This is a genomic window from Corynebacterium sp. LK14 (assembly GCF_008042215.1).
Lineage (GTDB): Bacteria > Actinomycetota > Actinomycetes > Mycobacteriales > Mycobacteriaceae > Corynebacterium > Corynebacterium striatum.
Genome location: NZ_NOVQ01000009.1, coordinates 397167 through 511813 on the forward strand (window position 1 = coordinate 397167; position 114647 = coordinate 511813).

105 protein-coding genes and 1 pseudogene (2 of these 106 cut by a window edge) are annotated in these 114647 nt (G+C 58.8%); 59 read left to right on the top strand and 47 right to left on the bottom strand.

Features of this window, described 5'->3' with window-relative positions:
- Positions 1-909, top strand: the 3' portion of a protein-coding gene (gene dprA / locus CHU71_RS05205; protein ID WP_005528904.1) for a DNA-processing protein DprA. It extends 270 nt beyond the left edge of the window; the window shows 909 of its 1179 coding nt (coding positions 271-1179); its start codon lies off the left edge, out of view; the stop codon is at positions 907-909.
- A 22-nt stretch (positions 910-931) separates the two neighbouring features.
- Positions 932-1831 carry a tyrosine recombinase XerC gene (locus CHU71_RS05210; RefSeq protein ID WP_147760400.1) on the top strand — a complete coding sequence of 300 codons (900 nt, stop codon included), beginning with the start codon at positions 932-934 and terminating at the stop codon, positions 1829-1831.
- Here the strand turns inward: CHU71_RS05210 and CHU71_RS05215 are convergent.
- Positions 1794-2321, bottom strand: coding sequence for a M23 family metallopeptidase (locus tag CHU71_RS05215; protein WP_046645283.1), 528 nt, complete (start codon positions 2319-2321; stop codon positions 1794-1796). The genes CHU71_RS05210 and CHU71_RS05215 overlap by 38 nt on opposite strands.
- A 382-nt stretch (positions 2322-2703) precedes the next feature.
- Between CHU71_RS05215 and rpsB the strand changes: the two genes are divergently transcribed.
- The 5 genes from rpsB to CHU71_RS05240 all read left to right on the top strand — a co-directional run bounded on the left by rpsB (position 2704) and on the right by CHU71_RS05240 (position 6980).
- The gene (rpsB, locus tag CHU71_RS05220) at positions 2704-3510 is read left to right on the top strand and encodes a 30S ribosomal protein S2 (RefSeq protein ID WP_046645284.1); all 807 of its coding nucleotides are present in this window, start codon (positions 2704-2706) and stop codon (positions 3508-3510) included.
- Between the two features lie 152 nt (positions 3511-3662).
- Entirely contained in the window at positions 3663-4475 is an 813-nt protein-coding gene (gene tsf / locus CHU71_RS05225) for a translation elongation factor Ts (RefSeq protein WP_046645285.1), read from the top strand.
- A gap of 140 nt (positions 4476-4615) precedes the next feature.
- The gene (pyrH, locus tag CHU71_RS05230) at positions 4616-5356 is read left to right on the top strand and encodes a UMP kinase (protein WP_049063482.1); all 741 of its coding nucleotides are present in this window, start codon (positions 4616-4618) and stop codon (positions 5354-5356) included.
- 102 nt (positions 5357-5458) lie between these two features.
- Positions 5459-6016 (top strand): ribosome recycling factor, encoded by a 558-nt coding sequence (frr, locus tag CHU71_RS05235; protein ID WP_147760401.1) that lies wholly within the window; start codon positions 5459-5461, stop codon positions 6014-6016.
- Between the two features lie 82 nt (positions 6017-6098).
- Positions 6099-6980: a phosphatidate cytidylyltransferase gene (locus tag CHU71_RS05240; RefSeq protein ID WP_181814987.1), complete on the top strand. Its 882-nt coding sequence runs from the start codon at positions 6099-6101 to the stop codon at positions 6978-6980.
- A 79-nt stretch (positions 6981-7059) separates the two neighbouring features.
- Here CHU71_RS05240 and CHU71_RS05245 read toward each other — a convergent pair whose 3' ends face one another.
- Complete coding sequence (locus CHU71_RS05245) at positions 7060-7449, bottom strand: lipopolysaccharide assembly LapA domain-containing protein (protein ID WP_147760402.1); 390 nt, start codon at positions 7447-7449, stop codon at positions 7060-7062.
- 94 nt (positions 7450-7543) lie between these two features.
- Between CHU71_RS05245 and rlmN the strand changes: the two genes are divergently transcribed.
- Positions 7544-8650, top strand: coding sequence for a 23S rRNA (adenine(2503)-C(2))-methyltransferase RlmN (rlmN, locus tag CHU71_RS05250; protein ID WP_147760403.1), 1107 nt, complete (start codon positions 7544-7546; stop codon positions 8648-8650).
- 111 nt (positions 8651-8761) lie between these two features.
- On the opposite strand, the gene CHU71_RS05255 is transcribed toward rlmN, so the two are convergent.
- A complete protein-coding gene (locus CHU71_RS05255) occupies positions 8762-9202 on the bottom strand; it encodes a DUF2631 domain-containing protein (RefSeq protein ID WP_070420617.1) in 441 nt (146 codons plus the stop codon).
- A 157-nt stretch (positions 9203-9359) separates the two neighbouring features.
- On the opposite strand from CHU71_RS05255, the gene dxr reads away from it, so the two are divergent.
- From dxr to map, 5 genes are all read left to right on the top strand, one after another.
- Positions 9360-10526, top strand: a complete 1167-nt coding sequence (dxr, locus tag CHU71_RS05260) for a 1-deoxy-D-xylulose-5-phosphate reductoisomerase (protein ID WP_101504744.1) — start codon at positions 9360-9362, stop codon at positions 10524-10526.
- Between the two features lie 15 nt (positions 10527-10541).
- Positions 10542-11750, top strand: coding sequence for an RIP metalloprotease (locus tag CHU71_RS05265; RefSeq protein WP_101504743.1), 1209 nt, complete (start codon positions 10542-10544; stop codon positions 11748-11750).
- A gap of 87 nt (positions 11751-11837) precedes the next feature.
- Complete coding sequence (gene ispG, locus CHU71_RS05270; protein WP_100087077.1) at positions 11838-13001, top strand: flavodoxin-dependent (E)-4-hydroxy-3-methylbut-2-enyl-diphosphate synthase; 1164 nt, start codon at positions 11838-11840, stop codon at positions 12999-13001.
- A gap of 90 nt (positions 13002-13091) precedes the next feature.
- The gene (locus CHU71_RS05275) at positions 13092-14942 is read left to right on the top strand and encodes a penicillin-binding transpeptidase domain-containing protein (protein ID WP_147760404.1); all 1851 of its coding nucleotides are present in this window, start codon (positions 13092-13094) and stop codon (positions 14940-14942) included.
- Positions 14943-15001: 59 nt separating this feature from the next.
- Positions 15002-15871, top strand: a complete 870-nt coding sequence (map, locus tag CHU71_RS05280; RefSeq protein WP_005528933.1) for a type I methionyl aminopeptidase — start codon at positions 15002-15004, stop codon at positions 15869-15871.
- Between the two features lie 298 nt (positions 15872-16169).
- On the opposite strand, the gene mtr is transcribed toward map, so the two are convergent.
- Positions 16170-17561, bottom strand: coding sequence for a mycothione reductase (mtr, locus tag CHU71_RS05285; RefSeq protein WP_147760405.1), 1392 nt, complete (start codon positions 17559-17561; stop codon positions 16170-16172).
- Between the two features lie 55 nt (positions 17562-17616).
- Entirely contained in the window at positions 17617-18603 is a 987-nt protein-coding gene (locus CHU71_RS05290) for an alpha/beta hydrolase (RefSeq protein WP_046645406.1), read from the bottom strand.
- 358 nt (positions 18604-18961) lie between these two features.
- Between CHU71_RS05290 and mqo the strand changes: the two genes are divergently transcribed.
- Positions 18962-20464 carry a malate dehydrogenase (quinone) gene (gene mqo, locus CHU71_RS05295; protein ID WP_046645293.1) on the top strand — a complete coding sequence of 501 codons (1503 nt, stop codon included), beginning with the start codon at positions 18962-18964 and terminating at the stop codon, positions 20462-20464.
- Positions 20465-20547: 83 nt separating this feature from the next.
- Here mqo and CHU71_RS05300 read toward each other — a convergent pair whose 3' ends face one another.
- The gene (locus tag CHU71_RS05300) at positions 20548-21918 is read right to left on the bottom strand and encodes a protein adenylyltransferase SelO family protein (RefSeq protein WP_147760406.1); all 1371 of its coding nucleotides are present in this window, start codon (positions 21916-21918) and stop codon (positions 20548-20550) included.
- A gap of 2 nt (positions 21919-21920) precedes the next feature.
- Positions 21921-22736, bottom strand: coding sequence for a PhzF family phenazine biosynthesis protein (locus CHU71_RS05305; protein ID WP_100087147.1), 816 nt, complete (start codon positions 22734-22736; stop codon positions 21921-21923).
- A gap of 38 nt (positions 22737-22774) precedes the next feature.
- On the opposite strand from CHU71_RS05305, the gene CHU71_RS05310 reads away from it, so the two are divergent.
- Positions 22775-24094 carry a DUF4921 family protein gene (locus CHU71_RS05310; protein ID WP_187272025.1) on the top strand — a complete coding sequence of 440 codons (1320 nt, stop codon included), beginning with the start codon at positions 22775-22777 and terminating at the stop codon, positions 24092-24094.
- Between the two features lie 15 nt (positions 24095-24109).
- Here CHU71_RS05310 and yaaA read toward each other — a convergent pair whose 3' ends face one another.
- Complete coding sequence (yaaA, locus tag CHU71_RS05315; protein WP_147760407.1) at positions 24110-24856, bottom strand: peroxide stress protein YaaA; 747 nt, start codon at positions 24854-24856, stop codon at positions 24110-24112.
- A 31-nt stretch (positions 24857-24887) separates the two neighbouring features.
- Here yaaA and CHU71_RS05320 point away from each other — a divergent pair, with 31 nt between their 5' ends.
- Positions 24888-26663 (top strand): proline--tRNA ligase, encoded by a 1776-nt coding sequence (locus CHU71_RS05320; RefSeq protein WP_100087084.1) that lies wholly within the window; start codon positions 24888-24890, stop codon positions 26661-26663.
- A 439-nt stretch (positions 26664-27102) separates the two neighbouring features.
- Here the strand turns inward: CHU71_RS05320 and CHU71_RS05325 are convergent, their stop codons facing one another.
- From CHU71_RS05325 to CHU71_RS05335, 3 genes are all read right to left on the bottom strand, one after another.
- Complete coding sequence (locus tag CHU71_RS05325) at positions 27103-27438, bottom strand: transglycosylase family protein (RefSeq protein ID WP_086891172.1); 336 nt, start codon at positions 27436-27438, stop codon at positions 27103-27105.
- 214 nt (positions 27439-27652) lie between these two features.
- Positions 27653-29632 carry an MMPL family transporter gene (locus CHU71_RS05330; RefSeq protein WP_147760408.1) on the bottom strand — a complete coding sequence of 660 codons (1980 nt, stop codon included), beginning with the start codon at positions 29630-29632 and terminating at the stop codon, positions 27653-27655.
- A gap of 70 nt (positions 29633-29702) precedes the next feature.
- Positions 29703-30578 carry a DUF4439 domain-containing protein gene (locus tag CHU71_RS05335; RefSeq protein ID WP_236593718.1) on the bottom strand — a complete coding sequence of 292 codons (876 nt, stop codon included), beginning with the start codon at positions 30576-30578 and terminating at the stop codon, positions 29703-29705.
- 50 nt (positions 30579-30628) lie between these two features.
- Here CHU71_RS05335 and rimP point away from each other — a divergent pair, with 50 nt between their 5' ends.
- The 9 genes from rimP (at position 30629) to CHU71_RS05380 (ending at position 40137) form a co-directional block, all read left to right on the top strand.
- Positions 30629-31195, top strand: a complete 567-nt coding sequence (rimP, locus tag CHU71_RS05340; RefSeq protein WP_147760409.1) for a ribosome maturation factor RimP — start codon at positions 30629-30631, stop codon at positions 31193-31195.
- Positions 31192-32208: a transcription termination factor NusA gene (nusA, locus tag CHU71_RS05345; protein WP_147760410.1), complete on the top strand. Its 1017-nt coding sequence runs from the start codon at positions 31192-31194 to the stop codon at positions 32206-32208. Before rimP ends, nusA begins: the two co-directional genes overlap by 4 nt.
- A 104-nt stretch (positions 32209-32312) precedes the next feature.
- On the top strand, positions 32313-32612 hold the full coding sequence (locus tag CHU71_RS05350) for a YlxR family protein (RefSeq protein WP_005528961.1): 300 nt from the start codon (positions 32313-32315) through the stop codon (positions 32610-32612).
- Positions 32613-32774: 162 nt separating this feature from the next.
- Positions 32775-35600 carry a translation initiation factor IF-2 gene (gene infB, locus CHU71_RS05355; protein ID WP_147760411.1) on the top strand — a complete coding sequence of 942 codons (2826 nt, stop codon included), beginning with the start codon at positions 32775-32777 and terminating at the stop codon, positions 35598-35600.
- A 222-nt stretch (positions 35601-35822) separates the two neighbouring features.
- A complete protein-coding gene (gene rbfA, locus CHU71_RS05360) occupies positions 35823-36266 on the top strand; it encodes a 30S ribosome-binding factor RbfA (protein WP_147760412.1) in 444 nt (147 codons plus the stop codon).
- Position 36267: 1 nt separating this feature from the next.
- Positions 36268-37260, top strand: coding sequence for a bifunctional oligoribonuclease/PAP phosphatase NrnA (locus tag CHU71_RS05365; RefSeq protein WP_147760413.1), 993 nt, complete (start codon positions 36268-36270; stop codon positions 37258-37260).
- 5 nt (positions 37261-37265) lie between these two features.
- Positions 37266-38612, top strand: coding sequence for an MATE family efflux transporter (locus CHU71_RS05370; RefSeq protein ID WP_187272026.1), 1347 nt, complete (start codon positions 37266-37268; stop codon positions 38610-38612).
- Positions 38613-38641: 29 nt separating this feature from the next.
- Positions 38642-39469: a metallophosphoesterase gene (locus CHU71_RS05375; protein WP_147760414.1), complete on the top strand. Its 828-nt coding sequence runs from the start codon at positions 38642-38644 to the stop codon at positions 39467-39469.
- Complete coding sequence (locus tag CHU71_RS05380; protein ID WP_049191737.1) at positions 39469-40137, top strand: 4'-phosphopantetheinyl transferase; 669 nt, start codon at positions 39469-39471, stop codon at positions 40135-40137. Before CHU71_RS05375 ends, CHU71_RS05380 begins: the two co-directional genes overlap by 1 nt.
- 30 nt (positions 40138-40167) lie before the next feature.
- Here CHU71_RS05380 and truB read toward each other — a convergent pair whose 3' ends face one another.
- Positions 40168-41061, bottom strand: coding sequence for a tRNA pseudouridine(55) synthase TruB (truB, locus tag CHU71_RS05385; RefSeq protein ID WP_147760415.1), 894 nt, complete (start codon positions 41059-41061; stop codon positions 40168-40170).
- Positions 41062-41098: 37 nt separating this feature from the next.
- Here truB and CHU71_RS05390 point away from each other — a divergent pair, with 37 nt between their 5' ends.
- The 4 genes from CHU71_RS05390 to CHU71_RS05405 all read left to right on the top strand — a co-directional run bounded on the left by CHU71_RS05390 (position 41099) and on the right by CHU71_RS05405 (position 43916).
- Positions 41099-42124 carry a bifunctional riboflavin kinase/FAD synthetase gene (locus tag CHU71_RS05390; protein WP_062038557.1) on the top strand — a complete coding sequence of 342 codons (1026 nt, stop codon included), beginning with the start codon at positions 41099-41101 and terminating at the stop codon, positions 42122-42124.
- Entirely contained in the window at positions 42125-43057 is a 933-nt protein-coding gene (locus CHU71_RS05395; protein ID WP_147760416.1) for a nucleoside hydrolase, read from the top strand.
- Between the two features lie 166 nt (positions 43058-43223).
- Positions 43224-43493, top strand: a complete 270-nt coding sequence (gene rpsO, locus CHU71_RS05400; RefSeq protein WP_005528980.1) for a 30S ribosomal protein S15 — start codon at positions 43224-43226, stop codon at positions 43491-43493.
- 108 nt (positions 43494-43601) lie between these two features.
- Positions 43602-43916, top strand: coding sequence for a DUF4288 domain-containing protein (locus CHU71_RS05405; RefSeq protein ID WP_147760417.1), 315 nt, complete (start codon positions 43602-43604; stop codon positions 43914-43916).
- Between the two features lie 13 nt (positions 43917-43929).
- Here CHU71_RS05405 and CHU71_RS05410 read toward each other — a convergent pair whose 3' ends face one another.
- Entirely contained in the window at positions 43930-44442 is a 513-nt protein-coding gene (locus tag CHU71_RS05410; RefSeq protein ID WP_070433235.1) for a CPBP family intramembrane glutamic endopeptidase, read from the bottom strand.
- A gap of 156 nt (positions 44443-44598) precedes the next feature.
- Here CHU71_RS05410 and CHU71_RS05415 point away from each other — a divergent pair.
- Positions 44599-44853 (top strand): annotated as a pseudogene (locus CHU71_RS05415) (polyribonucleotide nucleotidyltransferase); the annotation flags it as partial.
- Positions 44854-44994: 141 nt separating this feature from the next.
- Here the strand turns inward: CHU71_RS05415 and CHU71_RS05420 are convergent.
- Both CHU71_RS05420 and CHU71_RS05425 read right to left on the bottom strand, forming a co-directional pair.
- Complete coding sequence (locus tag CHU71_RS05420; RefSeq protein WP_049191763.1) at positions 44995-45783, bottom strand: ABC transporter permease; 789 nt, start codon at positions 45781-45783, stop codon at positions 44995-44997.
- Positions 45783-46499 (bottom strand): ATP-binding cassette domain-containing protein, encoded by a 717-nt coding sequence (locus CHU71_RS05425; RefSeq protein WP_049191761.1) that lies wholly within the window; start codon positions 46497-46499, stop codon positions 45783-45785. The genes CHU71_RS05420 and CHU71_RS05425 overlap by 1 nt, the downstream gene beginning before the upstream one ends.
- Positions 46500-46760: 261 nt before the next feature.
- On the opposite strand from CHU71_RS05425, the gene CHU71_RS05430 reads away from it, so the two are divergent.
- A complete protein-coding gene (locus CHU71_RS05430; RefSeq protein WP_147760418.1) occupies positions 46761-49001 on the top strand; it encodes a polyribonucleotide nucleotidyltransferase in 2241 nt (746 codons plus the stop codon).
- A gap of 132 nt (positions 49002-49133) precedes the next feature.
- Here the strand turns inward: CHU71_RS05430 and CHU71_RS05435 are convergent, their stop codons facing one another.
- Together CHU71_RS05435 and CHU71_RS05440 are read right to left on the bottom strand one after the other, a co-directional pair.
- Positions 49134-49847: a hypothetical protein gene (locus CHU71_RS05435; RefSeq protein WP_147760419.1), complete on the bottom strand. Its 714-nt coding sequence runs from the start codon at positions 49845-49847 to the stop codon at positions 49134-49136.
- An 81-nt stretch (positions 49848-49928) separates the two neighbouring features.
- On the bottom strand, positions 49929-50315 hold the full coding sequence (locus CHU71_RS05440) for a VOC family protein (RefSeq protein ID WP_255456403.1): 387 nt from the start codon (positions 50313-50315) through the stop codon (positions 49929-49931).
- A 161-nt stretch (positions 50316-50476) separates the two neighbouring features.
- Between CHU71_RS05440 and dapB the strand changes: the two genes are divergently transcribed.
- The 7 genes from dapB (at position 50477) to CHU71_RS05475 (ending at position 60823) form a co-directional block, all read left to right on the top strand.
- On the top strand, positions 50477-51223 hold the full coding sequence (gene dapB, locus CHU71_RS05445) for a 4-hydroxy-tetrahydrodipicolinate reductase (RefSeq protein WP_147760420.1): 747 nt from the start codon (positions 50477-50479) through the stop codon (positions 51221-51223).
- Between the two features lie 33 nt (positions 51224-51256).
- Positions 51257-52006 (top strand): FAD-dependent thymidylate synthase, encoded by a 750-nt coding sequence (gene thyX, locus CHU71_RS05450; RefSeq protein WP_147760421.1) that lies wholly within the window; start codon positions 51257-51259, stop codon positions 52004-52006.
- An 87-nt stretch (positions 52007-52093) separates the two neighbouring features.
- Positions 52094-53002, top strand: coding sequence for a 4-hydroxy-tetrahydrodipicolinate synthase (dapA, locus tag CHU71_RS05455; protein ID WP_147760422.1), 909 nt, complete (start codon positions 52094-52096; stop codon positions 53000-53002).
- Positions 53003-53004: 2 nt separating this feature from the next.
- Positions 53005-55140, top strand: a complete 2136-nt coding sequence (locus CHU71_RS05460; protein ID WP_187272027.1) for a ribonuclease J — start codon at positions 53005-53007, stop codon at positions 55138-55140.
- Between the two features lie 63 nt (positions 55141-55203).
- Positions 55204-55842: a TIGR03085 family metal-binding protein gene (locus tag CHU71_RS05465; protein WP_147760538.1), complete on the top strand. Its 639-nt coding sequence runs from the start codon at positions 55204-55206 to the stop codon at positions 55840-55842.
- A 163-nt stretch (positions 55843-56005) separates the two neighbouring features.
- Positions 56006-59470 carry a DNA translocase FtsK gene (locus tag CHU71_RS05470; RefSeq protein ID WP_147760423.1) on the top strand — a complete coding sequence of 1155 codons (3465 nt, stop codon included), beginning with the start codon at positions 56006-56008 and terminating at the stop codon, positions 59468-59470.
- 234 nt (positions 59471-59704) lie between these two features.
- Entirely contained in the window at positions 59705-60823 is a 1119-nt protein-coding gene (locus CHU71_RS05475; protein ID WP_100087098.1) for a TerC family protein, read from the top strand.
- A gap of 108 nt (positions 60824-60931) precedes the next feature.
- Here CHU71_RS05475 and CHU71_RS05480 read toward each other — a convergent pair whose 3' ends face one another.
- Positions 60932-61225, bottom strand: coding sequence for a YciI family protein (locus CHU71_RS05480; protein ID WP_100087099.1), 294 nt, complete (start codon positions 61223-61225; stop codon positions 60932-60934).
- A 47-nt stretch (positions 61226-61272) separates the two neighbouring features.
- Here CHU71_RS05480 and pgsA point away from each other — a divergent pair, with 47 nt between their 5' ends.
- From pgsA to CHU71_RS05500, 4 genes are all read left to right on the top strand, one after another.
- Positions 61273-61875 carry a CDP-diacylglycerol--glycerol-3-phosphate 3-phosphatidyltransferase gene (gene pgsA / locus CHU71_RS05485; protein ID WP_168926538.1) on the top strand — a complete coding sequence of 201 codons (603 nt, stop codon included), beginning with the start codon at positions 61273-61275 and terminating at the stop codon, positions 61873-61875.
- On the top strand, positions 61875-62354 hold the full coding sequence (locus CHU71_RS05490) for a nicotinamide-nucleotide amidohydrolase family protein (protein WP_100087101.1): 480 nt from the start codon (positions 61875-61877) through the stop codon (positions 62352-62354). Before pgsA ends, CHU71_RS05490 begins: the two co-directional genes overlap by 1 nt.
- Positions 62355-62398: 44 nt before the next feature.
- Positions 62399-62770, top strand: coding sequence for a helix-turn-helix domain-containing protein (locus CHU71_RS05495; protein ID WP_049063448.1), 372 nt, complete (start codon positions 62399-62401; stop codon positions 62768-62770).
- Positions 62771-62911: 141 nt separating this feature from the next.
- The gene (locus CHU71_RS05500; protein ID WP_100087102.1) at positions 62912-63772 is read left to right on the top strand and encodes a PspA/IM30 family protein; all 861 of its coding nucleotides are present in this window, start codon (positions 62912-62914) and stop codon (positions 63770-63772) included.
- 151 nt (positions 63773-63923) lie between these two features.
- Here the strand turns inward: CHU71_RS05500 and CHU71_RS05505 are convergent, their stop codons facing one another.
- The 3 genes from CHU71_RS05505 to CHU71_RS05515 form a co-directional block, all read right to left on the bottom strand.
- Entirely contained in the window at positions 63924-64538 is a 615-nt protein-coding gene (locus CHU71_RS05505) for an energy-coupling factor transporter transmembrane protein EcfT (RefSeq protein ID WP_147760424.1), read from the bottom strand.
- A gap of 75 nt (positions 64539-64613) precedes the next feature.
- Positions 64614-65306 carry an energy-coupling factor ABC transporter ATP-binding protein gene (locus tag CHU71_RS05510; protein ID WP_147760425.1) on the bottom strand — a complete coding sequence of 231 codons (693 nt, stop codon included), beginning with the start codon at positions 65304-65306 and terminating at the stop codon, positions 64614-64616.
- 5 nt (positions 65307-65311) lie between these two features.
- Positions 65312-65902, bottom strand: coding sequence for a biotin transporter BioY (locus CHU71_RS05515; RefSeq protein WP_147760426.1), 591 nt, complete (start codon positions 65900-65902; stop codon positions 65312-65314).
- 146 nt (positions 65903-66048) lie between these two features.
- On the opposite strand from CHU71_RS05515, the gene CHU71_RS05520 reads away from it, so the two are divergent.
- From CHU71_RS05520 to recX, 3 genes are all read left to right on the top strand, one after another.
- The gene (locus tag CHU71_RS05520; RefSeq protein ID WP_046645314.1) at positions 66049-66264 is read left to right on the top strand and encodes a DUF3046 domain-containing protein; all 216 of its coding nucleotides are present in this window, start codon (positions 66049-66051) and stop codon (positions 66262-66264) included.
- A gap of 240 nt (positions 66265-66504) precedes the next feature.
- Positions 66505-67638 (top strand): recombinase RecA, encoded by a 1134-nt coding sequence (gene recA, locus CHU71_RS05525; RefSeq protein ID WP_046645315.1) that lies wholly within the window; start codon positions 66505-66507, stop codon positions 67636-67638.
- Entirely contained in the window at positions 67639-68238 is a 600-nt protein-coding gene (gene recX / locus CHU71_RS05530; protein ID WP_100087106.1) for a recombination regulator RecX, read from the top strand.
- A gap of 45 nt (positions 68239-68283) precedes the next feature.
- Here recX and CHU71_RS05535 read toward each other — a convergent pair whose 3' ends face one another.
- From CHU71_RS05535 to gluA, 4 genes are all read right to left on the bottom strand, one after another.
- Complete coding sequence (locus tag CHU71_RS05535) at positions 68284-69222, bottom strand: amino acid ABC transporter permease (protein ID WP_147760539.1); 939 nt, start codon at positions 69220-69222, stop codon at positions 68284-68286.
- On the bottom strand, positions 69222-69908 hold the full coding sequence (locus CHU71_RS05540; RefSeq protein ID WP_147760427.1) for an amino acid ABC transporter permease: 687 nt from the start codon (positions 69906-69908) through the stop codon (positions 69222-69224). The genes CHU71_RS05535 and CHU71_RS05540 overlap by 1 nt, the downstream gene beginning before the upstream one ends.
- Before the next feature lie 62 nt (positions 69909-69970).
- Positions 69971-70858, bottom strand: a complete 888-nt coding sequence (locus CHU71_RS05545; RefSeq protein WP_100087109.1) for a glutamate ABC transporter substrate-binding protein — start codon at positions 70856-70858, stop codon at positions 69971-69973.
- Between the two features lie 28 nt (positions 70859-70886).
- Positions 70887-71615: a glutamate ABC transporter ATP-binding protein GluA gene (gene gluA, locus CHU71_RS05550; RefSeq protein WP_049145056.1), complete on the bottom strand. Its 729-nt coding sequence runs from the start codon at positions 71613-71615 to the stop codon at positions 70887-70889.
- A gap of 266 nt (positions 71616-71881) precedes the next feature.
- Here gluA and miaB point away from each other — a divergent pair, with 266 nt between their 5' ends.
- Both miaB and CHU71_RS05560 read left to right on the top strand, forming a co-directional pair.
- A complete protein-coding gene (miaB, locus tag CHU71_RS05555) occupies positions 71882-73495 on the top strand; it encodes a tRNA (N6-isopentenyl adenosine(37)-C2)-methylthiotransferase MiaB (RefSeq protein WP_168926545.1) in 1614 nt (537 codons plus the stop codon).
- A 19-nt stretch (positions 73496-73514) separates the two neighbouring features.
- Entirely contained in the window at positions 73515-74126 is a 612-nt protein-coding gene (locus tag CHU71_RS05560; RefSeq protein WP_100087110.1) for a hypothetical protein, read from the top strand.
- Here the strand turns inward: CHU71_RS05560 and CHU71_RS05565 are convergent.
- Entirely contained in the window at positions 74123-75205 is a 1083-nt protein-coding gene (locus tag CHU71_RS05565) for a GNAT family N-acetyltransferase (RefSeq protein ID WP_147760428.1), read from the bottom strand. The genes CHU71_RS05560 and CHU71_RS05565 overlap by 4 nt on opposite strands.
- 17 nt (positions 75206-75222) lie before the next feature.
- Positions 75223-76530 carry a DUF349 domain-containing protein gene (locus CHU71_RS05570; protein ID WP_100087112.1) on the bottom strand — a complete coding sequence of 436 codons (1308 nt, stop codon included), beginning with the start codon at positions 76528-76530 and terminating at the stop codon, positions 75223-75225.
- Positions 76531-76627: 97 nt separating this feature from the next.
- On the opposite strand from CHU71_RS05570, the gene CHU71_RS05575 reads away from it, so the two are divergent.
- The 3 genes from CHU71_RS05575 to dapF are packed head-to-tail and all read left to right on the top strand — an operon-like array spanning position 76628 to position 78974.
- Entirely contained in the window at positions 76628-77251 is a 624-nt protein-coding gene (locus tag CHU71_RS05575) for a hypothetical protein (protein ID WP_005529024.1), read from the top strand.
- On the top strand, positions 77245-78147 hold the full coding sequence (gene miaA / locus CHU71_RS05580) for a tRNA (adenosine(37)-N6)-dimethylallyltransferase MiaA (RefSeq protein WP_147760429.1): 903 nt from the start codon (positions 77245-77247) through the stop codon (positions 78145-78147). The genes CHU71_RS05575 and miaA overlap by 7 nt, the downstream gene beginning before the upstream one ends.
- The gene (dapF, locus tag CHU71_RS05585; protein WP_147760430.1) at positions 78144-78974 is read left to right on the top strand and encodes a diaminopimelate epimerase; all 831 of its coding nucleotides are present in this window, start codon (positions 78144-78146) and stop codon (positions 78972-78974) included. Before miaA ends, dapF begins: the two co-directional genes overlap by 4 nt.
- 38 nt (positions 78975-79012) lie before the next feature.
- Here dapF and CHU71_RS05590 read toward each other — a convergent pair whose 3' ends face one another.
- Entirely contained in the window at positions 79013-79609 is a 597-nt protein-coding gene (locus tag CHU71_RS05590; protein WP_100087116.1) for a hypothetical protein, read from the bottom strand.
- A gap of 23 nt (positions 79610-79632) precedes the next feature.
- The gene (locus tag CHU71_RS05595; RefSeq protein ID WP_147760431.1) at positions 79633-80424 is read right to left on the bottom strand and encodes a hypothetical protein; all 792 of its coding nucleotides are present in this window, start codon (positions 80422-80424) and stop codon (positions 79633-79635) included.
- 136 nt (positions 80425-80560) lie between these two features.
- On the opposite strand from CHU71_RS05595, the gene hflX reads away from it, so the two are divergent.
- Entirely contained in the window at positions 80561-82021 is a 1461-nt protein-coding gene (hflX, locus tag CHU71_RS05600; protein WP_147760432.1) for a GTPase HflX, read from the top strand.
- Between the two features lie 30 nt (positions 82022-82051).
- Positions 82052-83332, top strand: coding sequence for a uracil-xanthine permease family protein (locus tag CHU71_RS05605; protein ID WP_034656838.1), 1281 nt, complete (start codon positions 82052-82054; stop codon positions 83330-83332).
- Positions 83333-83432: 100 nt separating this feature from the next.
- Here CHU71_RS05605 and CHU71_RS05610 read toward each other — a convergent pair whose 3' ends face one another.
- From CHU71_RS05610 to CHU71_RS05620, 3 genes are read right to left on the bottom strand one after another with little or no spacing between them, the layout of a single operon-like run.
- The gene (locus CHU71_RS05610; protein WP_005529038.1) at positions 83433-83702 is read right to left on the bottom strand and encodes an HPr family phosphocarrier protein; all 270 of its coding nucleotides are present in this window, start codon (positions 83700-83702) and stop codon (positions 83433-83435) included.
- Between the two features lie 51 nt (positions 83703-83753).
- On the bottom strand, positions 83754-85853 hold the full coding sequence (locus tag CHU71_RS05615) for a fructose-specific PTS transporter subunit EIIC (protein WP_147760433.1): 2100 nt from the start codon (positions 85851-85853) through the stop codon (positions 83754-83756).
- Between the two features lie 35 nt (positions 85854-85888).
- Positions 85889-86851 (bottom strand): 1-phosphofructokinase family hexose kinase, encoded by a 963-nt coding sequence (locus CHU71_RS05620; protein ID WP_070420588.1) that lies wholly within the window; start codon positions 86849-86851, stop codon positions 85889-85891.
- 203 nt (positions 86852-87054) lie between these two features.
- On the opposite strand from CHU71_RS05620, the gene ptsP reads away from it, so the two are divergent.
- Positions 87055-88746: a phosphoenolpyruvate--protein phosphotransferase gene (gene ptsP / locus CHU71_RS05625; RefSeq protein WP_147760434.1), complete on the top strand. Its 1692-nt coding sequence runs from the start codon at positions 87055-87057 to the stop codon at positions 88744-88746.
- Between the two features lie 131 nt (positions 88747-88877).
- On the opposite strand, the gene CHU71_RS05630 is transcribed toward ptsP, so the two are convergent.
- A complete protein-coding gene (locus CHU71_RS05630; RefSeq protein WP_070420586.1) occupies positions 88878-89663 on the bottom strand; it encodes a DeoR/GlpR family DNA-binding transcription regulator in 786 nt (261 codons plus the stop codon).
- Positions 89664-89971: 308 nt separating this feature from the next.
- Positions 89972-90697, bottom strand: a complete 726-nt coding sequence (gene lexA / locus CHU71_RS05635) for a transcriptional repressor LexA (RefSeq protein ID WP_147760435.1) — start codon at positions 90695-90697, stop codon at positions 89972-89974.
- Between the two features lie 286 nt (positions 90698-90983).
- Here lexA and CHU71_RS05640 point away from each other — a divergent pair, with 286 nt between their 5' ends.
- Entirely contained in the window at positions 90984-91379 is a 396-nt protein-coding gene (locus CHU71_RS05640) for a hypothetical protein (RefSeq protein WP_147760436.1), read from the top strand.
- 156 nt (positions 91380-91535) lie between these two features.
- Positions 91536-91994 (top strand): transcriptional regulator NrdR, encoded by a 459-nt coding sequence (gene nrdR, locus CHU71_RS05645; RefSeq protein ID WP_034656841.1) that lies wholly within the window; start codon positions 91536-91538, stop codon positions 91992-91994.
- 17 nt (positions 91995-92011) lie between these two features.
- On the opposite strand, the gene hrpA is transcribed toward nrdR, so the two are convergent.
- Entirely contained in the window at positions 92012-95917 is a 3906-nt protein-coding gene (gene hrpA, locus CHU71_RS05650; protein ID WP_147760437.1) for an ATP-dependent RNA helicase HrpA, read from the bottom strand.
- A gap of 120 nt (positions 95918-96037) precedes the next feature.
- Between hrpA and CHU71_RS05655 the strand changes: the two genes are divergently transcribed.
- Positions 96038-97066: a hypothetical protein gene (locus tag CHU71_RS05655; RefSeq protein ID WP_147760438.1), complete on the top strand. Its 1029-nt coding sequence runs from the start codon at positions 96038-96040 to the stop codon at positions 97064-97066.
- A gap of 99 nt (positions 97067-97165) precedes the next feature.
- Here CHU71_RS05655 and CHU71_RS05660 read toward each other — a convergent pair whose 3' ends face one another.
- Positions 97166-98128, bottom strand: a complete 963-nt coding sequence (locus CHU71_RS05660) for a hydrogen peroxide-inducible genes activator (protein ID WP_147760439.1) — start codon at positions 98126-98128, stop codon at positions 97166-97168.
- 159 nt (positions 98129-98287) lie between these two features.
- Between CHU71_RS05660 and CHU71_RS05665 the strand changes: the two genes are divergently transcribed.
- Positions 98288-98881 carry a peroxiredoxin gene (locus tag CHU71_RS05665; protein ID WP_086891225.1) on the top strand — a complete coding sequence of 198 codons (594 nt, stop codon included), beginning with the start codon at positions 98288-98290 and terminating at the stop codon, positions 98879-98881.
- An 82-nt stretch (positions 98882-98963) separates the two neighbouring features.
- Entirely contained in the window at positions 98964-99488 is a 525-nt protein-coding gene (locus CHU71_RS05670) for a carboxymuconolactone decarboxylase family protein (protein ID WP_147760440.1), read from the top strand.
- Between the two features lie 281 nt (positions 99489-99769).
- Here CHU71_RS05670 and CHU71_RS05675 read toward each other — a convergent pair whose 3' ends face one another.
- A complete protein-coding gene (locus CHU71_RS05675) occupies positions 99770-102313 on the bottom strand; it encodes an RNA helicase (protein WP_147760441.1) in 2544 nt (847 codons plus the stop codon).
- 63 nt (positions 102314-102376) lie between these two features.
- Positions 102377-103471: a PAC2 family protein gene (locus tag CHU71_RS05680; RefSeq protein WP_147760442.1), complete on the bottom strand. Its 1095-nt coding sequence runs from the start codon at positions 103469-103471 to the stop codon at positions 102377-102379.
- A 339-nt stretch (positions 103472-103810) separates the two neighbouring features.
- Here CHU71_RS05680 and CHU71_RS05685 point away from each other — a divergent pair, with 339 nt between their 5' ends.
- Positions 103811-104929: a DUF4192 domain-containing protein gene (locus CHU71_RS05685; RefSeq protein WP_147760443.1), complete on the top strand. Its 1119-nt coding sequence runs from the start codon at positions 103811-103813 to the stop codon at positions 104927-104929.
- Between the two features lies 1 nt (position 104930).
- Here CHU71_RS05685 and galE read toward each other — a convergent pair whose 3' ends face one another.
- The 9 genes from galE to CHU71_RS05730 form a co-directional block, all read right to left on the bottom strand.
- Positions 104931-105917, bottom strand: coding sequence for a UDP-glucose 4-epimerase GalE (gene galE / locus CHU71_RS05690; RefSeq protein ID WP_049063015.1), 987 nt, complete (start codon positions 105915-105917; stop codon positions 104931-104933).
- The gene (locus CHU71_RS05695; protein WP_034656975.1) at positions 105918-106598 is read right to left on the bottom strand and encodes a metal-dependent transcriptional regulator; all 681 of its coding nucleotides are present in this window, start codon (positions 106596-106598) and stop codon (positions 105918-105920) included.
- Between the two features lie 289 nt (positions 106599-106887).
- The gene (locus CHU71_RS05700) at positions 106888-107901 is read right to left on the bottom strand and encodes a sigma-70 family RNA polymerase sigma factor (RefSeq protein ID WP_147760444.1); all 1014 of its coding nucleotides are present in this window, start codon (positions 107899-107901) and stop codon (positions 106888-106890) included.
- Positions 107902-108082: 181 nt separating this feature from the next.
- Positions 108083-108835, bottom strand: a complete 753-nt coding sequence (locus CHU71_RS05705) for a transcriptional regulator (protein ID WP_147760445.1) — start codon at positions 108833-108835, stop codon at positions 108083-108085.
- A 113-nt stretch (positions 108836-108948) separates the two neighbouring features.
- Positions 108949-110325 carry an L-serine ammonia-lyase gene (locus CHU71_RS05710; RefSeq protein ID WP_147760446.1) on the bottom strand — a complete coding sequence of 459 codons (1377 nt, stop codon included), beginning with the start codon at positions 110323-110325 and terminating at the stop codon, positions 108949-108951.
- Positions 110326-110376: 51 nt separating this feature from the next.
- Positions 110377-111732 carry an HAAAP family serine/threonine permease gene (locus CHU71_RS05715; RefSeq protein ID WP_236593832.1) on the bottom strand — a complete coding sequence of 452 codons (1356 nt, stop codon included), beginning with the start codon at positions 111730-111732 and terminating at the stop codon, positions 110377-110379.
- Positions 111733-112152: 420 nt separating this feature from the next.
- On the bottom strand, positions 112153-112608 hold the full coding sequence (gene dtd / locus CHU71_RS05720) for a D-aminoacyl-tRNA deacylase (protein ID WP_147760448.1): 456 nt from the start codon (positions 112606-112608) through the stop codon (positions 112153-112155).
- Positions 112608-114269 (bottom strand): methyltransferase, encoded by a 1662-nt coding sequence (locus CHU71_RS05725; RefSeq protein ID WP_147760449.1) that lies wholly within the window; start codon positions 114267-114269, stop codon positions 112608-112610. The genes dtd and CHU71_RS05725 overlap by 1 nt, the downstream gene beginning before the upstream one ends.
- Positions 114266-114647: the 3' portion of a DUF3099 domain-containing protein gene (locus CHU71_RS05730; RefSeq protein ID WP_187272028.1), read on the bottom strand. 98 nt of this gene lie beyond the right edge of the window; only the last 382 of its 480 coding nucleotides appear in the window; the start codon falls outside the window, past its right edge; its stop codon occupies positions 114266-114268. Before CHU71_RS05730 ends, CHU71_RS05725 begins: the two co-directional genes overlap by 4 nt.

Consider the following 114647-nt stretch of genomic DNA (forward strand, 5'->3'; position numbering starts at 1 on the left):
GAGGAATTCACTCGGGCCTTTGGTTTCTATCATCAGGGGTTCTCCGATGCGCCGTCTACATTCGATAGTCAGGCTTTCCCACCTCATGCGTTGTGGGTGCGCGGAGCCAATGTGCGCCAGACGGTGGCTCAGTCCGTGGCGCTGGTGGGAACGCGGGCTATAAGCCGCTATGGCTGGGAGGTCTCGCGCATGCTGGCAACGGGATTGGCGCGCCATCAGTGGACTACGGTGTCGGGCGGCGCGCTGGGAGTAGACACGGCTATACACGAGGCGACGCTGGAGCACAACGGGCTCACCGTGGCCGTGGCGCCATGCGGCATCGACCGGGCCTATCCCGCACGTAACGGCAAACTCTTTGATCAGATAACGCGCAGCGGTTGCCTCATCTCTGAATTCGCGCTGGGCACTACACCGCAGCGGCATCGCTTCTTGACGCGCAACCGCTTGGTTGCGGCGCTTTCTGCAGGCACTGTGGTGGTGGAGGCGGCCTTCCGTTCTGGGGCCTTGAACACGTTGAACTGGGCGGAGTCGATGGGCCGTGTGGCCATGGCTGTCCCCGGCCCGGTTACGACTTCGGGGTCGTTGGGTTGCCACATGCGGATTCAGGATCAGCGCGCGCAACTGGTCACCTCGGTCGATGAAATCCGCGGATTACTTGGAACTGTGGGAGGCGTGGACGCTGCTGGGCAGTATGAGCTCGACTTCGCTCCTGACAAAGTGCAGCAGCTTTCCCGGAATGAGCTCAAGGTTTATGACTCGACTCCGCCTTTGGACGAGGAAGGCGTGAGCGCAGAAGACATCGCGGCGGAGGCAGGAATGCGTGTGGCGCTGACGGTGCACCTGTTGGTGGCTTTGCAGAAGCTTGGCCTCGTGGTGCGCGAGGGAAAGCGTTGGAGACGCAGCGAGTGATGCTGGAGTACACTGCTGTGACATGAGTAAGCGAGTAGAGGAGCCCACGGGGCAACTGACCGAGGCAATCGAGGATTTTGCCGAACACCAGTTGTTAGTCCGTGGGCGCTCTGCGGCAACGGTCAAGGGCTACCGCTCGGACCTGCGTGATCTCGCGCGTAGCGTACCGGACTTCGCAAGCTTTGACCTTAATGCTCTGCGCGCCTGGTTAGGCGAAGCGGTTGCACAGGGCAAGTCGCGAGCTACCCTCGCGCGCCGAACTGCTGCCGCCCGAGCGTTCTCCACCTGGGCGGTGCGCGAAGGCCACCTGCAGGCTGATGTGGCAGCGCGACTCGTTAGCCCGAAGGTGGGCAAACATCTTCCCAAGGTTCTTGCTGCAACCGAGGCTGGTGAGCTTGTAGGCAACGCTGCCTCGCACGACGAGGTTCATTTCCTACGTGACAGCGCTATGCTCGAGCTCCTCTATGCCACCGGCATGCGTGTTGCGGAACTGGTGGGCCTTGATGTCGGTGACCTTGATCTGCACCGCCGGACCGCACTGGTCACGGGTAAGGGAAACAAGCAGCGCGTCGTACCCTTTGGCGACGCGGCGTCTAATGCGCTTGCGACCTGGATTGAAAAAGGACGCCTACAACTAGCCGGCGACACTGATGCGGTGTTTGTCGGCACTCGCGGCGCGCGTATCGACCAGCGGCAGGTCCGCCGCGTGGTAGAAAAGGCTGCGCAGATCACCGGCGCTACTGGCCTTACCCCGCACGGGCTGCGCCATACTGCCGCAACGCATCTGCTTGAAGGTGGTGCGGATTTGAGGGTGGTCCAGGAGCTGCTGGGGCACTCCTCTCTGCAGACCACACAGGTCTACACCCACGTATCAGCGAAGCGGCTCAAGGACGTCTACTCCCGCGCCCATCCACGGGCTTGAGCCGGATGACCGGGGCGTCGAGAAGCGAAAGCGGATCGATGTAGGTCTTTTCCACACCGTCGATAAGCGCGCCCCAATGCAAACCCGGCTTACCGTCAACAGGCGGGGCTAGCCTCCCAATGACTTGGCCCTCGCGTACGTGATCGCCCTTGTTGACGTGCGCGAATACCGGTTGATACGTCGTCCGCACACCATCCGCATGGGCGATCGAGACCACCGGTTTGCCGGCCACCTTGCCCACGAAATAAACCGTGCCTTCGCCTGCGGCCAGTACCTCGCCGCCGATGGGTAGATCCAAATCCACACCTCGGTGACCGGCGCTCCATTTCTCCTTCGGTGGATCAAATCCCTCCAGAACCCGGCTGGGGGCTGGACTGCCAGTGGTGGGGTCGACGTAGGCGAAGGCTACTGGCATGGCGGATAGGGCAACGCACCAGAGCGTGAGAATGACAGCAATGAGCGGGACTTTGGGCAAGCGAAACATTTTCATGATGGCAGTATGGAGGCGCCGCTTGCAGTGTTGGAAGAACGAGAAATCTCGCTGTGGATAAAGTGCGACGCGAGATAATAGTGATGAAGATGTGGCGATTGTAGGGGAGATGTCACGCTAAAACTGTGGAATTCGCACGTCGTTTTGGATTTCTTCCCTGGGTGTGGCTAGAATTTGGCCCAGCAGTGTGTCCGGCTTGCCAGGCGCATTGACTACGCGCGGCGAAGTCGTCGCTTCCTGGGTTAAGGAAGAGACAGCGTCGTGTCGACGTGGTCCCCAAGAAATTGGGGTGTTGACCGGTGCCTTCGTTGCTAGGGTGCGGAATAAAACACCGCACATTTTTCATGCAAAACCTAAATCAGCTATAGAAAGCGAGCGAATCATGGCAGTTGTAACCATGCGCGAGCTCCTCGACGCTGGTGTGCACTTCGGCCACCAGACCCGTCGTTGGAACCCGAAGATGAAGCGTTTCATCTTCACCGACCGTAACGGCATCTACATCATCGACCTGCAGCAGACCCTGACCTACATCGATGAGGCTTTCGAGTTCGTCAAGGAGACCGTTGCACACGGCGGCACCATCCTTTTCGTCGGCACCAAGAAGCAGGCTCAGGAAGCAGTTGCTGAGGAAGCAACCCGCGTTGGAATGCCTTACGTCAACCACCGTTGGTTGGGCGGCATGCTCACCAACTTCCAGACCGTTTCCAAGCGTCTGAAGCGCATGAAGGAGCTTCAGGCAATGGACGCAGCTGAGGACGGCTACAAGGGCCGCACCAAGAAGGAAATCCTCATGCTCACCCGCGAGCGCACCAAGCTCGAGCGCGTCCTCGGCGGCATCTCTGAGATGTCCAAGGCTCCGTCCGCACTGTGGATCGTTGACACCAACAAGGAGCACATCGCAGTCAAGGAAGCTCACAAGCTGAACATCCCGGTTGTCGCAATCCTCGACACCAACTGCGATCCGGATGAGGTCGACTTCCCGATCCCGGGCAACGACGACGCAATCCGTGCCACCAAGCTGCTCTCCGGCATCATCGCCACCGCAGTTGAGGAAGGCAAGAAGGCTCGCGAGGAGCGTCAGCTGGCTGCAGCTAAGGAAGCTGCCGGCGACTCCGCTGAGAAGGATGCTCGCGATGCAGCTGAGGCTGCTGCTGCTTCCGACCCAGCATCTGCTGAGTCCGCAGAGTAAAAATTCTAGAGTCCGCCCCCGCTACCGTTGGATCACGGCCGCGGGGGTTTACTCTTCTGCACAAACTCACCCCCAAGGGCGGCGCAAAATTACTGCGTCGAGTACTCTGTTCCATCGAATACTGTTTGAAACCAAGGAGGATCGCCCCAACTATGGCGAACTACACTGCTGCAGACGTTAAGGCACTGCGCGAGGCAACCGGCTCCGGCATGCTTGATTGCAAGAAGGCACTCGACGAGTCCAACGGTGACTACGACAAGGCCGTAGAGTTCCTGCGCATCAAGGGTGCAAAGAACGTTTCCAAGCGCGCTGAGCGCGAGGCTACCGAGGGCCTGGTTGCTGTTTCCGGCAACACCATGGTCGAAATCAACTGTGAGACCGACTTCGTTGCAAAGAACGAGGCATTCAAGGCTTTCGCTACCAAGATCGCTGAGGCTGCTGGCGAGGCTAAGGTCAACTCCGGCGAGGAGCTGAACAACCTCGAAATCGACGGCAAGAAGGTCTCCGAGATCGTCGACGAAGAGTCCGCAAAGACCGGCGAGAAGCTGCAGGCACGCCGTGCAGTCACCGTCGAGGGCGACAACGTCGCTGTCTACCTGCACCAGCGTTCCGCTGACCTGCCGCCGGCAGTTGGCGTTCTCGTTTCCTACGAGGGTGATGCAGAGGGCGCACACGCTGTTGCTCTGCAGATCGCAGCTATGAACGCTGAGTACCTCACCCGCGAGGACGTTCCTGCTGAGGTCGTTGAGAAGGAGCGCGAGATCGCTGAAGCTACCACCCGCGAGGAGGGCAAGCCGGAGGCTGCTCTGCCGAAGATCGTCGAAGGTCGCCTGAACGGCTTCTTCAAGTCCGTCGTTCTTCTCGAGCAGGCTGCTCTGTCTGACTCCAAGAAGACCGTTGAGCAGGTTGCCAAGGAAGCTGGCACCACCATCAAGGGCTTCGTCCGTTACGAGGTTGGCGCCTAAGCTTTAATCGGCTTTCACGCTTGAGCCCTGCTGCACTTGTTTGCAGCAGGGCTTTTTGCTTGCTTGAGCACGAAATATGAGCCAGCGAACATGTGTGGGTAAGATGGAGCGGAATTAAAAACAGCCGCATTAAGGAGACGATGAAGGCCGTGACTAACCCTGACACCAAGCGAACCGGATACAAGCGTGTGATGCTGAAGCTGGGCGGTGAAATGTTCGGAGGTGGCAAGGTCGGCATCGACCCTGACGTCGTGGAGAACGTTGCTCAGCAGATCGCCGACATTGCCAAGCAGGGCACTGAGGTTGCCGTGGTTATCGGTGGCGGAAACTTCTTCCGTGGTGCAGAACTGTCCCAGCGCGGCATGGACCGCGCACGTTCGGATTACATGGGCATGCTTGGCACGGTCATGAACTCCCTTGCGCTACAGGACTTCCTCAAGCAGCAGGGTGTCGACTGCCGCGTCCAGACCTCCATCAACATGGCACAAATTGCGGAGCCATACCTGCCGCTGCGTGCAGACCGCCACCTGGAGAAGGGCCGCGTGGTCATCTTCGGCGCAGGCATGGGTATGCCTTACTTCTCCACGGACACCACGGCGGCACAGCGTGCCCTCGAGATCGGGGCAGAGGTGCTCTTCCTTGCCAAGGCTGTCGACGGCGTCTACTCCGACGACCCACGCACCAACCCAGATGCGGAGCTTTACTCCGAGATCACCCCACGAGAGGTCATCGAAAAGGGCCTTAAGGTCGCAGATGCTACCGCGTTCAGCCTGTGTATGGACAACGATATGCCGATTTTGGTGTTCAACCTTCTGACCGAAGGTAATATCAAGCGCGCCGTCAACGGTGAGCAGATCGGCACCCTCGTAAAATCGCAATAGGAATTCCAATAGGAATTAAGGTCACGTCCTCCCACAGAGGGCGCCTTTACCTGCTAGATTCTTTTCCAGTTACTTTATATTCGAAAAGGGAGTTATAGCCCAATGATCGACGAGATCCGGCTCGAAGCAGAAGAGCACATGACCGCTTCGGTGGAGCACACCCGTGAGCAGCTGATCACCATCCGTACCGGTCGCGCAAACCCAGCAATGTTCAATGGCCTTGTTGCCGAGTACTACGGTGCGCCGACCCCGATTACGCAGATGGCAACCATCTCGGTTCCAGAACCACGCATGATGCTCATCAAGCCTTACGAGCAGTCCATGATCCACGAGATCGAGAACGCAATCCGTAACTCGGATCTCGGCGTTAACCCGACCAACGACGGTCAGGTTTTGCGCGTCACCATTCCACAGCTGACCGAAGAGCGTCGCCGCGACCTCGTGAAGCAGGCCAAGGGCAAGGGCGAAGACGGAAAGATTGCTATCCGCAACATTCGCCGCAAGGCCATGGACCAGTTGAAGAAGCTGCAGAAGGACGGCGACGCCGGCGAGGACGAAGTCGTTGCAGCCGAAAAGGAAATGGAAAAGACCACCGCTGGTTACATCGACCAGGTGGACAAGCTCGTTGCCAACAAGGAAAACGAGCTGATGGAGGTCTAAGCACCTCGAACCTGGCCGCCGGGCGCTATCAGCTCGGCGGCGCTTTTTGTGAGTATCCCATCTTCCTGTGGAAGGAGCGCGCGTGACTAGCGAGTCGAATCGTCGTCTGCCCAAGCCCAAGAACGGCGCCGGCCGCAACCTGCCGGCAGCAGTGGGCGTGGGAGTGGGCCTCGGTGCGCTCGTAGTCCTTGCTGTGTGGCTAGGACCCTTCGCGTGGTACCTCGTCGTGGCGGGAGCTGTGGCAGTGGCTATGTGGGAGGTCCTCACGCGCCTGCGCGAGCACTCTTTCTTCATTCCGCGCACCCTGCTTATCATCCTTGGCCAAGCCATGGTATGGATTTCGTGGCCGCTCGGCGCCCCTGGCCTCGTGGCGGTCTACGTCGTGGCTGTGTTGGCTTTGATGTTCGGGCGGCTGTTCCACAACGGACGCCATCGCCCGCCAATCAACTATCTGCGCGACATGTCCGTGGGTCTGTTCGTATTGACCTGGATTCCGCTCTTCGCCACGTTTGCGGCGATGCTGTCTCGCGTGGAGACTCCGTTTGCGTCAGGCGCGGCGTCGATTGTCGCGTTCATGCTGTGCGTGGTGGCTTCCGATACCGGCGGCTATGTGGCAGGTGTGATGTTTGGCGCGCACCCGATGGCGCCTGCAGTCAGCCCCAAGAAGTCCTGGGAGGGCTTCCTCGGCTCCGTCATCTTCGGCGTCATAACAGGCGCACTCAGCGTCAAGCTCCTTCTGCATCATGACGCCTGGGTAGGCGCAATCATGGGCTTGGGCCTTGTCTTCTGCGCAACGCTCGGCGACTTGGTGGAGTCCCAGTTCAAGCGCGAGCTTGGCATCAAAGATATGTCCCAAATTCTGCCCGGTCATGGTGGACTCATGGACCGCTTGGACGGAATGCTTCCCTCAGCCATGGTGACGTGGGTGGCTGTGAACTTCCTTGCAAACTTCCACGGTTTTTAGAATTCACCCCGAAGCCCAAAAACAAATATTCTCCCTACCGCACAAGCGAAGAAGCTTGAGGGCAGGGAGATTCGTTGTTTTAGCGGTGTTGCTTGGCTTGCTTGCGTACCTGGCGGCGCAGCTCGAACATGCGCCACATGCCGACGAGGGCCATGATGAGCGCGCCTGCAATAGCAAAGATGAGGTATGCAATGCCAGCAGGGAATTCACCGGACCAGTTGAGGAAGTTCATCGGCACCTTCTGCTGATTCTGCAGGATAAACACAATTAGCACGATGAGCAGCAGGAATCCCACGATCAGCGCAACCCAGGTGCTGGCTGCAAAGGAGCCCTTGACCTTGGCGTCTTCACTCGAGGAATACGTAGTCTCAACCTCAGAGTGCGTTGCCGGGGCAGTCTCCGTCACGTAATCACTGGTGTGCTCGCCAGCGGCGGTGGGCTCATTGGCGGGAAATTCTTGATTTGTCATATAACCATTTAATCCTGTGGGCTGTCGGTTACGCCACTTTAGGCCGGTCTCAATTGGGTAAAAGTGCTGAAAACGTGGAAAAATGGGCGGAACCATGGCTGAACCTTTGAAACTTAATTTCTCCGCCCCTCGGCGCGGTTTGCCGCCGAAGCATTTTGCGGATCTGACTCAGGACGAGCGCATCGCTGCGCTCGCCGAACTTGGCCTGCCCAAGTTCCGCGCCAACCAACTAGCCAATCACTACTACGTACACCGCACCGCAGACGTCGAAGAGATGACTGACATCCCAGCGAATAAGCGTGCCGAATTGCAGGAACGGCTTTTCCCAACTCTTATGGAACCCATCCGTCAGACCTCCACTGACGACGGGGAGACTACGAAGTCGCTGTGGCGCCTGCACGACGGCACCATGCTGGAGTCGGTGCTCATGCGGTACCCGGGCCGCGCCACGCTGTGCATTTCCTCCCAGGCCGGCTGCGGTATGGCATGCCCGTTCTGTGCCACCGGCCAGGGTGGCCTTGATCGCAACCTCTCCACAGCTGAGATCGTCGAGCAGTTCCGCCTCGCAGCCAAGCTCATGGAGGACGAGGGCGGCCGCTTGACCAACGTCGTATTTATGGGCATGGGTGAGCCGCTGGCTAACTACAAGCGCGTTGTGCACGCAGTGCGCCAGATTACCGGCCAGGACCTGGAAGGCTTCGGCCTTTCCCAGCGCAACGTCACTGTGTCTACCGTTGGCTTGGCCCCAGCAATTCGCAAGCTTGCCGACGAAGACCTGTCCTGCACCCTGGCAGTATCGCTGCACACCCCGGACGACGAACTCCGTGACTCGCTCGTGCCAGTCAACAACCGCTGGCCGGTAGAGGAGGTGCTGGATGCTGCCCGCTACTACGCCGACAAGTCCGGCCGCCGCGTCTCCATTGAGTACGCGCTTATCCGTGACAAGAACGATCAGGACTTCCGCGCAGACATGCTCGGCCAGAAGCTGCACCGCGCGCTTGGCTCCAAGGTCCACGTGAATGTCATTCCGCTGAACCCTACGCCGGGTTCCGAGTGGGACGCAGCGCCAAAGGCTCGTCAGGACGAGTTCGTCCGCCGCGTCATTGCTCAAGGCGTGCCGTGCACCGTTCGCGACACCAAGGGCGACGAGATCGCCGCCGCTTGTGGCCAGCTGGCTGCCGACGAACGCGAGTCTGCCTAAGCATTCATGCGCTGGCTCGCGCATAGCCGCCCCAGCGCATGTTCCCGCGCCCCTCAAGCACAACGAAGCCCCCTCGTCCCAAAGGACAAGGGGGCTTCAGGGTCCTAAGACTTAGCGAACAGCCTTACGCGCGGTGCCGCGCTCGACGCGCAGGTGGGAAACGCGGGAAGGCTCGATGTTCAGGGCACGCAGCTCGCCGTCGTTAAGCTCAGCGTAGGCGCCGGAAACCGTCTTCTGGTCGTATACCCAGTCCGGCTCGACGTGGCCAACAGGCTGGTTGCGAGCGGTAACAGTGCGAACCTGGGAGAGATTCGGGCGAAGCGCGAAGAGCACCAAGCCGAGAGCAATGACGATAGCCAGTGCAGCGAGCCACACGGTCTCAACGTGTCCCTTGTGGTTACCGAAGTTGTAAGCAACCAGGAAGATCACGGAAATCCAGCCGGCGATCTGAACGCCAGAGCGGCTGATGCGGGACCAACCAAAACCTGCGGACGGGACGTCCTCAGTGGAAACGCCGTCGAAAACCTGCGGTGCCGGCTTGTGGGAAGACACTTGCTCTCCTTTGCGTGTACATGGCGCACTCTGCGCGCGCGCATGAAATGCCATTTATTCTGTGTAGTAGTTTAAATCATCCTCGCCGCGTTAGCGAAGAAACACCCCCGGCAATTTCGTTCACGCAATTACTGACCCACCCGCTAGGGTTGGAGAGGTGAGTACACAGGGCATTCTTATTCTCGGATCCACGGGCTCCATCGGCACCCAGGCACTGGAAGTTATCGCCGATAACCCGGATAAATTTACCGTCGTAGGCATTGCCGCCGGCGGTTCAAATCCGCAGCTGGTCATCGAGCAAGCGCAGAACCTCAACCTTTCGTTTGACCACGTTGCCGTGGCGAATGAGCAGGCCGCGCACCAGGTCTCGGAAGCCCTTGGCGGACAGGTTCGCTCCGGTGCAGATGCCGCAGAACAGCTTGTGCGCTCCATCGAAGCAGACAAGGTGCTCAATGCACTAGTTGGCTCGATGGGCTTGCGCTCCACGATTGCGACGCTGGAAAAGGGGGAGTACCTCGCATTAGCGAATAAGGAATCCCTCGTCGCGGGTGGTCACATCGTGACTCAGCTGGCTAAGCCGGGGCAGATTATCCCCGTCGATTCCGAGCACTCTGCCATGGCGCAATGCCTGCGCGCGGGTGAGGACGTTGAGCTCGGCAAGCTCGTCCTCACCGCATCCGGCGGTCCTTTCCGCGGCTGGTCCCGCGAAGAGATGTGGGACGTTACTCCACAGCAGGCCGCGCAGCACCCCACCTGGTCTATGGGGCAGATGAACACGCTTAACTCCGCCACCCTCATCAATAAGGGCCTAGAACTCATCGAGGCGACGCTGCTCTTCGACATCGAGCCCGAGCGCATCGACGTCACGGTACATCCACAATCAATCATTCACTCGATGGCCACCTTCACCGATGGCTGCACGATTGCGCAGGCATCGCCGCCCTCGATGAAGCTGCCGATTTCGCTGGCGCTGGATTGGCCACATCGCGTCCCCGGTGCGCAGCCATCACTGGACTTCTCCCAGTCTCATGACTGGCGCTTTGAGCCGCTTGACGACGTCGCCTTCCCCGCCGTCCAGCTCGCCCGTCAGGCTGCAGCTGCCGGCGGCACGCACCCAGCCGTGTACAACGCCGCCAATGAGGAGGCTGCCGCAGCCTTCTTGTCTGGCCGCATTCATTTCCCAGAAATCGTTGATGTGGTTGGGCAGGTGTTAGGGGAAGCCTCCCAGTTTGCTCGTGTACCCTCAAGCGTCGATGAAGTAATCGCCGTCGAAGGCGAGGCCCGCCGGCGCGCAAATGTGCTGGTGGATTCTTTGGCTCAATAGAAAGCTTTCACCACCATGGCAAACATCCTGGGCATTTTCCTGTTCGCCCTAGGAATCGGCATTACCGTTGCCTTACACGAGGCGGGACACATGTTTAGTGCCCGTGCTTTTGGCATGCGCGTGCGCCGTTTCTACATTGGTTTTGGCCCCAAGATTGCGGCGTTTACCCGCGGTCACACCGAGTATGGTCTGGCTGCGGTTCCCGTGGGTGGATTCTGCGACATCGCTGGAATGACTGCTCAGGATGATTTCCTTACCGAGGAAGAAGAGCCTTATGCGATGTATAAGAAGCCCGCGTGGCAGCGCGTCATCGTGATGTTCGGCGGCATCGCCGTGAACCTTCTTCTGGGCTTTATCATCTTGCTGCTCATTGCCATGACTACCGGCCTTCCTAACCCAGACGCTGACGTGCGCCCGCGCGTGGGCGAGGTTGTGTGCTCCGCTGACCAGAACCTGCAGGGTGAGCTCGAGAAGTGCCAAGGTAAGGGTCCAGCTGGTGAAGCAGGCGTGGAAGTGGGCGACATTGTTCTCGCGATCGACGGCAAGCCGCTGGAGAGCTTCACCCAGCTGCGCGAGGAAGTCATGGCGCGGCCAGGGGAGACGGTCCAGTTGCGCGTCGAGCGCGATGGTGCTGTGCAGAACTTCGACGTCACACTCGATAAGGTCAAGCGCCTCAACAGTGAGGGCAAGCTTGTCGACGCCGGATCCATCGGCCTGAGCAACCAAGTCATCGATATCGTCGAGAAGCACGACTTCATCGGCGCTTTCCCCGCAACAGCGCGCTACACCACGTACGTTCTGGACGCCACTGTTGGCGGCATCATTCAATTCCCAGCGAAAATTCCTGGGGTGGTGGCGTCCATCTTTGGCCACGAGCGTGACGTCAATGGCCCGATGTCTGTGGTCGGCGCTTCCCGCGTGGGCGGTGAGCTCGTCGAGCGTAGTTTGTGGTCGACCTTCTTCATGATGCTGGCGACGCTGAATTTCTTCCTCGCTTTGTTCAACCTCATCCCGCTGCCTCCTTTTGATGGCGGTCACATTGCAGTGATTTTCTACGAGAAAATTCGGGATGGTATCCGCAGACTTATGGGCAAGGAGCCGAAAGGACCAGCCGATTACACTGCGCTAATGCCGGTAACTTATGTCATCGCGGCCCTCTTGATGACTGTTGGTGCGCTCATCATCGTGGCCGACGTGGTCAACCCGATTCGCCTCTTCGGCTAGGAGTCAGGACGGGGGAATTTTGATGCTCGGTGCTAGAGTGAGGACGTTAAGCCCCCATCTAATTCCATGCTTTAACAAGGAGCGCATATGTCGAACCCCATCGGTCTCGGTATCCCGGACGGCCCACCACCAACCTTGGCTCCGCGTCGCAAAACCCGTCAGCTTTTCGTGGGCCCAGTCGGTGTAGGTTCCGAGCACCCGATTTCGGTGCAGTCGATGACCACCACCAAGACCCACGACATTAACGCCACCCTGCAGCAGATTGCACAGCTGACGGCCACCGGCTGCGACATCGTTCGTGTCGCTTGCCCAAAGCCTGTCGATGCCGAGGCACTTCCGGCCATCGCCAAGAAGTCTCCGATCCCGGTTATCGCTGATATCCACTTCCAGCCGAAGTACATCTTCCAGGCTATCGACGCTGGCTGCGCCGCTATCCGCGTGAACCCAGGCAACATCAAGGAGTTCGATGGCCGCGTCAAGGAGGTTGCTAAGGCAGCCGGCGACGCTGGCATCCCGATCCGTATCGGTGTCAACGGCGGCTCCTTGGATAAGCGACTGCTGGAGAAGTATGGCAAGGCCACCCCTGAAGCTCTCGTTGAGTCCGCTATCTGGGAGGCTGGACTCTTCGAGGAGCACGGCTTCGGCGACATTGCCATCTCCGTAAAGCACTCTGACCCAGTCCTGATGGTTGAGGCTTACCGCCAACTGGCTGCAAAGACTGACTACCCGCTGCACCTCGGTGTGACCGAGGCTGGCCCTAAGTTCATGGGCACCATCAAGTCCTCCGTTGCCTTCGGCGCACTTCTGGCCGAGGGTATCGGTGACACCATCCGTGTTTCTCTCTCCGCTGATCCGATTGAGGAAATCAAGGTCGGTGACCAGATCCTGCAGTCTCTCAACTTGCGTCCGCGCAAGCTGGAGATCGTCTCCTGCCCGTCCTGTGGCCGCGCTCAGGTCGACGTGTACAAGCTAGCCGAGGAAGTAACCGCAGGCCTCGAGGGCATGGAGTTCCCGCTCCGTGTCGCCGTCATGGGTTGCGTTGTTAACGGCCCAGGCGAGGCTCGCGACGCCGACCTCGGTGTTGCATCCGGTAATGGTAAGGGCCAGATCTTCGTTAAAGGCGAAGTGGTCAAGACCGTGCCCGAGTCGCAGATCGTGGAGACTCTTATCGAGGAAGCAATGCGTATCGCCGACGAGCAGGGCCTGGAGGCTGTCGAAGGCGCCAAGGCTGAGGTTCGCGTGACCCGCTAGTATCGCTGCCATAAATTCACAGTTTTGTCCGCCCCGCACTCCGGTGTGGGGCGGACTTTTTGTGTCTCTAGGCTGCTACGATGCCCAACCATGAAGAAGATGGTGGCGCTGTTGTGTGTGGCTTCGGTAGGGGCGTCGTCGCTTGTGGCGTGCACGCCCAAGCCCGTCTCGGCGGAGCCGGTTGCGGAAGAATTCATTTCAGAAATGGAATCCCGCAACAACGAGGCATTGGCGGAACTTGTCGATGACCCCGATGCCACCACATCGACGCTCGACGCTACCTTCTCCGGTCTGCAGGCCGAAGGACTCGACATCGAGCTGGGCGAGGTAACACAGGACGAGACGCATGCCACCGCGAAGTACCAGGTGACGTGGGACCTTCCGAAGGACCGCACGCTCAGTTACGACACTGAGATGACCTTGACCAAAAAGGACAAGGACTGGCAGGTACGTTGGCAGCCGAGTTTGGTGCATCCGAACCTCGGAGCCCACCAACACTTGGAGCTGCGCGCGATTGCGGCAAAACGTGCGAGCGTGGTGTCCTCCGATGGAGTGGAGTTGATGTCGCCCGGCCTGCAGTATCGCTTGGTGGTTAATACCACTGAGGCGGGAGACCTGCGTCCATTAGCTGCCAAGATATCCAGCGCCCTGGGCGAAGCACATTCCCAGGATGACTCAGTGCCGGAGAAAGAAGCCGGCGAGTTGGCGAAAGAGCTGGAGAGAGTTGAAGGCGACTACTCCGTGGTGATGCTCAATGAAAAACAGGTAGAAGCAGTGCGTGCCCGCCTTGGGGAGCCGCAAGGGGTCCGCTTCAACGAAGAGCCAGCGTTGATTACACGGGAGACTGGTTTGGCGCCTGACATTTTGGCGCGTGTGCGGTCCCTGGTGTCAGATGAGATTGATGGCAAGTCAGGATGGTCTGTGTCCGTGGTTAACGAAAATGGTGCGGCGCTTAGCGACGTCGAGCTCCACGAGCCGGAGGCATCCCCTTCGATCCGTGTTAGCTTGGATTACAACGTTCAGCGCGCGGCGCAGGAGGCTGTGAACCTGCGCGCCGACTCGGAGGCGATGCTGGTTGCCATTCGCCCCTCTAACGGAGAGATTTTGGCGGTTGCGCAGACCGAGCGCGCCGATGAGAAGGGTGATATCGCGTTGCAGGGCCAGTTCCCGCCGGGCTCGGTATTTAAGATCATCACGGCTTCGGCGGCTGTGGACAAACAGGGTGCGACTGCTGACACTATTGTTCCGTGCCCAGGCACGATGAACCTTTACGGCCGAACCGTAACCAACTACAACGGCTTTTCGCTGGGATCGGTGCCGATGCGTCAGGCGTTCGCGCAGTCGTGCAACACGACCTTCGCTGAAGTTTCTACGAATCTGAAGGAAGGCGAGCTGAAGAATACGGGCAAAGAGTTTGGACTTGGGCTCGATTACGAGATCCCTGGTCTGACTACCATTACAGGCTCCATCCCGGAGGGCAAGACTCCGTTGGACCGTACTGAGTCCGGCTATGGACAGGGCGCCGACCTTGTCAGCCCCTTTGGAATGGCGCTGGTTTCGGCTACTGTCGCTGCGGGTAAGACCCCGCTTCCTACACTGATCTCAACGCATAAGACGAAGGCCTCAGAAGAGGTGCAGCCGCCTTCCTCACATGTCCTCGACAATATTCGAGAGATGATGCGCGCAGTTGTTACGGGCGGTACCGCAGCCGGAATGCAGGCTGGCGGCACGATTTACGGCAAGACCGGTGAGGCGGAGATCAATGGTGGTTCGCACGCATGGTTTACCGGCTACCGTGACGACGACATCGCCTTCGCAACTCTGGTGGTATTGGGCGGAGGCTCTGAGACCTCAGTGCAAGTGACAGATAACTTCTTGCAGAAGCTCGATAGCTATCGAGCACAGGGACATCCCGCTGCGCCTACAGGGCAAGAAGGCTAGCTCACAACTGAGAGGTCTGGTTAGCGGCCACGTGGGGGAGGGGACTACCATGGTCAACCATGAGTAATCGCGCAAAACTAACCCCCCAAAAGCCCACCCCAATCCGCACCGTTCCAGACTCTATCGAGCGCCCGGAGTACGTGTGGAAGGACTCCGTCCAGGAAGCAATGGGTGAGCCTTTTGTCCAGACCCCTGAGGTCATTGAGGCCATGCGCGAGGCATCCAAGATTGCGGCTAACGCGCTGCAGGAGGCCGGTAAGGCTGTGGCGCCCGGCGTGACCACAGATGAGATTGACCGCATCGCGCACGAGTACATGCTGGACCATGGTGCATACCCATCCACGCTGGGCTACATGGGTTTTCCGAAGTCCTGCTGTATTTCTTTGAATGAAATCATCTGCCACGGTATTCCGGACACCACCGTGATTGAGGACGGAGACATCGTCAACATCGACGTCACTGCGTTCAAGAATGGTGTCCACGGCGATACTAATGCGACCTTCCTGGCCGGGAACGTCTCTGAGGAGCACAAGCTTCTGGTTGAGCGTACCCACGAGGCAATGATGCGCGGCATTAAGGCGGCAAAGCCGGGCCGTGAGGTTAATGTCATCGGCCGTGTTATTGAGTCTTACGCCAACCGCTTCGGCTACAACGTTGTGCGCGACTTCACCGGCCATGGTGTTGGCCCCACCTTCCACAACGGCTTGGTTGTCTTGCACTACGATTCCACGACCTACCGCGACATCCTAGAACCAGGAATGACCTTGACCATTGAGCCGATGATCAACCTGGGCTCGTTGGACTACGAGATCTGGGACAACGATTGGACCGTTCAGAACGTCGATGGCAAGTTCACAGCTCAGTTCGAGCACACCCTTGTGATAACTAACGATGGTGCCGAGATCCTAACTTTGCCGGACGAAGCCTAAGGCGACAGGCCTAAGCAAAAGAATAGGGCGCGCCTCTGTGTAAGGAGGAGCGCCCTATTACTCATAGTGGCATTGGTCGATGGGCTTTCTGCCATCAATATGAAAAGCTCTAGAAACTTCTACCGAGAACTAGGGGAGGAACCGGAGAAAGAGGACTCAGCAGAAGCCACAGCGGTACGGCCGAATGCTACGGCGATCGCAGTTGGTCGAGGAGAAACCATTTCTCAAGTGGTGAAACTATTAGCCGGAAAGTTTCCTGGCAAGACGAATGTGGATTTGGCCACGGTCAATGTTTGCCTTACCAGTCCAGTCCCAGGAGGGCATTTTCAGTCACTTCAGGTAGCGCGGGGTGGATCCAGTACTGCTTACGCGTGAAATCGCGCATGTCAAGGCCGTATACCATTGCTGTGATGAGCTGCTGGATGAGTGTCGAAGCCTGTGGGCCCATGTAATGGGCTCCTAGGAGGCGTCCAGTTTTCCTGTCGGCCACCAGTTTGCAAATCCCCGTGGAGTCTTCCATAGCCCAACCGTATGCAACGTCGCCGTAGTTTTGGACCTTGACAGTAACGTCGGAGCCTTGCTCGCGTGCGTCTGCTTCAGTGAGACCTACAGAGGCGATTTGCGGATGGGTGAAAACTGCGGCTGGAACGAAATCATGTGGCATCTTCTGCAGATCCTCAGGATGCAGGAGATTGTGCTGCACTGCACGGGTTTCGGCGTTGGCCACATGCTTGAGCATGTAGGGGGAGGATACGTCGCCAAGCGCCCAAACGCCCGCGACCGAAGTACGGCCGTACTCGTCGACCTTGATACGTCCGTCTTCGCGCAGCTCAATGCCTGCCGAGTCCAAGCCTAGGAGGTCTGCATTTGGTTTGCGGCCAGTCGCCACGAGGATAGCTTCAGCCTCTACGGTAGATCCGTCGTCGAGAGACAAGGACACGCCACTGTCGTTTTGGGTCAGCTGTGTACCGTTCGCGATACGCACGTCGAAGCGTTCGCGTGCAATCTCGTTGAACCGAGAAACGATGTCCTCATCCAAATGACGAAGCAGCTTCTCCGAGCGGTTGACCACCGTAACCTTGGTGCCCAGTCCGTCAAACACGTGCGCAAACTCCATCGCAATGTAACCGCCGCCCACGATAATTAGGCTCTTTGGCCGCTTGGGCATCCGCATGATGTCTTCATTGGTGTAGTACTTAACACCGGATTCTGCATATACCTCAGGAATGGTGGGGCGGGAACCCACGGCGATGACGATTTGATCGCCCGTGATGACGTCATCTCCAACCGCAATGGTCTTCGGGCCAACGAAAGTTGCGTGCTTGTCGAACACCGTAATGTTGGGGGTCTCGTCGCCACGGCGATAAGCCTCGCCGCCCTCCGCGATCTTGTCGATGCGATTGACAAAGACTCGCTCGATGATGGACTGCCAGTCGACGTTGTTTACCTGGGCGTCAATTCCGAGGCGCTGACCTTCCTTGGCGGCGTATGCAAGGTCTGCTGCGTAGACGTACATTTTGGTGGGGATACAGCCTACGTTAAGACAAGTTCCGCCAAAGGTGCCTTCCTCAACGATGGCTATCTTTTTGTTCTCGAAATCCTCGGATGGAATCGAGTTTCCTGAACCAGTTCCGATGATGATCAGATCGAAATGTTCTGCTTGTGCGTTCTGCGGCGTTGTCGTAGACATAGTTCTCCTTATTTATAGGGGGTTGGATTAGGTGTTGTGGTGGGCGGGATAGTTGTTAGAGCACCGTGGGTAGCCATTCGTCGACTACTCGAAATGCTTCGTTCCGGATCGGCTCGCGAGATAGGAAAACATCATGACGAGCTCCTTTAAGCGGGCGAAGGGTGTAATGAGAGCCAAGCTCTTTGGCCCATTTTTGTGATTGTTTGACGTCAATGACCGCATCGGCGTAGTTGAGCTCTTCCGAATATGGAGCTGAGAACATCGACTTTGTTGAGGTGAGTGTGAGGATCGGTACGCCGACATCAACACGGCCAGAATGAATAATGTCGAATCCCTTGAATACTGCGCGTGCCCAGCCGATGTATTTCTTATGGCCGCCCAACGGTTTCTTTTCAAGGTCGTAGTCCCATTCGCCGTAGCGGCTGGCATGGATCGAATCGCCAAAGGCGGTGAGATTGCCGCCGTGGAGCGCAATATGCGGGGTGACCTTGCCGAAGAAATAGAACAAAGGCTTCGCGGCCTTGAAGGCGAGGGGTGGAATGCCCATCATGTCCAGCCATGGGCTGTTTAGTACTAGCGCTGCGATTCGTTCGTGTCGAGCGGGGTCGGTGCGACGCAAGGCGTCGAGCCACAGCGGCACGATTATGCCTGCTGTTGAATGCGCAACCATGATGACCTTTCGCTGCGGCAGGGCATTGAGAGCGGCATTGAGGTCCTTCTCGTAGAAGTGCATGTCGGAGATGTAGTGCCACTTTTGGTGGGGCTCGTGAGAGCGTCCACACTTACGCAAATCAATTCCGTAAAATGCATAACCTTTGTTATGAAAATGCTCCGCTACGTGTTTATGGAAGAAGTAGTCGGTCATGCCGTGCACCCAAATCATTGCGACACGGTCGCTGAGATCCTCGTTATCTGGGTTGTAACGGATCAATGTGGCGTGGACGTCGCCTTCGCCGTCAGGATCCGCGCCCAAGGGCAGATCCGCGGCCATAAATCCTGGGCCCAGGATGTCATCAGTCCATTGCAAGGTTGACTCAGTCATACCGACCAGTTTAGGCATACAACGCAAATCCGGTGTTGCGGTGGCGTAGTGATGTGGCTGGGGAGATTTTCACCGAAGGAGACAAGATGCGTAGGGGGCAGCCGCGTGTGAAAACCGGACTTTTCCCGCATACGGAATCCCCATTTTGATGCTAAAGGCGTAAGGTGGGTAGGTAATGCGTGACGCGTCCCTTGTTATGTGCCGTTGCCAGAGATGCTGTGCTTGTGTTTAAGCCAGCATGTTTAAGACAGCGGAGCGTAAAAGGTAGGCGAAAACGTGCAACGCTAGAAGACTGCGTTCGACAGCTCTGGGCTGTTCGAGCGAGTGATAATTTTCAATCTGAAGAGGTAATAGCAAGGTGTCCTCCGACAAGAAGACAGCACAAGTTGTAGATGAGGTAGATGTAGCCCTCGTTGGCGCAGGTATCATGAGCGCCACCCTGGGTGCCATGCTCCGTGAGCTGGAGCCAAGCTGGACCCAGATGGTTTTCGAGCGTCTCGACGGACCTGCACTTGAGTCCTCCTCCCCATGGAACAACGCTGGTACCGGCCACTCTGCTCTGTGCGAGCTCAACTACACTCCAGAGAAGAACGGTCGCATCGACGTTTCCAAGGCGCTGGGCATTAACGAGAAGTTCCAGGTTTCCCGCCAGTTCTGGGCACACCAGCTCAACAACGGCATCCTGACCGACCCAAAGGCTTTCATTAACCCGGTTCCGCACGTTTCCTTCGCCCAGGGATCCATCCAGGTTGATTACCTCAAGCGTCGTTTTGATGCTTTGAAGGACAACCACATGTTCCCGAACATGCAGTTCTCTGACGATGACGCTACCTTCCAGGAAATGCTGCCACTGATGTCCAAGGGCCGCGACTTTAACTCCCAGAAGGTTGCTATCTCCTGGACTGAAGCAGGTACTGACGTAAACTTCGGCGCCCTGACGAAGCAGTTCTTCACCGCTGCTAAAGCCGCCGGCACCGAGATCCGCTACGGTCATGAGGTCGTCGACATTAAGCGCGATGGCTCTACCTGGAAGGTCTACTCCAAGAACCTGCACACCGGCGACTACAGCGTTGTCCGCGCGAAGTTCGTCTTCGTCGGTGCTGGTGGATACGCTCTTGATCTTCTGCGTAAGGCTGGCGTTCGCGAGGTTTCCGGTTTCGCAGGCTTCCCGGTTTCCGGTCTGTGGCTGCGTGCTAAGAACCCTGAGCTGGTCAAGCAGCACCACGCCAAGGTTTATGGCAAGGCTGCTGTGGGCGCTCCTCCAATGTCGGTTCCGCACCTTGATACCCGCGTTATCGACGGTGAACAGGGCCTGCTCTTCGGCCCATACGGTGGTTGGTCCCCGAAGTTCCTGAAGAAGGGCTCTTACCTCGACCTCTTCAAGTCCATTCGCCTGGACAACATTCCTTCCTACTTGGGCGTTGCAGCTCAAGAGTTCGGTTTGACCAAGTACCTGGTTTCCGAGGTTCTCAAGGACTTCGACAAGCGCGTCGAGACCCTGAAGGAATACGTTCCTTCCGCAGACCCAGCAGACTGGGAGACCGTCATCGCTGGCCAGCGCGTTCAGGTCATCAAGCCAGCCGCTGCACCGCAGTTCGGCTCCCTCGAGTTCGGTACCACCCTGGTCAACAACCCAGACGGTAACATCGCCGGTCTGCTCGGCGCTTCCCCAGGCGCTTCCATCACCCCGGCCGTCATGGTCGAGTTGCTGGAGCGTTGCTTCGGTGAGCACATGATTCAGTGGGGCGATAAGATCCAGGAAATGATTCCTTCCTACGGCATCAAGCTGTCCAAGGATAAGAAGCTCTACAACGAGATGTGGGACTACACCCAGAAGACCCTGAAGCTCGACCAAAAGTAAGCCATTCCGGCTGCTTCACAAGCGCACCCCACCACATCACAAACGTAAATTGGTGGGGTGCGCGGCGTTCCGCTCCAGCTGCCTTAAGTGCCGCAATAAGTCAGGTAGCCCTCGGTATCACCGGGAGTTTCAAATTTTTCGTTCGGCTGCGTTGGATGCGTGACTGCGTGAAGGAACTCTTGGAACAAATCCAGGTCCAGCAGGGCCGCCTCAACATTGTGGGGGCGCGGAATGACGCGCGGCAGCGGAGGCACCGCAGCCGCCGCGGCGCCTGAGGCACGTTTGCGGTAGTCCTTGAGGAAAGAAGTGTCGGGCGCATCTGAGCAATCACGAAGCAGGTGGCCCAACGCATCAGGCTCACCATGCAAAGCCTTTGCCAGGCCCTGATTAGCAAGAGTGAAGTCAGCACCCGATTGCGCCAGCGCCGCGAAGTACTCGCCACCCTCTTCGAGGCCAAAGCGCTGCTGGAAGTCACGCTTGCGTTGGTCCTCGAAGCGCTCGTAGAAGCCATTGATGGTTTCTTGGGCATAGGTGATAGCGGCGTCGGAGGAGGCGTCGAAAAGCGGCAGCATGCTCTCCGCCAGCCGGGCGAAGTTCCACCCGAGAATTTCTGGCTGATTGCGAAAGCGGTAGCGTCCCTGCGCATCGATCGAGCTAAACCACGTGTCAGGGTCGTAGGCCTCCATGAAGGCACACGGCCCGTAATCGATGGTCTGGCCCGAAAGCGTGGTGTTGTCAGTGTTCATCACGCCGTGGATAAAGCCCACGTGCTGCCACGCGGCAACGGTAGCAATTTGTGCGTCCATCGCACGCGAGTACAGCTCTTTGTAGTCGCTGCCGGGATAATGCCGCGCGATGGTGTAGTTGGCAAGGTCCTCCAGTTGGCCGGTTTGCGCAGCGTAGTGGAATGAACCGATACGAATGTGGCTGGCAGCCACACGCACCAAAACGCCTGCTTCCTCCACCATCTGGCGCTGGATCTTGCGGCCGGTAGAAATAACCGCCAGAGAGCGCGTCGTAGGAATTCCCAGCGCATGCATGGCTTCCGAGAAGAGGTATTCGCGCAGCATCGAGCGCAAGGTGCCGCGTCCATCAGAACCAAGGCGTGAGTACGGGGTGGGGCCCGTGCCCTTGGCATGGAGGTCCCAGCGGCCAGAATCGTTTTCTATCTCGCCGAGCAACAGCGCGCGGCCGTCCCCCATCGAGGGGTTGAACTGCCCGAATTGATAGCCCGCATATGCCATGGAGTGGGGTTGCTCATCGGTGCTGCGGCCCAGCAAGAACTCAATACCCGCTGGCGAACGCAGCCAGTCGACGTCCAGCCCAAGCTCGGCGGCCAATGCCTCGTTCACGATGACTACCTGCGGCTGGGGTTGTTCCTCGCCGCGGCTTGGGCGGACCATCCCCGGCAAGCTGCGAGCGAAAGTATGGGAAAGCTCGAAAGGAATCTTCATTCCTATGACTCCAGTTCGCCGCGCACTCGAATGTGGATGGATCCGCCCACCCAGATGTTCGCGCCGTCGTCAGCAATGTGCACCAGGCCATCGCGTCCTAACTGGCTGCCCTGGCGCGCGGTGTAGCGAGCAGGAACGAGCCCGCGTTCACGCATGAATTGCGCGGCACCGCCGTTGAAAGAACCGGTGACTGGGTCCTCAAATTTACGGGTGAAGGCACGAACTTCGTAAAGGGGCTGGCCTTCGGTGGGATTGGCCGCAAGGCCCACCACGCCGACTTTGATATCGCGGGAGTAAGAGGGACGCAACGCGCGCACGGTGTCCGCATCGGCGAGCTGCACGAGGCGCCATCCCGGGCCGTTGTCCACCCATGCGGCATCAACGATGTCGTCGCTGCTCACCCCCAGTGCGTCTGCTGTCTCCGCGAGTTCTGATTCGCTGAGCGTACCCGAGCGCTGGAGCTCCGGCGTGGCGAAGGAGAAGACGCGATCCTCTTGCTTGATACGCACTAAACCAACACCGCACTCTTGGACCAAGTCGCCTTCCTTGCCAGTGAGCTCAGCGAAGACGCGGGCTGTGCCAAGCGTTGGGTGCCCAGCAAAAGGAAACTCCTCGTGCGGCGTGAAAATCCTGACGCGGTAGTCCGCATCGGGAGTCGTGGGGTGCAGCAGAAAGGTCGTTTCAGAGAAGTTGGTCCAGTTGGCTATGCGCTGCATCTGTTCGCTGCTGAGCTCATCAGCACCAGCAATGACGGCTAGCGGATTGCCAGAAAAGGCAGTGGTGGCAAAGACATCTACTTCGAAGTACTCGTGACGCATGGCCACCAGCATACGGGTCTGGGTCTATCCTAAAAGGCATGAGCGAAGCACTCTTTAGCCGCATCGAACCGATCCAGGTGATGGCTGACGGAACCGTCAAACAGGTCAACCCTTTTTCCGGCACCGAAGTGTGGACCGTACCCGGCAGGGGAAACCGTCCGTTCTCCCACGCCCCGGAGAGCCCCGAGCCCCTAGCAGTAGGGGCACATACCTCCACGTGTGCGTTTTGCTCTGACCGCAAACTTGAAACTCCGCCTGAAAAGTCACGCATCCTAGGCTCCGGCGAGGTGCTCCGTGGCGTGGGCGCAGCGGACCTAGACCATACAGAGCCTGCGTTTCGCCGAGTGCCCAATCTCTTCGAGATCGTCTCCTATGACTACTGGACCGCGAACTACCAGTACAAGATGGATGACGAGTCGGCCGAGCGAATGCACGCCTATATCGCCGACCCCGCAGGCCGCGAACACGTTCTCAAGACCGTACGCACCAAGCTGAAAGCCGCGGGCAAGGACGCTGAGATGAGCGAGGAGGAACTGCTCGCGCAGGCCGGCTGCTTCTTCGGCGGTGGGCACGACGTCATCATTGGCTCCCGCCACTTTGTCGACGGCGCTACGGATGACTCGCAGCTGGCGTCCTCAGGCACGCTGAGCCCAGACGATCACTTCCTGCTGACGTCCTTCACCGCGGACTCCATGCGGGATCTTTACGCCCGCAACCGCTACGCCGATTACGTAGTGGCCTTTCAGAACTGGCTGGCACCCGCCGGAGCGTCCTTCGAGCACCTGCACAAGCAGCTCGTCGCCATCGATGACCTCAGTATGTCTGCCATGCGGGAAAATGACATCCTGCGCTCGCATCCCAATATGTACAACGATTGGGCCGTGGGGTACGCCGCACAGCATAACCTGGTTATCGCTGAGAATGACTACGCGGTGCTCTTCGCAGGCTTTGGTCACCGCTATCCCACGCTGGAGCTCTTCTCCAAGTCGAGGCACTGCGCCCCCTGGGAGCAAACTCCGGGTGAGATCCGCGGAATGTCAGACCTCATGCACGCCGCACACGCGGCCGTGGGCCCAGATGTTGCGTGCAATGAGGAATGGCACCACAAGGCACCTTCGGTTGATGTGGCGCAGCCGTGGCGCGTCATGATTAAGCTGCGCGTGTCGACGCTCGCCGGTTTCGAGGGCGGTACCAAGGTCTACATCAACACCATTTCTCCGTGGGACCTGCGCGACCGCATCGTTGACTCAATGTACAGCTTGCGCGAGCGCGGGAAGCTGGCTTCGGGCATCGCGATTGCCACCGAGTGCCGGCTGGAGCGCAACAGCCTGCGCTATCTCTCATCTCGCCAAAGCTAGACCGCTTGTCAAAAGCTAGACCACGAGAGTGAGTTCGAGCTTGCCCGGCTGCGGGCCCTCGACCGTGAGGCCTGCCGCCGAGGCGATTGCTGCGACGTCGTCAACGGCGTAGGCATCAGCGGGGGAGAGCGCCAAGATTCGTGCCAGCTGGCCCTTGTAATGCTTATTGAAGTGCGAGACGACCTTGCGCGAGCCATCCTCCTGGACTGACTCCACGCGAATGGTGACCGCCTGTTTAAACTTGCCCAGCTGTTGGTAAGTGCCCGAGCGCATGTCCACGACGAGCTCACCTGATTGCGCAACCTCAGCGAGTTGCTCCGTGATGGCCTTCCCCCAGCGCGATTTCAACGTTGGCGTTTCGCCGTCCTTGGTCGGCAGCTTCGTTCCTCCGGAGAGGCGGTAATGCGGAATCATGTCGCTGGCGCGGGTAATGCCAAACAATGCGTCGCCAATGGCGAGCCGAGCGCGTGCGGCAGGCGGCAACGTGGCGGCATCGAGAGCGTCGTAAAGCACGCCCGTAAAACGCTCAATCGCGGGCATCGTGGGAGAGTCGAAAAGCTCGGTGTTGGATTCTGCTTCCGGCCGCAACTTTTCAGAGATACCGAGCACCTCGAGCGCCTTGTCGACGTCGAGTTGTGCCAGGTCCACGGCTATGTCCTGGCGGACAGGATTGAGCGCGGGGAAAGAAAGCTCGTCCCAATTCAGTGGGGCGCCGTTGCCGCCATGGGCCTTTGTTTCAGAAGGTGGGAGGAGAATGAGCATAGGTAAATACTAGCGATGTAGAGTGCTAAGCATGATTACTCGCCTTTCAAATCTCTTCCTTCGCACTCTGCGCGAAGATCCGGCAGATGCCGAAGTCCTCAGCCACAAGCTTCTCGTTCGTGCAGGCTACGTGCGCCGCGCCGCGCCGGGCGTGTACACCTGGCTGCCGCTGGGTCTGCGCACCCTGACCAAGATTGAAAACATCGTGCGCGAGGAGATGAACGCCATTGGCGGCCAGGAGATGCTCTTCCCGGCACTTCTGCCGCGCGAGCCTTATGAGCTGACTGATCGCTGGACCGAGTACGGCGACAACCTCTTTCGCCTGAAGGACCGCAAGGGTGCTGACATGCTCCTCGGCCCAACCCACGAGGAGATGTTCGCGGGTGCCGTGAAGGACATGTACTCCTCCTACAAGGACTTCCCAGTTACCCTGTACCAAATCCAGACCAAGTACCGCGACGAGGAGCGCCCGCGTGCGGGCATCCTGCGCGGCCGCGAGTTCGTGATGAAGGATTCTTACTCCTTTGACATGACGGACGAGGGCTTGGACGAGTCCTACATGCGCCACCGCAAGGCTTACCAGAACATCTTTAACCGTCTGGAGATTGACTACGCCATCTGTAAGGCAACGTCTGGTGCCATGGGCGGCTCTGCTTCCGAAGAGTTCCTGGCTGTTTCCCCGGCAGGCGAGGACACCTTCGTGCGCGCCACCGAGGGCGATTATGCGGCCAACGTTGAGGCAGTGGTGACCCCAGCTCCGGAGGAGACCCCGCTGGAGGGCCTTGCTGAGGCTAAGGTTTACGAGACCCCGGATTCTGAGACCATTGACACCCTGGTGGAGTGGGCGAACTCCGAGGGCATTCAGGTTAATGGCCGCGCTGTGACCGGTGCGGACACCCTGAAATGCATGGTCATCAAGGTTGCTCACCCAACGGTCAACGACGGCGCGACCGAGAAGGAGTGGGAGCTGGCTGCAGTTCTCATCCCGGGTGACCGTGCGCTTGATGAGAAGCGTTTGGAAGCTTCCCTGGAGCCTGCCGAGTTTGAGCTGGCTACGGATGAGGACTTCAAGGCAAACCCATTCCTGGTCCGCGGTTACGTAGGCCCGCGTGGCCTCAACGCCAATGGCGTCAAGGTTTATGCGGATCCGCGCGTGGTGAAGGGCTCCTCCTGGATCACCGGTGCGGATGAGAAGAACCACCACGTGGTGAACTGCGTGGCTGGCCGCGACTTTGAGATCGACGAGTTCATTGAGGCAGCTGAGATCAAGGAAGGCGATCCAGCACCAGGCGGCATGGGAACCTTGACCCTGGAGCGCGGCATTGAGCTCGGCCACATCTTCCAGCTGGGCCGCAAGTACACCAAGGCTTTCGACGTCCAGATTCTGGACGAGAACGGCAAGCGCGCCGTTCCGACCATGGGCTCCTACGGCATTGGTGTTTCCCGCATGATGGCTGTTCTGGCTGAGCAGCAGGCGGATGAGAAGGGCCTGCGCTGGCCTGTCGACGTCGCGCCGTTCCAGGTACACGTCGCCGTTGCGAACAAGGACGCCGCTGCACTTGAGGCAGGCCAGAAGCTGGTGGAGGATCTGGATGCTGCAGGCATTGAGGTGCTTTTCGACGACCGCCCCAAGGTTTCCCCAGGCGTGAAGTTCAAGGATGCTGAGCTCCTCGGCATGCCGTTCATCGCCATTCTCGGACGTTCCTTTGCGGACGGAATCATTGAGCTGCGCATCCGCGGTGGCGAGACCCTTGAGGTCCCAGCCGATGAGATCGTGGACAAGCTCCTCGAGCTCGTGCGCGGTTGAGTCGTGCCGTTAGGGTGCGCTGTTAGCGCGTGCTGTTAGGGTGCGCTGTTAGCGCGTGCTGGTAAGGCGCAGGTACCGCTGCATGTAAATAAGGCTTCCAATCTTGTGATTTGGGGCCTTATTTGCGTATATAGGTACCTGGCAGCTGGGGCCTCACCGGCTGCGCGGGTTCGCGGGGCGTTTCCGAGTGGGGGGCGGTTTGTGGGGTGCTGCTTCTGGGTGCGGTGCGCGGGGTTGAGGCGAGCCGTTAGAGGGCGAGTACCGCTCTGTGTAAATAGGGCAGCTGTTTTCCGTGTTTTAGGGGGCCTATTTGCATACAGAAGTACGTTGCTGGGATGCAAAGCGGTGGGTTGCTGGGAACACACTAAGGCCCTGCGCTCTAGTTGCTTTCGTGAAGCCTGCTAGAGGGCAGGGCCTTATGGCACGTATGGGTGTGGCTTTAGTAGCCGCCGACTGGGCCACCGCAGTTGGGCCAAGCGCCAGCGCCCTGGGTGGCAAGCACCTGTTCAGCAACAGCGATCTGCTGCTCCATGGTTGCTTGGTCTGCGGTCGGTGCGTACTGCTGTCCGCCGAATCCTGACCAGGTTTGGGCGCTGAACTGGAGGCCGCCGTAGTAGCCGTTACCAGTGTTAACCTGCCAGTTGCCGCCGGACTCGCACGCTGCCACCTGGTCCCACGCGGAGACCGGTGCGGCGTTGGCTGCCGGGGTAGCCAGTGCTGCGACGCCCAATGCAGCGGCAGCGGATAGGGTTGCAAACTTCTTCTTGGAACGCATTGAGAAAGTACTCCTTCTCTTTGTGTCTTCTAAAGGTCTCAAGCCGAACACCCGGAATATCCACGCGGTATCTACACGATCTACACGCGGTATCTCCGGTGAGTTCATGACCGTCCAAGGTAAAAGCTGCGGTGGTGCACATGCAATGAAATGCGCCGTAGAATCCCCTGAGGTTTTGCTGGCCGCGTGCAGGGGATTCCAAGGAGGGGGGGAGCTAATCCGCATCGTGCTTTTCTGCGAATGGGTGCGCAGGCCACCAGAACTTCTCGCCGAGGATCTGCACCACCGATGGGACCAGGACGGTACGGACGATGAGGGTGTCTAGAAGCACGCCGATGAACACGGTGATGCCCAGCTGGGCCAGAACCACCAGCGGCAGCACGCCGAGTGCAGCGAACACTGCCGCCAGCAAGATACCGGCAGAGGTAATCACGCCACCTGTTGCCGAAAGCGCCGTCAAGATGCCGCGGCGGGTGCCAATCTCACCGGCGTCCTCCCGGGCGCGGGTGATGAGGAAGATGGTGTAGTCGATGCCCAATGCAACCAAGAACACGAAAGCGAACAACGGGGTGTTGGACGCGAAGCGGTCGAAGCCCAGCATGTAGTGGGAGATCCACCAACCCAGGCCGATGGCCGCCACGTTGGTCAGCAACACGGAAGCGACCATGATGACCGGTGCCACGAAAGAACGCAGCATGATCACGAGAGCACCAAAGATGAGGGCTAAGACCAGCGGGAAGATAACCTTGCGATCCCGCTCAGCGGCTGATTCCTCATCAACCAGCTGCGCATCGGCACCGCCTACGAGCACGGCGCCATCGGCGCGCTCACCTTGGTGGTCGCCGAACTTCTCACGCAGCTGTAGGAAGTCCGCGCCGGAGACCTGCAGGAGGCTCCATCCCTTAGCGCTGCCTTGCTCCTGCGCAGTAGCACCCATTGCCTCGATGTCCCTGGTGGTGCCAGCCGGATCCTGGGTTGCTACGAGCGGCGGGGTAGAGGACTGGTCAGGGAAGGCCTCCTCGAGGGCCTCGCCGGCGCTGATGGATTCAGGGGTATCGATGAACTGGTCCGACTGCGTAAGACCCGTCGAGGTCTGGAAGTAACCGATGGAGCAGATAGCCAGGATGAGCAGCGACACCGCAGCAATACGCTTCGGAGCCTTGGCCGCCAGTCCGCCAATCTTGTCCCACAGCTTGTGATCCGGAGTATCGCCTTGCTGCGGACGGCGTGGCCAGAAAATCCAGCGGCCAAAAGCAACCAGAACGCCAGGCAGGGCGAACATAGCGAACAACCAAGCCACGAAGACGCCCACAGCAGCGGCCGCACCGAGCCCCTGCGTGGTTGGGATGAGGGAAAGCAAGAGGCAGAGAACGCCCAGCACCACGGTTCCTGCCGAGGCCGAAACGGTTTTCAGCGTCGGTACCCATGCGCGCGCCATGGCCGCGTAGCGGTCCGCGGTAGAGGTCAGTTCGTCGCGATAGCGGGAGATAAGCAGTAGTGCGTAGTTGGTGCCCGCGCCGAAAACAAGCACGGACAAGATGCCCGAGGTGGACTCGTTCCACGTCACGCCGAATGCGTCAAGAACGTAAGTGTAGACAGCCGCGGCCACACGGTCAGCGACACCGATGACAAGCAGCGGAAGCAGCCACAGAACAGGGGAGCGGTACGTAACAATGAGGAGCACCGCCACAATGCCCGCGGTTACTGCCAGAAGCATAAAGTTGGCGCCTTGGAAGACGCTCGCGAGGTCCGCCTTGATTGCAGCAGGGCCGGTGACCTGGGAGGTCACGCCCTCTGGAAGAACGGCAGCGGCGTCCTCGCGCAGCTGCGTGACCTTGTCAGCATTCTCGGTAGACGTACCCGCCTCTACCTGAACCGGGACGATGGCAGACTGCCCATCCTCGCTCGGGATGAGCGGGCCGCCGAGCTCCTTTGCCACACCACGCAGGGCATTGACATCGAGTGGCTTATCCGAATCAAAAAAGACGATGGCAGCTTGTGCCGACTCGCCTTCGGATTCCTGCTTGGAGATCTCCTCCTGTAGCTGGGCCACCGTGGTGGAGTCCATGTCCTTGGGCAGCGAGGCAGTCGAGGACTCAGGTTGGTCGAGGCCGCCCAGGCCGATAGCCCCGATAGCGAGGATGACGAGGACGAGCGCTAGCCACCGAAAGTGGCGCATCTTTTGAGAATTCACTTACGCCACTTTACGAGCTACCCAATGTACGGGGTTAAAAGATAGCGCGCTGACAGGGTGCTTGGATGCTCTAGAGACCGCGTGATTGAGCGGCGACGGCGATGAGCCAGTTGCGCCATGCCACGCGCTCCTCGCCTTCGGCGGTGGGGGCGGCGGCCTTCGAAGCGGCATCCTCCCACTTCAGAGTGTCATTCCACCCCAATTTGTCCACGTAGCTCTGGGCCGAAGAAGCGTCGGTGGGAAGAGCGACGCCAGCAACTGCCGTCGGTTGATAAGCCACCGCCGGTTGCGGAACCTTAGCGACTTCCCCGATTGCGCCTTGCAGGACCTCAATGCGCTTTTCGTGCAGCGACAAACGGTTGTCGATGTCTGCTTCTATCTCCGGTGATGCATAGCTACGCGCGAAGTCGAGGCCGAAGACTTGCTCGTACTCCCAGTTCAACAAGCTGGTAGCGCTTTCCAGATCTGCTGCCTCGAGCTCCGGGATCGCGGGCAACTCGGCGCCGTCCCAGGCATCCAAAACAATGGCCTGGTTAGTCACTAATGCGCGGGACTCAGAGCTGACTTCGCTCAACGCGTCACGGGTGCGATGCGCAGCTTCGTTGAGGGTTTTAGCCACATCGACGTCGGAAAGCGGCGCGTCAGTCGTGCGCTCTACCGTGCACGAGCGGGGAGCGTTACCTTCGTTATTGAGGCCGCACAGACGCTTCACCTCCGCATAAAGTGCGTCGGCCTGGTCAGCGCGCAGGGATGAAGCATTGGCGTCGACATCGGCAAGATTCTGGGCATCATTGTCCGCGCTGCGGGCGAGGGCTACTAGAGTCTCGTCGGGCCGAGGGCCAAAGTAATCCACGACGGAGTCCACGGCCTGGCACCCGCTCAACGCGGGCACGAGTGCTGCAAGTGCGGTGAGGGTTGCGATGGGAGTCAAGGCGCGGCGATTCACTCAAAAGACCTTACACGCAACAGCTGGGCGCAGCAGTTAGGCTAGAACGCATGGCTTTTCCAGATGCAGCACAACTTACTGAACTACTCCAGCCACTGCTGGAGCCCCGCGGACTCGATGTGGAGGACGTAAAGACCACCAAGGCTGGTAAGAAGTCCCAGGTTATTATCCGAATCGACGGCGACCAGCGCCCAAGCTCGGACGTTTTGGAGGAAGTCTCCAACCAGATTTCTGAATTCTTCGACGCCAAGGAGGAGTCCGGTGAACTGAACTTCGGTGCCGGATACACCCTGGAGGTCTCCACGCCTGGCGTCGATCTGCCACTGACCGCGCCCCGTCATTGGCGCCGCAACCGTGGGCGTCTGGTCGCTTTCGAGCTGACCCCAGGCAAGAGCGAAGTGGCGCGCATTGGCGCACTTTCCGACGACGCTTCTTCCGTAGCGCTCATCACACCGGTGAAGAAGGACGTGTACTTTCGCATCGAGCGATTGGAAAATATTGCCCGCGCGGTGGTAGAAATTGAGTTTGCTAAACCTTCTGCTGCTGAGCAGGAGGCAGCGCAACAGACGTTTGAATACGCCGAGCAGAACTCGGCAACCCGAGAGGATGAAAAGTGAATATTGATCTAGAGGCACTCCGTACGATTGAGTCTGAGCGTGGCATCCAAGTAAAGGACCTGCTTGAAGCAATCGCGGGTGCCTTGTTGTATTCGTACCTGGATTACCGCGAGCAGTCGGCTGCGAGTAAGTCCGAGGGAACCAAGTCCCGCGTTGATATCGATGCAGACACCGGTGCGGTCACCGTCATCGTCACCGAATCTGATCCGGAGACCGGCGAGGTCATCAGCGAATATGATGACACTCCAGAAAACTTCAGCCGCGTCGGCGCCCAGGCCGTGCGTGAGGCAATCATCCGCAAGCTGCGTGAGGCAGAGGCCGAGGTAACTTACGAGTCCTACTCCGAGCTGACCGGCCGTGTTGTATCTGGCATCGTGCAGCGTGACGTGCGCGCCAACGAGCGTGGCGTGGTTGTGGTTCAGCTGGGTACCGAGCTGGATTCGCAGGATGCCATCCTGCTGCCAGCTGAGCAGCTACCAGGTGAAAAGCTTGAGCACGGTGACCGCATCAAGGCTTACGTTGTAGGCGTGACCCGCAACGGTGCACAGGTGCAGATAACTTTGTCGCGTACCCACCCGGAGTTGGTGCGCGGCCTGTTCGAGCTTGAAATCCCTGAGGTGGGCGACGGCGCCGTGGAGCTCGTTGCTATTGCCCGCGAGGCTGGCCACCGTTCGAAGGTGTCCGTCATCGGCCATGCCAAAGGGCTTAACGCCAAGGGGGCCTGCATTGGTCCACGTGGCGAGCGCGTCAACAACATCATGCGCGAACTTGGTGGCGAGAAGATTGACATCATTGACTACAACGAGGATCCTGCGGTTTACGTTGGCAATTCTTTGGCGCCGTCGAAGGTGGTTCGCGTCGAGGTCGTTGACCCAGATGCGCAGGTCGCACGCGTAACCGTGCCGGACTATCAGCTGTCTTTGGCCATCGGTAAAGAAGGCCAGAACGCGCGCCTGGCCGCGCGCCTGACCGGTTGGAAGATCGACATCCACTCGGACGCTGCACAGGACTAAAAGACCTAATTAAGGATCTGCCGCATTTTCGCGTAAGCTAGATAGCGGCCCACATGCAGAAAAGCTGGGGCGTTTTTCAAGCGATCGTTTATGTAGGGAGTTGGATGTCACCTCGACAACCACACACAAGGCTCCGTACGTGCATCGCTACGCGCCGCCGCTTTCCTGACACGCAGCTACTGCGGGTTGTCGTTGATAGCGCCGATCCCACTGGCCGCCGTGTCGTGGCAGATCCACTTCGCCGGCTTCCCGGAAGGGGAGCTTGGATTACCCCGGATCTCACTGCATTAGAGCTGGCGGAGCGCACCCGAGCCTTTCGACGCGCGCTTCGGTTATCCACTGACGTGGATACAGGTCACGTACGTGAGTACCTGGAAACGCAGGCGAAAGCCGGCGCAACCTAGGTGCATTCGTGGAGGCATCGCGCTTCCATGAGCCAGAGTTAAAGGAAGACCGAACACTGATGAGCACACAACGATGAAGCATCAGCGATGAAAGTCCATAGCCATTAACTAGGGGTCAGGCCACAACGGCCTTGGCTCCTAGTCACAATCACAAGGAGACAAGTGCCCGGAAAGCTACGTGTTCACGAGCTCGCAAAGCAGCTCGGTGTAACCAGCAAGGAACTACTCGCCACGCTCAAGGAGCAGGGCGAATTCGTTAAAACCGCATCTTCAACCATTGAACCCCCAGTGGTGAAGAAGATGCGCGCCCACTATGAGGCGCAGTCCGGCGGAGAGAAGCCATCCGGCGATCAGCCTGCCAAGGCGGCAGCGGCTGACAAGGCCGCAAAGCCTGCAGCTAAGACCTCCGCAAAGCCAGGCGCAGCGGCGTCTGCACCAAAGCCAGGTGCGCCGAAGCCAGCAGCTGCCAAGTCCGGTGCTGCAAAGTCCGCGCCAAAGGAAGCTGCACCGACTGCAAAGGCCGAGGCTTCCCAGAAGGCTGCCGCTTCTGCAGCTAAGCCAGGTCCGAAGCCGGGCGCATCGAAGCCGGCTCCGAAGGCTCCACAGAAGTCCCAGGCAAACGCAGAGGCTAAGTCAGCACCGAAGCCGGGCGGCGAGCGCCCGACTCCGGGTAACTCCATGCCTCGTCCGATGCCGAAGCCAGGCGGCTCCCGCCGCGTGGCCAACAACCCGTTCTCCACTGGCGGTGCCGGTGGCGACCGTCCAGGACCTCGTCCGGGCGGTTCCAAGGGCCCACGTCCTGGCGGCAAGCTAGGCGATAACCGTGGTGGCAAGGGCGGCGGACGCTCAGGCCAGGGTGAAGGCAACCAGCGTCAAGGCCAGGGGCAGGGCGGGGGACGCCGCCCATCGCCGGCCATGATGCCTTCGCATCCGAACCCGGCAGCTATGCCATCTAAGTCCTCCAACGGTGGCGGCGGTGGCCGTGGCCGCGGTGGGCGTGGCCAGGGTGGACCAGGCCAGGGCGGCCCGGGCGGCTTCCGTGGTGGCGGTCGCGGCGGTCGTCGCGGCGGCACCGCCGGTGCATTCGGCCGTCCAGGTGGCGCACCACGCAGGGGCAAGAAGTCCAAGCGTCAGAAGCGTCATGAGTTCGAAGAGCAGCAGAAGCATGAGGTAGGCGGCGTACGTTTGCCTGACGGCAAGGGCCAGACTGTACGTCTGCGCCGAGGTGCATCTTTGGCTGACTTCGCTGAGAAGATTGGTGCAGATCCAGCAGCATTGGTACAGGCTCTGTTTAACCTCGGTGAGATGGTTACCGCAACCGCCTCCGTTTCCGAGGAAACCCTGCAGCTGCTGGGCGCTGAGATTCACTACGACGTCCAGGTCGTCTCCCCAGAAGACGAGGACCGTGAGCTGCTCGAGTCCTTCGACCTGCAGTTCGGTGAGGACGAGGGCGGCGAAGAGGCGCTCGAGAAGCGTCCTCCAGTCGTTACCGTCATGGGTCACGTTGACCACGGTAAGACCCGCCTTTTGGACTCCATCCGTAAGACCAACGAGCGCGAGGGCGAGGCCGGCGGCATCACCCAGGGCATCGGTGCATACCAGACCACCGTTGAACTGGAAGATGGCGAGCGCACCATCACTTTCCTGGATACCCCGGGTCACGAGGCGTTTACCGCTATGCGTGCGCGTGGTGCAAAGTCCACCGACTTGGCAATCTTGGTTGTCGCAGCGGACGACGGCGTCATGCCGCAGACCGTTGAGGCTATTAACCACGCCAAGGCTGCGGACATCCCAGTCGTGGTTGCTGTTAACAAGATCGATAAGCCGGAGGCATCCCCGGACAAGATCCGTGGCCAGCTCACCGAGTATGGACTGGTTCCGGAGGAGTACGGCGGCGATACCATGTTCGTCGACATCTCTGCAAAGCAGAACATCAACATCGATGGTCTGTTGGAGGCAGTTATCCTGACTGCCGATGCAGCTCTCGAGCTGACTGCTAACCCAGAGATGGACGCACAGGGCGTAGCCATCGAGGCTCACCTCGATCGTGGTCGTGGTCCAGTTGCCACTGTCATCGTTCAGCGCGGTACCCTCCGCGTTGGTGACTCCATCGTCGTCGGTGACGCTCACGGCCGTGTCCGCCGCATGCTCGACGAGTTCGGCAACGACGTCGAAGAGGCAGGTCCGTCCCGTCCGGTTCAGGTCCAGGGCCTCAACGGTGTGCCAGGCGCTGGCGACAACCTCCTCGTGGTCGAGGACGACCGCGTGGCCCGCCAGATTGCTGCACAGCGTGATGCTCGCAAGCGTTCCGCTTTGCAGGCAAAGGCTCGCAAGCGCGTCTCTCTCGAGGATCTGGATGCAGTTCTCAAGGAGACCTCGACCCTCAACCTCATCCTCAAGGGCGACAACGCCGGTTCGGTGGAAGCCTTGGAAGATGCGTTGTTGGACATCAAGATCGACGACGAGGTACAGCTCAACATCATCGACCGTGGCGTCGGTGCTGTAACCCAGACCAACGTCTCCTTGGCAGCGGCTTCCGACGCCATCATCATCGCCTTCAACGTTCGCGCTGAGGGTAAGGCAACTGAGGAAGCTAACGCCGAGGGCGTAGATATCCGCTACTACACGGTTATCTACCGCGCCATCGAAGAGGTCGAGGCTGCTCTCAAGGGCATGCTTAAGCCAATCTACGAGGAGCGCGACACAGGCGCTGCGGAGATCCGCGCGCTGTTCAAGTCCTCCGCCGTCGGCACCATCGCGGGCTGCATGGTTACCGAGGGCAAGGTCAAGCGCAACGGCAAGGTCCGCCTCGTTCGCGATGGCAACGTCATCACTTCCGACGCCAAGATCGAGTCCCTGCGCCACGAAAAGGACGACGCAAACGAGATCAACGCCGGCTACGAGTGCGGTATGGTCCTGTCCTACCCGGACATCCAGGTGGGCGACCAGATCCAGGCCTACGAAGAGGTCGAGGTTCCGCGTACCTAGTCCGCAAGCGGAGTAAATAGAATCGCCAGGTGTTTCCCCGATGAGGGGGAAGCCCTGGCGATTTTATTAGCTGTCGCCGGGTCTTTTCGTAACTCCTTCAGCGACCTTTCACACTGATCCTTTTGTTTCTGCTGCAGGACATGGATGCGGAGTAATGTAAGATGAACACGGTTTTATAGATCTTGGTAGAGATCGCTAGTTCGACGGAGAAGGAGTTGCACCATGGTTGACCACGCGCGTGCTGCACGAATGGCTAAGCGTATTCAGGAAATCGTGGCGAGTGCCATCGAACGCGAGATCAAGGACCGTCGCCTCGAGATGGTGACCATCACCGATACTCGCGTCACGGGTGATCTCCACGATGCCACCGTTTACTACACCGTGCGCGGCAAGGACATCGACTCCGAGCCGGATTTTGACAAGGCAGCAGAGGCACTCAATCGCGCGAAGGGCCAACTGCGCAAGATTGTGGGCGATCAGCTCTCCGTGCGCTTTACCCCGACGCTCGCCTTCGAGGTCGATACCGTTCCGGAGGCTTCCGCCCACATGGAGGATTTGCTGGCGCGCGCCCGCGCCCGCGATGCGGAGCTTGCCAAACTGAAGGCCAACGCGAAGCCCGCTGGAGACGCGAACCCATACAAGGATTCCGATCGGGAAGAGGCCTAGGGTGCGCCGCGCCGATTATCAAGGCGCCGCCGACGCCTTGATAGAAGCGAGCAGCATCTGCATCATTACGCACCTGCGCCCCGATGCGGATGCTATCGGCTCTGCCGCCGCGTTGAACCTGGCGTTGCGCCAGCGGGGCAAGCAGACCCGCACCGTCATCGGCCAGGAACGCCCGATTTCGAACAATCTTTTCACCATCCCTGCCGCCGACGAGATTGAGCTCGTCAACACCCTGCCAAAAGGCTATGACCTTTATGTCACGGTGGACTGTGGTTCCATCGACCGCACCGGCGCTCTCATGGGGGAGTTGGAGAAGATGGCGGGCACCGGCCGGGTACTGTGCATCGACCACCACGCATCGAACCGCGGTTTCGGTTCCATCAATCTGATTGATCCGGAGTGCGAGTCCACCACTGTGGTGCTTCTCGACGTCCTCGATATGCTCTCCGTGCAGATCGATCGCGGGATTGCGCATTGCCTTTATGCCGGTCTGGTCACCGACACCGGCAGCTTCCGCTGGGGCCGGCCAGCCATGCACGACATCGCTGCCCGCCTGATGTTCTATGGGCTCGATACCAAACAGATCGCAGTGGATCTGATGGACTCCAACACTGCCGACGACGTGCAGATGGTCGGCCGCGTGCTGTCTGGTCTGCGCATCATCGAGGCCGGCGAGCACCGCCTCGGCACGCTTATTGTGCCCGTCGAGGAAGTACAGTCGCACTCCGATTCTGCCGTGGAATCCATGGTGGACTTCGTGCGCGCGCTCAAAGGCACTGACATGGGCGTGGTGTTCAAAGAGCAACGCGCGGGAGTCTGGGCGGTGTCGCTGCGTTCTTCCACCGTTAACTGCGCGCAGGTGGCGCTCATGTTCGACGGCGGCGGGCACATCCCGGCGGCCGGCTATACGGCCCTGGGCAAACCAGAAGAAATCATTGCTCATCTCGTCGACGCACTTGCCAATTACGACGAAGAAAATGCTGTAGGGGAGTAACCATCATGTGGCGCGAACAGGACAAAGCTTCGGCAGAAGCAGAAGATACTTCGAAGCCAGATAAGGCAGTCACCCGCGTGAGCGCTGGTGAGGTATTTCGCCTCGCGTTTCCGGCGCTCGGCGTGCTCGCTGCCATGCCGCTCTACCTATTGCTGGATACGGCCGTGGTGGGCCGCTTGGGCGCGCATCAGCTGGCCGCACTTGGCGCTGCGGCAACCATCCACACGGTTGTCACCACCCAGCTGACCTTCCTTTCCTATGGCACCACGGCGCGCGCCTCGCGGCTTTTCGGCGCGGGCAAGAAGAACGAAGCCGTAGCCGAGGGCGTACAGGCCACCTACGTGGCCATCGGCGTGGGCATGACTCTGGCGGTCATCATGTGGTTGGGCGCAGGGCACTTTGCGCGTTGGCTAACCGGCAATCCAGAAACTGCCCAGTACACCGCGCTGTGGCTGCGCATCGCCGCCTTCGCTATCCCGCTCAATCTCACCGTGATGGCAGGCAACGGTTGGATGCGCGGCGTTCAAAACACTGTAAAACCGCTGCTTTTTACCCTAGCTGGCCTCATTCCTGGCGCTATCGCTGTGCCAGTATTCGTCCACCAGTGGGGCCTTGCCGGCTCCGCCCTGGCCACCGTGCTGGGCATGGCTATCATGGCCGCGCTATTTCTGCGCGAGCTCCGCCGTGAGCACGTGGGCTCCTGGCGGCTGCAGTGGGGCGTCGTCAAGCGCCAGCTCGTGTTGGGCCGCGATCTCATCGTGCGCTCTGCCAGCTTCCAGGTGGCCTTCCTTTCGGCCGCCGCCGTGGCTTCCCGCTTCGGAACGGCCCAGCTCGCCGCGCACCAGATCATGATTCAGCTGTGGAATTTCCTAACCCTCGTGCTGGATTCTCTGGCCATCGCCGCCCAGGCGCTGACCGGCGCGGCGCTCGGCGCGGGCTCGGCCAAGCACGCGCGCAGCGTCGGCACCAAGGTCACTTTCTACTCCACGGCCTTTGCGCTCGGGCTCGGCGCAGTCCTAGCCCTGGGCATCGGCATCATTCCTGCGCTTTTCACCACCGATGCAGTGGTGCGCGAGGTCATCCGGCTGCCGTGGCTCATCATGATTGCCATGGTGGTTCTGGGAGGCGTGGTCTTTGCACTCGACGGCGTCCTGCTCGGCGCCAGCGATGCCGCCTTCCTGCGTACGCTGACCATTGTTTCGGTGCTCTGCGGATTCCTACCCGGCGTGTGGACGGCCTACGCCTTGGGCGCGGGCCTGCCCGGCGTGTGGTGCGGCCTTGCGCTGTTTGTTTTCATCCGTTTCCTTGGCGTGGTCTATCGCTTCCGCTCGATGCGCTGGGCTGTGGTCTAACCTGAAAGGGAAGAAGAAAGGAGCACGCCATGGCCACCTTATGGGCGGTGTCAGATCTTCACGCGGCAGTGCGTGCTAATTCCAGCCGCATCGATGAGCTCGACCCGCAAGATCCTGCCGATTGGCTCATCGTGGCCGGTGACGTGGCCGAGCGCACCGAACTCGTACTGCGCATCCTCACCAAGCTTTCGCGGCGCTACGCCAAGGTGATCTGGGTGCCGGGAAACCACGAGCTCTTCTCGCGTTCCCAAGATAGGTGCCAGGGCCGCGCCAAGTATGACGAGCTGGTGGAGGGCTGCCGCGAAATCGGCGTGGTGACTCCGGAAGACCCGTATCCCGTCTTCGGCGGGGTGACCATTGTGCCGCTGTTTACCCTTTATGATTACAGCTTTCGTCCACCCGGCACCACCGTCGAGGGCGCCCTAGAGCGTGCCCGTGAACGCCAGATTGTCATGACCGATGACTTCGCCATCGCTCCCTTCGTCGACGTTCGCGCCTGGTGCTGGGATCGCCTTGCCTATTCCATCAAGCGCCTTTCCCGGGTAAGTGGGCCTACGGTGCTGGTCAATCACTGGCCGCTGGTTCAAGAACCCACGCTGCGCATGGCGTGGCCGGAAATCGCCCTGTGGTGCGGCACTCGCCATACCCGCTCGTGGGCGCGGCGCTATAACGCCCAGGCGGTCATCTACGGTCACCTGCATCTGCCCGGCTGCATCAACGTCGATGGGGTAGACCACATCGAGGTCTCACTGGGCTATCCCCGCGAATGGGAGGCGCACGGCCATCTCCAGCAGTGGCCCTATCCGGTCCTACACAGTGATGAGTCTGCGTCCTCGGCGCTTGAGGAGGTGCGCTAATGCTGGAACCAAACCTGTTCCCAGATACCGCCCGCTACTGTTACGTGCGCACCGACGCTTCGATTACGGATCTGATGAATTACACGCAGCTGGACCCGCAGGAGCAATCCTTGGTCTCCCAGGCAGTTGACGTGCGCAAGGCGGAATTCGGAGACGCCCGCTGGTGCGCGCATCGCGCTTTGCAGGAGCTGGGCTGTGAAAGTCAGGAGCCCATCATGCGCGGCGAGCGGGGCATGCCGCTGTGGCCGCACGGCTATACCGGTTCCATGACGCATACAGAGGGCCTGCGCGCGGCAGTAGCGGCTCCGAGTAAACATGTGCGCTCCATGGGCCTCGATGCCGAACCTGCCGAGCCATTGCCCGATCACGTGCTGACCATGATTGCGCGCGCAGGGGAGATGACGCAGTTAACGCGGCTTGCCGACGCCGGGATTAGCTGCCCCGATCGCTTATTGTTCTGCGCCAAGGAAGCCACGTACAAAGCGTGGTTTCCCATGACACATCGCTGGCTGGACTTCGACCAAGCAGAGATCGACCTGCGCCTCGACGGCACCTTGATCTCCTATATCTTGGCCCGGCCGACCCCCGTTCCGCTGATTAGCGGCCGTTGGATGATCCGCGATGGCTTCGTCATCGTTTCCACGGTGGTGCCCGCGGTGGGCTTTTAGTGGCGGGCTCTCAATAGCCCACCCACGGGCCTAAAGCGTCGACGGCCGCGCCACGAAGACCGTGGACAGGCGCTTGCCCTTTTCCTTGATGAGCGCAATCGAGTGACCATCAGGATCTACCGCCGCATAGGTGCCCTTTAGCCGGCGCGGCTCGAGCCATTTGCCCATGGCGAGCGCCTTTGCCTCGTCTTCGGTGACCTGAAGGACAGGGTAGGAGCGGGCGAGCGCCTCGTCGAGGCTAAGCGATAGGGCCGGAGCGTCAGCGAGCTCGTCGAGGGTGCGGGCGTCGTCAAGCTTAAATGGCCCCACCTCCGTGCGGCGCAGGGCGGTGAGGTGACCGCCCACGCCGAGCGCCTCACCTAAGTCGCGGGCGAGGGAGCGAATATAGGTGCCAGACGAGCAATCAACGGTGACGTCGAGGTCCAGGTACTCACCTTCGATGCGGTGGGCGAGGATGTCGAAGCGGCCGACCGTAACCGGGCGGGCGGGGATTTCTACCTCTTCGCCCTCGCGCACGCGCTCGTGGGCGCGCTTTCCGTCGATCTTGATAGCAGAGACCGCAGCGGGGCGCTGCATGATGTCACCGGTGAGAGCTGTGACCTCTTTATTGACCTGCTCCATATCGAGTTCGCTTGCAGGCTCGCCCCAGGTGCGCTCGCCCTCGGCGTCGTCAGTATGCGTCGCCATGCCAAGGCGAATGGTGGCGTCGTAGGACTTGGTTGACGCGACCATGTGCGCGAGGAACTTGGTGCCGCGTTCCAAACCGACCACCAAAACGCCGGTGGCCATCGGGTCGAGGGTGCCTGCGTGGCCCACCTTGCGGGTGTGAAATATGCGGCGGAGGCGGCCCACCACATCGTGTGAGGTCATGCCTTGCGGTTTGTCCACTACCACCAGGCCAGAATTTGCGAGCGCATCAGTCATGCCCTGCAGTCTATTCCACGCCTCGCCGTGCATTAGCATGGTGGCCGTGGATATTTGGTACGGAATCGACAGCATCCCCGGTGACTTTGGCCCGACTGCGGTGACCATCGGCGTCTTTGACGGCGTGCACCGCGGCCATCAGCAGCTGATCAATAATGCGGTGAGCTATGCGCGTGCGGAGGAATTGCGCACGGTGATGGTGACTTTTGATCCGCACCCCGTCGCGGTCTTCCTCCCGGAGCGCGCGCCGCTGTCCGTGGTGACGTTTGAGCGTCGCCTGCAGCTGGCGGAAGAGATGGGCATCGATGCGGTGCTCGTCATCGACTTCACCAAGGAGCTCGTGGGCACGACTCCGCAGAACTACGTTGAAGACTTGATTGTGGGAAAGCTGCATGCGCGTCACGTGGTCGTGGGGGAGAACTTCACGTTCGGTGCGGGCGCGAGCGGCACGGCGGACGCGATGGTGGAGTTCGGCAAAACCCATGGCTTTAGCGTCGACGTGGTGCCGCTGCTTGACGACGCCGGGGTGCGAATCTGCTCCACAAACATCCGCGCTAACCTGGCGGCGGGCGAGATTGCCAAGGCTAACTGGGCGCTTGGCCGCCACTTTTCAGTGACTGGCCCGGTGGTGCGCGGTGCCGGGCGCGGCGGCAAGGAGCTCGGTTTTCCCACCGCCAATCAGTACTTCCCGGACAGCGTGGCTATTCCGGCCGATGGCGTCTATGCGGGTTGGTTCATCCTGGAGCCGGCTGAGGCGCCCGTCGAGGGCAACATGGACCACGGCATGGCTTATGCGGCAGCGATCTCCGTGGGCACGAACCCGACCTTCGGCGACGAAGAACGTTCCATCGAGTCCTTCGTGCTGGATCGCGACGCCGATCTCTATGGGCACGTAGCCACGGTAAAGTTCGTGGATCATCTGCGCGACATGGTGAAGTTCAACTCGGTAGAAGAGTTGCTGGGGGCGATGGCTGCAGATGTGGCCAAGGCGCGTGAGGTCCTCGCCGAGGATGCTAAGGCATGCGGTTGGGAGAAGGACGAGTACTTTCTGCAGGAGGGCTAAATGAAGGTCATTTTGGATCTCGATACCGGGATCGACGATGCCTTAGCGCTGGCCTATGCGCTGGCGCATCCTGACCTTGAGCTCATCGGCGTGACGGTGACTTATGGCAACGTGCCTGTGGAGCTGGGCGTGCGCAATACCTTGGTTTTGCTGGAGCTGCTCGGCGCGGGCGGCGTCCCGGTCTTTGCCGGTGCGCAGCCGGCGGGATTCCAGGTCAAGCCAATTTCCGCATTCATCCATGGCCGCAATGGCATTGGCGACGTCCTGCTTCCGCCGCCGCGCGGGCGCGCGCAAAAAGAATCCGCGGTGGAGTTCTTGTGCCGTGCCGCGCGGAAGCACGGTCAGGAACTGGTGATTATCCCGACTGGGCCGTCCACCACGATTGCGGCGGCGCTGAAAGCTGAGCCGGCACTCGCGGATACTCGCATCGTCATGATGGGCGGCGCCCTGACCGTGCCGGGCAACGTCACCACCTGGTCTGAGGCCAATGTGGCGCAGGACCCCGCTGCCACGGACTTCCTCTTCCGCACTGCACGCGATGTCACGATGGTGGGCTTGGATGTCACGCTGCAAACGCTTCTGACCACTGCGGAGACCCGGCAGTGGCGTGGGCTCGGTACACGGGCCGGACGCGTTTATGCGGACATGCTCGACTATTACATCCGCGCCTACGCCGCCATCGAACCGGACCTTGGCGGTTGTGGCCTGCATGATCCGCTCGCGGTGGCCGTGGCGGCAGACCCTCGCCTGGTCACCTGCTTCGATACCAACCTGGCCTGCGAAACCACTGGCACGACCCCGGGCCGCACCATCGGCGATGTTGCCAGGATGAAAGAACCACACAAGGCTGCCCACGTGGCAGTAGAGGTGGATGCCCCGCGCTTTGCGGCTGAGCTGATGGACAAGCTCAATTCGCTCCTGCAACAGCATTAACGTGCAGCAAGTGACATGTCTTCTGCGAATTGTGCCAAGAAGCCGAAGTTTGGGTTTGAGGTAGAAAAGCTGTTAGAGTTATCGCTTGGCTTTGTGACTGCGGTCCGCAGCAGTTAAAGGCGCTTAGAATTTCATGCGGACTGAAATACAATAGGAGAAATCCAACATGGCTTTGAGCACCGAGAAGAAGGCAGAGATCCTCAAGGAGTACGGCCTGCACGAGACCGACACCGGCTCCCCAGAGGCACAGATTGCTCTGCTAACCTCCCGTATCAACACCCTGACCGAGCACCTGAAGTTCCACAAGCACGATCACCACTCCCGTCGTGGTCTGCTGCTGATGGTCGGTCGTCGCCGCGGCCTGCTGAAGTACCTCGCAGCTAACGACATCGATCGTTACCGTGACCTCATCTCCCGCCTGGGCCTGCGTCGCTAAGCCTTCCGGTTGCTTTCAAACCCCGTCTTCGGACGGGGTTTGTTGCGTTTTAGGGCCGTCTTGATCACGAAGCAGGTATTGCGGCCCCGGAGGCGGTAGCTTGGCACCATGGAACCTTATATCGGCATTGTCGTTTTTGAACTTGAATCGGTAGAGCCCAGTGAGCCGTCGTATTTCCGGGAAGATTTTGTCCTCGTCCGTGCCACAGACGACGATGAGGCGCGCGCGAAGGTCGAGGCGCTGGCGCGTAGCCAAGAATCGGCAGAGCATCCCACAATCGTGATGCGCCACATCGTGGATGTCGCGCCCGCACTCGACGGCACGGTCGAGGGAGACGTGGACGTCTATGCGCGCCACTTTGCGTCGCTTGAGGACTATGCGCGCTTCGAAATGATGCTGGGAGGGCGCGACCCGTTCGCCTAGTCCCGAGCGTGGGCTACACGAGGAGCACTGCCGTGAGGACGTTGATGGTAGCGTGCACGGTGGCGCCGGGCCATAGAGAAGCGCTTTTCTCGCGCAGCCAACCCATGGCGAAGCCGGTGGCAATCTGCAAAACAAAGAGCGGGATGAGGCTGATATCCAGCATGGCCAGCGGTAGGTGGATGAGGCCGAAGAGGAGGCCCTGCACTGTAATTCCCGCGCCGGCATTCCAGCGCTGGGTGATAATTCCTTGTAGGAAACCGCGGAAGAAGATTTCTTCGCCCACCGCGCGCAGCGCCATCGCAAGGAATCCCATTGCCGTTGTTGCAGTCGTGGTCTGCGCGACAACCTCCGGCGGCACAGGCAACAACGCGAGGTAGCTCAGCACCAGCACCACGAGCAGCATCACCGCTGCCCACGCCCACCCGCGCGCCCATGGACGTCCCAGTCCGCAGACGGCGACTGCCGGCTGGCGGCGGAGGAGAAGGTAGATGAGTGTGGGAAGCGACCACAGCAACAACATGACCATGGTTTAAGTCTAAGTCTGGACCGCGAGTCGGGGAGCGTGATGTTTGACATAATCCCAGGAAAGCTGCGGAAATCGCTACTCGTTGTAGAAACCTAACCATTTTTAACCGGCGGCACCGATGATCGCCAAAGAAACCTCCAAAGGAGAACGACTTTAATGAGCGCTAAGAACGCCGTTGAGTTCAACATTGATGAAGAATTCGGTATCATCGAAGCAATCGCCACCCTTGGCAATGGCGATTTTGGCACCCGCACCATCCGCTTCGAGACTGGCCTGCTGGCTCGTCAGGCGGGCGGCTCTGTCACCACTTACCTGGACGAGGACACCATGCTCCTGTCCACCACCACTGCCTCCAACCAGCCACGTGAAGGTTTTGACTTCTTCCCGCTGACCGTGGACGTCGAGGAGCGCAGCTTAGAGTAGAGATAAATCCTCAGTCCAATTCCTGGGCTGAGGATTTTTGCGTTAGTTGGACCGGTCAGATTTGGTGAGTGCCGACTTAAAACTAAGCTCCGGCACAAAATTCATGTGTCGGAGCTTGTTTATTTCTGATTAGGCCACGTTCCGTGCGGAGCGCTTGAAGAAGTAATGGGTTAGACACAAGAGAATAAGGGCAGTTACCACCCAAAGGAGCGCGTAAAAGCCTTGAGCGGTCCAGAAAGCAGTATTTGGATAGAATTCGAGGAGCGCCTTTCCGCTATCAAGGGGGGTCGAAGAGATGGTGTTGCCCGGAACTAAGTTGAAAGACTCATCCATGCCAGCTTGATTCACTTCGCTGCGCTCGACGGGCAACAAAGGGTTTAGCCAAGAAGCACCCGTTGTGCCGATCACCAATCCTAACGCGAAGGTAATAGCGACGCTAGGGATCGACTTCTTAAACAAGATGCCGGCTAATGCAGCAACAGATACGAGCACAAGCGTAGCTAAGGTGGGGTAGATGCCATGACCAGCGATGTAGGAGTAGCTCATCATATTTTCATGAGGTCCCAAACCATTCGCTCGAAGCTGGCTGACTTCGACGATTCCCCATACGAGTAATCCAAAGATCACAGTTGAGGTAAGTGGGCTGATCATCCTGCAAATGAACAATTTGGAAGGTGAAAAATCCTGACCCAATGCCCAAACTATTGACTTTGATTCGAACTCGCGGGAAAAGAGCGCGACCGCCCAAACAATGCCTGCGAACATGGGCACGATTCCGGCCAGCATTTCGGTCATGCCCAAATACGGCTTAAATTTCACTTCATAAGCCGCTAGAAGGCCCAGTAGAACTAGGATTCCGGCGCAAGCTAGCCAAGCAGTTCTGTCGATACGAAAATAGTGCGTAGCTACCTTAAGCATTAGATTCCTTCTTTCGTGAGGTGGTCCAAAACGAACTTCTCAAAATCGCCGTGCTCCTCATTTTCAATTGTTTCTCGGGGAACCGAAACTAAGAGCTCTCCATGTTCAATAACCCAAAGATGCGAAAGAACAGGGGATAGGTCAGAAACGGTGTGTGAAGAAACAAGAATTCCAACGTTTTCTTCCTTCGCTGCGTATTCGAGAAGCTTACGAACCCAAATCTTTACGACTGGGTCGAGATCTGCCATCGGTTCGTCGAGAACCATAAATCTTTTCCCGCGAGCTAACGCAATAATCAATGCCACTTGGGTGTGTTGACCACCTGACAGCTGCGAAATCTTTGCGTTCATCGGAATCCGAAGCGAGGTGATTTTTTCAGTTGCCCAGTCGAGCTTGAAGTTTTCGTTTAAGTCTTTTGCCAATTGAACATGTTGTTTGACCGTAATCCCGGTGTAAAGCGGACGGCCTTGAGAGACAAAAGCTACCGATGACGCTGCGTTGTCAGTTTTCGGATCATTATTAGACGCTATCGAAACAGTGCCGGAAGCGGCGACGAGATTTCCAGTAAGAACTGACATGATTGTGGACTTTCCGGCGCCATTTCGTCCTACCATGGCGACAATTTCGCCGGATTTGAGTTCTGCAGAGAAGTTATCGACGACAACTGTTTTCCCTCGGGATATTTGTAGATTCTTGGCCACGAGTGAGCAAGCCATTTTTCTCCTTAAATAGTTTTTCTAATAAGGATTACCATCTACTGGTAGCCAGCACAGTTCAATCTAATTGGTGAGTGCTATCTAACAGCCGCGGACAAACCCTACGGCTTTTGAAAGCTTGTTTCACCCGCTTTGTAGACGAGCGTAGTCGCGGCAAAAGCGCAGGATATCTGCTAGGATTGTGCAACGTTGTCATAGACAAATTTTTGAGAAGGCGGCACCGATGATCGCCAAAGAAACCTCCAAAGGAGAAAGACTTTAATGAGCGCTAAGAACGCCGTAGAGTTCAACATTGATGAAGAATTCGGTATCACCGAAGCAATCGCCACCCTTGACAATGGCGATTTTGGCACCCGCACCATCCGTTTCGAGACTGGCCTGCTGGCTCGTCAGGCGGGCGGCTCTGTCACCACTTACCTGGACGAGGACACCATGCTCCTGTCCACCACCACTGCCTCCAACCAGCCACGTGAAGGTTTTGACTTCTTCCCACTGACCGTGGACGTCGAGGAGCGTATGTACGCAGCCGGAAAGATTCCGGGCTCCTTCTTCCGCCGTGAGGGCCGTCCCTCCACCGAGGCCATCCTGGCCTGCCGCCTGATTGACCGTCCACTGCGCCCGACCTTTGTCAAGGGTCTGCGCAATGAGGTACAGGTCGTTGTTACCGTGCTTTCTATGGCGCCGGAGGAGTACTACGACGTCATCGCCATCAATGGCGCTTCTGCTTCCACGCAGCTGTCTGGCCTGCCGGTTTCCGGCGCTGTCGGCGGCGTGCGCATGGCACTCATCGCTGATGACAAGCACCCGAAGGGCCAGTGGGTTGCATTCCCGAACCACGAGCAGCACGAGCGTGCACTGTTCGAGATGGTCGTGGCCGGCCGCATCGTAAAGAAGGGCAACAAGGAAGACGTTGCCATCATGATGGTTGAGGCAGGCGCAGGCATCAACGTTGCAGAGCGCATCAAGGAAGGTGCACCGGCTCCGCAGGAGTCCACTGTCGCTGAGGGCCTTGAGGCAGCGAAGCCGTTCATCAAGACCCTGTGCGAGGCACAGGCAGGTCTGGCTGCGCGCGCTGCTAAGGAAACCCAGGAGTTCCCGCTCTTCCCGCCGTACACCGATGACATCTTCGCCGCAGTTGAGAAGGCTGCCTCTAAGAAGCTGGAGAAGCTGCTGACCATCCCCGGCAAGCAGGACCGCGACGACGCTACCAACGAGTACATGGAGCAGGTCGAGGCGGATCTCCTCGAGAAGTTTGAGGATGAGGATGCCTCCAAGCAGATCCGCGCTGCGTATAACGCTGTCATGAAGGCCATCGTGCGCAAGAAGATCCTCACCGAGGGCTTCCGTATCGACGGCCGTGGCGTCACCGACATCCGTGACTTGGGCGTTGAGGTTGACCTCATCCCACGCGCCCACGGTTCCTCCCTGTTCGAGCGCGGCGAGACCCAGATCCTGGGCGTTACCACCCTGGACATGCTCAAGATGGAGCAGCAGATCGATTCCCTGACCCCGGTCACGGGCAAGCGTTACATGCACCACTACAACTTCCCGCCGTACTCCACCGGTGAGACCGGCCGCGTTGGCTCCCCGAAGCGCCGCGAAATCGGCCACGGTGCTCTTGCCGAGCGCGCACTGCTTCCGGTTATTCCTTCCCGTGAGGACTTCCCATACGCCATCCGCCAGGTCTCTGAGGCTCTCGGCTCCAACGGTTCGACCTCCATGGGCTCCGTTTGTGCTTCCACCCTGTCCCTGTACAACGCTGGCGTTCCACTGAAGGCACCGGTTGCAGGTATCGCAATGGGTCTGGTTTCCGGTGAGGTAGACGGCAAGGAGAAGTTCGTCGCTTTGACTGACATCCTCGGTGCTGAGGACGCTTTCGGCGACATGGACTTCAAGGTTGCAGGTACCTCCGAGTTCATCACCGCTCTGCAGCTGGACACCAAGCTCGATGGCATCCCGTCCAAGGTCCTGGCTAAGGCACTGGAGCAGGCTCGCGACGCCCGCGCCACCATCCTGGAGACCATGGCTGAGGTCATCGAAGGACCAGACGAGATGTCTGGTCTGGCTCCGAAGATCACTTCCGTGAAGATTCCGATCAACAAGATCGGCGAGCTCATCGGTCCGAAGGGCAAGACCATCAACTCGATTACCGAGGAGACCGGTGCTGAGGTCTCCATTGAGGAAGATGGCACCGTCTACATCTCTGCCGCAACTGGTGAGGCTGCCGACGCCGCGATCGAGAAGGTTAACTCCATTGCTAACCCGCAGCTGCCAAAGGTTGGCGAGCGCTTCCTGGGGACCGTCGTTAAGACCGTAGCCTTCGGCGCGTTTGTCTCCCTGACCCCAGGCCGTGATGGCCTCATCCACATCTCCAAGCTCGGCGGCGACGAGCGCATCGAGAAGGTCGAGGACGTCGTCAACGTCGGCGATAAGATCCAGGTGGAGATCGCAGACATCGACAACCGCGGCAAGATCTCCTTGGTTCCAGTCGAGGAAGACTAGTCGCACCCTCCCGACAAGCTGTGTGATGCGGCTGTCTCACAACGGCGCCCTCGCTTGGCAGTCGCAACTATGCCGGCTGCTAGCGAGGGCGCCTTTCCTTGTCTCTAGCGTCATCGGTGACTAGGGGCAAGCCTAAGAGTTGTTGAGGAAGTCAATGACAATACGAGGTGGACCGTCCAAGTACGTGATGGAATAGGGCACTTTCTTATCGAGCCCAATAACGAAGTGAGACTGGGCCTCGAATGCGCTGACAAATTCCACGCTGCGCACGACACCCGCGCCAGGCGTTTGGGCATTGGGCTTGAGCATCGCGTCTCGGAGCTCTTGGCTATCGGGCCTCGGTGTGCTTTCGAGGCCTATTTCGAGAGCGATATTGCCGGAGTAGGGCACGGGGAACCCCGACCCTGGTGCGCTTGTGGACTCGGTGTAGTGTGCCCACCACCGCGGAATGCCGGCGCCCGCGAACTCTATGACTACGCGGTCGTAGCCTTGATGGCTACCAGCACGCATAGTGGTTGGGATTAGTTCGCCTTCGGAGGTTCCGTCGAAGTCGATGTCTGCCGTATCTGGAGTGCCTAGGAAGCCTTCTGGAAGCCCATCTGAGTTCTGTTCGCTGCTCGTCGGCTGCGGTTTTGTGGTCTCCTCTATCGTTTGACTGCTTGTCGGCGGCGTGGTCTCAGAAGGCGCCACGGAAGATAGCGGCGCGCTGTGGCTGTCGTCGTTGGAGGCACTGCCGGCGCAGGCTGAAAGCGTCACCGTGGCCGTGGTTAAGGTGGCGGCCACAACGTGCAGGCGGCGGCGATGAGCAAGCGAATAGGCAGGCGCAGAGAACTTGAGAGGAATCATGCTGACCAGTCTAAGAAAACGGGCTCACGCTTGTGCACAATGTTTAAATCATCCCTGCACTGTCCGCCAGATGCATCGACGCTAATCCTTGAGTTGCACCATTTGGATGAGGTTGCCCACGGTGTCATCGAAAATGGCGACGATAGAAGGGCCGACGTCGGTTGGTTCCATGGTGAAGTCAACGCCCTTTGCGCTGAGCTTTTCGTACTCGGCCTTTACGTCCTCAGACAGGAACTGGGTAAACGGAATACCGTCTTTTTTGAGTGCCTCAGTAAAAGGAGCTGCTGCTGGATGGCCCTTGGGCTCTAGCAGGAGTTCGATGCCGCTGTCTTCGGCTGGACCGGAGGCGTTGGTGACAGTGAGCCAACGGAAGTCGCCGTGGGTGACATCGTCTTTAACCTTGAATCCCAAGGTGTTGACGTAGAAATCGTGGGCGCGAGCGACGTCGTCGACAAGCACGGAAGCAATCTAGATACGCATGGCACAAAGTCTGCGTTGCCAACTGGCGCGTTAGACTGGTCGGCGTTGGGGCAGGCAATGAGGCCTGCGCTAGATGTAGCGTGCTTATACGTATTTAAATTTAGATTGAACATCGAAGATCGAACATTGAACAGGGCAAAGGAGCATTTATGGCTATCAAAGTTGGCGTCTTGGGCGCGAAGGGCCGCGTGGGCCAGGCGATTGTAGAAGGCGTTAAGGCGGCAGATGACCTCGAGCTGGTCGCTGAGGTTGACCGCGATACTGACCTGCAGGTGCTGGTGGATAACCACGCCGAGGTTATCGTTGACTTCACCCAGCCGTCTTCGGTGATGGCAAACCTCGAGTTCTGCATTGGCAACGGCATTCACTGCGTCGTGGGCACCACCGGTTTCGACGCAGACCGCCTGGCACAGGTCGAGGGGTGGACCAAACAAGATGGCGCCGGCAACGTCCTGATTGCACCAAACTTTGCTATCTCCGCCGTGCTGACCATGGTTTTCGCAGCACAGGCTGCGAAGTACTTCGAGACCGCCGAGGTTGTGGAGTACCACCACCCAACCAAGCTGGATGCGCCTTCTGGCACCGCCATCCACACCGCGCAAGGCATTGCGGCAGCCCGCAAGGAAGCAGGCCTAGGAGAGATGCCGGACGCTACCGAGCAGGCTCTCGAAGGCGCACGCGGCGCCGACGTCGACGGTGTCCCAGTCCACGCCGTGCGTACCCGCGGCATGGTTGCCCACGAGGAGGTCATCTTCGGCGCCCAGGGGCAGTCCTTGACCATCCGCCAGGATTCCTATGATCGTTCTTCCTTCACCCCAGGCGTGCTGGTTGGCGTTCGCCAGATTGCAGATCACCCAGGGCTGACCGTGGGCCTTGAGAAGTACTTGGGCCTATAAGTCGGACTATCGGGGAGACATAAGGCACTAAATATGGCACGCATTAGCGAACTGGACGTCCAGCTCATCGCGGCAACGCAGTTCCACCCGCCACAGGGCATCGAGTGGGAGAGGGAACAGGCAGCCTCCGATGGCGAGGCTCTCGTCGAATTTGCCGGCCGGGCTTGCTACGAGTCCTTCGATAAGCCGAATCCGCGCACCGCGGAGAACTCGGCCTATCTACGGCATATTCTGGAGGTCGGCCACGACGCATTGCTGGAGCACGCCACGGCCACGCTGTATATCCGCGGCCTGTCGCGCTCTGCCAGCCACGAGTTGGTGCGCCACCGCCATTTCTCCTTCTCGCAGCTTTCGCAACGCTACGTGCATCCGGAGGAAACACAGGTGGTACTGCCCAAGCTCATTGCTGAAGACGAGCAGCTGACGCGGCTTACCATGCAGGCAGTGGATGAGACGCGTTTTGTCTATAACGAGCTGCTCAGCGCGCTGGAGGGCAAGCTGGAAGATGAGCCCAACGCACTACTGCGCAAGAAGCAGGCGCGGCAAGCGGCGCGCGCCGTGCTGCCCAACCTGACGGAAAGCCGCATCGTGGTTACCGGAAACTACCGGGCTTGGCGCCATTTCATCGGCGCGCGTGCCACCGAGCAAGCGGACACCGAGATGCGTGAGCTAGCGATTGCCTGCCTCAAGCTGTTGCGCGAGCAGTCGCCGGTGGTATTCGATGACTTCCACATCACCCAGCTTGCCGACGGCACCGAAATGGCATCGAGCCCATACGCCTAGTTCAAGTCCGTGGCGGTGGCCATAGCTTGTTCCGCAACGCGACCCCGATGAACAAATTTTCGCGGGAAGCGGGTAATCTTGACGGCTATGAGCACAGGTATGACAGCAAAGACAGGCGTAGAAACCTTCGGCCGCGTCGGAGTAGCCATGGTCACCCCGTTTGACCGCGATGGCAAACTCGATGTAGCCGCGGGGCGTCGTCTAGCAGCTCACCTCGTTGACAACGGCGTAGATTCCCTCATCCTGGCTGGTACCACGGGTGAATCGCCGACGACAACGCTGGATGAGAAGCTAGAGCTGCTCAAGGCCGTCAAGGAAGAAGTAGGGGACCGCGCAAAGCTCTGCGCAGGTGCAGGTACCAACAACACCGCAGTGTCCATCGAGTTGGCCAAGGCTTCCGCAGAAGCGGGTGCAGACAGCCTGCTCGTTGTGGCTCCTTACTACTCCAAGCCTTCTCAAGAAGGTGTGTACGCCCACTTCGCAGCAATTGCCGAGGCAACCGATCTTCCGATCTGCCTCTATGACATTCCTGGCCGCTCGGGCATTCCAATTGCGACGGAGACCATCCGCCGCCTTGCGGAATTGCCGAACATCAAGGCTGTCAAGGACGCTAAAGGCGACCTTGGCGCGGCCGCACCGCTTATTCAGGAGACCGGCTTGGCTTGGTACTCCGGCGATGATCCGCTGAACCTGCCTTGGCTGACCTTGGGCGCCTCCGGCGTCATTTCGGTCGTCGGCCACGCAGCTCCGCGTGCTCTCGCGGATCTCCTTGTTGCCTTCGAAGAAGGCGACCTTGCACGCGCAAGGGAGATCAATGCACAAACTTTGACCCCGCTCGTCCAGGCGCAAGCGCGTCTGGGAGGAGCAACACTCGCAAAGGCTGCCCTGCGTCTGCAGGGCATCGAAGTCGGCGACCCTCGTCTCCCAGTTGTCGCGGCCTCCGCGCAGGAGATCGAGGAGCTTCGCCGTGATATGGAAAAGGCTGGAGTCCTTTAAGAATGACTGAACCCCGTAACCGTTCCCGCAAGGTTACCCGCAAGGCGGGCCCACCAGCGGAAACTGAGACCGCCTCGAATGAGGCGGCTTCGCCGGTTTTTCAGGCACCGACCAATTCGGCGCGCACGGAATCCGGTGAGAACAATTCCAAGAACACCTCCGATGGCCAATCCTCTGGCAACGGCAACAACGGTGGCAACAATTCCGATAAATCGGGCAACAACGAGGGCGGCAACAACCGTCGCTCCCGTTCCCGTGGCTCCCGTGGTCGCGGTCGCGGCGGCAACGGAAACAATAGCGGTAATGAGAACAATGGCAACGGCAACAACGGTGGCCGCGGCCACCGTAACAACAACCGCGGTCGCCGCAACGTGCCGAAGTCAATGCAGGGCGCGGATCTGACTAAGCGTCTGCCGGAACCACCAAAGCAGCCGAAGGATGCCCTGCGCATCTACGCTCTGGGCGGTATCTCCGAAATTGGCCGTAACATGACCGTCTTCGAGTACCAGGATGAGCTGCTCATCATCGACTGCGGCGTGCTCTTCCCGTCCTCTGGCGAGCCGGGCGTTGACCTGATCCTGCCGGACTTTGGCCCGATCGAGAAGAAGATTCACAAGGTCAAGGCACTCGTTGTCACCCACGCTCACGAGGACCACATTGGTGCTATCCCGTGGCTGCTGAAGCTGCGCCCGGATATTCCAATCGTGGCATCGCGCTTCACCATCGCCCTGATTGCGGCGAAGTGTAAGGAACACCGCCAGAAGCCGAAGTTCGTTGAGGTCAACGAGAAGTCGGATGTGAACTACGGTCCTTTCCGCTGCCGTTTTTGGGCAGTTAACCACTCCGTTCCGGATGCACTGGGCATCATGCTGGGCACCCCAGCCGGCAACATCATCCACACCGGTGACATCAAGCTGGACCAGACCCCGCTGGACAACCGTCCGACCGACCTTCCGGCACTGTCTCGCTACGGCGATGAGGGCGTCGACCTGATGCTCTGCGAATCCACCAACGCGAACATTCCGGGTGTTTCCGCATCCGAAGGAGATATCCCGGCTACCTTCCGCCGCTTGGTGTCCAATGCTAAGCAGCGCGTCATCATCGCGTCCTTCGCGTCCAACGTGTACCGCGTACAGGCAGCTATCGACGCCGCCGTTTATGCTGGCCGCAAGGTTGCCTTCAACGGCCGCTCGATGATGCGCAACATGGAAATCGCCGAGAAGATGGGCTTCCTGAAGGTTCCGCGCGGAACCATCATCCCGATCGACGAGGCTGCCAAGATGGCACCGCACAAGGTCTTGCTCATCACCACCGGTACCCAGGGCGAGCCAATGGCTGCGTTGTCACGCATGGCACGCCGTGAGCACCGTCAGATCACCGTCCGCGACGGCGACCTCATCATCTTCTCCTCGTCCCTGATTCCGGGCAACGAAGAGGCCGTTTACGGTGTCATGAACATGCTCTCCCAGATTGGTGCTGAAGTTATCACCAACAAGGAAGCCAAGGTTCACGCCTCCGGCCACGGCTACGGCGGCGAGCTGCTCTTCCTGTACAACGCTGCGCGTCCGAAGAACGCTATGCCGGTCCACGGCGAGTGGCGTCACCTGCGTGCAAACAAGGAACTGGCAGTCTCCACTGGCGTTGACCGCGACCGCGTGGTTCTGGCACAGAACGGCGTCGTCGTTGATCTGCGCAACGGCCGTGCAGAGGTTGTTGGCCAGATTACCGTGGGTAACCTCTACGTCGATGGCGTCTCCATGGGTGACGTCGACGCAGATACCCTGGCAGACCGCACCAACCTCGGTTCTGGCGGCGTCGTTTCCATCACCTGTGTGATTGATAACCGCACGTCCCGACTGCTTGAGCATCCGGCTGTATCCACCACTGGTTTCTCTGACGATGACCGCGGCATCGTGCCGGAGGTTGCCAAGTTGGTTGAGTCCACGATGAACGATCTCGCCGCTGAGGGTGAGAACGATACCTACCGCATGGTGCAGAAGCTGCGCCGCAAGGTATCCAAGCTCATGGATTCCAAGTACAAGCGCGAGCCAGTCATCTTGCCGACCATCATCCCGACAAACTCTGGTCCGCTCTTGGCTGATGACGAAGAGGTAGAGGCTTCCCGCGAGTCTCTCTAAATAAAGCAGTAGCTTTAGGAGCTTTAGGGTAAACCTCTCAAACGACATGTGCCCCGGCAGTCTATGCTGGGGCACATGTCGTTTTCTTCTGCTGAGCGCGCCAAGATGGTGGCGCTGTTCCATAAACTAGGTCCGGATGCCCCTACGCTGTGCGAAGGCTGGACCACTCGCGACCTTGCCGTGCACTTGTGGGTAAGGGAAAACCGCCCTGACGCGGCCGCTGGGATGTTCATCCCGCAGTTGCAAAAGCGCCTTGAGTCGGCGATGCAGGAAGCAGCGGCGCGTGACTTCGATGAGCTGGTTGATGCTTGGGGGAGGGGAGCGAAGAAGACGAACCCAATGCGCTACGTTGATTCACTGCTAAACCTCACTGAGCACTTCATCCACCATGAGGACATTCGCCGTGCCAACGGTATGACCGAGCCGCGCGACTTTTCAAAGGCAGTGGAGAAGGAACTCCACAAGGGGTTGAAAATGTTGGCTCCCCGCATGTTGAGCAAGTCCGCGAAGTCGGTTGTCATGTACCCGGAGGGCCTGGCTCGCATCGTCGTGGGCGATAGCAAGAAGGTGGCTGAGCGCGGGGACGACGTCGTCCGCGTCCTGGGCCCAGTCTCCGAACTGGTGCTGTGGACCTACGGCCGTGACGCCAGTGACGTCAAGATTGAGGGCGATAACAATGCTATCGTCCGATCCAGCCTCTAACTTTGTGTCAAGCCCTTAGGCTGGAATATGCGCAGTAAGTTGTGCCTTACTGTTCATTGAGGATGCAAAAGCGTGTAGAAGCCTTATTCACTAAGGAAAATATCCACCCGAAACTAGTGTGGCGTATGTGAATAGTGGTGCAAGGGCTACTAGAGTGGCGGATATGTCTGTCAAAAACGCACCGTCACGCGCCTCGCACCGTGGCCGCTCCTCAAAGGGAAGCGCCCGCCCTGCGAACCGATCGCGGCCGTCTGGCCGTACCGGTACAGGTAAGTCCTCGAGCCGGGGAAACTCCGAGCATCTCACGCTGACTTCCGCAAACCGCGCTGCTGAGACCTCTTCCGAGAGGACCGGCAGCGCATTTCGTGCTGTCGGTCGTGGGCTAAGCGCGGTTTTTGGCGCCACAGCGCGTGGCATGGGCGATATGGCACGCGGCGTCGGCCGTGGAATGAACAATCTGCGACCGAGTGACGGCGGTGCGGATGATCGCGATATCTACGGCGACTATGACACTGAAGATTACGATGATGTAAGGGAGCCGGAGGAAATTTCTACTCGGGGCAAAACCAAGAAGAGCAAGGTAACCCGCGCCAAGAACAATGGCAAAGGTCGGGGCGAGGACGTCGCGAATAATCCTGAGACTGCGCTGGACCGCTCTGTCGATCCTGAGGGCCGCGTCGCCCGGCAGGAACGCACCATCCAGATTTCCAATCCGGATGCGGTTGCGCTGACCCTGATTGGCATCGCGATTGTCCTCGCGTGTGCGGTGTGGTTCGACATCGTGGGCGTCATCGGTGCCTACCTCACCAATGTGGTGCGCTACGTCATCGGCGCAGGTGCGTACGTGCTACCAGTGGCGCTGGTGGCCCTCGCCATGGCGCTCATGATGGGGGTATCCGGCGTGGCCGGTCACCTCAAGCCACGCGTCGTGGGCGGTACCACCCTCATCATCGTGTGCATGCTGGGCCTCATCCACATCTTTGCCGGACTGCCTGCTCTGTCGTGGTCAAACAATGCTGCAGGTGACGCCGGCGGCGCCATCGGTTTTGTCGTGGGCCAGCTGCTCGAGGCGGCGTTCTCTGCTTATGTTGCGGTTCCATTGCTGTTCCTGTTGATCATTTACGGTGCCCTGAACATCACGGGTATCACTCTGCGCGAGGCCTTCGACTACATCTCGGCGATCTTCAACGACCTCATGGCCGGCTTGCGCGAACGCAAGGACGGATGCTACGAGGACTACGACGAGGAGCTCCACGACGACGCCTATGGTCACGTCAATGACGATATCGAGGACATCGCCGAGGGGCGTGAACGCGCACCGCGTGAGGAACGCCAGGCGCAGCAGCCGCGCCGCGCACGCCGCCAGCGCCCACGCCGCCTGTCGACGCCGATGGATAACTACCCGGCAGACGCAAACGCAACGGTCTCCTTCGACTCCGCTCAAGCGCCGATGCAGGACGCTGATGAGGACGCCGCAGCTACTGCAGCGCGCGCCGAGCAGTCCGCGCTGCTCGATGATGCGGGGCAGCCGACCGAGGTTATCTCACAACCGGCCACGCCGGCGCACCCAGTGCAGCATGGCCGCCCAGAATTCAATTCAACTATCCCGCGCAGCGTCGACGACACCGATGAGATTCCAGTAGTCCGCGACGAGGTGTCAACCACCGTGCTCCCAGCGTCTCCGCGCTCGGCAACCCCGCGCCGTACTTCCCAGGCATCTGCCAGCGCAGCCGGTGCCGCAATCGGCGGTGCCGCCGGTGCTGCCGCTGGCGCGGCTGCGGGTGCTGCGGCAGGAGCGGCGTCGCCAAGCGCTGCTCTCGACTCCGCAGCAGACGTGGTCTCCTCGGCACACGCTGAGGCAGTGCGCCTGTTCCAACAGCGATCCGGGCGCGATGCCACGACCGGCAAGTCCGTCGAAGAGCCAGCAACGCAGTCCCAGCAGTCCGCACCACAGGCGCAACCCGCACAGGCGGCTTCTGCTGCACCGGCCCCGGCACCTGCCCCTGGTGTGGCTAGCGAATCCGACTACGACGTGCCGACCACTGACCTGCTGACCCCGGGCAAGCCTGCCAAGGCTCGTACCGAGGCCAACGACCGCATCATCGAGGCCATCACTGATGTCTTCGAGGAGTTCAAGGTCGACGCCCAGGTCACCGGCTTTAGCCGTGGCCCAACAGTTACTCGCTACGAAATCGAGCTTGGACCAGGCGTCAAGGTCTCCAAGATTACGAACCTGCAGTCCAACCTGGCCTACGCCGTGGCCACGGACAACCTGCGTCTGCTGACCCCGATCCCGGGCAAGTCCGCAGTGGGCATCGAGGTGCCGAACGCAGACCGAGAGATGGTGCGTCTGCGCGACGTGCTTGATTCCCCGGCCATCGTTGGTTCCGACGATCCAATGCTCATCGGCTTGGGCAAGGACATTGAGGGTGAATACTCGTCCTTCTCCGTGAAGAAGATGCCACACCTTTTGGTGGCGGGTGCTACCGGTTCCGGTAAGTCCGCATTCGTGAACTCCATGCTCGTCTCGTTGCTCACCCGCGCGACCCCGGAGGAGGTGCGCCTCATCCTCGTCGACCCGAAGATGGTGGAGCTCACTCCGTACGAAGGCATTCCGCACCTCATCACCCCGATCATCACACAGCCGAAGAAGGCGGCAGCCGCCCTCCAGTGGCTGGTCGAGGAGATGGAGCAGCGCTACATGGACATGCAGTCCGCCCGCGTGCGCAAGATCGAGGATTACAACCGCAAGGTCATCTCCGGCGAGCACCAGGCACCTGCCGGCTCCCAGCGTGAGATGCGCCCGTACCCATACATCGTGTGCGTGGTGGACGAGTTGGCCGACCTCATGATGACCGCCCCGAAGGAAATCGAGGAGTCCATCGTCCGCATTACTCAGAAGGCACGTGCGGCGGGTATCCACCTGGTCCTGGCAACCCAGCGCCCTTCCGTGGACGTCGTGACCGGTCTGATCAAGACCAACGTTCCATCCCGCCTCGCCTTTGCTACCTCGTCGCTGACTGACTCCCGCGTCATTTTGGACCAGGGTGGCGCTGAGAAGCTCATCGGTATGGGCGACGGTCTGTTCATCCCGCAAGGCGGACGCCCGGTGCGTATGCAGGGCGCGTTCGTTTCTGACGAAGAGGTTCAGGCTGTTGTCGATGCCGCGAAGGCACAAGGCCAGCCGAACTACACTGAAGGCGTCACGGAAGAAAAGAAGTCCGAGGCGAAGAAGGAAATCGACGAGGACATCGGAAAAGACCTGGATGATCTGCTTGAGGCCGTCGAACTTGTGGTTACCTCCCAGTTGGGTTCGACGTCGATGCTCCAGCGCAAGCTCCGCATCGGCTTTGCTAAGGCTGGTCGCCTGATGGATTTGATGGAATCCCGCGGCGTCGTGGGTCCTTCCGAGGGCTCGAAGGCACGTGAGGTTCTGGTCAAGCCGGAAGAACTCGACACCATAATCTGGATGATTAAGGGCGCGGATCCGGCTGAAGCCCCGAAGGAAATCCAGGATGAGATGGCGCAGTCTGCTGACGGTGGCGACGCAGCGCTTGACGACGCCGCGTCCTCCGACGACACACGCACCATGCAGGCCACCTACAACCCATCTTCTGGGGCGTTCTAAGAACTGGACTCCAGTTGCGCTGGTGCTTTAATGCCCTACCGATTTAAATGCGGTAGGGCATTTTCTTTTGTGTAATATAGGACGAGTCTTGGAGGGGAGTACCCCGCTCCACAGCGATGATCGTCAACACGGCAGCTCGGATTTATACCAGGGTTCCCGGTCTCGCTGGCCCGCGTCGAGCGGGTGGGGGAGACCTCCGGTCAATTTCGTAACCCGACCGGAGGATATTTATATATGCATGTCCCATTGTGGATCTGGGCGATCACCATCGTCGTCATTCTCGGATTTTTCATCTTTGATTTCTACAGCCACGTGCGATCCCCGCATGAGCCTTCCATCAAGGAATCCGGCTTCTGGACCCTGTTTTATATGGGCCTCGCCGTCATCTTCGGCGGTATCGTCTGGGTGCTGTGGGATCACGAGCACGCCATTCAGTTCTACACAGGCTGGGTGACTGAGCAGGCCTTGAGCGTGGACAACCTCTTCGTGTTCGCACTGATTATGGGCTCGTTCAAGATTCCTCGCCGCTTCCAGCAGAAGGTGCTGTTGATCGGCATCGTGTTGGCGCTGCTATTCCGCCTCATCTTCATCATGCTCGGTGCTGCGATCATCCAGGCGTGGTCCGACGTGTTCTATCTGTTCGCAATCTTCCTTATCTACACCGCAGTCAAACTCATCATCGATGAGATCCGCGACGCTGAGGAGACGGACCCCAACGACATGCTCGTCATCAAGTGGCTGCGCAAGGTCATCCACGTGACGCCGCGCTACCACGGTGACAAGCTCACCCACCGCGAGGAATCCGGCCCGAAGAAGGGCAAGCTGGCTCTGACGCCACTGTTCGTGGCATTGACCGCTATTGGCCTCATCGACGTTATGTTCGCGTTTGACTCCATCCCGGCTATCTACGGCATTACTTCAGAACCGTTCCTGGTCTTTACTACTAACGCGTTTGCCTTGATGGGCCTGCGCCAGATGTTCTTCCTGATTGATGGCCTCTTGGAGCGTCTGGTCTACCTGCCTTATGGCCTGGGCATCATCTTGGGCTTCATCGGCGTGAAACTCCTCTTCCACGCGCTGCACGAAAACAACCTGCCGTTCGTGAATGGCGGCGAAAACGTCAGTGGCATTCCAGAGATCCCGACCTTGATGTCCCTGCTGGTTATCGTGGGCGTCCTCGCGGTGACCGTTGCCGCCTCTGTTTTGAAGAGCAAGCGCGACGAGGCCCAGGGTGGCATCTCGATATCTCATAACCACTATGACTGGGACGAAGAGGGTAACAAGATTGTTCGCACCAAGAGCGGCGAGTTTGTAGGTAAAGCTGCGGACCTACCGCAGTCAGAATTGCCTTAAACCACAAGTTTGAGAGGTGTTTACACCGCACCATAAAGGCCCGGAGAGAAGCACTGTGCATTTCTCCCCGGGCCTTAGCATTTATCGAGGTTGGGCGCTTACTAGCTACTAGCTAAACGAGTTGATGACTGGATTCCACTCGCGGAAGTCGCGGGCGGTGACTGCACCGGATGCAAAGAAAGGATCGTTGTCCATGGTTGCGGCAGCGTCTTCGATGGTGGCCGTCTCATCCGTGAACTGGAGGACAATCAACGCGCCGCCCTTGGCATCTGGGAATGGTCCTGAGCCGAGAATCTTGCCTTCGGCATTGAGGCCGTTGATGAATTCGCGGTGCGCCGGACGGTTATCAGCGATGGCCGGATTTTCAGGGTCATATTCGTAGAGTGCTGCAATGTACTTCATGCCCCTCATCTTAGGGAGTTGGGGGAGTCAGCCGCAGGAGCTTCAACATGGCAGGTAGGATTAGTCCCGTGAATGATTCTCAAGCTCAGCAAAAGGCAGCAGCGGCGTCGGATGTAAATCCCAACGTTTCCAACTGGAATCTGCCCAACGTCTTGACCAGCTTGCGAATTCTTTTTATCCCAGTCTTTGCATGGCTTGTCCTGGCGGACCATGAGTGGTGGGCGTTTGGCCTATTTGTGGTTTTGATGATCACGGACAAGCTGGACGGCGACATTGCTCGTTCCCGCGGTCTGATTACAAACTTTGGCAAGATTGCTGACCCCATCGCAGATAAAGCATTGATGACGGCTGCATTCGTCTGTCTCAATATCATCGGTGTGCTGCCTGTGTGGGTGACGGTGGTTATCTTGGTGCGCGAGTTCGGCATTACCTTGTGGCGCATGGCTTTGCTGCGCCAAGGCAAGGTGGTGCCAGCATCTAAGGGCGGCAAGCTAAAGACTGTTCTCCAAACCATAGCTGTTGCCATGTACCTGTGCCCGCTACCGAGCTGGATGGATATCCCTACTTTTGTAGTTATGCTCGTGGCAGTTGTGGTCACCGTGGTCACCGGTGTGCAGTACCTCATTGACGGTAGGAAGCAGAATTGCTAATGGATTCCCTGGCTAGCCAAGTAGTTGAAACGCTCAAGCGGCGCCGGGAAACCGTGGCGTTTTGCGAGTCTCTGACTGCTGGCCTAGCCGCGGCAACCGTGGCCACCGTGCCCGGCGCCTCTGCCGTGTTGCGCGGGGGATTGGTTACCTACGCAACCGAGGTAAAGTCCCATTTCTTGCACGTTCCTCTGGAGCAGCTGGAGGAACGGGGCGTGGTTTCCGCGCCGACGGCGCAGGAGATGGCCGTGGCTGCCGCCCGTGAGACTGGCGCGGATTGGGCGATCTCGTTAACTGGTGTCGCAGGCCCTGATACTCAGGAGGGCAAACCCGCGGGCACGGTATTCGTAGGGATTGTGGGCCCCAGCGTTGAACCAACGGCGATTCAGACGGAGCACCTTTCTGGCTCGCGCGACGAGATTCGAACGGGTGCTGTAGCCGTAGCATTGAGCCTGCTTCTATCAACTTTGGAAGAAAATTAGCACTGTCGGGAACAAAGTGCTGACTTAGCACGTTGTACAGGATGATGAACACTACAACAGCACTTCTTGAAAAGCCTTTAAACGCCACCCAGGCGCGGGTACCGGGTGCCGTCGAAACCCCTAAACGCGCTCCGGAACCGCTCCTTCGTGAGGCTTTGGGGATCACGCTCCGCGCCTTCCGCGCTGACAAGGGCGTGACTCTCCGCGAGCTCGCCGGCGTGGCCCGTGTATCCCCGGGTTACCTCTCCGAGCTAGAGCGTGGACGCAAGGAAGTATCTTCAGAGCTTCTGGCGTCTGTCTGCCATGCGCTCGAGGTAAGCGTTGCTGACGTTCTCATTGAGGCAGCGGGCTACATGGCACTGCCGTCGATGGATGAGGAACTGGCGTCGACTGCCCCTGCAGCATCTGAGCTCTAACTAGCTTTTAATAGCCCGCGCTCCACAGCGAACTTTATGCCCTAGGCAACGCAGTGAAGCGCGGGCTTCGCTAGTATAGAGAACCGGAGAAATACTTTTTCAGAAAATTTTGAAAGCTAATTAGGAAGGCCCCAGAATACAATGGCGAATCCATTCGTAAAGGCATGGAAGTACTTGATGGCACTCTTCGATTCCAAGATCGAAGAAAATGCTGATCCGAAGGTTCAGATCGAGCAGGCTATTGAGGAAGCACAGCGTCAGCACCAGGAGCTTTCGCAGCAGGCAGCTGCTGTCATTGGTAACCAGCGTCAGCTCGAGATGCAGCTTAACCGTCGCCTGAGCGAAATTGAGAAGCTGCAGGGCAATACCCGCCAGGCTCTCGAGCTCGCTGACAAGGCTCGTGCTGCAGGTGACGCAACCAAGGCTACCGAATACGAGAACGCTGCGGAGGCTTTCGCTGCACAGCTCGTTACTGCTGAGCAGTCTGTAGAGGACACTAAGAAGCTTCACGATCAGGCACTTCAGCAGGCTGAGCAGGCTAAGAAGGCTGTCGAGCGCAACGGCATGGCTCTGCGCGAGAAAGTCAACGAGCGCTCCAAGCTGCTGTCTCAGCTTGAGCAGGCCAAGATGCAGGAGAAGGTCTCCGAGTCGCTTAACTCCATGAACGAGCTGACCGCGAACGGCAACTCCCCGTCGCTGGATTCTGTGCGTGACAAGATTGAGCGCCGCTACACCAAGGCATTGGGCCAGGCTGAGCTCGCCGAGAACTCCGTTTCTAATCGCATGCACGAGATTGAGCAGGCTGGCGTTCAGCTCGCAGGCCACTCCCGTCTCGAGCAGATTCGTGCTGAAATGAACACCACCAAGGCTGTGGAGGGCAACCCCCAGCAAGCAATCGAGGGCAGCCGCACTGCTGGTTCCGCTGCTGACAAGGCAGCTCAGCCAAATGCTGCAGCTGATGATGCTGTCCAGGCTCGTCTCCGCGAGCTGCGCGGCGAGTAAGCCTTAGTTGACGCTACGAAAGTAGCCGATAGCCTCGAGTATAGGAAGGGCCTCACCCTTGGCATCCGCCAGGTGAGGCCCTTCCTGCATGTAGTGAGTTTCTGGGGACTGAAACTCGGGTTCCGAATTCATGGAGCTACTCTAGCAAGCATTAATCACCGACGCCGCGGGCTTGCAGGGCCTCACCCATGGCCTGGGCGCGGCGGATAGAGCGGATGACCACCGGTGTACCGAAGGCGAGCAGTGACGTGCCGGCTCCGCGTGCTTTGCGGGCGTCGAGGACTTCATTGACTGTGCCGAGCATCAGCGGCAACAGACGGATTGTCAGCGACATGGCAAGGCTGAGGTTTTCTACTGGCAGTCCGAGTTTCGCGAAAGGTTGTAGTGCTCGCTCAAAAGCCTCCATCATGTCTGAAACCTTGGTAGTCAAGGTCAGCAAAACGGCCGCGATGATTGAGGCATAGACACTAAAAAACATCACCACTGCGGTGACAAAGTCCTTTTGCCACCACTGAAACGCGGCTAGGGCCAACAAGAGATAAAGAGGCGGCAAAAGTTGGCCCCATGCCACATTGATAGGGATACGTGCAATGGGGTAGAGAGCCACTGCTATCGCGGCGGCGCCGATCGCAGTGGGAATGGATTTAGCCCACAGTGTGGTGACCACAATGAATGTAATGAGAACCACAAACTTCACCCATGCCGGACGCCGGTGGATGATGGTGTCGGCATCAACGTAATAACCGAGGGGGATGTTCTTGGGCACGGCTGGCTTCCTACTTCACAAAGGGTTTCGGTTGGGGTGATTGTTGAGTGGGTCGGTTCTTTTAAGCTGACTTCTTTAGAGCGGCCGTGAGGCCATGAGTTTGCGGTAGAAAGTGATGACCTCCTCGGGTGCGCCGTCGGCAGCAATCTTGTGGTCATCGATGCAGATGACGCGGTCGAAGTCATTGATGAATTCGAGGTCGTGGGTGACCACGATGAGTTGCTGCTCAAGTGCCGCGAACTCACGCCGGATGCGGTCACGGTTGCGTAGGTCGAGCAAGGTTGTCGGCTCGTCGGCGATGATGAGCGACGGGTCCATGACTAGTACAGCCGCCAGCGCAAGCAATTGTTTCTGACCACCTGACAGCGTGTGTGGTGATTGCTCCGCTAGATGTGAGAGCCCGAATCTCTCGAGGGCGGCGTCGACACGCGCCTTCTTTTCTTCCTTAGCTAGTTTCATGCGACGCAAGGAAAAGGCGACGTCGTCACGCACATTTGGCATCACGATTTGGTTCTCTGCATCGGAGAATACGAAGCCCACTTTGCGGCGGACTTCTTTGCCACTCTTCGCTACATCGACGGCGTCGACAAGCACTGTGCCCTTAGTTGGTTCACCCAAACCATTGATGAGACGCGTCAGCGTGGACTTGCCCCCACCGTTGGCACCGATGATTCCAATGCGCTGCTCACTGAGGGTCAGGTTGATACCAGAAAGGATCTCCTTGTCCTCGAAAGAGACGCAGACCCCTTGAAAATCAATTGTTGGCATAGTGCTTAAGCCGCGGATTCAGCCTTCTTTGTCACAGGCTTGCGGCCCATGAGATCCGGGAAAGCTGAGTGCACACCGATGGCGATGATGATCATGATCACCAGCTTGAGCGCATCTGGGCCGAGGAATGGAATCTGTGCCAGGGCAGCTTCGCCCCAGCCCATGCCCGCGCGCAGTGCCAGGCCGACGGTGCCGCAAGCATACTGAATGAGCAAGCTGACAAAGCCGGCGACGGTAATCATGATGGCAAGGCCTGTCTTGTTGCGCGGTGCACGGTAGGCCACAGCGCCGCCGATGGCAGGGGAGATGAGGTAGCCCGCGATGTAACCAACTGTTGGGCCAGGCAGGGCGCTGATGACGCTACGTCCGCCAGCAAGGACCGGAAGGCCTACGAGGCCGAGAACGATAAACAGCAGGCCCACGAAGAATCCGCGGCGACCGCCGAGAACTAGACCCGCCAGGGTAATGACGGCGTTCTGGATAACGATGGGAACACCGGAGACAGGACTTGGAATGGAAATGAACGCAAAAACGATGATGAGAGCGGTAAAGACTGCAGCATATGCGATGTCAGTCGCGACAGAGTTCTTTTTCATGGTGGGGAGATTACACGTGTGTCAACGAAGCAGGAAACCGGCAGTTTTGAACAGCGTTCAACGTGGGGTATTGGCGGCGCTTTATGCCCTAGATGGGGGACTTGTCCTAGGGAGGGTGTGCAAGGCCGCCCTGTAGGATGGCTGGCATGCGATTGACGGAATATCACCAACTGGTTGTCGACGAGTTCGGCGAGTCCGAGGGGAAGTGGATTAGCCATTCCCACGTACTAGCAAAATATGGTGAGACCGCTGACGAGCTAATCGAGCGAGGAGTTGACCCGGGCGACGTGTGGGACGGATTGTGCGATGACTTTGACGTTCCCGAAGGAAGGCGCCTTGGGGTCGACTATCCAACCTTGTAATCGTTAGCTCGGCCTTTCGAACGCGTTGAAACCTTTATGGCCTGAAAATAGAACAGACACGCTGATTTTGGGTGGAAATTCGAACATCTGTGTGTGTATTGTTGTGGGGGATGTCAGGCTGATTCGATAGCTTTTGTCTGTCGGCGGAACCAATGTTGCGCAATAACAGTCTAAAAAGAAGAACTCGCGCTCATCGGCGCGTGAATCATTCTGCGTTAATAATCAAAGTTAGGGAAATAAATGGCAACCAAGAAGAAGTCCACTGCCGCGGCAGCTAAAGGTGATGACCGCCAAAAGGCTCTTGACGCCGCAATGGCGATGATTGAGAAGGATTTTGGTAAAGGCGCAGTCATGCGTCTGGGTGATGACGAACGCCCGCCAATCCAGGCGATCTCCTCCGGTAATACCGCGATCGATATTGCTCTGGGTATCGGTGGTTTCCCGCGCGGCCGTATCGTTGAGATTTACGGTCCTGAGTCTTCCGGTAAGACAACTGTTGCGTTGCACGCCATTGCTTCTGCGCAGAAGGACGGCGGCATTGCCGCCTTTATCGATGCGGAGCACGCATTGGATCCGGAATACGCCCGTCTGCTGGGCGTAGACACCGACAACCTCTTGGTCTCCCAGCCGGATACTGGTGAGCAGGCGCTGGAGATCGCGGACATGCTTGTTCGCTCCGGCGCTATTGACATCATCGTTATTGACTCCGTGGCAGCGCTGACCCCGAAGGCAGAAATTGAGGGCGAGATGGGGGACTCCCATGTGGGTCTCCAAGCTCGTCTGATGTCCCAGGCTTTGCGCAAGATGACCGGTGCGCTTTATAACTCCGGCACTACCGCAATCTTCATTAACCAGCTGCGCGAGAAGATTGGTGTCATGTTCGGTTCGCCGGAGACCACCACTGGTGGTAAGGCGCTGAAGTTCTACGCATCTGTCCGTTGCGACATCCGCCGCATTCAGACCCTGAAGGACGGCCAGGATGCAATTGGTAACCGCACCAAGATCAAGATCGTGAAGAACAAGGTTTCCCCACCATTTAAGATTGCCGAGTTCGACATCATGTATGGCGAGGGCATCTCTAGGGAGTCCTCCATTATCGATTTGGGCGTGGAACATGGCTTCATCAAGAAGTCCGGTTCCTGGTTTACCTATGAAGGTGACCAGCTCGGTCAGGGTAAGGAGAAGGCTCGTAACTTCTTGAAGGAAAACAAGGACCTCGCTGACGAGATCGAGAAAAAGATCTTCAACAAGTTGGGGATCGGCTCTGGTGCAGCTACCGACGAAGATATTCCAATGGACGTGCCAGGTGCGGATGATCCGCTAACTGATGAGGCAGTGGACTTGGTGCCAAACGTCGACTTTGACGACGAATAAATGAACAAGCCCGCCCCAGAGAAGCTCGAGAAGCTACGCCGGGCGCTGGAAGATTATGAATCCGGCGCCACTGGAGGCGGGCTTTTTGATGTCCAGGAAGAAGAAGCCAAAGCCAAGGTGCGCTCGCGCGCGCTGCTGCTGCTCGATCAGCGTGCGCGTTCGCGGTCGGAGCTGCATGACCGCCTGGTGCAGGCCGAGTTTGACCCGGAGGTCGTCGAGTCGGTGCTTGACGATCTTGCGAACGTGGGCCTGCTCGATGACGCGGCATTCGCGCGTGAATGGGTGCGCCAACGCCATGCGCGCCGCGGCAAGTCGGCGCGGGTGCTCGACCGCGAGCTGCAGCGCAAGGGGGTAGCGCAAGCAGACCGTGCGGAGGCGCTCGAGCAGGTGACGCAGGAGTCCGAGCAGTCCATCATGGAGGAGCTCGCTGCTAAGAAGGCGCGCTCGGTGAAGACGATCCCGGAAGACCGTGCGGAGCGCGACAAGGCGCTGCGGCGCATCGTGGGCGTGCTTGCCCGCCGCGGCTTTAACGAGGGTGCGTCGTTGCGCGTGGCGAAGGCGGCTCTCGAGGCGCGCTGCGCGGAGCTGGAAAACGAGTAAACCCCCAGCTGGTTGCTGAGGGTTCGGCTTGCCCATGTGAGGTGTTTATTCCGCGGGGTTGCGGATTTCCTTGTAGCCGGGCGCGTGCCAATCGGCGTTGACCTCGTCCTTGGTGTCGAGGCCCTGCGAGCGATGGTGCGGCACGGCGGCCACGATATTCTTGCGGGCGCGGCCGGCGCGCAGCTGGCGCTCGATGCGTTGGGCCAGCACTGTCAGTCCCCAGTTGATGAGGATCATGATGATGGCGACGACGATGAGCGAAGCCAGGTAGTTCTTGTTGAAGGACGCGGACTGGATACCGGAGCGGACAACTTCGACATAGCCGATCTGGTAGCCGAGCGCGGAGTCCTTGAGGGCGATGACCATCTGCGAGATGAGCGCAGGCAGCATCGCCGCGACGGCCTGGGGGAGCAGCACCTTGAACATGGTCTGCTGGTGGCTCAGTCCCAGCGCCTTAGCTGCCTCGGTTTGGCCCTTGGGCAGAGAACGGATGCCGGAGCGCAGAATCTCGGCGACGACGGAGCCGTTGTAGAGCGTGAGCGCGAAGACAACGGCACCGAAAGCGAGGTGCTTGGACGGCACGAGGTCGTAGACTGCGAAGAGCTGGTAGGCGAAAATCATGAGCAGCAGCACGGGGATGGCGCGGAAGAACTCCACGACCACGCCGCACACCCAGCGGATGGGACGGTGCTCGCTCAGGCGTCCCAGACCGAAGACCACGCCAAAGACGATAGCCAACAGAATGGAGGCGACGGCGGAGAATATCGTGCCCTTGAGACCCGGGAGCAGATACGTCGTCCATGTCTGCGAGTTGAGGAACGGCGTCCACAGCTCAGGGTTGAGCTGGTTGCGCTCGTTCAACTTCATAAACACCCACGCGAGGACCGCGGTGGCGACGATGACGGTGATGACTGTATAGATGGCGTTGTTGCGTCGGCCCTTGGGGCCGGGGGCATCGTAAAGCACTGTGGCGCGTACGGACATCATTTCCTCACCGCCAATTTCTCAGAAAGCTTGCCCAGGCCAAGGCCCATGGGCAGGGTGAGGATGATGAAGCCTGCTGCGAAGATGAGGAAGATGACAAAGAGCTGGCTGGCGTGGAACTCGATGGTCGACTTCATGAGCAGCGAGGCCTCGGCGACGCCGATGACAGACGCGATGGTCGTGTTCTTCGTCAGCGCGATGAGCGTATTGCCCACCGGGACGATGGCTGCGCGGACTGCCTGTGGGAAGACGATGGTGCTAAATGTCTGGGTAAAGGACAGCCCGAGCGAGCGGGCGGCCTCCGCCTGGCCGAAGTCCACGGTGTTGATACCGGAGCGCAAGGACTCGGCGACGAAGGCGGAGGTGTAGAGGATAAAGCCCACCATGGCCAAACGTACGTTGTTGTCGATGAGGAATGTCGCCGACTCGCGGCTCGCGAGCGTGACGCCGAGGGTCTGGTACAGGCCGAAGGAACAGAACAGCACGACCAGCGTGAGCGGCGTATTGCGCACGATCGTGATGTACGTCGTAGCTAGGAAGCGCAGAATGCCGACGGGGGAGACGCGCATCGCGGTCAGGATGGTGCCTAGAATCATGGAACCCAACGCCGACCACAGCGTGAGTTTGATAGTGAGCCAAAACGCGGGCCAGAGTTCTGGACCCAGCTGGCTCCACATGGAGCTCATGGTTTCTCCTCGTTCATTGGGGATGGGAGGGGCCGGGCTTTCGTACCCGGCCTAAGGAGGCGTTATTCCACGAAGGACAGGTCGCCCGGGGTACCCGGCTCGATGGCGTCGCCCTTGCCGAGGTTGGCAGAGACGAGCTTGTCGAACTCGCCGGAGGAGTGCATCTCCTTGAGCGCAGCGTTGATGGCGTCTGTGGCTTCTTGGTCGTCCTTGGCCAGGCCGATGCCGTAGTACTCGTCGGTGAACGGCTTGCCGTCCTTCTCGAGCTCGACGACCTTGAACTTGCCCTCGTTCTGAGCGGCGTAGCCGTTGAGGATGGTCGCGTCCGTGGTCATCGCGTCGATGGTGCCCTGGGAGAGTGCCTCAACGCAGGAGGAGTAAGTGTCGAACTCCTGGAGCTGGACGGACGGCAGAGCCTCCTTGACCTTCTGAGCCGGGGTAGAGCCGGTGACAGAGCAGAGGATCTTGCCGTCGAGACCGTCGAGACCCTTAATTTCCGCGTTGTCGGCAGAAACGAGCAGGGCCTGGTGGGTGACAAGGTACGGGCCACCGAAGTTGACCTTCTCCGCGCGGGAGGCGTTGATGGAGTAGGTCGCGGCGATCATGTCGACCTGGCCGTTCTCGATGAGGGTCTCGCGCTGCGCGGAGGGGGTTTCCTTCCACTCGATTTTTGGCTCAGCCCAACCCTTCTCCTTGGCGATGTGGTTGACGACGTAGGTCGCGACGTCGACGTCCAGGCCGGACATGGACCCGTCGCCCTCGCGCAGGCCGAGACCCGGCTGGTCGAACTTGGTGCCGAGGGTGACGTTGCCAGACTCGATGTGGGCGAGTAGGCCCTCGCCTTCGCCGGAGGCGGAGTCGGAGGAGCCGCCGCAGGCAGCGAGCAGGGCTCCAGAGGCAAGGACGGCGGAGGTTGCGGCGATAACGCGGGTGATGTGGGAACGAGACATGGTGTTTCTCCTTGAGATGAGGATGGGATTAATGGTGGAGGATCTTGCCCAGGAAGTCCCGGGCGCGACCCGATTGCGGGTTGGTGAAGAAAGAGTCAGGGTCGGTATCTTCGACGATCTCGCCGTCGGCCATGAACAAGATGCGGTCTGCGGCTTTGCGGGCGAATCCCATCTCGTGCGTGACGACGACCATGGTCATGCCCTCCTTGGCGAGGTCCGTCATGACGTCCAAGACCTCGTTGACCATCTCCGGATCGAGAGCGGAGGTCGGTTCATCGAAGAGCATGACCTTCGGCTTCATCGCGAGCGCGCGGGCGATGGCGACGCGCTGTTGCTGGCCACCGGAGAGCTGCGCCGGGTATTTGTCTGCCTGGTTGGCAATCCCCACGCGGTCGAGGAGCTGGAGTGCTAGGTCGTTCGCGGCGGACTTGGACATCTTGCGCACCTTGATGGGGCCCAGCGTTACGTTGTCCTTGATAGTCAAGTGCGGGAAGAGGTTGAACTGCTGGAAGACCATGCCCACGTCGGCGCGCAACGTGGCCAGGGCCTTGCCTTCCTCCGGCAGTGGGGTGCCGTCGATGGCGATGGAGCCGGACTCGATGGTCTCGAGGCGGTTGATGGTGCGGCACAGCGTGGACTTACCGGATCCCGAGGGGCCGAGCACGACAACGACTTCGCCGCGCTGGATCTCGAGATTAATGTCGCGCAATGCGTGATAATCGTCGAAGTACTTTTGTACGTCGCTGATGCGAATCATTGGGGAGTCGCTCACATCATTACTTCCTTCCGTATGTTGAACGGGTCATGTTGGGATAATAGGGTGCGCTGTGTCACAAGGTTGGGCAATAGGGTCACGTTTTGATAACGCTTCACCCGTCTGTAAAGAGGATTCCATCTGTCGTAATATAGAAATACCTGGTAAATGAGGAGAAATATTCATGCGGCGAAGTTGGTAAACAGGGGAAGAGCGCGGTTATGAGTTACCCCCGAGCGTCGTTAGAATGAACCGACGTGAGCGCCCCCATGAACACTAGAAACCCCAAGAACGCCGTCACCGGAGTTGATCCGGAGGTCGCCCTCGGCCAGATCGCGCAGAGCGCCGGCACCAACCCGGATGGTTCCGCCCGCACCTATGAGGTGCGTACTTTCGGCTGCCAGATGAACGTCCACGATTCTGAGCGCATCTCGGGCCTGCTCGAAGAGGCTGGCTATGTTGCTGCCGCGGAGGAACAAGAGCCTGACCTCATCGTCTTCAATACCTGCGCGGTGCGTGAGAACGCCGATAAGCGCCTGTACGGCACGTTGGGCGCGCTGAAGAAGACCAAGGAAAACCACCCTGGCATGCAGATCGCCGTGGGCGGTTGCTTGGCGCAGAAAGACAAAGATACCGTCCTCGACAACGCACCGTGGGTCGATGCAGTCTTCGGCACCCACAACATGGCAGCACTTCCCACGCTGCTCGAGCGCGCTCGCCACAACGACGAGGCACAGGTGGAAATCGTCGATTCCCTAGAGGCCTTCCCGTCCGTGCTCCCGGCCAAGCGCGAGTCCGCCTACGCAGGCTGGGTATCCGTGTCCGTGGGCTGCAACAACACTTGTACCTTCTGCATCGTTCCTTCCCTCCGCGGTAAAGAAGAGGATCGCCGCCCGGGCGACATCCTCGCTGAGGTTCAAGCCTTGGTTGACCAGGGTGTTTCCGAGGTCACCCTCCTTGGCCAGAACGTTAATGCCTATGGAGTGAACTTCGCTGACCCAGATCTGCCGCGTGACAAGTTCGCCTTTTCCAAGCTGCTGCGCGAGGTAGGCAAGATTGAGGGCCTCGAGCGCCTGCGCTTTACCTCGCCCCACCCAGCTGAGTTCACCTCTGACGTCATCGACGCCATGGCTGAGACCCCGGCCGTGTGTCCGCAGCTGCACATGCCTTTGCAGTCTGGCTCCGATCGCATCCTGAAAGAGATGCGCCGTTCCTACCGTTCCAAGAAGTTCTTGGCCATCCTCGACGAAGTGCGCGAAAAAATGCCGCACGCGGCGATCACCACCGACATCATCGTCGGCTTCCCGGGTGAAACCGAAGAGGACTTCGAGGCCACCATGGACGTCGTCAAGCGCGCGCGTTTCGCCTCCGCCTTTACTTTCCAGTACTCGCCGCGCCCGGGCACCCCTGCTGCCGAGATGGAGCAGCAGGTACCCAAGCACATCGTGCAAGAGCGCTTCGAGCGTCTGGTTGCCCTGCAGGATTCCATTCAAGCTGAAGAAAACGCCAAGCTCATCGGCACCGACGTTGAGCTGCTGGTCCAGGCCGAGGGGGGCCGCAAGGCAGGGGAGACCCACCGCCTGACGGGCCGCTCCCGCGATGGGCGCCTGGTGCACTTTGCGCCCGTGCTTGTCGACGCCGCTGGCACTCGCACCGAAATCACCGCGGACATCCGCCCTGGCGACGTTGTTCACACCACCGTGACCGATGCTGGTTCCTTCTTCCTCGTGGCTGACTCCGGCGTAACCTCGCACCGCCGCACCAAGGCGGGCGATATGTCCGCAGCCGGTCAGACACCCACCACCGCGCCGATTGGTGTGGGCCTGGGACTGCCGCAGATTGGCAAGCCTGCGCGCCAGCAAGATGACGCCTGCGGCTGCTAGAGGAGTACGCTAGACCACCATGAGTAATCAGTACGAACAAGCCCACGCCGCCGAACGCGCGGCTGCCAAGAAGATGGAACTGGGAAACCACAGGGTCGCCCTCATCATCGCTATCGTGGTGTGGGTTGCGTACTTGGTTCTGCCCTATGCCGGCCCGGCGCAGGGCTGGGAAGCGCTGCAACTGGGCACCACGGATGACGGCGTGCGGATCTCCATCATGGAAAATGTCTCCGCATGGTTCTCCCTCGTGGGCATTGGCGTGCTGACCACCCTGACTGTGGCCACACGTCGCACCAACTTTGCGCTCGCCGCGTGGATGATGGTGGCCATTTCCTTCTTCATTAGCCTGTGGAGCTTCTGGTTCCGCGGTTCCACCGCTGATAGCCCTTCCATCGGCATGTGGGTAGGAACCCTCGCGAGCCTCATCGCCTTCCTTGCATACTGCCAAGTGGCGTTCAAGCGCAGCCCAGAGCAGGTCGCAGCTGCTGAGAAGGCCCGCCGCGAAGCCAGCAAGCTGGACCAGGTGGGAATCCTGCAAACCGAGGCAGCAACCACCCTCGCGCCGGAGGAGAACCCGCTGCTCATCGACGATCGGCGTCGCCAAGCAGCGCGGCGTTACAAGAAGTCCTAAAGCTTGAGCTCCCACGCCGACGATGTAGAGATGACCTCTGCACCAAGGTGCTGGTAGATGCGGTTCATGGCCGGATCGGCGTCGGCTACCGAGCAATAAGCACGGCGGGTATCAGGCCACCACTGAGCCACCTCGTGCAGTGCATGCAGCTTCGCTGACGTGGCTAGTCCCACGCGCCGCCTATCGCGCGCAGTGACCGTGATCGTCCACTCGCATACCTCGGGATCTGCGTCGTGATGGCGCGCCAACTCGGTGAGTGCCACGATACGGCCTTCTTCCTCCACTGCGATGAGAAGCGTGTGTGACTTGCGCGCCCGCAGGCGGGAGTGGGCTTCGGCCAAGCGCTCCCGTGTCCAATTAATAGGCTCCGTGTTGAGATCCCCGTAGACCGCATCCGTGGATGCGACCGTTAGAAGGTCCAAGATGTCGTCGAGGTGATGCTCTGGGATGTCATAGTCCGCGAACACGTGGAAGCTGCGGCCCGCCACCGGGAAAGGCCGGGCAGGGGAGTCGGGGAACTCAACGAACATCTGGTGTTCTGAATGCTTGGGCTGGAATCCCAGCTCCGTGTAAGCGGTGGAAAAAGGATCGTAAGAGTAGTCCGCTTCAGCTGGGTAGAGCATGCCGATTTGCGCCACACTGCGACCAAACTGGCGGGCCAAGGCCATTGCGTGTTCGGCGAGCTGACGCGTTACGGCCAGTGCCTCGGGCTCAAGTTCTTCGCCCGGCAGGGGCAGGTAATCAGCGCCGAGCACGCATTCGATCTCGGCATTCTGGGTCTCCTCGAGCAGCGGAAGGGAGATATGGATAAAGCCGTCAAAGTCGAGCTCCGGGCTGGGCTCTACTGCTGGAATAGTGGGAAAGCCTAGCTTACCGACCTCCAGCGGGGTGTCCTCAGTCAGTCCAAACAAGTAGGTGACGGATTCGGTGGAACCTTGTAGGCGCTGTACCACCCGCGAAGGCGCGGAAGAGGCCGCGGGATCGCCGGAGGCCTCCTGTGCGTAAAGGTTCGCATCGAAGATGAAACTGCGCACGCAGTCGGCGGGCTCCCCGCGGCCGGGTACGATCTGAACGAGCAATTACTTGCAGGTGACCGTTACTTGTCGTTGACTGCAGCGGCAGCTGCGTCGGCGAATTCCTGCCACTGCGCAGCCTGTGCGCGCAGGTCCTCGGCCTTCTTGGCATTGCCCTTGGCCTCGGCTGCTGCAGCCTGAGCCGTCAAGTCATCAACCTTGGACTGGAACTGGGCTACGCGTGCCTGTGCTTCTGGATCAGTGCGGCGCCACTCGGAGTCCTCGGCCTCAGCGACGCGCTTTTCGAGTACCTCGATCTTTGCCTCGTACTCGCGGACCTGGTTACGCGGAACGTAGCCAATCTCCTCCCACTTTTCCTGCAGCTCACGCAGCTTTGCCTTGGCAGTCTCGATGGACTTGGAAGGATCGATCTGGGAATCGTACTCAGCGATGAGTGCGTCCTTGGCCGCAGCGTTGGCGGCGAACTCTTTGTCGCGCTCGTCATTGACAGCGTTGCGTGCAGAGAAGAAGTGGTCTTGTGCGGCGCGGAACTGCGCCCAGAGCTTGTCATCAGCCTCGCGCGGTGCGCGGCCGGCTGCCTTCCACTCGGTCATGAGGTCGCGGTAAGCGCGAGCGGTCTGACCCCATTCCGTGGAGTCCTGAAGTGCTACGGCGCGCTCAACAAGTTCCTCCTTGCGCTTGCGTGCGGCGGCGCGGTTGCGGTCGAGCTCCGCGAAGTGGGCGCCGCGGCGGCGGTTGAAGGAATCGCGCGCACGGGAGTAGCGCTTCCAGAGTGCGTCGTCAGTCTTGCGGTCAATGCCGCGGATCTGCTTCCACTCTTCGAGAATGGCGCGGATACGGTCACCCGCGGCCTTCCAGTCGGTGGAGTTTTCTGCGATGTCTTCTGCCTCGGCGGCCAGCTTCTCCTTGGCAGCGATGCCTTCCTCGCGGCGGCGTGCCTTGTCTGCCTGTGCCTGTTCACCGGCGGTTACGGAGTGCTCGATGACAGCGCCCAAGCGCTTATTGAGTGCTGCAATGTCGCCGATAACCGCAGCGGTAGGCAAGCTCTCACGCAGCTCAGCAGCGGTGGCTTTGATGGACTCAGCCTCGCCAGGATGCGCCTTGAGACGAGCCTCGAGGAGCTCGATCTCGGTGGAGAGATCGTCGTAACGTGCGCCGTAGTGAGCCAAGCCCTCGGCCGGGGTACCAGCCTTCCACTCGCCAATCTTGCGCTCGCCCTCCGGGGCGTTGACGTAGACCGAACCGTCTTCTTCCACGCGGCCCCACTTGGCCGGATCATTGTGAGGAGTCTGCTTCACCGGCTGCGCACCAGGACGAGCGCCTGGACGAGCACCCTTCTTGGGCATTGAACCTGGGGTTGGGATCGACATGGTTGAAACCGCCTTCGTGAAAAGTCGCGCCGCGCGTCACGGCTGCCTAGAGTGTTCTCCCTTACAGTACCTTCTCCTACACTAGGATGAGGAAGCAATGTTAAATCTTTTGGTAATGCCTTCTTCCCCCGCCCTCGCGGCTGAGCTTTCGCCTGCTGATGGCGCCAGCCGGGCCCTTCTTGCCGCTGCTCGCCAACTGGTTGTGGAGTTTGCGGAGGCCTCAAGATTAGGGGAGGAAGCAGCGGAAATCGAGGTGGACATCGTCGGTTCGCGCGATCCGCGTTGGCATACTAACCTCAGCGGCTCACTGCGGGCATGGGGCGCACCCAGCGTCGAGCTTGGTGCAGGAAACTATCTCCCGGAGCTCATGGCGCGGTATGTGCTGGACGGCGTCGTTAAGCACCGCGTCGCCGATACCCGCGACCACGTGGGTACACCGCGTGCCGGCGTCCTCACCATGGTGTGCGTGGATGGCAGTGCGGGGCTTACAGCGCGGGCGCCGCTCGCGCTTGTCGACGGCGCTGCAGATACCGCCCTGTGGTGCGAGTCCCTGCTCTCCGGCGTGGACGTGGACTGCGACGAGTCTTTGCTGGCGGAGACGGGCGTGCTGGAAACCCGCTTGTGGGCTGAGCTTGCAGCTTTGCGGCCCACGCAAGCGGAATTGCGTGCGGCCGATTCCACGCTGGGCGTAGGGCGCTACGTTGCGGGGTGGCAATGCTAAGGCCCATCGCAGTCGTGGGGCCCACCGGATCCGGTAAATCGGACCTGGGCGTCAAGTTGGCCCATGAATTAGACGGTGAAGTAGTAAACGTCGACTCAATGCAGCTCTACCGCGGCATGGACATCGGCACCGCCAAGCTCACCGTCGAGGAACGGGAAGGCATCCCGCACCACCAACTCGATGTGTGGGAGGTGACAGAGACGGCTTCCGTGGCGCGCTACCAGCAAGACGCCGTCGCTGACGTCGAGGACATCATGGCCCGCGGCAAGACGCCCATCTTGGTCGGGGGCTCCATGCTTTATGTGCAAGCACTCGTGGATGATTGGCAGTTTCCGCCCACTGATCCGGCAGTGCGCGCGAAGTATGAGGCGCGGCGTAAAGATATCGGCATCGAGAAGCTGCACGCGGAGCTCGCGGAGATTGACCCAGCCGCAGCGTCGAACATCGAGGACAAGGACCCGCGCCGGACTGTTCGCGCCCTGGAAGTCATCGAGCTTACCGGCAAGCCTTTCAAAGCCAGCCAGCCGCCCAAAGATGCGCCGCCGCGCTGGGACACGTTGTTGCTGGGGCTGCGCACCGAGGCAGAATGGCTCAATCCACGCATTGAGCTGCGTAGCCGGCGCATGTTCGAGCGCGGGCTTGTGGCAGAGGTCGAGGCCCTGCAGGTCGCAGGCTTAGTGGAGGATTCCACGGCGGGCCGCGCAATCGGATACGCGCAGGTATTCCAGGCCCAACGCGGCGAGTTGACGTGGGAAGAGGCCGTTGAGCGCACGATTACTGGAACGCGCCGCTATGTGCGCCGGCAGCGGGCCTGGTTCAACCGTGACAAGCGCATTAACTGGCTGGACGCAGCCGGTGATACCTACCAGCAGGCGCTGCGTATTATTGAGGCATGAAATTTGCCAAGGGACACGGTACTGAAAACGACTTCGTCATCATCGAGGATCACGAGGGCACTCTAGAACTAAGCCCAGAGCGGGTCCGCGTTCTATGCGATCGCCGCGCCGGCATCGGCGGCGACGGCCTTCTGCGCGTGGTGCGCGCTGGCGCACTGGGTGAGCCACTGGCTGAGGGCATTGCCCCTGCGGACTGGTTCATGGATTACCGCAATGCCGATGGCTCTGTGGCTGAGATGTGCGGCAATGGCACGCGCGTCTTCGCACACTGGGTGCGCTCCCGCGGTTTGGTGGACAGCGAGAGCTTCGTCGTCGGTACTCGCGCAGGGGCAAAGCAGGTCACCGTGCATTCCTTCGACGAGCATGATGCGCAGGTGAGCGTGGAGATGGGCCCTGCGGAGGTTACCGGCGTGTCCACTGCCTCGATGGCTGGAGAAAACTTTGCCGGCTTGGGCGTTGACATGGGCAACCCGCACTTGGCTGCAGTGATTCCGGGCCTCACGCCGGAGTCTTTGGCGGATATGGTTTTCGCGCAGCCGGAGTTCGACCACGAGTTCTTCCCGCATGGCGTCAACGTTGAGGTGCTGACACAGCTTGTCGACGGCACGGTATCCATGCGCGTCTTCGAGCGCGGCGTGGGGGAGACCCAGTCTTGCGGAACCGGTACGGTGGCCGCGGCACGAGCCGCGCTTGCCGACGCCGGCGAGGGCGCCGGAACCGTCACCGTCAATGTTCCTGGCGGCCAGGTGCAGGTAGAGATCTTCGACGGGGGTTCACGTCTTACTGGGCCTTCGCGCATCGTGGCTGAGGGCACCACGGTTCTCTAGCTCATGGCTGTTTAGTTGCAGTCTTTGCAGACACAGCTTTAGGCTTTGTCCTCAGGAGTCTCAGGGTCCTCAGGGGTCTTAGGGGACTCAGTGCGACGCAGCTCGCGGTTCTCCTGCGGGCGGCGGTCATATTTCGTGCCCAACGAATGGGCCGCGCGCCGAGCCGCGAGCCAGGTCTCGCGCAGCTCGGTGGCGCGCTCATCGGTGACCTTGAGGAGCGATTCGAGTTCATCTGTCTCGATGTCGTTGCGGTAGACGCGGATTTCGAGCCGGCGCAGGAAACGCTTGGCGCCGCCCAGCTCGTAGTGAAAAGCCTCGATTGTGGGATCCAAGCAATCGAGATCCAACAGCGCTGGACGGTACATGGTGCGATCTGCGATGGAGTCGGTGCTTTCTGAGTTACAGAAATCGTCGTATTCAGCGATCACGTCACGAATATCGTCCGCGGAAAGATCGATGGAGGTACGCAGCGCGGAATGCTCGGATGCATCGGGCCGTCTTGAGGCGAGCAACCACATGGCGCCCGCAACCAAAAGGGCAATAAAAAGACCAGATAGCTTTAGCGTCCCGATGAGCGCAACGGCAGCCACCACCGCGAGGGCGATGGCCAGCGCATGACGACTGCCTGAACCCATACCTGGCCTTTCTGCTTTGCTACTTAGTGTCCGCCGCAGCCGCCGGAGCCGCAGGAGCAACCGCCGCCGGAGCCGCAGCCACCGGTCGGCATTTCGATTGAAGCAGTTAGCATAGCAGTTCCGGCTAATACTTCATCTTTCGCAGGGAGCTCGCCAAAGGAAGCTGGCAGGCACAGATCGAACGGGAAAGCACCGTCCATGACCAAGTGCATGAACTTTTCACCGGTCAGTTGGTTGTGGCGCCACGAGGATTCCATAACGCGAGCTGCGAAACGGCATCCTGGAGTAGGGGCCGCGGCACCGGAGCCGGAGGAAACGATTTCCGCACCCTCGGACTCGAAGGCGGCCGGGTATGCTCCGAGCTCGGCCTCGTAGGCTTCCGCAGTGGCGTAGCGCTGGACCTTGAGGCCCATAGCGGTCAGGCCGATCTGCTGCCAGGGCTGGGTTTCCTCGTCAACGAGGAGCGGGCCTTGCGCAAGGTTGGCGGTGGCTTGTGCCAGCACGGTGCCGAATGGATCGAGGATCTCCAAGAAGGCGAGAACGTCGTTGACCATGGATACGTGGGCGAGGGCCTGGGTTACAGACTCGAAACCGATGTAGGTGGCAAACGGCTCTACGGCCAAGATGTTGATCTGGGCGCCTGAAGGGTCTGCGAATTGGATGAGCTGGCCGTCGCGGATTTCACCAGTGACGGTGAGCAGATTAGTGGAGATGGCTGTCTCGACGGCATCTTGCCAGCGCTCGAAGTTGAGGCCGATGGCCTCCATTTCAGCGTTGGCCTTAGTGGCGGTGGGATTCTCGGTCATGGTGGCCATTGTATCCCGCCGTTAGTGCTGGCCAAAAGCTGCCGCGGAAGAATATTAAAGGAATAAGCCGGAGAAAAGATGGCAACTATATTTGCTCAGCGCTAATTGGGGGTTTAGGCCAACGACGTGCAAGAATGGAGGGAACATGAACGAAAATCACGAAGAACTTCTCGCACAGGCATTTGGCGACTATCAGCCGCAAGACCCTACAACGGGTGACCTCGACCTAGCCGAGCGTAATTCTTTCCGCCGCGTTTCCACCACAATTCGCGCCGAAGACACCACCGACGGCTACGAGGTTGAGTACCGAAAACTCCGCCTTGAGCAGGTCGTTCTCGTAGGGGTTTGGACCGAAGGTACGGTTGCCGAGGTCGAGGCCACCATGGCTGAGCTCGCGGCGCTGACTGAGACCGCGGGCGCCGAGGTCGTTGAGGCTATCTACCAAAAACGTGACAAGCCGGACCCTGGTACTTACATTGGCCGCGGCAAGGTACAGGACCTCAAAGAGATTGTTGAGGCAACGGGTGCGGATACCGTCATTTGTGACGGTGAGCTGCAGCCAGGTCAGCTCTCCGCATTGGAGCGCGAGCTCAATACCAAGGTCATTGACCGTACGATGCTGATTCTCGATATCTTCGCGCAGCACGCGAAGTCCAAAGAGGGTAAAGCCCAGGTTTCGCTCGCGCAGCTGGAATACCTGTACACCCACACGCGTGGTTGGGGCGGCAACCTGTCCCGTCAGGCCGGTGGCCGAGCTGGCTCCAACGGCGGCGTCGGCCTGCGCGGCCCTGGTGAGACCAAGATCGAGTCGGACCGCCGCCGCATCCGCACCGAAATGGCTCGCCTGCGCAAGGAATTGCGCGGTATGAAGACGGCGCGTGAGGTCAAGCGCTCCAAGCGTCAGTCTTCAACGATTCCACAGATTGCCATCGCGGGTTACACCAACGCGGGCAAGTCCTCGCTGATTAATGCGATGACTGGAGCGGGCGTGCTGGTGGAGGACGCGTTGTTCGCAACCCTGGACCCCACCACGCGTCGCGCTGAGCTTGCAGACGGCCGCCAGGTGGTGTTCACCGATACCGTCGGTTTCGTGCGCCACCTGCCCACGCAGCTGGTTGAGGCTTTCAAGTCCACGCTCGAGGAAGTCTTGGCGGCGGACATCATGCTGCACGTGGTGGATGGATCCGATCCTTTCCCCATTAAGCAGATTGAGGCCGTAAACAAGGTCATCTACGACATTGTTAAGGAGACAGGGGAGCAGGCACCGCCGGAAATCATTGTTATCAACAAGATTGACCAGGCGGACCCGCTGGTGTTGGCAGAGATTCGCCACGTCCTCGACCACGAAAACGTGGTGTATGTTTCTGCGCACACCGGCGAGGGCATTGACGAACTGACCTCGCGCATTGAGCTCTTCCTTAACTCTCGCGACAGCCACGTCCGCCTACTGGTTCCGTTTACCCGCGGCGACGTCGTATCTCGCGTGCATGCTGAGGGCACGGTGCGCTACGAGGAGTACACCAACGAGGGCACGCTTGTCGACGTCCGCCTTCCTGCGTCCATCGCACGTGAGCTTTCGGAGTTCGTGGTGGAGGAAGTTTCCTAAAATCGTGCTTGTGGGTAATAATGAAAGCTCGTGAGTACTTTTGGTTGGCGCCTGCACGGCGATGGTAAAAATATTGAACCCGGCGCGGTTGTCGCGCCCGAAGAACGACTGAGCTGGGGCCGCACCATCAGTATCGGTATGCAGCACGTGGTCGCCATGTTTGGCGCGACTCTGCTGGTGCCGACACTGACCGGCTTCCCGGTCAACACCACGCTGCTGTTCTCCGGAATCAGCACGATTCTCTTCTTGCTGATCACCCGCAACCGCCTTCCTTCGTACCTGGGCTCCTCCTTTGCGTTCATCGCGCCGCTGTCTGCCTCGCAACAGTACGGCATTGGTGCGCAGGCAGGTTCCATTCTGGTGACCGGTCTGGTGCTGGTGCTCATCGGTTTTGTAGTGAAGGCTGCGGGACGCCGCGTGCTTGATGCTGTGATGCCTCCGGCGGTGACTGGCGCAATTGTTGCGCTCATCGGCCTTAACCTGGCGCCTGCTGCCACGAGCAACTTCCAGACGCAGCCGCTGGTGGCCGTGGTGACTCTCGTGGCGATCATCGTTGCGACCGTGGGCGGTCGCGGCATGGTCGCGCGCTTGGGCATCCTTATCGGCGTTGTGATTGGCTGGGTCTTCGCGGCGGTGACTGGCAACCTTGCTGAAGGAACAGCCGAGACCATTCGCCAGGCGGCATGGATTGGTCTTCCGCAGTTCCACACCCCTGAATTCAAGTTCTCTGCGATTGCCGTGGCGCTGCCAGTCTTGGTGGTCCTCATTGCGGAAAACATCGGCCACGTAAAGGCCGTGTCTGAGATGACCAAACGCGACCTCGATGACCTTGCTGGTGACGCCCTCATCGCCGACGGCTTGGGCACCGCCATCGCCGGCGGCTTCGGTGGTTCTGGTACCACGACTTACGCTGAGAACATCGGCGTCATGGCCGCTACTCGTGTTTACTCCACGGCAGCCTATTGGGTCGCGGCAAGCTTTGCTATCTGTTTGGCCTTCATCCCGAAGTTTGGCGCATTGATTTTCACCATCCCTACAGGCGTGCTGGGCGGTGCCACTCTGGTTCTATACGGCCTTATCGGCATGCTGGGCGTGCGCATCTGGATGGACAACAAGGTTAACTTCAACAACCCGGTTAACCTCACCTGCGCTGCTGTGGCTCTTATCGCCGGCATCGGCAATCTGACACTTAACATCGGCTCCATCTCCCTCGAGGGCATCGCTTGGGGCTCCATCGGCGTCATCGTGGTCTACCCAGCCGCCAAGTGGCTCTATGAAACCTTCGGTGAGGGCAAGGGAGCGAAGTACTAAGTACAGCTGCCTCGGCGCACAGGAATTAAGCATAAAAATAACTCCCGAGCTCTTCTGAAAGAGTCCGGGAGTTAAGTCTTTAAGACTAGAGTCTAGAGCCTTAGGAAGCGTCCAGATCCTGCTCGATGAGGCCAGCAATCTTCTCGACTGCCTCGGCGTTCTCGGAGGTAACGGTGACCTCGTCACCCTGCTCTGCGCCCAGAGCCATGATCATCAGGGAGGAAGCGGCGTCGGTTTCTTCATCGTCATCGCTGCCCACGAGGGTCAGGAAGATGTCCTCGTCGTAAGCTTCAGCAGCGTCCGCGATGATGGAAGCCGGACGAGCGTGCAGGCCAACGGAAGATCCAACCTTGACGGTCTTAGATGCCATGATGATAAGTCCTTTCGACTGTAAATGTTTTCGTGATTACAAGTGTACGCGTTATGCAGCGGCCTGTGCAGTCTTGGCAGCTTCCGCCTTGGCGGCAGCCTCTTCGACCGTCTTGTTTGGCCAGAACTGCTTCAGCGCAATGACGGCGGCCGCGGAGACGACCACGCCAATAGCGATTGCGAGGAAGTAAGCCCAGGCCGGGTCGATTGCGAAGAAGACGAAGATGCCGCCGTGCGGAGCGCGGGAGCCAACGTTCATCGCCATCGAGAGAGCACCGGTGGTTGCGCCACCCAGCATCATCGCAGGGATGACGCGCAGCGGGTCAGCAGCAGCGAACGGGATAGCGCCTTCGGAAACGAAGGACAGCCCCAGCAGCCATGCAGACTTACCGTTCTCCTGCTCAGCAGGGGTGAACAGGTTCTTACGAACGAAGGTGGCGATGGACAGCGCGATTGGCGGAACCATACCGGAAGCCATAACCGCAGCCATGATTTCCATGGAAGCCTGGTCACCAGTGGAAAGACCCGCAGTAGCGAACAAGTATGCAGCCTTGTTGACTGGGCCGCCCAAGTCGAAGCACATCATCAGGCCGAGGATGATACCCAGCAGCACTGCAGAGGAGCCGGACATGGAGGACAGCCAGTTCTGCAGGCCTTCCATGAGTGCAGCCAGCGGAGCGCCGAGCAGCAGGTACATGAGCAGGCCGGTGATGAGCGAGGTCAGCAACGGGATGATGACAACCGGCATGAGGGAGCCGATCCAGCGTGGAACCTTCCAGTTGCCAATCCACATGGCCACGAGACCCGCGATGAGGCCGGTAACCAGACCACCGATGAAGCCAGCGCCCAGGGTGACTGCGATGGCGCCACCCGCAAAGCCCGGTGCAATACCAGGACGGCCAGCGAACGCGAAGGCAGTGTAGCCAGACAGTGCCGCGACGATGAATCCCATCGCGGCTTGACCAATAGCGAAAAGCACGGCGCCGAAGTAGAGGGGGAGTCCGGAGCGGTCGAAGGTCATCATCGCGCCGTCGACCTCAACCTCGTGGCCCGGCAGGTTCGTCAGCGAGTAGTTCGTAGAGATGGCCTGCCAGCCGTTAGCCATGTCGTAGCCGCCGAAGAGGAAGCCCAAAGCGAGGAGCAAACCACCGGCAGCAACGAAAGGCACCATGTAGGAAACACCGGTCATGATGGCCTGCTGGATGCGCTTGCCCCAGCCCAGGGAGTCGCCTTCTTCAGCAGTGCTTGACGACGCCGCGCCCGCCTCGCCAGCAACACGACGAGCGTTCGGGTTCTTGGCAGCGGCAACTGCCTCGTCAAACATGACGCCTGGCTCGTTAATAGCGCGCTTAACACCGGACTCGATGACCGGTTTACCCGCGAACCGCTCGCGGTCACGAACTCCCACGTCGGTGGCGAAGATGACGGCATCAGCCGCATCGATGACGGACTGGGAAACAGAGGTGTTGTTGGACGAGCCTTGGGTTTCCACCGTGAGGTTGACGTCGTCGCGCCCCTCGGCTGTCTGCGTCAGGGCGTCGGCAGCCATGTAGGTGTGCGCAATGCCGGTAGGGCACGCGGTAACCGCCACGATGTTGGTGGCTCCGGCCTTTGCCGTAGCTGGCTCGGCCGAAGCCACAGCAGCACCTGCTGCGCCAGCGGCGGCACCTGCCTCAGCAGCAGGCTTCTTTGGCTTCTCGGCGTTGACTACGTCGAGAACCAGCTTGACGATTTCCTCTTTGCTCTGAGCCGAGCGGAGGGCTTCCAAGAAGTCCTTCTTGACCAAAGCTCGAGCTAGCTTGGACAAAATCTTCAGGTGAGCCTTGCCACCACCAGCTGGTGCGGCGATGAGGAAGACGAGCTGTGCGTCGCCGTCTGGGCCGGAGAAATCCACGCCACGGCTCAGGCGAGCGAAAGCCAGGGTTGGTTCTGCGACGACCTCAGAGCGGCAGTGCGGAATAGCAACGCCGCCGGGAACGCCGGTGCCGGCCTTGGCTTCGCGGTCAATGGCTGGTTGTGCCAAGCCCACGATAGAGGAAGCGCGGCCGGTGCCATGGACCAAAGTGGCCAGATTAGTGATGACTGATTCGATGCTATCGCCGAAATCGGCGTCCAACGCGACTAGGTCAGTCGTGATGAGATTGGATGCCATGAGACACTCCTTTGATTAATGAATAAATTCAGTCTTTACAAGGAAGAGACGATTGTTTGGTCGATATTGATTTGTTCGGGGGTCGGAATCTGGGTGCCAGGCAGCGCTGCCGCTGCGGAGCCATAAGCCACCGATTGGCGCAGTGATTCTGCGAAGTCTTTGCCTGCACGGCGAGCCAGAATGTAGCCAGCAAGGGAGGAGTCTCCTGCGCCCACCGTAGACACGACTTTGGTTGGTGGGGGAGTCGCAGCCCATGCACCATCAGCAGTGACGAGCACGGCGCCTGCGCCGCCGAGCGTTACGAGTACCTCGCCAATGCCGCGTTTTACGACGACTCGAGCAGCTTCCACGACTCCGCTGAAGTCGCCCTTTTCCGCTGCCGCTTCCAATGCTTCGCCGTCGGTCCCTGTGAGCTGACCAAGTTCCAGGCCATTGGGCTTGATGAGGTTCGGCGCAGAGGTCTCAAGACGCTCGCTGAGTGCGACCATCGGGGCATCGGAGGTATCCACCGCAACCTTGGCCTGGGGCGCTGCGGTACGGATTGCGTCGACAAGCATGGCGTACCACTCAGTAGGAACGCCCTTAGGTAAGGAGCCAGCAAGTACTACCCAATCGGCGCCGATTGCGAGCGCGCCGAGAGAAGAGGTTAGTGCTGACTGCACGGATTCGTCGAGGACTGGTCCTGGACCATTGATTTTGGTGGTGCGACCGTTTGGTTCGGTGACCGCCGTATTGATCCGGACGGTGCCAGGCATTGCGACGGCGTCGAATGGGATGTGTGCTTCTTCCATCAGGCTGAGGAAATGATCACCTTTGTGCGCGGGCAGAAGGGCGACGCTTTTTACTCCGGCCAAATGGACAGCGTGGGTGACATTGACACCCTTGCCGCCTGCGACCTGGGAAACCTGGGAAGCGCGGTGGACTGTACCAGGATTGATGGTCTCGTTGAGGGCAAGCGTGGCGTCAATACTGGGGTTGGGGGTCAGTGTGAGAATCATTGTGGAAACTCGTCCCTTTCGCAGTTTGCGTATATTGGGAGAAAACACGTCGGACAATGGCCAGGCATAGTTTTCTGCTCACTTTTGATTGTTGTCCGAATGTGTCCGAAAGTCAATCAAATAAATGTGGTATTCGTTGCTTTTTTGTCCGATCTGTGATGATCTAGGATGAGAGCAAAATCCCCTTCTGAAGGAAATGTGTGATGGAAAACGTATCTCAATCAACCATCAAGGGCACCGGCGTTGTTGCTGGTGTCGCATATGCCGAAGCTGTGTGGGTTCGCCCGCGCCCAGACCTGCCCACTGCTGGTGAGCTGATCGATGAGGAGAAGCGCGACGGAGAGTACGACCGCTTTCTCGAAGCTGTCGACGTAGTTGCAAGTCGTCTGGAGCAGCGTGCAGCAGGGGCTGAGGGGCAGGCTGCTGAAGTACTGGGCGCTACCGCAGGCATGGTTAAGGACCGTGGCTGGCACAAGGCAGTACGCAAGAGCATCCGCAGTGGCCGTCCAGCAGAGTATGCAACTGCCAGTGCGACTGAAAAGTTTGTCACCATGTTTGAGGCCGCTGGTGGCGTGATGGCTGAGCGCACCACTGACCTGAAAGACGTCCGTGACCGCGTTATCGCACAGCTGCGTGGCGAGCAGGAGCCTGGTCTGCCGATGGTCAGTGGCGAAGCAGTCCTGTTGGCCGATGATTTGGCGCCGGCAGACACCGCAACGCTCGATACTGCACACATCAAGGCTCTCGTTACTGAGCTCGGTGGCCCAACCAGCCACACCGCGATCATTGCTCGTCAGCTGGACATTCCTTGCATCGTGGCTGTGGGCGCGGATCTGCGCAACATCGAGTCCGGCACCCAGGTCTTTGTTGATGGTTCCGTCGGCACCGTCAGCCTTGGTGCTAATCGCGCAGAATCCCTGAAGGCAGTGGAGGAGTACCGCGAAAAGGCTGCTCGCGTTGCTCAGTGGCGTGGCCCGGCCCAGACCAAGGATGGTCATCGTGTGCAGCTGCTGGCTAACGTTGCTGACGGCAACGCAGCTCGTATTGCGTCTGATTCTCAGGCAGAAGGTATTGGCCTCTACCGCACAGAGCTGTCCTTCCTTTCAGCTAGTGAAGAGCCAACCGTGGACGAGCAGGCACGTATCTACGCCAAGGTCTTCAACGCTTTCCCCGAGTCGAAGGTCGTTGTTCGCACCCTCGACGCTGGTTCCGATAAGCCAATTTCCTACGCAACTTTGTCTTCGGAAGAAAACCCAGCACTGGGCGTTCGCGGCCTGCGTATTGCGCGAGACAATGAGTCTTTGCTGACTCGTCAGCTGGATGCAATCGCACAGGCTGCAGCCGACCGTGGCGACGATGCCCCAACGTGGGTCATGGCTCCAATGGTGGCAACCGCAGTTGAGGCAAAGTGGTTTGCGGGTCTGTGCCGCGAACGCGGCCTGACTGCTGGCGCCATGATTGAGGTCCCTGCAGCTGCGCTTATGGCTGACACCATTATGCCGCACCTCGACTTCGTCTCCATCGGTACAAATGACCTCACCCAGTACACGATGGCGGCGGACCGTCTCTCCCCACAGTTGGCCTACCTGACAGATCCGTGGCAGCCGGCTGTTCTGCGACTCATCCAGCACACCTGCGTGGTTGGCAGCGACAACAACGTTCCGGTCGGCGTCTGTGGCGAGGCTGCAGCTGATCCGCTGCTCGCTTGCGTGCTCACCGGCTTGGGCGTCAACTCGCTTTCCGCTGCATCCACTGCTGTTGCAGGCGTTGGTGCTCAGATTTCCGAGCTGACTCTCGAGCAGTGCCAGAAGCTGGCTGAAGCTGCAATTAACGCTGAAGGCCCGTCTGAGGCTCGCACCGCAGCCCTGGCTCTGATGGAAGAGTTCAAGGCTTAAGAGTCTGAGATACGAGGAAGCCCCCAATGGTTTTGGGGGCTTCGATTCGTTTTAGATTCTGTCCTGCCCTCCTGCTGACAAACTCAGCTGAGGATCAAACTCAGCTGAGAATGGAGTAATTAAGCAGGAAGCTACTTTTCGGCTGCGATGACGACTTCGATCTCTTGTTCACGCAGTGCTTCGACGAAGCTTTCAGGTGCAGCGGCGTCGGTGACCACAACATCAATATCGGCGATGGATGCGAAGCTAACTAGGTAATCATTCCCGAGCTTGGAAGAGTCACAGAGAACAACAACCTTGTGGGCGTTCGTCACGAAGGCGGTCTTGATGGCGGCCTCTTGGGAATCGGCCGTGGACAGTCCATGATCCAATGTAAGGGCGTTGGTGCCGATGAAGGCAACGTCCGCGCGCATGAGTGCCATGGTTCGCAGTGCGGTATCACCCACTACTGCCTGGGTGATAGCGCGCACGGTACCGCCAAGAAGCTGCACATCTGGGACGCCGTTGCTAGCCAGAGACAAAGCGATGGGCAAGCTATTGGACACAATAGAGAACTGACCCGCCGCATTCTGTTGCCCGATCAGATCGGCAAGAGCGTTGGTGGTCGTACCCGCGTCAAGGAAGATGCTGCCACCGGCTTCAGGCAAGAATTGCATCGCGGCGCGCGCAATGGCGATTTTTGCGCCCGTGGCTGAACGCTGGCGCGTGTCCAAGGTGAACTCAGCGGTTTGGAAAGACTGGGACGCCACTGCGCCGCCATGCACACGATGGACCACGCCCTCTCTATCCAAGACGGCGAGATCTCGTCTGATGGTTTCGGCGGTGACATCGAACCGCTCGGAAAGCTCAGTTACATTAACGCGTCCCTCAACAGCAGTGAGGGATGCGATCTGGCGGCGACGTTCCTCTGCGTACATAGAGTCCTCCAACAATATGCCCGTAACGGGGTGGGGCATTGGGTATTCTGTTCCGCCCTCGGGGTTGGGGGCGGTACTTTCGCAGTAATAAAACTGACTTAACCCTAGTTTTCCAGAAAACCCTACGAATCGGAATAAACCAAAGGCGTACACATATAAGAAAAAGTGCAGGCAGTGAAATTTAAAGTCACTGCCTGCACTTTTGGAATGTGTGATTTTGGGCGCTAAAACCCGAGAAGTGGAATTCTGTCCCTTAAGGGGGTGGAATTAGAGGGTAATGCCCGCTAGAAAAGATGTTACATTGCCTGCTAAAGCTTGCGGAAGACGGAAACAACCTTGCCCATGATCTCCGCATCGTCACCCTTGATCGGGGAGTAGGTGTCATTGTGTGGCAGGAGCCAGATGCCCGAGGAATCGCGGTGGAATTCCTTGACAGTTGCCTCGTCGCCGTCCAGCAGCGCTGCTACGAATTCGCCCTCTTCAGCGACATTCTGGGAGCGGATAATGACCCAGTCTCCATTGAGGATACCGGCATCACGCATGGAGTCCCCGACAACCTGCAGCATATATAGCTCACCGGTTCCCACTACGTCGTTTGGCATCGGGAAATAAGTGTCAATATTTTCTTCAGCCGTGATGGGGGAGCCCGCAGCGATACGGCCAACAACTGGAATGTAAGCAACCTCAGAAGCCTCTTCAGGCGTCAAAGATGAACCAGTTTCTGGTTTGTCTGCCTTGGCTCCTGTCTTGCGGCCCGGCTTCTTGGTGTCTTCCTCATTATTGAGGTGTCGGACGTCTACGGCTCGTGGCTTGTTAGGGTCGCGACGCAGGAAGCCTTTCTCCTCGAGTTGCTTGAGCTGGTAGGCCACGGAGGAGGTGGATTGCAGTCCGGCGGCGTCGCCGATTTCACGGATGCTAGGCGGGTAGCCGCGCAGCATCACAGCGTCATGGATGACGTCCAGGATGCGGCGCTGGCGCGCAGAGAGTGAATTGATGTCCGGCTTCCCAGAATTCTTGGCGGGTTTGCGTGGCATCGGGTCTCCTTGGGTGGGGTAGGTATGGCGTCGAATCTGCTCGGGTGGGGTGGTTAGCTACTATCTGTTCGAATTTTCGAAAAGCTTCTCTTCATTTCTATCACGTTGCGGGCAAATGTTCGAGAATTTTCGCTTCGATATGGACAAACTTTCGAAAAGCTGTTATAAATCGAACATAGCAACTAATTCGAACGAATTGGCGATGGGAATTTTCGAACGTGTCGTAGCGTTTGAATAGGCTGTAGCCGCAAACTAATCGTCAAATTAAAACGCTTAAGGAAACATTATGGCAATCGTGCTCAACTCCAACAAAAAGCAGGTTAACTACTTCAACTCATCCCGTGCGTACCGCGCCAGCGTTGTGCCAGCGGCGTCTGTTTGGGATGCTGATGCATCTGCACGCTACGGCGCTACACGGAGTCCACATGTGCGTGATGTTCGAACACTCAGTGTGGATAATCGAACATACAGCGGTGTTCCTCAGCGTCGTCCACGCACCGATCATGCTGGTCAGCGCGAGGTGGAAAATTCGCGTGAAAACTCGAATCGCGGAAACTATCTTCTTGGTGCGGTGTTCGGCGTGGCAGTGTTCATCGGAACTGTGTTTGGTGGTCTCACGGCTGATGGGGGCGCTGCGCCACAGGGAACTCAGCAGGTTGTGCAAGCCAGCGTGAACAACTAGCCATCCGTGTAAAGCCTTTGCTGGGCCTAGGTGTCGGGCCCAGCAGATGAGCATAAATGGCATCGTGCGGGAATCGGGCAGTACACTAAATGCGGTCTCAACGCCCGCCTCTCACATGTGAGTGGCGGATGACGTGGAAGAGGAAGGAACCGCACGGTGTATTGCCCGTTTTGCCATAATGAACAGTCACGAGTCATTGACTCTCGTGTGGTTGATGCAGGAACAGCAATCCGGCGCCGCCGTGAATGTGCCTCATGCAAAGGCCGCTTTACCACAGTCGAGAAAGCTGTCTTGTTGGTCGTCAAGCGAAATGGCTTGGCTGAGCCTTTCAGCAGGGACAAGCTGATTCGCGGTGTGCGTCGCGCATGCCAAGGCCGTGACGTAACGGATGACGCACTGAAGAAGCTTGCCCAAGAAGTAGAGGAGACCGTGCGTAGCCACGGTTCCTCCCAGGTCAATGCCAATGACATCGGTCTCGCTATTCTCGAGCCACTACGTGACTTGGATGAGGTTGCGTACCTGCGCTTCGCATCGGTCTACAAATCCTTCGAGAGCGCGGACGACTTTGAATCAGAGATCCGACTCATGCGTCGCCGCGACCGCGATAGCTTTTAAGCCATTGGCTATGTGACTTAGCGCAGCTTGTCTACTGCCTTTTGGATACGGCGCAGCGACACTGGGTGCGCCGTGCCGAGGCGTTGCGCGAAGAGCGAAACCCGCAGCTCTTCCACCATCCAATAGATGTCCTTGACCTCCCGCGTCTTTGCGCGCCCGGCTGGTAGAGTCCGCAAGCGGTTGGCCAGATAGGCCTTGGCCTCCTCGACCTCTGCTTGACGGTCAGCGTCCTTGTCCGGGTCGAGGGACATCTCTTCCAAACGGATTCGGATCGCCTGCATGTAGCGGGGAAGATGACGCAGGTGCGTCATGCCATGGATGGTGATGGCGTTCTTCGGCAGCAAGAACTCCATCTGTGCCTTCATGTCGTCAATGGCAGGGCCATCCCAGTGCGCGAGTTCAGCGCGCAGGTTTGAGTACTCCGCAAGTCCCGGTGCAATTGCCACTACCGACTGCCGAACCCGGCCGGCAACCTTCGGCTTGATGGCGTCGAGAAGCGTGAGGAATCCCTCCGGGGAACGCTGCGGGCCGCCTTCCTCCAGCATGAGATCGCGGATCGCCGCCACTCGAGCATCGTTGACCAATCCTTCAGCGCTACCGTGAGGATAGGCGTCCACCGCTACGCGCTGCTGCAAGGGTAGCCCCTTAACCATCTGCTGGTGGTTGACCGAAATCTCCCGCATGAGCAACGTCAACGTCGTGGTCATCATCGCCGCATCTGCCGCAGCCTTAGTCGGGTGAACCTTCAAAGAGACACCCTCAGCAGAGGCCACGAGTGCCGGATATGCGGTGACTTCGTGGCCATCAACCACGGTCGTTACTTCCTCATCAATGGTGCCCAACGTATCCGTGGTCCATTCCTTCACTGTCTTCGACTCAGACTTTCGTCCCACGCGGGAGACCGAGGACTTGATGTGCCCGGCCTGGCGGCGGACCAATGCGGCTAGGTCCCTGTCAGAATCAATGATCTTGCCGCGCTTATCCACGGCAGCGTAGTTCATCCGCAGGTGTGCCGGCAGGGCGGAAGTTTTGAAATCTGTGGCGTCGATGCCCTGGCCACCGAGCTCACGGAGCACGTCGGCAAGCTGCTGCGTGATCGATCCCTCATATGGAATAAGCCGCGGCAGCGCCCGCTCCGCGAACTCAGGCGCCGGGACCACCGTGCGGCGAATCGCCTTTGGCAAGGAACGGATAAGCTCCGTCACCAGCTCAAGGCGCAGGCCCGGAACCAGCCAATCGAAGCCTTCAGTATCCAGACCCGCAAGCAGCGGTACTGGGACCATCAGCGTCACGCCGTCGAGTGGGTCACCTGGCTCAAACTTGTAGGTCAAGTCGTAATCGATAGAACCTTTCAGCCAGCGATCCGGGAATGCCTCCTCGGTGACGTCATGGGTGTCCTCAATGAGCTTGTCTGGATCGAAGTCCAGCAGATCTGGAGATTGGTGCCGCTGCCTCTTCCACCAAGAGTCAAAATGACGCCCGGTAGTAACCTTTGCTGGAATGCGTTGGTCATAGAAGTCGAAGAGAGTATCCTCGTCCACCACGAGTCCGCGGCGACGTGCTTTGTCCTCATACTGTGCCGCTTCCTCAAGCTTTTTCACATTGTCGTGGAAGAAGTGGTGATGAGTGTTCCACTCGCCTTCAATGAGAGCGTTGCGGATAAACATATCGCGTGCTACTACGGGGTCGATGCGATGATAGGGAACCATGCGGTCGGTGACGATGGGCACACCATAGAGCGTTGAACGCTGCGTTGCTACAGCGGCCGCGCGCTTGCGTGACCACGTCGGATCCGAATAGTTGTGCTTGAGCAGGTTGGCGCCGAGCTTTTCCACCCAGGCAGGGTCGATCGCGGCGACGTCGCGTGCCCATAGGCGGGAGGTCTCCACGAGTTCTGCTGCCATGAGAAACTCCGGGGGCTTCTTGGCCAGTGCAGAACCTGGAAACACAAGGAAGCGGGTGTTGCGGGCGCCATGGAATTCCTTGGAGTTGCCATCGCGGGCACCAATGTTGGACAAGAGCCCGGACAGCAGCGACATATGAATGTCATCGGGCCGGCGTTCGGTGGCCTCCTCATGGTTCCACCCGAGCTGCTTGGCGACGTCGCGTAATTGGCGCACCAAGTCAAACCACTCGCGGATACGCATGTAGTGGAGGAAGTCCTTCTTCATACGCTTGCGGAAGGCATTGCCGCTCAGCTCATTGCGGGCATCCTGCACGAAGTCCCAGAGATTAAGCATGGCCAAGAAGTCTGAAGACTTGTCTTTAAAGCGCGCATGCGCTTGATCTGCTTGGGCCTGGAACTCGAGCGGGCGTTCGCGGACGTCTTGAATTGTCATGGCGGCAACGATGACCATGACGTCCGCGAGGCAGCCGGAGCGGTGTGCCTCGACGAGCATACGCGCCATGCGCGGGTCGACTGGGATTCGCGAGAGGTCACGGCCGACGCTAGTCAGTACCGGAAGCCCGTCCTTTTCTTCTTGCGGGCTCAGAGCGCCAAGCTCGTGGAGGAGCAAGAGGCCATCGCGCACGGCCTTTTGCTCTGGTGGCTGGACGAATGGAAACTCCGAGATGTCTCCCAAGCGCAAGGAGATCATCTGCAAGATGACGCTGGCGAGGTTGGTGCGCAGGATTTCTGGATCGGTGAACTCAGGGCGGGAGAGGAAGTCCTGCTCGGAGTACAAGCGAATCGCGATGCCGTCCGCAACACGGCCACAGCGTCCTGAGCGCTGGTTGGCACTTGCCTGCGAAATCGGTTCGATGGGCAGACGCTGGACTTTGGTGCGGGTGGAGTAGCGAGAAATGCGTGCCGTACCTGTGTCAACAACATAGCGAATTCCGGGAACGGTCAGCGAGGTCTCGGCAATGTTGGTGGACAGGACGATGCGGCGGCCACGGTGCTCAGAGAACACACGGTGCTGTTCTTCGTTGGAAAGGCGTCCAAACAGGGGAGTGACCTCAACGCCGCGCCACTTGCGGGCCTCGATTGCCTCCATGGCGTCGCGAATGTCACGCTCGCCGGGGAAGAAGCAGAGAATATCTCCCTCTCCCTCAGCCATGAGCTCTTCGATTGCCTCGCAGAGTCCGTCGATAGGGTCTTGATCGACGACTTTGCCTGCCGCTTCGAATTCAAGGGGGCGATAGCGAATTTCTACCGGATAGGTGCGACCGGATACTTCAATAATCGGCGCTGGGTTGCCTTCGGCATCTGCGAAGTGGGTGGCGAAGCGCTCTGGGTCGATGGTTGCAGAGGTGATGATGACCTTGAGATCGGGGCGCTTCGGCAATAGTCGTTTGAGATAGCCCAGAAGGAAGTCGATGTTGAGGGAACGCTCGTGGGCCTCGTCGATGATGATGGTGTCGTAGGCATTGAGGAAGCTGTCACGCTGCATCTCTGCCAGCAAGATACCGTCCGTCATCAGCTTGATCGCGGTCGTATTTGACACCCGGTCGTCGAAGCGGATGGCATAGCCTACGGATTTGCCGATCTTCTGATCCAGTTCATCTGCGATGCGCTCTGCCACGGTACGTGCGGCAAGACGGCGGGGCTGGGTATGCCCGATGAGCCCGCGACGCCCCCGGCCTAGGTCAAGACAGATCTTTGGAATCTGTGTTGTCTTGCCGGAACCAGTCTCACCCGCGATGATGACGACCTGGTTATCGCGGATTGCGTCGGCAATATCGTCTTTGCGTGCCGAAACCGGCAGCGCCTCGGGGTAGGAAATGGCGGGGATGGTAGCGGTGATAGCCGCAACGTGAGACTGGGCTTTTTGAATATCACCCCCAATAGTGATGAGTGCGTGGGGGGAGCGTGCCTTGCGCAGGCGGCGTCGGAAAGCGCGTGCGTCCTTTAAAGAAACCTCATCGAGAGCTGCAAAAAGCTCATCGTGGGTCGGGGATGAGGATTGTGAAAGATTAGTCATAGCTGGTGGGGAATTCTACCCGTCCAGCGTGAGCCATGAAAACGATGATAGGCTAATGCTGATTGTTACGAAAGCTTAGTCAAGTGATTTTGATTAACCGGAATCAAGGAGGAAGCCACAGTGTCCAACCCATTCGGCGCAGATGGTTCGAGCGGTGACGATAAGTTCAACAACCCCAACGGGAATAGCGACTTGCCTCGCTACGAACCCACTAATCACCCAGAAGACCGCCCCGATTATGGGCAGCCTTCTTACGGTAGCTACGGTGCGCAATCTTCCGAACCTGGTTATGCAGGCACAGCAAATGGCAATGCTTATGGCGCCTATGACTCCTATGGCGCAGGAAATCTTTCGGGACAGAACCATGCTGCACCTGCCTACACCGGCCCCGTCTCCGCGACAAAAGCCATCGGCTGGGGATTCCGCGCAACTTTTGCCAATTGGCAACTATGGATTCTTGGCGCCCTTGCGGTAATTGCTGTCGCCCTGGTGCTGTCCTTTATCGGTGCAGCAATCACCGGTGGATTGTCTGGCGGTTCTGAGGAGGCAACTGTAGCTGGAAGCCTGTCCAGCATGGCCGTGAACATTTTGTCAACTCTGTTCAGCCTCATCGTTAGCCTGTTAGTGATGCGATTGGCGTTCTACCAGATTGACGATCCCGCTACGTCGTGGGGATACGTGGGCAAAAACGTGCGCTGGGTACAGCCGTTTGTGGTTGGCTTGGTGGTCAACATTGTTATTGGCGGCCTGATGCTCATCGGCTTGTTTATCTTTGGCGGCGCAGCCTTCCTTACACTGTTCAACGGCGATATCGAATCAGATGCTGACGCCATGAAGGCTGTGTCTACGATCCTGGGATTCGTGGCTGTAGCCATGTTGATTAGCTGGTTGATTCAGCCGCTGTACGTTCTTATGCAGTGGTTTGCCGCTGACGGTGAGACTATTGGTGATGCTTTCAAGAAAGGCTTTGCGGCCGGCAAGGCTAACTACGGCCAGCTGCTTCTGTTCAGCTTCTTGATGTTCCTCTTGGCTCTCTCCACTATCTTGACGCTGGGATTGGGCATGCTGGTCATTATGCCGGTAAGCATGCTGGCCCAAGCGCACATCATGCGCCAGTGTGCGAACCGTTATGCGCCCGAAAGCGCCTAAGCTTATTTGCTAATCGCTTCTCCCAGAAGTCAGAACAAACTCCCCGGTTGCACGTTCTTTGATGAAACGTGCAGCCGGGGATTTGCGATCGCCTGGCCTCTACTTAGCTGGGTTTTCTACGGACCGGGAGCGTTTCAGTGCATCTTCGAAAGCTTTGGTGACTAGGTTTCCGAACTCGCGAAACTCGTCAGCGCGTGCGGCAGAGTTGCGGAATACGAGACCAACGTTGCGTTCTGCAGTGACCGAAGAATCGAAGTGTGCGACCTTGAGGCGAGGGTTGATGCACTCTGTTGCAATAGCAGACTCTGGGACAAGTGTGGTGCCTAGGCCGCCCATAACCAGTTGTAGGATCGTGGTCAGTGAAGAAGCTCGAGTGACCGAATTGGTAGCTTCTGACGGGTTGACGCGAGCTCTCCGGCACAGGTCGAGGACTTGCTCACGCAGACAGTGGCCGTCATCGAGGAGGAGCAGGTTGAGATCGTCAAGATTGCTCACCTTGAGATCGTCACGGCCAGCCAGTGGGTGCTCGGTATCGGTAACGACAACGAAGTTCTCGGAATACAAGGAAACATCAACCATGCCGGCAGCTTCGGAAGGCAGCGCAATGATGGCTAGATCAAGCTGTCCATCGCGTAGTTTTTCCAGAAGGTGTTCCGTCTGTTCCTCCACGAATCGGGGCTCCAAGTCCGGATATATTTCCAAAATCTCGCCCAAAAGCGCGGGGAGAATATATGGCGCAATCGTGGGGATAACGCCAATGGTGAGGGGGCCGGTTAACGTACCGTGTGCGCCCCGTGCATGGGCGAGAAAAGCGTCAGCGGCTTCCAAGGTTGCCTTGGCGTAGGGGAGAAGCTTTTCTCCCGTGGCGGTGACGATGACTTTGCGCGTGGAGCGCTCAATGAGCTGCACTCCAAGGCCTTGTTCGAGTGCGACTAATGCTTGGGAAAGGGAAGGCTGAGAGATTTCAAGCTTGGTTGCGGCGGTGCCAAAGTGCTTGTTTTCCGCAATGGTGACGAAGGTACGCAGCTGGGCGAGTGTAGGACGATACTCTTTATTGTGCATGCCTATAACTCTAACATTTATAAATAGGATTTCCTATTGACACCGGGAGAATTAATTGGCATACTTGACGGTGTTGGGCAAAAAGCCCTCGCAGTGGGATAAAATCCACTACTTTTATTGACGTATTAGCACTTCACCTATAAGGAGATGTCAGTTTCCATGCCTATCTTGACCGTTGGCGAGAAGTTCCCAGAGTTCGACCTCACTGCACTTAAGGGCGGTGACCTCCACGACGTCAACGCAAACCAGCCGGAGGATTACTTCGAGCAGGTTTCCCTCGATAAGTACCAGGGCAAGTGGAAGGTCGTGTTCTTCTACCCGAAGGACTTCACCTTCGTTTGCCCAACCGAGATCGCAGCCTTCGGCAAGCTGGATGAAGAATTCCAGGATCGCGATACTCAGATTCTCGGTGGCTCCACTGACAACGAGTTCGCTCACTTCAACTGGCGTGCAACTCACCCAGAGCTGAAGGAAGTTCCTTTCCCGATGTTCTCTGACATTCGCCACGACCTGATCCGCGCGCTCGGCGTTGAGAATGCTGCTGGCGTTGCAGACCGTGCAACCTTCATCATCGACCCGGACGGCATCATCCAGTTCGTTTCCGTTACTCCGGACGCTGTTGGCCGTAACGTTGACGAGGTTCTCCGCGTCCTCGACGCACTGCAGTCCGAAGAAGTTTGCGCCTGCAACTGGGAGGCAAACGACCCGACCAAGAACATCAACAAGCTCGACGTCGTTCAGTCTGCACTCTAAGCCTTTTTGAGCCCTGCCTCGCGAGAGCGCGGTGGGGTTTCGTTTTAAGCATCGCAATCGAAAACAATTTTTAGGAGCAACTATGTCTATCGAAAACCTGAAGTCTTCCCTTCCGGAGTACGCCAAGGATCAGAAGCTGAACCTGGGTTCCCTTTCCCGTTCCACCGAGCTCAATGAAGAGCAGCTGTGGGGTTCCCTCCTCGCAGCAGCCGCTGCAACTCGTAACGACACCGTGCTTTCTGAGATCATCGAGGAAGCAAAGGAGCACCTGTCTGAGGCTGCTGTTGAGGCTGCTCTCGGTGCCGCAACCGTCATGGCTATGAACAACGTTGCATACCGCGCTAAGGGCTGGCTCGGCGATGACTTCGCTCAGGTCAAGTTCGGTCTGCGTATGAACATCATCTCCAAGCCAGGCGTAGAGAAGGCCAACTTCGAGCTGTGGAACACCGTTGTCTCCGCAATCAACGGCTGCGAGCACTGCCTCGTTGCACACGCCAAGACCCTGGCTGAAGAGGGCCTGACCAAGGAGCAGATCTGGGAGGGCATGAAGATTGCTGGTGTTATCCAGGCAGTTGCTCAGACCGTTCAGATCGAGGCTGCTCGCTAGTCTAGGGCTGATTTAAAGCCTCGCTAAGAGATTTATGACCCGCACAATCGTGCGGGTCATTTTCCGTCTCAGCCCAAGAGCCACGAGGGTTACTGCTGCGACGGCCCATCCAGCGGCGCTCCTTGGTGCGAGAACTATCGCTAGCATCGGTAGCAGTGCTCCGCCGAATCGGGAACAGATTCAGCCGTGGAAATTGGGTTGCCCGAAACTTCGGCGGACTGGTCGTCAGAACGAATAGCAGGGGTGGGGTGGGATGTCGTCATGCTAGAAGCATAGGAATACTATCGTTCGATAATTAAGCTAGACAGTCGCACTTCGCCGGCCTCATCAGAAGCATCGAGGTCAACCACGGCGACGAACTGGTAGCCATGGTCGCCTTCCGGATCTTTGATGATCTGCCGGACCTGCCACGAGCGGGTGTCCTGGCCCGAAAGACGGAAGAACTCAGGGCCACGTGCAGCGGGTCCAGAATCGATGTCGTCGTATTCGTCGAAGTAGTCATCGAGCGCCGCACCGAAATCGGGGATTTCCTCAAGATAATCCAATAGTTCTGCAAGGCGTTCTTCTTTCTCTAACGTAAATAGCTGTACCAAACGGAACATGTAGTTGCGCACCATGATGCTAAACGCACGCCGGTTGGAGGTCAGCGCGGTTGGGTCCTCCACACCAAAGGCAAGTTCGCGTTCCAGATCTTCCTGCGAGATAGGGGAGTCCTCACCGGCCATCTCAGCCCACTCGTCCACGAGGGAGGAGTCAACCTGGCGGATGAGCTCCCCGAGCCAGACCACGACGTCGGAAAGCTCCTCAGTGAAGTACTCATCCGGAACGGACTGCTTCAAGGTGCGCCACGCATCGGTCAGATAGCGCAGAATCACTCCCTCCGAGCGCGCCAAACCGTAGGTCGCCACCAAGTCAGAGAAGGTCATGGCGTTTTCGAGCATGTCACGAACCACAGATTTCGGACGCAACTCGAATTCCTTGACCCAGGCGTTCGTCTCCGCGAAGGTGTCATAGGCCTGTTCTAACAGCTCCTCGAGCGGCTTGGGCCACGTGATTTCCTCAGCGATTGCCATGCGCTCGGTGTAATCCACGCCGTCTGCCTTGAGCGCCGCAATCTCCTCGCCGCGGCGCTGTTTCTGTTGTGCGATGAGGACCTGGCGCGGATCATCCAGAATCGCCTCGTACACCGAAATCACGTCAAAGGTATACGTGTCCGATTCCGGATCAAGTAGGCTCAGCGCGGCCAGCGCAAATGGCCCCAAAGGCTGGTTTAGCGCGAAGTCTCGCGGTAGCTCGCGGACCAAGTGATAGGGCCGCCCGTAGATGTCGAGCCCCTTCGTGGACTTTTGCACCACACCTGAGTTCAACAGCCCGCGGAAGAGATCCAGAGCCGTCAAAATATCCTGGTTCTGCTTCGTGCGGGTGTCGTGATTGGTGCGCAGAAGGTGCTTCATGTGCTCGTAGCCATTGCCGTGACGGGCCAGCACATTCAGCAACATCGAGTTGGATACGCGGAACTGCGAGGTGAGCTGTTCGGGCTCAGCCTCTGTAAGACGCGCAAAGGTCTTTTCCGACCACGTCACGTCACCCTCACGCGCCGACTTTTTCTTCAGCTTCTTTAGGCGCGCCGGGTCATTGCTGAGCCGGCGGCGAGCCTTGGCATTCTCGATCTCGTGCTCGGGGGCCTCGACGATGACAGTGCCTTCAGTGTCGTAACCCGCACGTCCCGCGCGGCCCGCGATCTGGTGGAACTCGCGGGATTTAAGGATGCGCTGGCGCTGACCGTCATACTTGGCCAAGCCGGTCATGAGCACGGTGCGAATCGGGACGTTAATGCCCACGCCCAAGGTATCAGTACCGCAGATAATCTTAAGCAAGCCCTTCTGCGCTAAACGCTCGACTAAACGGCGGTACTTGGGCAGCATGCCTGCGTGGTGAACACCAATGCCACGGCGCAGTAGCTTGGAGAGGTCGCGGCCGAAGGTCGTCGTAAAGCGGAAGCTCGAAAGTTCCGCGGCAATTGCCTCCTTCTCCTCAGGCGTGATGATTCCAGAAAGGGAGGTCAGCGCCTGGGCGCGCTCCGACGCCTCGCGTTGGGAGAAGTGCACTACGTACACCGGAGCTTTCCCAGACTTTAGAATCTCTTCGATCGTCTCGTGAACGGCAGTGAATACGTAGGAAAAATCTAGGGGTACAGGGCGGGTGCTGCCGGCCACGAGGGTGGTTTCGCGCCCAGTGCGCTCGGTGAGGTCTTTTTCGAGCCAGCTGGTATCTCCCAACGTGGCGGACATCAGCAGGAACTGCGCCTTGGGCAGCTCGAGCAACGGGACCTGCCAGGCCCAACCGCGGTCTGGCTCGGAGTAGTAATGGAACTCGTCCATGACCACTTGATCAATGTTGGCTTCGGCGCCGTCGCGAAGCGCAATGTTCGCCACAATCTCAGCTGTTGCCGCAATGATGGGAGCATTGCCGTTGACGGTGGCGTCACCAGTCATCATGCCCACGTTCTCCGCGCCAAAGATCTCGCACAAAGCGAAGAACTTTTCGGAGACCAGCGCCTTGATGGGAGCAGTATAAAAGCTGCGCTGCCCACGCGCGAGCGCAATGAAGTGCGCGGCGTTGGCCACCATCGACTTACCTGAGCCCGTTGGTGTGGCAAGGATGACATTGTCGCCCGCGAGAATGCCGAGCGAGGCCTCCTCCTGTGCGGGATAAAGCGAGATTCCACGCTGATTGGTCCAGGTGAGGAAGGTATCCCAGATGGCCTCATCGACGAGGGATTCTGGGACTTCGGCAAGATCGGGCAGCATCTGAGAAAGGTTCACCCTCACCACCTTAGGTGATGAGGGTGTGGGTGGCGACAAGCCCGTCGCACTGCTGGGATGGCGCTAGAAATCGTCGCCCAAGTCGCTCCTGCGGTCATCGGGGCTCTGTTGACTGGAGCCCTTGTCCTCGTGGCGCTCAGCTTCTTTGGATGTTTCTTCAGCTGCTCGCTCAGCGGCGTCCTCGCGGTCATCGATCTCACTGTCGAGAATATCGTGGAGCTGCGAAGAATCCTCGTCCAAGCCTGCGAGGAAGGCTTGGAACTCGGCGCCAATTTCGTCGCCGGAAGGCACGCCTTCTTCGCCCGGCAAGAGGGCGTTCGGGTGCTTCTCGCGGTAGCGCTCGTGGTAGTAGTCATACTGCTCCTCGAGCTGCTGGACGACGCCCGTGATCTCATCGGAGTCCATCACCTGCTCCTCCAGATGCTGGTTGACGCGAGCGATGTCAGCTTCGAGGCTGCCAAGCGGCAGGTTCAGGCCAGCGGTGTTTGATACCGAGTTGAGCAGCGCGAACGTGCCTTGGGGGTACGGCGAAGAAGCCAGGTAATGGGGCACCGAGACGGTGTAACCAGCCACGTTGCGGCCCTTCTTATCCAGCGCCTTTTCCAAGAAAAGGGCAGCGGAGCCTGGAACCATGATGGTCTGTTCCATCTTCATCATGCGCCCCGTTAGCTCTTGGGAGTTGCCGTGAGCAGTAATGACCGTGGGGCGAGTGTGCGGCACAGGCATCGGGGCGGCGTAAAGGACGATGGTGTTGTGCACATCAAACTTCTCAGCGATGTTCACAACGGCGTCGGTGAAAGCTTCCCAGCGCAGGTCCGGCTCAAGACCAGACAGCAGCAGAAAAGACTTTCCGGAATTGTCTCGCAGGACCTTGATCCCTAAGTCGGTCGGCTCAATTTCTACCGTGCGATCTTTGTCGATGGTGACCATTGGGCGACGAGAACGGTAATCGATGAGCTCATCGCTATTAAAGGACGCCAACTGGCGGCTTTCGAGTGCGGCCTTCAGGTGGTCCGCAGAAGCCTCTACAGCCTGACCGGCATCTGCATAGCCGTGCATTGCAACGATCATGGTCGGACCCTTGTCCGCGTTGGAAGAATCCTTGACCACTGGAGCCGGATATTCCAATTCGTAGATGCGCTTTTGTTCTTCATGCATGCTTGCGATACCTCCTAAACCTGTGCCCGACAATACAGACCTGTCGTGCACTTATCGCTTCCAACACCACCTTGCAGGCAAGTATTCCCTTTGGATTTTCACCAGTAGATATGATGAAGCCGGAGACCTAAGCCTAAGGATGAGCCTTAAGGATGAGCACTGTGCTGAAAGATTGGTTTCTTGATCTTGCCCTATAAAGACAAGCTACGCTAGAAATTCGCCAAATAGCTGTGGATAACCTTGAAATTGGAGTGGCCTCGCGGTGAGTTATCCACAAAACTCGGGCACTGGGCAAATTGAACCTAGAAGTAGGTTGCATGCTTCCTGCACCCTAGGCGCATGACCAACTACTTGAACCAACACAAATCATCTGCACCCATCAATACGCCGGGGCATCTCCTTGCCAACGTACCTGGAGCCCTAGGGTTCTATCCCACGGATTCCGTCATATTCATGACCTTCGAGCCTTGCCCACAGGGGATGGCGATGGGACCCGTTGCTCGAATCGATTTTGACGATGCCCAGGAAGCCTTGCCGGAAATTTGGGAGACCATTGTCTCGCCCCAAACCGAGGGCGTGTTCGCGTTCTTTATCACTGAACGCCCCATGGACGAGGTGGAAGCGCTCGCTGAATGGATGTATGCGCTGCATAAGCACACGCACGGAATGGATATCGATGCAGCGTGGCACACCACTGAGATTGTTACGGGCGCGCGCTACGAGATTCTCTTCGGGGTGGTAAACCACGAGGGGAATGGTCCCATGAAGAAGTGGCGGGAGGGGCCGATTCCAGCGCTTACCGACGCGCCGACCATGCAGCATTGCGTGGGCAAGGAGCTCATTCCTGAGCTTAGTAGGGAAGAGCTCTATCAGAAGTTTGCGCGTGATAATCCTCGTCTGTCGCGCGAGGAATCTAAGCGGATCGCGAAACGAGCTTTAGCCCACGCGCACCAGTTTCGGGCGGAGATAGAACTGAGTGATGAAGACCCAGACTCTGCCATTGAGGACTTCCTGGGCGATACCTGGTGGCAGCTGCGCTGTCTCGACGATTTGGACGCCACGCTTGGCGACGTCGAGGCTCTCGAGACATGTGCCACCTGGATGGCTACCACGTGGTCCAGGGACTTAGTCATCGCGCAGTTGTGCCAACAGCCAGACAAGGCAAGCGTGCTCCTCCTTGCCACTGCCCGCACCTTTGAGGGCGTCATCCGGTATAACGCGCTCGCGCTGTATGCCATTACTCAGATGCAGCTTGATCGCGGTCAACTAGCTGGCCCTGCTCTAAACGTCTTGACCGAGGAAGCACCAGAACATTCGCTGGGTGGTCTGGTGCACCAGAGCTTCCGCCTCGGGCTTTCAGAGAAACTGGTGGATGTATTGCGTACAGCGTCCGACGTGGCGCGTCAGATGGTCGGGCAGGCGCGGCACGAAGCTGAAGACGCTGGGGAGGTGGCTTGAGCTAGACGCGCTTTGCGGAGTGTGCTTTGTCGCCCAGTTCCTTGGTGAAATTCCACGCGTCGGTGACGATGGTCTCTAGGTCAGTACGAGTGGGGTTCCATCCGAGCTCTGCCTTGATCTTCTCGGAGGACGCAACCAGGGTGGCTGGGTCGCCGGCGCGCCGGGGTGCGATCTCCGCAGGGATCTCGTGGCCGGTGACCTTGCGGCACATTTCGATGACTTCCTTGACGGAATAACCGTCGCCAGAGCCCAAGTTGTAGATGCGGTGGGTGCCTTCGGTGTTGGTCTTCAGCGCCAGAACGTGGGCATCTGCGAGGTCGCGGATGTGGATGTAGTCCCTGACCGCGGTGCCGTCGGCGGTGGGGTAGTCATCGCCGAACATGAAGATCTTGTCGCGGTGGCCAAGCGCCACCTGGAGTACCAGCGGAATGAGATGGGTCTCGATGGCACGGTTCTCACCAATAGAGCCGTATGCACCGGCGACGTTGAAGTAACGCAGCGAGGTAGCGCCGAGACCGTAGGCCTTGGCGAAAGACGTGATGATGTAGTCGATGGACAGCTTTGACGCACCGTAGGGATTAGTAGGCTGAGTCGGCATATCCTCCGTGATTGGAACCTGCTTTGGTTCACCATAGGTCGCAGCGGTGGAAGAGAAAACAAGGTTCTTTACGCCGTGCGCACGCATGGCGTTCAAAAGTTTGAGGGAGGTGACTACGTTGTGCTCCCAGTAGTCGGCTGGAATCTCTACCGACTCGCCGACCAACGAGCGGGCAGCGAAGTGGACTACGCCTTCAAAACCACCTTCGGCAAGTACCTCTTCGACAACATCGGCTACGTCACCTTCAACAAGGCGTGCCCCGGCGGGGACGGCTTCGCGATTGCCGGTGCTGAAATTGTCAATGATCGTGACGTCGTGGCCTTCTTCGACCAGAACTGCCGCGCAAACTGAACCTACGTAACCGGCACCGCCGGTGACTAGAAGCTTCACTTATTTCACCTCAATACGAATTGCGTGTGCGAGATCGTCAAGTAGTTCGATGGTGGCACCAGACTCGGTGGTGAGGGTGACTGTGCCATTGTTGTTCACGACGGTGACGGGCGCGCCGACAACGACTCCTGCTTCGTAGATTTGGCGGAAGGTCTCGGTATCTACCTGCAGAATCTCATTGATCTGCATGATTGTTGCGGGAGTCTCTTCGCCGTTGGGCAGATCGATGGCACGGGTGCCGCTTGGAATATCCCTGTCTTCAGCGCCGAGCTGATCAAGAGCTGGGATTGGATTACCAAAAGGGGAGCGGGTGGAATCAGGGAGTACAGCAACAACGCGTTTTTCCACTTCTTCACTCATGACGTGTTCCCAGCGGCAGGCCTCGTCGTGGACCTGGTGGATGTCGAGCCCGAGGACGTCGGTAAGCAGGCGCTCTGCAAGTCGGTGCTTGCGCATAACAGCGGTGGCTAGTTCGCGACCTGCGGGAGTGAGATCTAGGCTGCGGTCAGTGCGAACGCGGAGCAGACCATCGCGTTCCATACGAGCGACAGTTTGGGACACCGTAGGACCTGACTGTTCGAGACGCTCAGCGATACGGGCGCGCAGCGGCGTGATGCCTTCTTCCTCAAGCTCATAAATAGTACGCAGGTACATTTCAGTGGTATCAACGAGGTCCCTCACGTGGGCAAACCCTTTCTGCATGATAGGGAGCGCCGAAATGCTGCCGACCATTCCTCGGAGAGAAGAGTGGCCACCTAGCTCGGTGCCTTCGAACAATAACTAAACAATACCGCACTTTGTGATCTAAGTAGCTCATGTCTAATCGCATTTTCTACTTAGCTGGGCAGTATGGGCGGTTACCCACCTACCTATTAAACGCAAAAACCCTACCGGGTATTCCCTATAAATGGGAATTTCTCAGGCAGGGTCTGTCTTCTTAGGATTTGTGGGCTTAAATGTGTGGGAAAGCCTACAGCGCGTACTCGCGGAGGCGGTCCGCACGATTGCCGTCTCGCAACTTTGCCATCACTTCGCGCTCGATCTGGCGGACGCGTTCGCGGGAAAGCCCAAATTTACGGCCAATCTGGTCGAGCGTGCGCGGGACACCGTCGTCCAATCCATAACGCAAACGGATGACATCCTGCTCGCGTTCTTCCAAAGTTTCGATGACGCCACGAATGTCGGAGTGACGCATTGCGGCAACGACTGCGGTTTCAGCATCTGTTGCTTCTGCATCCTCGATGAAGTCGCCGAGTGGTGCTTCTTCATCGGTGCCGACTGGCATATCCAAGGAAACAGGGTCGCGGGATTGGCGGAGGAGCATCTCGATCTTCGACTCCTCGATACCGGACTCTTCAGCGAGCTCTTCGTTGGTGGCTTCGCGGCCCAAGGACTGGTACATCTCGCGCTTGATGCGGGAGAGCTTATTGACCTGTTCGACCAAGTGGACTGGGAGGCGGATGGTGCGCGACTGATCTGCCATGCCGCGGGTGATGGCTTGGCGAATCCACCACGTTGCGTAGGTGGAGAATTTGAAGCCCTTGGCGTAGTCGAACTTCTCCATGGCGCGGATTAGGCCAAGGTTGCCTTCCTGGATTAGGTCGAGGAGCGGCATTCCGCGACCGGTGTAGCGCTTGGCCAATGAAACGACGAGGCGAAGATTTGCTTCCAGCAGGTGGGAACGAGCTTTCTTGCCCTCGCGAACCAAGATCTTGAGGTCGCGCTTTTCAGCGCGGGTGATCTTTTCTGCATTCGCGAGTTTGTACTCTGCGTAAAGGCCAACTTCGATGCGCTGGGCGAGTTCTACCTCGTCTTCGGCGCTGAGCAGAGCAGTTTTGCCGATGCCGTTGAGGTAAACGCGAACCAGATCGGCGGAAGGATTGTCATTGGTTTGATTACGACGCGAACCGCGATCAACTTCCTGCTCTTCTGCGAGTGAGTTTTTACCAAGGTCAGCAGCGGTGCTGTCGGACTTGTTGGCCATGTCGAGCCTCCTGAGGTTGCGGCTTGTTACAACAAGTACAACGGCCCTTGGATTCTTTTAGTTCCCGCGTCTAAAAACTTTTCGAGTCCTATGCCGGAAAGGGTAGAACCTCCCCGCAAATGGGGGGGGGAGGTTCTGCGTGGGGCTTGCCCAAAGGCGCTAGAAGCGTGGAGCGAGGTACCTAATTGCGTACCTTGACTAGATACCGGTAGATGGTGGGTTCGGAGACCCCAAGGCGTTTTGCTGCTGCGCTAATACCACCTTTGAGGAGGAAGAACCCGTTGTCTTCTAGGGCGCGGACAACCTCGATGCGTTCATCGCGTTGCATGCGATCAACGGGGGCTTTCTGGGGTGCGATAGCGGCATCGAGCATCGATTCGAGCAAATTCTCAACGTTGTCGCGGAGAGATTCGCTGACCGCTTCTTCCTCGGCAGCGGGCTGGGGGACAAAGGTCTGAGTGACCTGAGTTCCCGGGTATCCGCCGAAGGCTTGGGTCTTGTCCTTGGCTTCTTCGGTGTTGCCAATGAGGAAGTTGGCAGCGTTGCGAATGCCAACGAGATCCGAAATGTCCACATTAATACACAGCATGCCGCGCATGTGTCCAGTCGAATCGCGGAGGAAATAGCTGGAGGAGTGGCAAATCTTTCCCTCAGCATTGACAGCCCGGTAACCGGTCATCATGGGTACTGCGGCTGCGTCGCCTTGCTTCATAAACCATAAAGCGAAGTCCGTGACCGGGCCGCCGATTTTGCGTCCTGAAATATGGCCATTTGCGATTGCAATGATGGACTGGTCCGGTACATCGAGATCGTGCAAGACGATTTCAGTGTTGGGGCCCAAGGCTTGGCCTAGAAATTCGACGAGAGGTACGTACTGCCCGAGGAAATCTTGGTCAATGCCGTGACTGTTGAGCTCATTCATCAGTTGAAGCATGTCCTTGTGTTCCTGACATTTAGATAGATGGATAGATATTAGCACAAAATAAGGCGGATGAACACGAGCGGCGTAGCGCTGTGTTCACCCGCCCTATGGGTGACTTCGGAATGCTAGCCGCACACCGGAATTGGAGGATGAACAGCCAGCGCGAGGCCGCCTTGTGAAGTCTCGCGGTACTTGGCATTCAAGTCCTTGCCAGTCTTGTACATGGTCCAGATGACCTCGTCGAGGCTGACGCATGGCTTGCTCTCACGTTCGAGGGCCATGCGGGCACTGGTGATTGAGTCAACTGCAGCCACAGCATTACGCTCAATGCAAGGAACCTGTACTTGGCCGAGGACCGGGTCACAGGTCAGGCCAAGCTTGTGCTCCATGCCAATCTCGGCAGCTACGCAAACTTGTTCTGGGGTGCCACCCATGAGTTGAGCCAAGCCACCTGCTGCCATTGAGCAGGCAACACCGATTTCGCCTTGGCAACCGACCTCTGCACCCGAGATGGATGCATTCATCTTGTACAGCGAAGCAATTTGGTTGCACGCGAAGATGTAGTCCGCGAACATATCCTCGGTAACTGGCTCGACAAACTTGTCGTAGTACGCAAGCACTGCTGGGACAACGCCGCAGGCGCCGTTGGTTGGGGCAGTGACAACGCGGCCACATGATGCGTTTTCCTCTGAGATTGCCAGTGCAAACATGTTGACCCAGCTGAGGATGTTCAAGCCGTCATGTGGCTCTTCCTTTTCCAAGCGACGCTTTAGGGCAGCCGCGCGGCGCGGAACGAGAAGGGCACCAGGCAGCGGGCCGTCGGAGGAGGAGCCGCGGACAATGCCGGTGTACATGACGTCGCGAACCTTGCGAAGGTGCTCACGAACTTCTTCTTCGGAGCGAAGCGCAAGCTCATTAGCCATGCCCAACTCTGGGAGGGTCATGTTGTTTGTCTCGCACAGGGCAAGCATTTCAGCAGCGCTGGTGTAGGTATAAGGAACCTTGATGTTGTCCTCGCCGCGCTTGGCAAAGTCTTCCTGGGAGACAATGAACCCGCCGCCGATGGAGTAGTAGGTCTTGTGCAGGAGTTCTTCTTCGTCGCCGTCGAAGGCGATGAGGCACATGCCGTTCTCATGCATCGGTAGGTATTCGTCGTGGAAGAAGAAGCCGCCTTCCTCCGGGAAGTCAACTTCGCGGGTACCGCCAAGCATGAGCTTTTCGGAGGCGTGGATGTTCTTGACGAACTCGGAGATCCCGTCAATGTCAACGGTTTCCGGCTCCTCCCCGGCAAGGCCCAGGAGGATGGCCTTGTCGGTGGAGTGGCCGATACCTGTTAGAGACAGGGAGCCGTAGACATTAGCTTGAATGCGAGTGACGTGCTCGAACAGTTCCTTTTCCTTGAGCTCATCAACAAACGCCTTGCCAGCTTTCATTGGGCCAAGCGTGTGTGAGCTTGAGGGACCGATGCCAATCTTGAACATATCGAAGATGCTGATGAACATTGCTTTTCCTTGAATCCTCAGAGTTTCCAAATTTCCGGTTCGTACTCTGACCTAGAAGGCCTGGACGATGGTGTAGATGATGGTGGCGAGGGCGATGAGGCCCATGAAGAAGACGAAGTAGTTGGAAGCCTTGCCCTTGAAGCGAGCTAGTGCGGGAACCTTGTGGATTGCCCACATCGGGATGAGGAAGAGGATGAGTGCAATCGTCGGGCCGCACAGGGTTTCAATCATGCCCAGGATGGATGGGTCTGCCCAAGCGGTCAGCCATGCGGTAACCAGCATGAAGATGAGGGTGATAGTGCCGAGCTTGCGAGCGGTTGCAGCGTCGTCCTTGTCGAGGCTCTTGTTGCCCTTGAGGATGAGGCCTTCGAAGCCTTCAGCAGCACCGAGGTAGTGGCCGAGGAAGGACTTTGCAACAGCGACCATTGCGATAATCGGTGCAATCCACTGGATGATCGGGGTATCGAAGTGGTTAGCCAGGTAGGACAGGATGGTGATGTTCTGGGACTTTGCTTCTGCCATGTCAGCTGGGGACAGTGCCAGGGCGCAGGAGAAGACGAAGAACATGACGACGACGACCATGAGGATTTCTGCGCGCAGCAGGGTCTTGCGTGCCTTGACCTCAGCGAACTTGCCGTAGGTCTCGCGGCGGTCAACTGCGAAGGAGGAAATCATCGGGGAGTGGTTGAAGGAGAAGACCATAACCGGAACCAGGAGCATCAGGGTGACACCCAAGCTGTGGCCGGAAGCTTCACGGGCAACGTTCAGGTCGAAGGAATCGAACAATGCGGTGTTCCACTTCGGGATGAGGTAGACGGATAGCAGAACCAGAACGCCGATGAACGGGTAAACCAGCCAAGACATGACCTTGACGATGACATCCTTGCCCATGCGGACGATGAGGATGAGACCACCGACCAGCAGGAGGGAGGTCAGCCAGCGTGCCGGCGGGTTAATACCGATTTGGTTCTGGAGGAAGGAATTAACCGTGTTGGTGATGGTCACGGAGTAAACCAAGAGAATCGGGTAGACGGAGAGGAAGTACAGGATGTTCATGAACACGCCTGCCTTAATTCCGAAGTGCTCCTCGACGACGTCGGTGAGGTCGCCTTCTGGCTTGGAGCTAGAGAGCACCAGGCGGGTAAGGCCACGGTGTGCCCAGTAGGTCATTGGCAGTGCCACGACCGTCATGATGAGCAGCGGGATGATGCCGCCGATGCCTGCGTTGATGGGGAGGAACAAGACGCCGGCGCCGATTGCGGTGCCAAAGAGTGACAGCATCCAGGTGAGGTCCGTCTTGTTCCACTTGGGGGCCCCGGTGGTTCCGGAGAATGGTGACTGCGATGAGTCAGCGGAAGTGGACTGTTCGGCCTTCAATGCTTTGGAGGTCTTGAGGCTCTCCGGCATGTTGGGCTCATTCTCGGGGTGATTCGCGGTGTTGTTCCGCAAGACTGAGTGAGACATTTTCTTTCTCCTGCGTCTCTAGATGGTCGACCGAAGCTTTAGAGCTTGGTGCAACCTTGCAAGCCTTGAGAATTTTCTCTCGGTTGCAATTCTGCAACTGCCTTCGGACGTTTTGTGCTTTGTCCTGCAGTTTCAGCCCTTTTTGCTTCGCTGTAGTTTCATCATAAACCCGCATCGGTGAGAAATGATAATAAATTATTGTATTGCAAGTACGTTTTTTATCACTCTTTTAAAATTTGATTTTTGCGGCAGTCTGTGCGTTGTTCAACAACCTGATAGATGGAGTGAGGTGTCGCATAGTCAAATAGAAAACGCGCAGGTGAAAAGCCTGCGCGCGGTGGGGGATTGGGCTGTGGGAAAGTTTTAGGCCTCCACGAGAACTGTGAATGGACCCTGATTTACGGATGAAACATGCATCATGGCCCCGAATCTTCCGGTCTCAACACGGAGTCCCCGTGAGAGAAGTTTTGCAGTGATTCTCTCAATTACGGGTTCTGCCTTCTCTCCCGGCGCAGCATCGGACCAGGAAGGACGACGGCCCTTGGCAGTCTTTCCGTACAACGTAAATTGACTGACGACCAACACTGGAGCGCCAGCTTCCTCAACGCTTCTTTCACCTTCAAGAATGCGCAGTTCGGCGATCTTGCGTGCCATTTTCTCAATAGCAGCCTCGAGCTCACCGCCCGAGGACTCGGTATCAATGCGAGAAATTCCAATCAGCGCCAGAATTCCACCGGTATCTGGGCAGTCAATTTCCCCCACGACCTCACCATTTACGGTTACGGATGCGTGAGAAACACGCGTGAGAACGGCTCGCATTAATCCTCCTGTTGGTCAGTCGAGTTGTCGGAGCGGACATCTCCCTGGAGATCGTCGCGGTTTCCCTCAAAGGTGACGCCGCTTGCAGAAGCGGTATCAACGTTGGTGAATGCTAAGAGATCTGTCGGGATGATAAGCCCATGGCGGATGAGATCGACCATTGCGGGAATCGCCGAGGCCACGAGTTCTTCTTCGTCGAAGCCCTGGGCTGTGGCATAGAGCTCGATTGTTTCTCCCAAACTCAGACCGTGCGGGTTGAGGCCTGCAACGATGGACGCGATGTGCTTGTCGACGTCGTGGGACCACCGTGGCCCTTCCGTGCGGGTTAAACGCAACGCCGCCGGCGAGAAACCCATTCCGAGCTCGCTATCTGGAAGGCCGATGTCTTCCCGTGCTACGCCAGGGCGGACCTGGAAGTGCTTGGTCTCGATTTCGCCAGGGACGAGGTTGCGCAGCCATGCGATGCGCGCGAAATACTCCTCTACCTCTGGTCCCAGTGGATCTGTGAATGGTTGTGGCATGTATTCGGCAAGGATGTCGGAGGGCTCGTCGTCGCCGATTTTCTGGATGGCCACGAATCCGAATCCAATTCCCGTGACATCGTGCGCAGAAAAGTGCTCAAGCCACAGCCGGGCGCGCTCGCGTCCTTCTAGCGAGCGAACGTCTACGGATTCGTCCTTGAGCCACGTCGATACATAAAGCGCAGGATCAGCCACGTCGCGCTGGATGATCCATGCGGCAACACCAGTATCGGGCAGCCAAGAAGCCACACGCTGCTGCCAGGATTGTTCGCCCTGATGCACCCACGCAGCGAGGACATGCGCGCTGCCACCCGGATTGAGGTGCTCAACTGCCTGGGAGACCACGAGTTCGCTGGCGCCATCGAGGTTGAGCCCCGAGTCACGATAAATATGGCCAACCTCAGGCAAACCCACCACAAAGGGAGGGTTAGCAACGATTCGGTCGAAGCTCATTCCGGCAACCGGCTCAAACCAGGAGCCTTGCAGGAGTTCTACCTTGTCGCTTGCGTCTGCGCCTGCCGCTGCGATTGTCGCGCGTGCCAGCTCAAGGGCTCGCTCGTGCAGATCGGTCGCCGTGACATGCTCTGCGGTCGACAGCTGACCCAGTAGCTGTACACCTGAACCCGTTCCCAAGTCCAAGGCGGACTCGACTGGAGTCAGTGGAGTTGATTGGAGAAGCGAGAGGCTAGCCGCACCGACGCCTAGGACGTGGTCTGGGCCGGGCACATGATCGACGAGCCCGGCATCGACGTCGGAAAAGACTAGTCGATTCTCACCCACAATGATGTGCGGCCGGATGTCATAGGCAATGTAGACCTCGCCAACGTCGTTGCGCTGGGCGATGCCTGCATCCAGTAGTTTGGTGGCAAGCCTGGCACTCAGGACGTCGGAAAGCTGCTCCGGCGTGACAGTATCGTGCAGGATAAACAGACGGATGAGGGCGTCGAGAGTGGTATCGCCTGCAGCACCTAAGGCTACGGCCGCTGGCTCGCCACGGTGCATAGCCTCCGTGTACTCCGGCCCCAAATGTCCGGCGATGCCATCGGCGGTGAAGCCGTGCGCGGTGAGGAACTCGCTGAGCTCTGCGGCAACCTCGGCCACTGGGTGCTCGGGCTGGAAAGCAGGGCCAAAGATAGTCATCGTGGGTCCTTTTCGTCGAAATCTATGTCGTGGTCAATGGTCTCAACTGGCTGATCTTCGATCGCTCTGCGTTGTGGATTGGCAATCTGCTGTGCCTGAGCTTGTGTCATCTGGCGGGCAAGAGCGGGTTTGTAGACGTTCTTTTCCCTCTTGTCCTTCGGCTGCCCCTTGCCATTGCCAATGACGACCGCAATCCACGGCAGCGGGAAGGTCACGCCAATGATGAGCGTCGCGGCAAGCCACGCATCGTAGAAATAGATGAGGGCGCCGCCTACCAGCAGAGAAGGAACGCGCAGGAACTGCAGGATCGAGTAGATGACCTCGCGTCTGTGGCGGTCTTGGCCTGGGGAGAGCTGAGCGTCCGTGATGAGGTGAGCT

Bases quoted from the DNA above. Each gene is read 5' to 3' on its own strand.
- CHU71_RS05210 (WP_147760400.1), top strand. From the start codon at position 932: ATGAGTAAGCGAGTAGAGGAGCCCACGGGGCAACTGACCGAGGCAATC.
- CHU71_RS05215 (WP_046645283.1), bottom strand. From the start codon at position 2,321: ATGAAAATGTTTCGCTTGCCCAAAGTCCCGCTCATTGCTGTCATTCTC.
- rpsB (WP_046645284.1), top strand. From the start codon at position 2,704: ATGGCAGTTGTAACCATGCGCGAGCTCCTCGACGCTGGTGTGCACTTC.
- tsf (WP_046645285.1), top strand. From the start codon at position 3,663: ATGGCGAACTACACTGCTGCAGACGTTAAGGCACTGCGCGAGGCAACC.
- pyrH (WP_049063482.1), top strand. From the start codon at position 4,616: ATGAAGGCCGTGACTAACCCTGACACCAAGCGAACCGGATACAAGCGT.
- frr (WP_147760401.1), top strand. From the start codon at position 5,459: ATGATCGACGAGATCCGGCTCGAAGCAGAAGAGCACATGACCGCTTCG.
- CHU71_RS05245 (WP_147760402.1), bottom strand. From the start codon at position 7,449: ATGACAAATCAAGAATTTCCCGCCAATGAGCCCACCGCCGCTGGCGAG.
- rlmN (WP_147760403.1), top strand. From the start codon at position 7,544: ATGGCTGAACCTTTGAAACTTAATTTCTCCGCCCCTCGGCGCGGTTTG.
- CHU71_RS05265 (WP_101504743.1), top strand. From the start codon at position 10,542: ATGGCAAACATCCTGGGCATTTTCCTGTTCGCCCTAGGAATCGGCATT.
- ispG (WP_100087077.1), top strand. From the start codon at position 11,838: ATGTCGAACCCCATCGGTCTCGGTATCCCGGACGGCCCACCACCAACC.
- CHU71_RS05275 (WP_147760404.1), top strand. From the start codon at position 13,092: ATGAAGAAGATGGTGGCGCTGTTGTGTGTGGCTTCGGTAGGGGCGTCG.
- map (WP_005528933.1), top strand. From the start codon at position 15,002: ATGAGTAATCGCGCAAAACTAACCCCCCAAAAGCCCACCCCAATCCGC.
- mtr (WP_147760405.1), bottom strand. From the start codon at position 17,561: ATGTCTACGACAACGCCGCAGAACGCACAAGCAGAACATTTCGATCTG.
- CHU71_RS05290 (WP_046645406.1), bottom strand. From the start codon at position 18,603: ATGACTGAGTCAACCTTGCAATGGACTGATGACATCCTGGGCCCAGGA.
- CHU71_RS05300 (WP_147760406.1), bottom strand. From the start codon at position 21,918: ATGAAGATTCCTTTCGAGCTTTCCCATACTTTCGCTCGCAGCTTGCCG.
- CHU71_RS05305 (WP_100087147.1), bottom strand. From the start codon at position 22,736: ATGCGTCACGAGTACTTCGAAGTAGATGTCTTTGCCACCACTGCCTTT.
- CHU71_RS05310 (WP_187272025.1), top strand. From the start codon at position 22,775: ATGAGCGAAGCACTCTTTAGCCGCATCGAACCGATCCAGGTGATGGCT.
- yaaA (WP_147760407.1), bottom strand. From the start codon at position 24,856: ATGCTCATTCTCCTCCCACCTTCTGAAACAAAGGCCCATGGCGGCAAC.
- CHU71_RS05320 (WP_100087084.1), top strand. From the start codon at position 24,888: ATGATTACTCGCCTTTCAAATCTCTTCCTTCGCACTCTGCGCGAAGAT.
- CHU71_RS05325 (WP_086891172.1), bottom strand. From the start codon at position 27,438: ATGCGTTCCAAGAAGAAGTTTGCAACCCTATCCGCTGCCGCTGCATTG.
- rimP (WP_147760409.1), top strand. From the start codon at position 30,629: ATGGCTTTTCCAGATGCAGCACAACTTACTGAACTACTCCAGCCACTG.
- CHU71_RS05350 (WP_005528961.1), top strand. From the start codon at position 32,313: ATGTCACCTCGACAACCACACACAAGGCTCCGTACGTGCATCGCTACG.
- rbfA (WP_147760412.1), top strand. From the start codon at position 35,823: ATGGTTGACCACGCGCGTGCTGCACGAATGGCTAAGCGTATTCAGGAA.
- CHU71_RS05370 (WP_187272026.1), top strand. From the start codon at position 37,266: ATGTGGCGCGAACAGGACAAAGCTTCGGCAGAAGCAGAAGATACTTCG.
- CHU71_RS05375 (WP_147760414.1), top strand. From the start codon at position 38,642: ATGGCCACCTTATGGGCGGTGTCAGATCTTCACGCGGCAGTGCGTGCT.
- CHU71_RS05380 (WP_049191737.1), top strand. From the start codon at position 39,469: ATGCTGGAACCAAACCTGTTCCCAGATACCGCCCGCTACTGTTACGTG.
- truB (WP_147760415.1), bottom strand. From the start codon at position 41,061: ATGACTGATGCGCTCGCAAATTCTGGCCTGGTGGTAGTGGACAAACCG.
- CHU71_RS05390 (WP_062038557.1), top strand. From the start codon at position 41,099: ATGGTGGCCGTGGATATTTGGTACGGAATCGACAGCATCCCCGGTGAC.
- CHU71_RS05395 (WP_147760416.1), top strand. From the start codon at position 42,125: ATGAAGGTCATTTTGGATCTCGATACCGGGATCGACGATGCCTTAGCG.
- rpsO (WP_005528980.1), top strand. From the start codon at position 43,224: ATGGCTTTGAGCACCGAGAAGAAGGCAGAGATCCTCAAGGAGTACGGC.
- CHU71_RS05405 (WP_147760417.1), top strand. From the start codon at position 43,602: ATGGAACCTTATATCGGCATTGTCGTTTTTGAACTTGAATCGGTAGAG.
- CHU71_RS05410 (WP_070433235.1), bottom strand. From the start codon at position 44,442: ATGGTCATGTTGTTGCTGTGGTCGCTTCCCACACTCATCTACCTTCTC.
- CHU71_RS05420 (WP_049191763.1), bottom strand. From the start codon at position 45,783: ATGCTTAAGGTAGCTACGCACTATTTTCGTATCGACAGAACTGCTTGG.
- CHU71_RS05425 (WP_049191761.1), bottom strand. From the start codon at position 46,499: ATGGCTTGCTCACTCGTGGCCAAGAATCTACAAATATCCCGAGGGAAA.
- CHU71_RS05430 (WP_147760418.1), top strand. From the start codon at position 46,761: ATGAGCGCTAAGAACGCCGTAGAGTTCAACATTGATGAAGAATTCGGT.
- CHU71_RS05435 (WP_147760419.1), bottom strand. From the start codon at position 49,847: ATGATTCCTCTCAAGTTCTCTGCGCCTGCCTATTCGCTTGCTCATCGC.
- dapB (WP_147760420.1), top strand. From the start codon at position 50,477: ATGGCTATCAAAGTTGGCGTCTTGGGCGCGAAGGGCCGCGTGGGCCAG.
- thyX (WP_147760421.1), top strand. From the start codon at position 51,257: ATGGCACGCATTAGCGAACTGGACGTCCAGCTCATCGCGGCAACGCAG.
- dapA (WP_147760422.1), top strand. From the start codon at position 52,094: ATGAGCACAGGTATGACAGCAAAGACAGGCGTAGAAACCTTCGGCCGC.
- CHU71_RS05460 (WP_187272027.1), top strand. From the start codon at position 53,005: ATGACTGAACCCCGTAACCGTTCCCGCAAGGTTACCCGCAAGGCGGGC.
- CHU71_RS05465 (WP_147760538.1), top strand. From the start codon at position 55,204: ATGCTGGGGCACATGTCGTTTTCTTCTGCTGAGCGCGCCAAGATGGTG.
- CHU71_RS05470 (WP_147760423.1), top strand. From the start codon at position 56,006: ATGTCTGTCAAAAACGCACCGTCACGCGCCTCGCACCGTGGCCGCTCC.
- CHU71_RS05475 (WP_100087098.1), top strand. From the start codon at position 59,705: ATGCATGTCCCATTGTGGATCTGGGCGATCACCATCGTCGTCATTCTC.
- CHU71_RS05480 (WP_100087099.1), bottom strand. From the start codon at position 61,225: ATGAAGTACATTGCAGCACTCTACGAATATGACCCTGAAAATCCGGCC.
- pgsA (WP_168926538.1), top strand. From the start codon at position 61,273: ATGGCAGGTAGGATTAGTCCCGTGAATGATTCTCAAGCTCAGCAAAAG.
- CHU71_RS05490 (WP_100087101.1), top strand. From the start codon at position 61,875: ATGGATTCCCTGGCTAGCCAAGTAGTTGAAACGCTCAAGCGGCGCCGG.
- CHU71_RS05495 (WP_049063448.1), top strand. From the start codon at position 62,399: ATGAACACTACAACAGCACTTCTTGAAAAGCCTTTAAACGCCACCCAG.
- CHU71_RS05500 (WP_100087102.1), top strand. From the start codon at position 62,912: ATGGCGAATCCATTCGTAAAGGCATGGAAGTACTTGATGGCACTCTTC.
- CHU71_RS05510 (WP_147760425.1), bottom strand. From the start codon at position 65,306: ATGCCAACAATTGATTTTCAAGGGGTCTGCGTCTCTTTCGAGGACAAG.
- CHU71_RS05515 (WP_147760426.1), bottom strand. From the start codon at position 65,902: ATGAAAAAGAACTCTGTCGCGACTGACATCGCATATGCTGCAGTCTTT.
- CHU71_RS05520 (WP_046645314.1), top strand. From the start codon at position 66,049: ATGCGATTGACGGAATATCACCAACTGGTTGTCGACGAGTTCGGCGAG.
- recA (WP_046645315.1), top strand. From the start codon at position 66,505: ATGGCAACCAAGAAGAAGTCCACTGCCGCGGCAGCTAAAGGTGATGAC.
- recX (WP_100087106.1), top strand. From the start codon at position 67,639: ATGAACAAGCCCGCCCCAGAGAAGCTCGAGAAGCTACGCCGGGCGCTG.
- CHU71_RS05535 (WP_147760539.1), bottom strand. From the start codon at position 69,222: ATGTCCGTACGCGCCACAGTGCTTTACGATGCCCCCGGCCCCAAGGGC.
- CHU71_RS05540 (WP_147760427.1), bottom strand. From the start codon at position 69,908: ATGAGCTCCATGTGGAGCCAGCTGGGTCCAGAACTCTGGCCCGCGTTT.
- CHU71_RS05545 (WP_100087109.1), bottom strand. From the start codon at position 70,858: ATGTCTCGTTCCCACATCACCCGCGTTATCGCCGCAACCTCCGCCGTC.
- gluA (WP_049145056.1), bottom strand. From the start codon at position 71,615: ATGATTCGCATCAGCGACGTACAAAAGTACTTCGACGATTATCACGCA.
- miaB (WP_168926545.1), top strand. From the start codon at position 71,882: ATGAACACTAGAAACCCCAAGAACGCCGTCACCGGAGTTGATCCGGAG.
- CHU71_RS05560 (WP_100087110.1), top strand. From the start codon at position 73,515: ATGAGTAATCAGTACGAACAAGCCCACGCCGCCGAACGCGCGGCTGCC.
- CHU71_RS05570 (WP_100087112.1), bottom strand. From the start codon at position 76,530: ATGTCGATCCCAACCCCAGGTTCAATGCCCAAGAAGGGTGCTCGTCCA.
- CHU71_RS05575 (WP_005529024.1), top strand. From the start codon at position 76,628: ATGTTAAATCTTTTGGTAATGCCTTCTTCCCCCGCCCTCGCGGCTGAG.
- miaA (WP_147760429.1), top strand. From the start codon at position 77,245: ATGCTAAGGCCCATCGCAGTCGTGGGGCCCACCGGATCCGGTAAATCG.
- dapF (WP_147760430.1), top strand. From the start codon at position 78,144: ATGAAATTTGCCAAGGGACACGGTACTGAAAACGACTTCGTCATCATC.
- CHU71_RS05590 (WP_100087116.1), bottom strand. From the start codon at position 79,609: ATGGGTTCAGGCAGTCGTCATGCGCTGGCCATCGCCCTCGCGGTGGTG.
- CHU71_RS05595 (WP_147760431.1), bottom strand. From the start codon at position 80,424: ATGGCCACCATGACCGAGAATCCCACCGCCACTAAGGCCAACGCTGAA.
- hflX (WP_147760432.1), top strand. From the start codon at position 80,561: ATGAACGAAAATCACGAAGAACTTCTCGCACAGGCATTTGGCGACTAT.
- CHU71_RS05610 (WP_005529038.1), bottom strand. From the start codon at position 83,702: ATGGCATCTAAGACCGTCAAGGTTGGATCTTCCGTTGGCCTGCACGCT.
- CHU71_RS05615 (WP_147760433.1), bottom strand. From the start codon at position 85,853: ATGGCATCCAATCTCATCACGACTGACCTAGTCGCGTTGGACGCCGAT.
- CHU71_RS05620 (WP_070420588.1), bottom strand. From the start codon at position 86,851: ATGATTCTCACACTGACCCCCAACCCCAGTATTGACGCCACGCTTGCC.
- ptsP (WP_147760434.1), top strand. From the start codon at position 87,055: ATGGAAAACGTATCTCAATCAACCATCAAGGGCACCGGCGTTGTTGCT.
- CHU71_RS05630 (WP_070420586.1), bottom strand. From the start codon at position 89,663: ATGTACGCAGAGGAACGTCGCCGCCAGATCGCATCCCTCACTGCTGTT.
- lexA (WP_147760435.1), bottom strand. From the start codon at position 90,697: ATGCCACGCAAACCCGCCAAGAATTCTGGGAAGCCGGACATCAATTCA.
- CHU71_RS05640 (WP_147760436.1), top strand. From the start codon at position 90,984: ATGGCAATCGTGCTCAACTCCAACAAAAAGCAGGTTAACTACTTCAAC.
- hrpA (WP_147760437.1), bottom strand. From the start codon at position 95,917: ATGACTAATCTTTCACAATCCTCATCCCCGACCCACGATGAGCTTTTT.
- CHU71_RS05660 (WP_147760439.1), bottom strand. From the start codon at position 98,128: ATGCACAATAAAGAGTATCGTCCTACACTCGCCCAGCTGCGTACCTTC.
- CHU71_RS05665 (WP_086891225.1), top strand. From the start codon at position 98,288: ATGCCTATCTTGACCGTTGGCGAGAAGTTCCCAGAGTTCGACCTCACT.
- CHU71_RS05670 (WP_147760440.1), top strand. From the start codon at position 98,964: ATGTCTATCGAAAACCTGAAGTCTTCCCTTCCGGAGTACGCCAAGGAT.
- CHU71_RS05680 (WP_147760442.1), bottom strand. From the start codon at position 103,471: ATGCATGAAGAACAAAAGCGCATCTACGAATTGGAATATCCGGCTCCA.
- CHU71_RS05685 (WP_147760443.1), top strand. From the start codon at position 103,811: ATGACCAACTACTTGAACCAACACAAATCATCTGCACCCATCAATACG.
- CHU71_RS05700 (WP_147760444.1), bottom strand. From the start codon at position 107,901: ATGGCCAACAAGTCCGACAGCACCGCTGCTGACCTTGGTAAAAACTCA.
- CHU71_RS05705 (WP_147760445.1), bottom strand. From the start codon at position 108,835: ATGCTTCAACTGATGAATGAGCTCAACAGTCACGGCATTGACCAAGAT.
- CHU71_RS05710 (WP_147760446.1), bottom strand. From the start codon at position 110,325: ATGTTCATCAGCATCTTCGATATGTTCAAGATTGGCATCGGTCCCTCA.
- CHU71_RS05715 (WP_236593832.1), bottom strand. From the start codon at position 111,732: ATGCCGGAGAGCCTCAAGACCTCCAAAGCATTGAAGGCCGAACAGTCC.
- dtd (WP_147760448.1), bottom strand. From the start codon at position 112,608: ATGCGAGCCGTTCTCACGCGTGTTTCTCACGCATCCGTAACCGTAAAT.
- CHU71_RS05725 (WP_147760449.1), bottom strand. From the start codon at position 114,269: ATGACTATCTTTGGCCCTGCTTTCCAGCCCGAGCACCCAGTGGCCGAG.